Source organism: Candidatus Avelusimicrobium fimicolum (genome assembly GCF_021632165.1).
GTDB lineage: Bacteria > Elusimicrobiota > Elusimicrobia > Elusimicrobiales > Elusimicrobiaceae > Avelusimicrobium > Avelusimicrobium fimicola.
This window is the reverse complement of record NZ_JAJWTS010000004.1, coordinates 1-115,343: the sequence shown is the minus strand read 5'-3', so window position 1 is coordinate 115,343 and position 115,343 is coordinate 1. Positions and strand designations below refer to the sequence as shown.

At 46.6% G+C, this 115,343-nt stretch carries 96 protein-coding genes, 4 tRNA genes and 1 riboswitch (1 of these 101 running past the window's edge); of the genes, 51 read left to right on the top strand and 49 right to left on the bottom strand.

Going from position 1 to position 115,343, the window contains the following annotated elements:
- The 11 genes from ACQY2K_RS03075 to ACQY2K_RS03025 form a co-directional block, all read left to right on the top strand.
- Positions 1 to 637: the 3' portion of a hypothetical protein gene (locus ACQY2K_RS03075; protein WP_428039345.1), read on the top strand. The gene continues 89 nt to the left of window position 1, outside the view; 637 of the gene's 726 nt are visible here — the last part of the coding sequence; the start codon falls outside the window, past its left edge; the stop codon is at positions 635 to 637.
- A gap of 74 nt (positions 638 to 711) precedes the next feature.
- Entirely contained in the window at positions 712 to 3,297 is a 2,586-nt protein-coding gene (secA, locus tag ACQY2K_RS03070; protein ID WP_428040709.1) for a preprotein translocase subunit SecA, read from the top strand.
- Positions 3,294 to 3,725 (top strand): hypothetical protein, encoded by a 432-nt coding sequence (locus ACQY2K_RS03065; protein WP_428040708.1) that lies wholly within the window; start codon positions 3,294 to 3,296, stop codon positions 3,723 to 3,725. The genes secA and ACQY2K_RS03065 overlap by 4 nt, the downstream gene beginning before the upstream one ends.
- A gap of 5 nt (positions 3,726 to 3,730) precedes the next feature.
- Positions 3,731 to 5,362 carry an apolipoprotein N-acyltransferase gene (gene lnt, locus ACQY2K_RS03060; protein WP_428040707.1) on the top strand — a complete coding sequence of 544 codons (1,632 nt, stop codon included), beginning with the start codon at positions 3,731 to 3,733 and terminating at the stop codon, positions 5,360 to 5,362.
- Complete coding sequence (gene prfB / locus ACQY2K_RS03055) at positions 5,355 to 6,473, top strand: peptide chain release factor 2 (RefSeq protein ID WP_177746482.1); 1,119 nt, start codon at positions 5,355 to 5,357, stop codon at positions 6,471 to 6,473. The genes lnt and prfB overlap by 8 nt, the downstream gene beginning before the upstream one ends.
- Positions 6,473 to 7,573: a radical SAM family heme chaperone HemW gene (hemW, locus tag ACQY2K_RS03050; protein WP_428040706.1), complete on the top strand. Its 1,101-nt coding sequence runs from the start codon at positions 6,473 to 6,475 to the stop codon at positions 7,571 to 7,573. Before prfB ends, hemW begins: the two co-directional genes overlap by 1 nt.
- Complete coding sequence (locus ACQY2K_RS03045) at positions 7,570 to 8,277, top strand: coenzyme F420-0:L-glutamate ligase (protein WP_428040705.1); 708 nt, start codon at positions 7,570 to 7,572, stop codon at positions 8,275 to 8,277. Before hemW ends, ACQY2K_RS03045 begins: the two co-directional genes overlap by 4 nt.
- Positions 8,278 to 8,298: 21 nt before the next feature.
- Positions 8,299 to 8,757, top strand: coding sequence for a large conductance mechanosensitive channel protein MscL (gene mscL / locus ACQY2K_RS03040; RefSeq protein WP_428040716.1), 459 nt, complete (start codon positions 8,299 to 8,301; stop codon positions 8,755 to 8,757).
- Between the two features lie 290 nt (positions 8,758 to 9,047).
- Positions 9,048 to 9,416, top strand: a complete 369-nt coding sequence (locus ACQY2K_RS03035) for a hypothetical protein (protein WP_428040704.1) — start codon at positions 9,048 to 9,050, stop codon at positions 9,414 to 9,416.
- Positions 9,417 to 9,477: 61 nt separating this feature from the next.
- The gene (locus tag ACQY2K_RS03030; protein WP_428040703.1) at positions 9,478 to 10,302 is read left to right on the top strand and encodes a hypothetical protein; all 825 of its coding nucleotides are present in this window, start codon (positions 9,478 to 9,480) and stop codon (positions 10,300 to 10,302) included.
- Positions 10,303 to 10,395: 93 nt separating this feature from the next.
- Entirely contained in the window at positions 10,396 to 11,106 is a 711-nt protein-coding gene (locus ACQY2K_RS03025; protein ID WP_428040702.1) for a glycerophosphodiester phosphodiesterase, read from the top strand.
- Between the two features lie 79 nt (positions 11,107 to 11,185).
- On the opposite strand, the gene ACQY2K_RS03020 is transcribed toward ACQY2K_RS03025, so the two are convergent.
- The 13 genes from ACQY2K_RS03020 to ACQY2K_RS02960 form a co-directional block, all read right to left on the bottom strand.
- Complete coding sequence (locus ACQY2K_RS03020) at positions 11,186 to 11,596, bottom strand: hypothetical protein (RefSeq protein ID WP_428040701.1); 411 nt, start codon at positions 11,594 to 11,596, stop codon at positions 11,186 to 11,188.
- Between the two features lie 9 nt (positions 11,597 to 11,605).
- Positions 11,606 to 12,466 (bottom strand): bifunctional 5,10-methylenetetrahydrofolate dehydrogenase/5,10-methenyltetrahydrofolate cyclohydrolase, encoded by an 861-nt coding sequence (locus tag ACQY2K_RS03015; RefSeq protein ID WP_428040700.1) that lies wholly within the window; start codon positions 12,464 to 12,466, stop codon positions 11,606 to 11,608.
- A gap of 232 nt (positions 12,467 to 12,698) precedes the next feature.
- Positions 12,699 to 14,528, bottom strand: coding sequence for a translation elongation factor 4 (gene lepA, locus ACQY2K_RS03010; protein WP_428040699.1), 1,830 nt, complete (start codon positions 14,526 to 14,528; stop codon positions 12,699 to 12,701).
- Positions 14,515 to 16,254 carry a phosphoenolpyruvate--protein phosphotransferase gene (gene ptsP, locus ACQY2K_RS03005; RefSeq protein ID WP_428040698.1) on the bottom strand — a complete coding sequence of 580 codons (1,740 nt, stop codon included), beginning with the start codon at positions 16,252 to 16,254 and terminating at the stop codon, positions 14,515 to 14,517. Before ptsP ends, lepA begins: the two co-directional genes overlap by 14 nt.
- A 12-nt stretch (positions 16,255 to 16,266) precedes the next feature.
- Complete coding sequence (locus tag ACQY2K_RS03000) at positions 16,267 to 16,536, bottom strand: HPr family phosphocarrier protein (protein WP_177747320.1); 270 nt, start codon at positions 16,534 to 16,536, stop codon at positions 16,267 to 16,269.
- Positions 16,537 to 16,548: 12 nt separating this feature from the next.
- The gene (locus tag ACQY2K_RS02995; protein ID WP_428039335.1) at positions 16,549 to 17,370 is read right to left on the bottom strand and encodes a PTS system mannose/fructose/sorbose family transporter subunit IID; all 822 of its coding nucleotides are present in this window, start codon (positions 17,368 to 17,370) and stop codon (positions 16,549 to 16,551) included.
- A gap of 3 nt (positions 17,371 to 17,373) precedes the next feature.
- Positions 17,374 to 17,979, bottom strand: coding sequence for a PTS sugar transporter subunit IIC (locus ACQY2K_RS02990; RefSeq protein WP_428037993.1), 606 nt, complete (start codon positions 17,977 to 17,979; stop codon positions 17,374 to 17,376).
- Positions 17,976 to 18,437 carry a PTS sugar transporter subunit IIB gene (locus tag ACQY2K_RS02985; protein WP_177747331.1) on the bottom strand — a complete coding sequence of 154 codons (462 nt, stop codon included), beginning with the start codon at positions 18,435 to 18,437 and terminating at the stop codon, positions 17,976 to 17,978. The genes ACQY2K_RS02990 and ACQY2K_RS02985 overlap by 4 nt, the downstream gene beginning before the upstream one ends.
- The gene (locus ACQY2K_RS02980; protein ID WP_428040697.1) at positions 18,437 to 18,844 is read right to left on the bottom strand and encodes a PTS sugar transporter subunit IIA; all 408 of its coding nucleotides are present in this window, start codon (positions 18,842 to 18,844) and stop codon (positions 18,437 to 18,439) included. Before ACQY2K_RS02980 ends, ACQY2K_RS02985 begins: the two co-directional genes overlap by 1 nt.
- A 2-nt stretch (positions 18,845 to 18,846) precedes the next feature.
- A complete protein-coding gene (gene rapZ / locus ACQY2K_RS02975) occupies positions 18,847 to 19,704 on the bottom strand; it encodes an RNase adapter RapZ (protein WP_177747338.1) in 858 nt (285 codons plus the stop codon).
- Entirely contained in the window at positions 19,694 to 20,641 is a 948-nt protein-coding gene (hprK, locus tag ACQY2K_RS02970) for an HPr(Ser) kinase/phosphatase (RefSeq protein WP_177747341.1), read from the bottom strand. The genes rapZ and hprK overlap by 11 nt, the downstream gene beginning before the upstream one ends.
- Before the next feature lie 17 nt (positions 20,642 to 20,658).
- A complete protein-coding gene (gene hpf, locus ACQY2K_RS02965; RefSeq protein WP_177747344.1) occupies positions 20,659 to 21,210 on the bottom strand; it encodes a ribosome hibernation-promoting factor, HPF/YfiA family in 552 nt (183 codons plus the stop codon).
- Between the two features lie 51 nt (positions 21,211 to 21,261).
- Positions 21,262 to 21,606: a hypothetical protein gene (locus ACQY2K_RS02960; protein ID WP_428040696.1), complete on the bottom strand. Its 345-nt coding sequence runs from the start codon at positions 21,604 to 21,606 to the stop codon at positions 21,262 to 21,264.
- Positions 21,607 to 21,942: 336 nt separating this feature from the next.
- Between ACQY2K_RS02960 and ACQY2K_RS02955 the strand changes: the two genes are divergently transcribed.
- Together ACQY2K_RS02955 and ACQY2K_RS02950 are read left to right on the top strand one after the other, a co-directional pair.
- Positions 21,943 to 22,914 carry a glycosyltransferase family 2 protein gene (locus tag ACQY2K_RS02955; protein WP_428040695.1) on the top strand — a complete coding sequence of 324 codons (972 nt, stop codon included), beginning with the start codon at positions 21,943 to 21,945 and terminating at the stop codon, positions 22,912 to 22,914.
- Positions 22,911 to 23,822, top strand: coding sequence for a stealth family protein (locus ACQY2K_RS02950; RefSeq protein WP_428040694.1), 912 nt, complete (start codon positions 22,911 to 22,913; stop codon positions 23,820 to 23,822). Before ACQY2K_RS02955 ends, ACQY2K_RS02950 begins: the two co-directional genes overlap by 4 nt.
- 155 nt (positions 23,823 to 23,977) lie before the next feature.
- Here the strand turns inward: ACQY2K_RS02950 and ACQY2K_RS02945 are convergent, their stop codons facing one another.
- Entirely contained in the window at positions 23,978 to 24,202 is a 225-nt protein-coding gene (locus ACQY2K_RS02945) for a hypothetical protein (protein WP_087287124.1), read from the bottom strand.
- Between the two features lie 202 nt (positions 24,203 to 24,404).
- On the opposite strand from ACQY2K_RS02945, the gene smc reads away from it, so the two are divergent.
- Positions 24,405 to 27,884, top strand: a complete 3,480-nt coding sequence (gene smc, locus ACQY2K_RS02940; protein ID WP_428040693.1) for a chromosome segregation protein SMC — start codon at positions 24,405 to 24,407, stop codon at positions 27,882 to 27,884.
- Positions 27,884 to 28,621: a metallophosphoesterase family protein gene (locus ACQY2K_RS02935; protein WP_428039330.1), complete on the top strand. Its 738-nt coding sequence runs from the start codon at positions 27,884 to 27,886 to the stop codon at positions 28,619 to 28,621. Before smc ends, ACQY2K_RS02935 begins: the two co-directional genes overlap by 1 nt.
- Here ACQY2K_RS02935 and ACQY2K_RS02930 read toward each other — a convergent pair whose 3' ends face one another.
- Positions 28,622 to 29,971, bottom strand: a complete 1,350-nt coding sequence (locus tag ACQY2K_RS02930; RefSeq protein ID WP_428040692.1) for a glycosyltransferase family 39 protein — start codon at positions 29,969 to 29,971, stop codon at positions 28,622 to 28,624.
- 122 nt (positions 29,972 to 30,093) lie between these two features.
- On the opposite strand from ACQY2K_RS02930, the gene ACQY2K_RS02925 reads away from it, so the two are divergent.
- The 3 genes from ACQY2K_RS02925 (at position 30,094) to ACQY2K_RS02915 (ending at position 32,483) form a co-directional block, all read left to right on the top strand.
- A complete protein-coding gene (locus tag ACQY2K_RS02925; protein WP_177747365.1) occupies positions 30,094 to 30,420 on the top strand; it encodes a hypothetical protein in 327 nt (108 codons plus the stop codon).
- A gap of 187 nt (positions 30,421 to 30,607) precedes the next feature.
- Positions 30,608 to 31,651 (top strand): threonine aldolase family protein, encoded by a 1,044-nt coding sequence (locus tag ACQY2K_RS02920; protein WP_428040691.1) that lies wholly within the window; start codon positions 30,608 to 30,610, stop codon positions 31,649 to 31,651.
- 1 nt (position 31,652) lies between these two features.
- Positions 31,653 to 32,483, top strand: coding sequence for a deoxyribonuclease IV (locus ACQY2K_RS02915; RefSeq protein WP_428040690.1), 831 nt, complete (start codon positions 31,653 to 31,655; stop codon positions 32,481 to 32,483).
- Here ACQY2K_RS02915 and ACQY2K_RS02910 read toward each other — a convergent pair whose 3' ends face one another.
- Positions 32,484 to 33,179 (bottom strand): class I SAM-dependent methyltransferase, encoded by a 696-nt coding sequence (locus ACQY2K_RS02910; protein ID WP_428040689.1) that lies wholly within the window; start codon positions 33,177 to 33,179, stop codon positions 32,484 to 32,486. It abuts the gene before it with no gap.
- Positions 33,180 to 33,302: 123 nt separating this feature from the next.
- Here ACQY2K_RS02910 and ACQY2K_RS02905 point away from each other — a divergent pair, with 123 nt between their 5' ends.
- Together ACQY2K_RS02905 and ACQY2K_RS02900 are read left to right on the top strand one after the other, a co-directional pair.
- Entirely contained in the window at positions 33,303 to 36,359 is a 3,057-nt protein-coding gene (locus tag ACQY2K_RS02905) for a hypothetical protein (RefSeq protein ID WP_428040688.1), read from the top strand.
- A gap of 107 nt (positions 36,360 to 36,466) precedes the next feature.
- A tRNA-Ala gene (locus ACQY2K_RS02900) sits at positions 36,467 to 36,542 on the top strand.
- A gap of 486 nt (positions 36,543 to 37,028) precedes the next feature.
- Here ACQY2K_RS02900 and ACQY2K_RS02895 read toward each other — a convergent pair.
- From ACQY2K_RS02895 to ACQY2K_RS02885, 3 genes are all read right to left on the bottom strand, one after another.
- Positions 37,029 to 37,149 (bottom strand) — tRNA-Val (locus ACQY2K_RS02895).
- A gap of 17 nt (positions 37,150 to 37,166) precedes the next feature.
- Positions 37,167 to 38,294, bottom strand: a complete 1,128-nt coding sequence (locus ACQY2K_RS02890) for a Fic family protein (protein ID WP_428040687.1) — start codon at positions 38,292 to 38,294, stop codon at positions 37,167 to 37,169.
- Between the two features lie 206 nt (positions 38,295 to 38,500).
- Positions 38,501 to 39,505: a tyrosine-type recombinase/integrase gene (locus ACQY2K_RS02885; protein WP_428040686.1), complete on the bottom strand. Its 1,005-nt coding sequence runs from the start codon at positions 39,503 to 39,505 to the stop codon at positions 38,501 to 38,503.
- Positions 39,506 to 39,606: 101 nt separating this feature from the next.
- On the opposite strand from ACQY2K_RS02885, the gene ACQY2K_RS02880 reads away from it, so the two are divergent.
- Positions 39,607 to 39,771, top strand: coding sequence for a ribbon-helix-helix protein, CopG family (locus tag ACQY2K_RS02880; protein WP_428040685.1), 165 nt, complete (start codon positions 39,607 to 39,609; stop codon positions 39,769 to 39,771).
- 6 nt (positions 39,772 to 39,777) lie between these two features.
- Here ACQY2K_RS02880 and ACQY2K_RS02875 read toward each other — a convergent pair whose 3' ends face one another.
- Positions 39,778 to 39,984, bottom strand: a complete 207-nt coding sequence (locus ACQY2K_RS02875) for a helix-turn-helix transcriptional regulator (RefSeq protein ID WP_428040684.1) — start codon at positions 39,982 to 39,984, stop codon at positions 39,778 to 39,780.
- A complete protein-coding gene (locus ACQY2K_RS02870; protein WP_428040683.1) occupies positions 39,974 to 41,149 on the bottom strand; it encodes a hypothetical protein in 1,176 nt (391 codons plus the stop codon). Before ACQY2K_RS02870 ends, ACQY2K_RS02875 begins: the two co-directional genes overlap by 11 nt.
- A gap of 648 nt (positions 41,150 to 41,797) precedes the next feature.
- On the opposite strand from ACQY2K_RS02870, the gene ACQY2K_RS02865 reads away from it, so the two are divergent.
- A complete protein-coding gene (locus ACQY2K_RS02865; RefSeq protein WP_428040681.1) occupies positions 41,798 to 45,034 on the top strand; it encodes a helicase-related protein in 3,237 nt (1,078 codons plus the stop codon).
- A 16-nt stretch (positions 45,035 to 45,050) separates the two neighbouring features.
- Positions 45,051 to 48,377, top strand: a complete 3,327-nt coding sequence (locus ACQY2K_RS02860) for an Eco57I restriction-modification methylase domain-containing protein (RefSeq protein ID WP_428040680.1) — start codon at positions 45,051 to 45,053, stop codon at positions 48,375 to 48,377.
- Positions 48,378 to 48,695: 318 nt separating this feature from the next.
- Here the strand turns inward: ACQY2K_RS02860 and ACQY2K_RS02855 are convergent, their stop codons facing one another.
- From ACQY2K_RS02855 to ACQY2K_RS02840, 4 genes are read right to left on the bottom strand one after another with little or no spacing between them, the layout of a single operon-like run.
- Positions 48,696 to 49,208 carry a hypothetical protein gene (locus ACQY2K_RS02855; protein WP_428040678.1) on the bottom strand — a complete coding sequence of 171 codons (513 nt, stop codon included), beginning with the start codon at positions 49,206 to 49,208 and terminating at the stop codon, positions 48,696 to 48,698.
- Position 49,209: 1 nt separating this feature from the next.
- Positions 49,210 to 50,691 (bottom strand): DNA recombination protein RmuC, encoded by a 1,482-nt coding sequence (gene rmuC, locus ACQY2K_RS02850; RefSeq protein WP_428040677.1) that lies wholly within the window; start codon positions 50,689 to 50,691, stop codon positions 49,210 to 49,212.
- 21 nt (positions 50,692 to 50,712) lie between these two features.
- Positions 50,713 to 51,468: a hypothetical protein gene (locus tag ACQY2K_RS02845; RefSeq protein WP_428040675.1), complete on the bottom strand. Its 756-nt coding sequence runs from the start codon at positions 51,466 to 51,468 to the stop codon at positions 50,713 to 50,715.
- Entirely contained in the window at positions 51,468 to 52,166 is a 699-nt protein-coding gene (locus ACQY2K_RS02840) for a hypothetical protein (RefSeq protein ID WP_428040674.1), read from the bottom strand. Before ACQY2K_RS02840 ends, ACQY2K_RS02845 begins: the two co-directional genes overlap by 1 nt.
- A gap of 330 nt (positions 52,167 to 52,496) precedes the next feature.
- On the opposite strand from ACQY2K_RS02840, the gene ACQY2K_RS02835 reads away from it, so the two are divergent.
- From ACQY2K_RS02835 to ACQY2K_RS02810, 6 genes are all read left to right on the top strand, one after another.
- A complete protein-coding gene (locus ACQY2K_RS02835) occupies positions 52,497 to 53,432 on the top strand; it encodes a helix-turn-helix transcriptional regulator (protein WP_428040672.1) in 936 nt (311 codons plus the stop codon).
- Positions 53,433 to 53,984: 552 nt separating this feature from the next.
- A riboswitch (SAM riboswitch) is annotated at positions 53,985 to 54,069 on the top strand.
- A gap of 93 nt (positions 54,070 to 54,162) precedes the next feature.
- Positions 54,163 to 54,285 carry a hypothetical protein gene (locus ACQY2K_RS02830; protein WP_428040671.1) on the top strand — a complete coding sequence of 41 codons (123 nt, stop codon included), beginning with the start codon at positions 54,163 to 54,165 and terminating at the stop codon, positions 54,283 to 54,285.
- 9 nt (positions 54,286 to 54,294) lie between these two features.
- Positions 54,295 to 54,696: a hypothetical protein gene (locus ACQY2K_RS02825; protein WP_428040669.1), complete on the top strand. Its 402-nt coding sequence runs from the start codon at positions 54,295 to 54,297 to the stop codon at positions 54,694 to 54,696.
- On the top strand, positions 54,585 to 55,670 hold the full coding sequence (locus tag ACQY2K_RS02820) for an AAA family ATPase (protein ID WP_428040668.1): 1,086 nt from the start codon (positions 54,585 to 54,587) through the stop codon (positions 55,668 to 55,670). The genes ACQY2K_RS02825 and ACQY2K_RS02820 overlap by 112 nt, the downstream gene beginning before the upstream one ends.
- A gap of 14 nt (positions 55,671 to 55,684) precedes the next feature.
- A complete protein-coding gene (locus ACQY2K_RS02815; protein WP_428040667.1) occupies positions 55,685 to 56,530 on the top strand; it encodes a hypothetical protein in 846 nt (281 codons plus the stop codon).
- A gap of 1 nt (position 56,531) precedes the next feature.
- On the top strand, positions 56,532 to 57,773 hold the full coding sequence (locus tag ACQY2K_RS02810) for an N-formylglutamate amidohydrolase (RefSeq protein WP_428040666.1): 1,242 nt from the start codon (positions 56,532 to 56,534) through the stop codon (positions 57,771 to 57,773).
- Positions 57,774 to 58,449: 676 nt separating this feature from the next.
- Here ACQY2K_RS02810 and ACQY2K_RS02805 read toward each other — a convergent pair.
- From ACQY2K_RS02805 to ACQY2K_RS02795, 3 genes are all read right to left on the bottom strand, one after another.
- A tRNA-Val gene (locus ACQY2K_RS02805) sits at positions 58,450 to 58,524 on the bottom strand.
- Between the two features lie 260 nt (positions 58,525 to 58,784).
- Positions 58,785 to 60,179 (bottom strand): UDP-N-acetylmuramoyl-L-alanine--D-glutamate ligase, encoded by a 1,395-nt coding sequence (murD, locus tag ACQY2K_RS02800; protein ID WP_428040665.1) that lies wholly within the window; start codon positions 60,177 to 60,179, stop codon positions 58,785 to 58,787.
- Positions 60,172 to 61,629 carry a UDP-N-acetylmuramoyl-L-alanyl-D-glutamate--2,6-diaminopimelate ligase gene (locus ACQY2K_RS02795; RefSeq protein ID WP_428040664.1) on the bottom strand — a complete coding sequence of 486 codons (1,458 nt, stop codon included), beginning with the start codon at positions 61,627 to 61,629 and terminating at the stop codon, positions 60,172 to 60,174. Before ACQY2K_RS02795 ends, murD begins: the two co-directional genes overlap by 8 nt.
- A gap of 35 nt (positions 61,630 to 61,664) precedes the next feature.
- On the opposite strand from ACQY2K_RS02795, the gene ACQY2K_RS02790 reads away from it, so the two are divergent.
- A complete protein-coding gene (locus ACQY2K_RS02790; protein ID WP_428040663.1) occupies positions 61,665 to 62,432 on the top strand; it encodes a TIGR02757 family protein in 768 nt (255 codons plus the stop codon).
- On the opposite strand, the gene tilS is transcribed toward ACQY2K_RS02790, so the two are convergent.
- The gene (gene tilS / locus ACQY2K_RS02785; protein ID WP_428040661.1) at positions 62,417 to 63,163 is read right to left on the bottom strand and encodes a tRNA lysidine(34) synthetase TilS; all 747 of its coding nucleotides are present in this window, start codon (positions 63,161 to 63,163) and stop codon (positions 62,417 to 62,419) included. The genes ACQY2K_RS02790 and tilS overlap by 16 nt on opposite strands.
- Before the next feature lie 45 nt (positions 63,164 to 63,208).
- Here tilS and ACQY2K_RS02780 point away from each other — a divergent pair, with 45 nt between their 5' ends.
- Entirely contained in the window at positions 63,209 to 63,574 is a 366-nt protein-coding gene (locus tag ACQY2K_RS02780) for a response regulator transcription factor (protein ID WP_428040660.1), read from the top strand.
- Between the two features lie 61 nt (positions 63,575 to 63,635).
- Here the strand turns inward: ACQY2K_RS02780 and ACQY2K_RS02775 are convergent, their stop codons facing one another.
- The 3 genes from ACQY2K_RS02775 to ACQY2K_RS02765 all read right to left on the bottom strand — a co-directional run bounded on the left by ACQY2K_RS02775 (position 63,636) and on the right by ACQY2K_RS02765 (position 67,036).
- The gene (locus ACQY2K_RS02775) at positions 63,636 to 64,223 is read right to left on the bottom strand and encodes a biotin--[acetyl-CoA-carboxylase] ligase (protein WP_428040659.1); all 588 of its coding nucleotides are present in this window, start codon (positions 64,221 to 64,223) and stop codon (positions 63,636 to 63,638) included.
- A 44-nt stretch (positions 64,224 to 64,267) separates the two neighbouring features.
- Positions 64,268 to 66,274 (bottom strand): excinuclease ABC subunit UvrB, encoded by a 2,007-nt coding sequence (gene uvrB / locus ACQY2K_RS02770; protein ID WP_428040658.1) that lies wholly within the window; start codon positions 66,272 to 66,274, stop codon positions 64,268 to 64,270.
- A 75-nt stretch (positions 66,275 to 66,349) separates the two neighbouring features.
- A complete protein-coding gene (locus ACQY2K_RS02765) occupies positions 66,350 to 67,036 on the bottom strand; it encodes a MarC family protein (protein WP_177747402.1) in 687 nt (228 codons plus the stop codon).
- 179 nt (positions 67,037 to 67,215) lie between these two features.
- Here ACQY2K_RS02765 and ACQY2K_RS02760 point away from each other — a divergent pair.
- A tRNA-Val gene (locus tag ACQY2K_RS02760) sits at positions 67,216 to 67,290 on the top strand.
- 315 nt (positions 67,291 to 67,605) lie between these two features.
- Here the strand turns inward: ACQY2K_RS02760 and ACQY2K_RS02755 are convergent.
- Positions 67,606 to 68,772 (bottom strand): hypothetical protein, encoded by a 1,167-nt coding sequence (locus ACQY2K_RS02755; protein ID WP_428040657.1) that lies wholly within the window; start codon positions 68,770 to 68,772, stop codon positions 67,606 to 67,608.
- 137 nt (positions 68,773 to 68,909) lie between these two features.
- Here ACQY2K_RS02755 and ACQY2K_RS02750 point away from each other — a divergent pair, with 137 nt between their 5' ends.
- Genes ACQY2K_RS02750 through ACQY2K_RS02730 form a run of 5 tightly spaced genes read left to right on the top strand, consistent with a single transcriptional unit; the run spans position 68,910 to position 74,652 of the window.
- A complete protein-coding gene (locus ACQY2K_RS02750) occupies positions 68,910 to 69,923 on the top strand; it encodes an AI-2E family transporter (RefSeq protein ID WP_428038012.1) in 1,014 nt (337 codons plus the stop codon).
- A 2-nt stretch (positions 69,924 to 69,925) separates the two neighbouring features.
- Positions 69,926 to 71,269, top strand: a complete 1,344-nt coding sequence (locus tag ACQY2K_RS02745) for an MFS transporter (RefSeq protein ID WP_428040656.1) — start codon at positions 69,926 to 69,928, stop codon at positions 71,267 to 71,269.
- Positions 71,266 to 72,162, top strand: a complete 897-nt coding sequence (murQ, locus tag ACQY2K_RS02740; RefSeq protein ID WP_428040655.1) for an N-acetylmuramic acid 6-phosphate etherase — start codon at positions 71,266 to 71,268, stop codon at positions 72,160 to 72,162. The genes ACQY2K_RS02745 and murQ overlap by 4 nt, the downstream gene beginning before the upstream one ends.
- A complete protein-coding gene (locus ACQY2K_RS02735; RefSeq protein WP_428040654.1) occupies positions 72,155 to 73,246 on the top strand; it encodes an anhydro-N-acetylmuramic acid kinase in 1,092 nt (363 codons plus the stop codon). Before murQ ends, ACQY2K_RS02735 begins: the two co-directional genes overlap by 8 nt.
- Positions 73,237 to 74,652, top strand: coding sequence for a glycoside hydrolase family 3 N-terminal domain-containing protein (locus ACQY2K_RS02730; protein ID WP_428040653.1), 1,416 nt, complete (start codon positions 73,237 to 73,239; stop codon positions 74,650 to 74,652). Before ACQY2K_RS02735 ends, ACQY2K_RS02730 begins: the two co-directional genes overlap by 10 nt.
- A gap of 33 nt (positions 74,653 to 74,685) precedes the next feature.
- Here ACQY2K_RS02730 and ACQY2K_RS02725 read toward each other — a convergent pair whose 3' ends face one another.
- Genes ACQY2K_RS02725 through ACQY2K_RS02695 form a run of 7 tightly spaced genes read right to left on the bottom strand, consistent with a single transcriptional unit; the run spans position 74,686 to position 81,875 of the window.
- Positions 74,686 to 75,174: a deaminase gene (locus tag ACQY2K_RS02725; RefSeq protein ID WP_177747423.1), complete on the bottom strand. Its 489-nt coding sequence runs from the start codon at positions 75,172 to 75,174 to the stop codon at positions 74,686 to 74,688.
- Between the two features lie 33 nt (positions 75,175 to 75,207).
- Positions 75,208 to 77,067 (bottom strand): ComEC/Rec2 family competence protein, encoded by a 1,860-nt coding sequence (locus tag ACQY2K_RS02720; RefSeq protein ID WP_428040652.1) that lies wholly within the window; start codon positions 77,065 to 77,067, stop codon positions 75,208 to 75,210.
- Complete coding sequence (gene recR, locus ACQY2K_RS02715; RefSeq protein ID WP_428040651.1) at positions 77,067 to 77,660, bottom strand: recombination mediator RecR; 594 nt, start codon at positions 77,658 to 77,660, stop codon at positions 77,067 to 77,069. The genes ACQY2K_RS02720 and recR overlap by 1 nt, the downstream gene beginning before the upstream one ends.
- Positions 77,661 to 77,663: 3 nt before the next feature.
- On the bottom strand, positions 77,664 to 79,487 hold the full coding sequence (dnaX, locus tag ACQY2K_RS02710) for a DNA polymerase III subunit gamma/tau (RefSeq protein WP_428040650.1): 1,824 nt from the start codon (positions 79,485 to 79,487) through the stop codon (positions 77,664 to 77,666).
- Positions 79,488 to 79,489: 2 nt separating this feature from the next.
- On the bottom strand, positions 79,490 to 79,930 hold the full coding sequence (locus ACQY2K_RS02705) for a DoxX family membrane protein (RefSeq protein ID WP_177747435.1): 441 nt from the start codon (positions 79,928 to 79,930) through the stop codon (positions 79,490 to 79,492).
- A 12-nt stretch (positions 79,931 to 79,942) separates the two neighbouring features.
- The gene (locus ACQY2K_RS02700) at positions 79,943 to 80,797 is read right to left on the bottom strand and encodes a hypothetical protein (RefSeq protein ID WP_428040649.1); all 855 of its coding nucleotides are present in this window, start codon (positions 80,795 to 80,797) and stop codon (positions 79,943 to 79,945) included.
- Positions 80,798 to 80,801: 4 nt separating this feature from the next.
- Positions 80,802 to 81,875, bottom strand: coding sequence for a 1,9-bis(guanidino)-5-aza-nonane synthase (locus tag ACQY2K_RS02695; protein WP_177747441.1), 1,074 nt, complete (start codon positions 81,873 to 81,875; stop codon positions 80,802 to 80,804).
- A gap of 127 nt (positions 81,876 to 82,002) precedes the next feature.
- On the opposite strand from ACQY2K_RS02695, the gene glyA reads away from it, so the two are divergent.
- The 3 genes from glyA (at position 82,003) to ACQY2K_RS02680 (ending at position 85,852) form a co-directional block, all read left to right on the top strand.
- Entirely contained in the window at positions 82,003 to 83,250 is a 1,248-nt protein-coding gene (gene glyA, locus ACQY2K_RS02690; RefSeq protein ID WP_428040648.1) for a serine hydroxymethyltransferase, read from the top strand.
- 163 nt (positions 83,251 to 83,413) lie between these two features.
- On the top strand, positions 83,414 to 84,631 hold the full coding sequence (locus ACQY2K_RS02685; protein ID WP_428040647.1) for a hypothetical protein: 1,218 nt from the start codon (positions 83,414 to 83,416) through the stop codon (positions 84,629 to 84,631).
- A 24-nt stretch (positions 84,632 to 84,655) separates the two neighbouring features.
- On the top strand, positions 84,656 to 85,852 hold the full coding sequence (locus ACQY2K_RS02680; protein WP_428040646.1) for a hypothetical protein: 1,197 nt from the start codon (positions 84,656 to 84,658) through the stop codon (positions 85,850 to 85,852).
- 189 nt (positions 85,853 to 86,041) lie between these two features.
- Here the strand turns inward: ACQY2K_RS02680 and ACQY2K_RS02675 are convergent, their stop codons facing one another.
- A complete protein-coding gene (locus ACQY2K_RS02675; protein WP_428040645.1) occupies positions 86,042 to 87,166 on the bottom strand; it encodes a hypothetical protein in 1,125 nt (374 codons plus the stop codon).
- 602 nt (positions 87,167 to 87,768) lie between these two features.
- On the opposite strand from ACQY2K_RS02675, the gene ACQY2K_RS02670 reads away from it, so the two are divergent.
- On the top strand, positions 87,769 to 88,356 hold the full coding sequence (locus ACQY2K_RS02670) for a type IV pilin protein (RefSeq protein WP_428040643.1): 588 nt from the start codon (positions 87,769 to 87,771) through the stop codon (positions 88,354 to 88,356).
- 136 nt (positions 88,357 to 88,492) lie between these two features.
- Here ACQY2K_RS02670 and ACQY2K_RS02665 read toward each other — a convergent pair whose 3' ends face one another.
- The 5 genes from ACQY2K_RS02665 to cysK form a co-directional block, all read right to left on the bottom strand.
- Complete coding sequence (locus ACQY2K_RS02665; RefSeq protein ID WP_428040642.1) at positions 88,493 to 89,962, bottom strand: monomeric [FeFe] hydrogenase; 1,470 nt, start codon at positions 89,960 to 89,962, stop codon at positions 88,493 to 88,495.
- A gap of 34 nt (positions 89,963 to 89,996) precedes the next feature.
- A complete protein-coding gene (locus tag ACQY2K_RS02660; RefSeq protein ID WP_428040641.1) occupies positions 89,997 to 90,734 on the bottom strand; it encodes an endonuclease/exonuclease/phosphatase family protein in 738 nt (245 codons plus the stop codon).
- A 1-nt stretch (position 90,735) separates the two neighbouring features.
- Positions 90,736 to 92,166 carry a phospholipase D-like domain-containing protein gene (locus ACQY2K_RS02655; protein ID WP_428040640.1) on the bottom strand — a complete coding sequence of 477 codons (1,431 nt, stop codon included), beginning with the start codon at positions 92,164 to 92,166 and terminating at the stop codon, positions 90,736 to 90,738.
- Positions 92,167 to 92,234: 68 nt separating this feature from the next.
- Positions 92,235 to 93,071, bottom strand: a complete 837-nt coding sequence (locus tag ACQY2K_RS02650; protein ID WP_428040639.1) for a hypothetical protein — start codon at positions 93,069 to 93,071, stop codon at positions 92,235 to 92,237.
- Between the two features lie 8 nt (positions 93,072 to 93,079).
- On the bottom strand, positions 93,080 to 94,000 hold the full coding sequence (cysK, locus tag ACQY2K_RS02645) for a cysteine synthase A (protein ID WP_428040637.1): 921 nt from the start codon (positions 93,998 to 94,000) through the stop codon (positions 93,080 to 93,082).
- Between the two features lie 150 nt (positions 94,001 to 94,150).
- On the opposite strand from cysK, the gene ACQY2K_RS02640 reads away from it, so the two are divergent.
- The 6 genes from ACQY2K_RS02640 to ACQY2K_RS02615 all read left to right on the top strand — a co-directional run bounded on the left by ACQY2K_RS02640 (position 94,151) and on the right by ACQY2K_RS02615 (position 103,364).
- On the top strand, positions 94,151 to 95,512 hold the full coding sequence (locus ACQY2K_RS02640) for an efflux RND transporter periplasmic adaptor subunit (protein ID WP_428040636.1): 1,362 nt from the start codon (positions 94,151 to 94,153) through the stop codon (positions 95,510 to 95,512).
- A 2-nt stretch (positions 95,513 to 95,514) separates the two neighbouring features.
- A complete protein-coding gene (locus tag ACQY2K_RS02635) occupies positions 95,515 to 98,676 on the top strand; it encodes an efflux RND transporter permease subunit (RefSeq protein ID WP_428040635.1) in 3,162 nt (1,053 codons plus the stop codon).
- Positions 98,673 to 100,127 carry an efflux transporter outer membrane subunit gene (locus tag ACQY2K_RS02630; RefSeq protein WP_428040634.1) on the top strand — a complete coding sequence of 485 codons (1,455 nt, stop codon included), beginning with the start codon at positions 98,673 to 98,675 and terminating at the stop codon, positions 100,125 to 100,127. The genes ACQY2K_RS02635 and ACQY2K_RS02630 overlap by 4 nt, the downstream gene beginning before the upstream one ends.
- A 126-nt stretch (positions 100,128 to 100,253) precedes the next feature.
- A complete protein-coding gene (purB, locus tag ACQY2K_RS02625; RefSeq protein WP_428040633.1) occupies positions 100,254 to 101,648 on the top strand; it encodes an adenylosuccinate lyase in 1,395 nt (464 codons plus the stop codon).
- Positions 101,641 to 102,657, top strand: coding sequence for an adenylosuccinate synthetase (locus tag ACQY2K_RS02620; protein ID WP_428040632.1), 1,017 nt, complete (start codon positions 101,641 to 101,643; stop codon positions 102,655 to 102,657). The genes purB and ACQY2K_RS02620 overlap by 8 nt, the downstream gene beginning before the upstream one ends.
- Before the next feature lie 107 nt (positions 102,658 to 102,764).
- Positions 102,765 to 103,364 (top strand): HAD family hydrolase, encoded by a 600-nt coding sequence (locus ACQY2K_RS02615; RefSeq protein WP_428040631.1) that lies wholly within the window; start codon positions 102,765 to 102,767, stop codon positions 103,362 to 103,364.
- Positions 103,365 to 103,400: 36 nt separating this feature from the next.
- Here ACQY2K_RS02615 and ACQY2K_RS02610 read toward each other — a convergent pair whose 3' ends face one another.
- The gene (locus ACQY2K_RS02610) at positions 103,401 to 104,696 is read right to left on the bottom strand and encodes a CNNM domain-containing protein (protein ID WP_177747488.1); all 1,296 of its coding nucleotides are present in this window, start codon (positions 104,694 to 104,696) and stop codon (positions 103,401 to 103,403) included.
- Positions 104,697 to 104,808: 112 nt separating this feature from the next.
- Between ACQY2K_RS02610 and ACQY2K_RS02605 the strand changes: the two genes are divergently transcribed.
- Positions 104,809 to 107,292 carry a heavy metal translocating P-type ATPase gene (locus tag ACQY2K_RS02605; RefSeq protein WP_428040630.1) on the top strand — a complete coding sequence of 828 codons (2,484 nt, stop codon included), beginning with the start codon at positions 104,809 to 104,811 and terminating at the stop codon, positions 107,290 to 107,292.
- A 98-nt stretch (positions 107,293 to 107,390) separates the two neighbouring features.
- Positions 107,391 to 109,322 carry an NAD(+) synthase gene (locus tag ACQY2K_RS02600; protein ID WP_428040629.1) on the top strand — a complete coding sequence of 644 codons (1,932 nt, stop codon included), beginning with the start codon at positions 107,391 to 107,393 and terminating at the stop codon, positions 109,320 to 109,322.
- Between the two features lie 55 nt (positions 109,323 to 109,377).
- Here ACQY2K_RS02600 and ACQY2K_RS02595 read toward each other — a convergent pair whose 3' ends face one another.
- Positions 109,378 to 110,586, bottom strand: coding sequence for a phosphopentomutase (locus ACQY2K_RS02595; protein ID WP_428040628.1), 1,209 nt, complete (start codon positions 110,584 to 110,586; stop codon positions 109,378 to 109,380).
- A gap of 122 nt (positions 110,587 to 110,708) precedes the next feature.
- Here ACQY2K_RS02595 and ACQY2K_RS02590 point away from each other — a divergent pair, with 122 nt between their 5' ends.
- Positions 110,709 to 111,236, top strand: a complete 528-nt coding sequence (locus ACQY2K_RS02590; RefSeq protein WP_428040067.1) for a hypothetical protein — start codon at positions 110,709 to 110,711, stop codon at positions 111,234 to 111,236.
- Positions 111,237 to 111,285: 49 nt separating this feature from the next.
- On the opposite strand, the gene ACQY2K_RS02585 is transcribed toward ACQY2K_RS02590, so the two are convergent.
- Complete coding sequence (locus ACQY2K_RS02585; protein ID WP_428040626.1) at positions 111,286 to 112,218, bottom strand: glycosyltransferase family 2 protein; 933 nt, start codon at positions 112,216 to 112,218, stop codon at positions 111,286 to 111,288.
- A 138-nt stretch (positions 112,219 to 112,356) separates the two neighbouring features.
- On the opposite strand from ACQY2K_RS02585, the gene ACQY2K_RS02580 reads away from it, so the two are divergent.
- Positions 112,357 to 114,531, top strand: a complete 2,175-nt coding sequence (locus tag ACQY2K_RS02580; RefSeq protein WP_428040625.1) for a bifunctional diguanylate cyclase/phosphodiesterase — start codon at positions 112,357 to 112,359, stop codon at positions 114,529 to 114,531.
- Positions 114,532 to 115,343 lie beyond the last annotated feature (812 nt).

The window sequence follows — 115,343 nt, the reverse complement described above, 5'->3', positions numbered from 1 at the left end:
AGTATTGGATATTTTTGCCCAATATAATCCTGTTGTATTGGAAAATGCCAAAAATAATGCAGATTACAATGCCGTGTTGGAAAATCTGGCCGTTTCTTACCAGGCGCCCGATACGGAGGAAGCCCGCTTTGAATTGATTTCCGTAGCGCGTAATTTTGATAATTCTATCCGTTTGCATATGCTTTCCGAACAATATGAGGAAACTTTGTTCCTCTCGGCTGTAAACGGGGTAGATTCCGCCGCAACGGATAAATATTTTACCCGCCAAGTGTCGGATGTGTTGGCCCGCGTGTGGGCGGTTACGGTCAACCTGCGCGAGGAACAGGCCAAAGAATATAAGCGTCAGTTGTCCCAAGTAAAAAAGGATAAAACCCTTTCTCCCGCGGACCGCTCGGCTAAAATTGCGGCTTTAAAGGCCAAAATTAAGGCGGTAAAGGCCGAAATCAAATCGCTTAAAAAGGACTCCGGCGAACAAATTTCCGCTTCCGCCCAAGCGTATATACAGCAGGCGCAAGTCCGCGTGCAAACAAGGCTGGCCGCACTATCGGTTTCGGCAGAAGAAACCTCTTCTTTACAGACGGAACAAGCCTCCAATCTGCAAGTAAAAACCAACCATAAAAAGCCTGTCGCCAAATAACAGTTTCCGTACCTGCTCTTTTGCGGGATAATGTTGTCTTGCTATACTATTTTTAAAGAAAGGAAACTTGTAATATGATTAGAACTGTAATTGATAAAATTTTTGGAACCAAAAGCGAACGCGACCTTAAAAAAATTCAACACTATGTAGATGATGCTAACAAATTCACCGCTGAATTTGAACATTTAACCGACGAACAATTAAAAGCCAAAACCCAAGAGTTTAAGGACCGCTTGGCCCAGGGCGAAACTTTGGACCAACTGTTGCCCGAGGCTTTTGCCGTGGTGCGCTTGGCTGCCCAAAGAGTAATTGGCCTGCGTCCGTATGATGTGCAAATGTTGGGCGGTATTGTATTGCACCAAGGCAAAATTGCCGAAATGGGCACCGGGGAAGGTAAAACCTTGGTAGCCGTGTTGCCCTCTTATTTAAACGCGCTTACCGGAAAAGGGGTGCACGTGGTAACGGTTAACGACTATTTGGCACGCCGCGACCGCCAATGGATGGGGCCTATTCACGAATTTTTGGGTCTTACCGTGGGCTATATCAACCACGATATGGATAATGCCAGCCGCCGCGAAATGTACGCCAAGGACATTACTTATGTAACCAATAACGAATTGGGGTTTGATTATCTGCGTGACAATATGGTAATTAGCCGGGAGGACCGTGTCCTGCGCCCGCTGAACTATTGTATTGTGGACGAGGTGGACTCCATTTTGATTGACGAAGCCCGCACCCCGCTTATCATTTCCGGTCCGTCCGAACAAAGCACCGATAAATATTATATCGTCAACCGCTTAATTCCGTCCTTAAAAATCCGTATGATTACGGAAAAGGACGAAGTTAAAGCCAAGTATGAGGGTGTTAACTTGGACGAGGGCGTGGATGCTATTATTGACGAAAAGGCCCACACCGCTACGTTGACCGATACGGGTATCGCCAAAGCAGAAAAATTTTTAAATGTGTCCAACCTGTATAATGATGTGGAGTCCGAGTGGGTTCACCACATTAACCAAGCCCTACGTGCGCACCACTTGTACGAACGCGATGTAGATTATGTGGTCAAAGACGGTGAGGTTATTATTGTAGATGAATTTACGGGCCGCTTAATGCCGGGCCGCCGGTGGAGCGATGGCTTGCACCAAGCGGTAGAAGCCAAAGAAGGCCTGCAAATTAAAGAAGAAAACCAGACCTTGGCTACCATTACGTTCCAGAATTTCTTTAAACTCTACAAAAAACTTTCCGGTATGACGGGTACCGCAATGACGGAAGCCAACGAGTTCTGGCAGATTTACAAGTTGGACGTGGTGGAAATCCGCCCGAACCGTCCTTCTAAACGCATTGACTACCCCGATTTGGTGTATTTGACGGAGCGCGAAAAGTTTAATGCCATTGTGGACGAGGTGGAAGATTTGTGGAAGAAGGGCGCCCCGGTGCTGGTGGGTACGCGCTCTATTGAAAAATCCGAAAAGTTGAGCCATATGCTCCGCGCCAAAGGGATTCCGCACCAAGTATTAAATGCCAAATATCACGAAATGGAAGCCCAAATCATCAGCCAGGCAGGGCGCAAAGGGGCGGTAACGATTGCTACCAATATGGCGGGCCGCGGTACGGATATTGTTTTGGGCGGGAACCCGGCCAGTAAGCAGGAACAAGACGAAGTGGTGGCATTGGGCGGCTTGCACGTTATCGGCAGTGAACGCCACGAATCGCGCCGCATTGATAACCAGTTACGCGGCCGCTGTGCCCGCCAGGGGGACCCGGGCTGCTCCCGCTTTTATATTTCGCTTGATGACGAATTGATGCGCTTATTCGCCAACACCACCAAAATTGCTTCCGTACTCAGCACAATGGGTATGAAAGAGGGCGAAGCCATTGAATCGCGCCTGATGACGCGTCAAATTGAAGGGGCGCAGCGTATGGTGGAAGGCCGCAACTTTGATATCCGCAAGCAACTGTTGGATTACGATAAAGTAATGAACCAACAGCGCACCGCCATTTACGGTTTAAGAAACGCTATTTTAGACGGCGCGGATATGACCGATAAAACAATGCAGATGATGGAAGAAATTGTAGATGAATTGGTTGAACAATACTACAATTATTCCCACCCGCAGCGCTGTGATTTTGAAGCGTTAAACGTCGGTTTGCGCAATTTCTTCCCCGGCGAATTCCACTTTACTGCCGAAAATGTCGGGCGCAAATCGCACGACCAGTTGGTAGATGAAATTATGGCACAGGTGAAGGATTTGTATCACGCCCGCGTGCTGTACTTTGCCGAACAAGGCATTAACTTTGCGGAAATTGAAAGGATGCTTTTACTGCAAATTATTGATAATGCCTGGAAGCAAAACCTGTACGAATTGGACCAGTTGCAAAACAGCGTTAGTTTGCGCGGATACGCCCAAAAGGACCCGCTGATTGAATATCAAAAGGAATCCTATAAATTGTATTCCGCTATGTTAAACCGCGTGCGCGACTTAATGGTCAGTTATATCTTCCGCTTGCAACTGCCTCCCCGCCGGACCCCGGCCCAACAGGCGCAGGCTTCTGCCGCCGCCAATCAGACGGAGCAAACGCCCAAACATATCGGGCGCAACGACCCGTGCCCGTGCGGAAGCGGTAAAAAATACAAAAAATGCTGTGGAGCCAATTTATGAAATATAAGATAAAAGAATTGCTTTTGCTTTGCTGTGCCGTAGGCGTGCTTGCACTCTTACCGTTATTATACAGCAAGGATATGCCCATAGAGGTTAATGTCCCGGCGCTTAATTCTAAGGAAATGGACGTTAAGGCTGAGGAACAGCACCGGGAAGCCGCCGCTGCCGCCGTCAAGGCGCAGGTGCGCCGGATGTACCGCTGCCAAACCGACGAGGATTGTATTATTGTAGATAAGGACCCGTGCGGCTGTTTGGTGGGGCCTTCGGGCGTAACGGCTATTAACGCCGAGTACACCTTGGACTTTAATAAAATGCAATCCAATCTGGTGGCTAAGGCCTGTCCGGACAGAGCCCCCTCCACAGAGAGAGAGTGCAGCCCGGATGCACAAGCCGTATGTGTGGAAAATGTGTGTAAGATACGGTTTTAAGGGATATGCGGGAGTTTAGGGAAACTATTTCACAACAAGACGCCCAGGCGGAGAAATCTTCCGCCTGGGTGCGTGTTAAAACGGTGTTCTGTGGCGCGGCTCGGTTCGTGTTTTTGCTCGCCTGTTTGTTGGGTACGGCTTGGCTGATGTACCAAAGTTATCCCAACAAATCTCAGCATTTTCTGGCTTGGTTTGCTCTGGCACCGTTTATTTGGGGAGTGGCTAAAATTAAGGGATTTTGGTCCTCCTTTTTTTATGGTTGGCTGACGGCCCTTTTGTTTAACGCGGGGATTTTGTATTGGATTTATTACACCTGTTTGCACGGGGGCGGACTTTCTCAGGGGTTATCGGTGGCGGCTTGGTTGGGGTTAAGCGGCCTTTTGGCAGTGCAATTTGGCATTTTGGGCGGAGCCTGTTACTTTTTAAAACGCACCGGGGGCTTTTTCCCGGTACTAGTGGCTTGCGGGGTAGTGGCTTTGGAGTGGCTACATCAGACGGTGGCCTTTTACTTTTTAGGTTTTCCGTGGATTATGTTGGGTTATACCCAATGGAACGCGCCGGAAATTCTGCAAATGGCTTCTTTTACGGGCGTATATGGTGTTAGTTTTGTGGTGTCCTTTGCGGGAGCCTCTATCGGGTGGGCGTTTGCCGAGCCTGGCGTAAAAAAGGGTGTACTCCATATGTTGGCGGCGGCCTTGGTGTTTGCCTGTGTGTATGGTTACGGACATAAGGTGTTGCCCGCTAAACCGCTTGGCGAAATGCGCCAGCCGCTTTTAAGTTTAAACACCGCTCTTATTCAACCCAATATAGACCAGTACAAAAAATGGAGTCCCGAATACGAGGCTGAAATCACCGATACCCTGGAACAGTTGGGGAAAAAATTGGAAGGCAAAAATTTAATGCTCGCCGTCTGGCCGGAAAGTGCCGTGCCCGGTGCGCTGGCCGAGGAAAAATATACCCGCTTGTTTGAAGATATTGCCGCCCGCTCCGGCGCGTACCAGTTTATCGGCTCTAATGTAGAGCACGAAACAAATCAATATGTGGGGGCTTATTTGCTCCCGCCCAATGCGGCAGAGTGGCAGAATTACCGCAAAATAAAACTCGTGCCGTTTGGGGAATATATCCCGCTGGAAAACCTTGTCCGTTCGGCTTTTAACAATGTGGAAGTATTGGGGGAACTGGGGACGTTTACGCCTGGCCCGCACGAACAAAAGCCGTTGGATGTTGCCGGGGTGTCCGTGGGGGAAACGATTTGCTACGAAAGCATTTTTCCGCAGTTGTGGCTATCCCAAAACCGCCAAGGGGCAAAATTTTTTGTGAACATAACAAATGATGCTTGGTTTTTTAAAACAGCCGCGCCGTATCAGCATTTAGCCGTAAATGTGCTGCGCGCTGTGGAAACAGGCCGCCCGGTGCTCCGCGCCGCCAACACGGGTTTTTCGGCTTATATTGACCCGTTTGGACGCATTGAAAAACAGTCGGGTTTGTTTACGCAGGAAATTTTAACGGCCTCCGTACCGCTTGCGGTAGGGGACAGACAAAACTTTTATACGCAGTTTGGCGACTGGTTTGCCTGGCTGTGCGCGGCGCTGTTCTTTACGCTGCTGATTTCAACAATGGTTTTCGCTTATGAATAATATTGAATTTAAAGATGTGGAACAAATATTGGACAATCTTTCCGCCCGGGTGGACAAGATAGAATCCATAGATGATATCCCCGGCAAAAAACAGGAACTGGCCGCCTTGCAGGCGCAGTCGGCGGACCCGGCCTTTTGGAACGATACCAAAAAGGCCAAGGACGTTAGCCGCCAAATTGATTTATTAAAAACTTCTATTGACACCTTTTACGCACTCCATAAAAAAATGGAGGACGGCAAAACCTGGTTTGACCTGTGTAAAGAAATGCAGGACCAAAACGAACTGGCCGCTTTGGCGGTTTCGTTGCAGGAAACTGAAAAACAGGTGGCTAAAAAAGAGGGCGAAATCCGCCTGTCTGACCCGAACGATAAACTCAATGCCATTTTGACAATTCACGCCGGGGCAGGTGGTACGGAATCGTGCGATTGGGCGCAAATGCTGGTGCGTATGTACACGCGCTGGGCGGAACAGCACGGTTTTAAATTTTCCGTTTTGGATGCGCAACCCGGCGACGAAGCCGGCATCAAAACACTTTCCGCTATGGTGGAAGGCCCCTTTGCGTACGGTTATTTAAAAGGGGAAAACGGCGTACACCGCTTGGTGCGCGTGTCTCCCTTTGACGCTAATGCCCGCCGCCATACTTCTTTTGCTTCGTGTGATGTCCTGCCGGATATTGACGAGGATATTAATATTGAAATTCCGGAAAAGGATATCCAGTTGGAAACCTCCCGCGCGGGCGGCCACGGCGGACAAAACGTAAACAAGGTAGAGTCTGCGGTGCGCCTTTTGCATATTCCTACCGGCATTGTAGTTTCCTGCCGTATTGAGCGCAGCCAGTTGCAAAACCGCCAAACGGCTATGAAAATGCTCAAAGCCAAACTCTACGAAATGGAAATGGATAAAAAACGCGGAGAAGCCGAAAAACGCTACGGCCAAAAAGGCGAAATTGCTTGGGGCCACCAAATCCGTTCGTATGTGTTTATGCCATACCAGTTGGTGAAGGACTTGCGCAGCGGGTATGAAACCTCCCAAATCAACGCAGTAATGGACGGCGATTTGGACCCGTTTATTTTTGCCTTTTTAAACCACGAAGCCGAAAATAAAAAATAATGACGACTGGCCTTTACATACATATCCCGTTCTGCAAACAAAAATGCAATTATTGCGATTTTGCCTCCTTTGCCGGACGGGAAAATTTAATTTCTGCTTATTTGGAAGCCTTGGATAAATCTGCCTCCGTATCTCCCGCGCGAAAATACACTACGTTGTATGTCGGCGGGGGAACACCCAGTTTGCTCTCTGCCGGTCAGTTGGACGGTTTGTGTGGCCTAATTGCCCGCCACTTTGGCCCGGTTTCCCATTTTGAAGAAAGCACCATAGAGGCCAACCCGGAAAGTTTAACCGCGGAAAAGTTGTCCGTGTTAAAGCGTGCGGGGTTTAGCCGTATCAGTATGGGGCTACAATGTTTTAACGACACGGAACTGAAAACCTTGGGGCGCGTGCATACCGTACAAACTTTTTTGTCGGCTTATCGGGCCGCGCGCCAAGCCGGATTTGATAATATTAACGTAGATTTAATAGCCGGTGTGCCGGGGCAAAAATTGCAAAGTTTTTTGGACGGGTTAAAAAAATTAACTGCCTTGCGCCCGGAGCATTTATCCGTTTACGGTTTGCAAATAGAAGAGGGCACCCCCTTTTTTGAACGAGGAATCGTGTGCGACCAAATGTTAATGCGCCGTATGCTGGAAGAAACACACGTCTATTTACAAGAAGCGGGATATCATCATTACGAAATTTCCAACTTTGCCTTGCCCGGTCGGGAAGCCAAGCATAACACCTCTTATTGGCACAACTGCGAATACTTGGGGCTAGGCAGCGGGGCCGCCAGTTATTTAGGCGGAGTGCGCAGCCAAAATACGGACAATATTACCGATTTTATTGCCCGAATAAACACAGGCCAAAGCCCGGTGGTATATCGTGAAAAATTGGAAGGCAAGGAACACGAAGGCGAAAATTTGATGCTGGGTCTGCGGCTGCTGGACGGCATAGAACTGACGCCTCTGCAAGAGCAACTTTTTGGCAAAGAAATTGAAAAACATATCCAAAACGGCCTTTTGGAGCGGGCAGAAAAAAAGGTAAAATTAACCATAGAGGGGCTGTTTTTAGCCAATGAAGTTTTTTATAGTTTTGTGGCCCCGTTTGACGAATGAAGATTACTCCCATACAAACCGATATTTTTAAAGAATCTGCGGATTTGCCCGCCTTTGTTGTGCATCATATTCCATCGGCGGCAGATAAAACGGTGCTGACCGTTTCCTCCAAACTCGTTTGTTTGTGGAAGGGTCTTTCCGTGCCGTACGAAAGCCGGGAACAGAAAGAAAAATTAATCCGGCAGGAAAGTGATGCGGCTCTAAAAACGCCGCTTGCGTGGCTGACCATAAAGAGCGGTATGATTATGACTAATGCCGGAATTGATGAGTCCAACGCAGACGGAAAACTGTTGCTTTTGCCGCGTGATTTGTATGCTTGTGCGGACGAACTGCGCGCAGCATTAAAAAAAGCGTGGAACGTGCAGCATTTGGGCGTGATTATTACAGACAGTATGATTTTGCCCTTGCGGGCGGGGGTTATCGGCGCGGCCGTATCATACAGCGGGTTTAAGGGTGTAAAAGATTTACGCGGAAAGCCCGATATTTTTGGTAAAAAGTTAGACGTTACACTGGTAAATATGGCTGATTCCTTGGCGGCGGCTTGTGCGCTGACGATGGGCGAGGCCGACGAGCGGCGTCCCTTGTGCGTGGTGGAGCAGGCTCCTGTGGAATTTGTGGACCAAACAGCCCCGCAGGAAATAAAATACCCGATAGAAAACGATTTGTTTACACCGCTTTTTAAAGCGGCGAAACTAATAAAATAAGGAGAAACAATGATTAAGAATATGCTAGGCGAATTTAAAAAATTCGTAATGCGCGGCAACGTGATTGATATGGCTGTCGGTATCATCATTGGCGGCGCGTTTACCAAAATTGTCAACTCTATGGTGGCTGATGTGATGATGCCGCCTTTGGGGCTTTTAATGGGCAAGGTAGATTTTTCCAACTGGTTTATCGTCATTAAAGACGGTGCCCAAGTGCCTGCTCCGTACGCCTCTTTGTCTGCGGCCCAAGCCGCCGGGGCGACCACGCTTAATGTGGGTAACTTTTTAAACGCGGTAATCAGTTTCTTGATTGTGGCCTTTTGTATTTTCCTGCTGATTAAACTGATTAACAAATTGGATAATTTGAAAAAGACGGAAGAACCGGCTGCCGCTCCCGCCACCAAAAAGTGTCCGTTCTGCTGCTCGGAAATTCCGCTGGAAGCCACCCGCTGCCCGCATTGTACTTCCGAAATCAAATAACATCTGTTTGACTCTTTGTTTTTACCGCCCCGGTTTTCGCTGGGGCTTTTTGTTGTTATTAAAATGGAGAACAGGCTAAACTGCCGCCCGCAGGGTGCCGCCTGATTGGCAAGAGCGGAAATTCAGGGTGACGGAAAAAATGTTGTTTTTGCTGTTTACTGTTCAAGGGTTGTGTTTATTTTTTCTTTTTGTTAAAATTTAGATATTGAAGAACGGATACACTCCATATGTGCCTTCCGTAAAAAAATACATATAAATGACTGTTTTAAGCCTTTAAAAGAGGGTTAAAAATGAAAAAAATCACACTTATCTCCGCCTGTATGCTGTTATTTACATCCGTCAGTGCGGAACAGATGCAGTTTGTAACCACAATGTCAGCCCCGGTGGGTAACTTTGCCCGCTTGGACGCGGCAGATCCTACACACGTTACGCGTGTGGGGAAAGATGGGGATAGTAGCAGTGGGTATCTTAACTTTTGTAATACGCGCTCTGGCGTAGGGGATATTATCATCAAAGGGGCGGGTGCGTATTTAAAACAAATAGATATCCAAAACGGAACAACGTTGGGTAGCACCAATACACCCGAATACCGTTTAGGAGAAAACCTGAGCATTGAAAACGGCGGGACGGTAACGGCAGGGCGCATTATGGCGATTTAAAGATACGAATTTCCATAAGAGTAACGTAACAAACGCCATTTACGGGAACGACATATCCGTAATGGGTGGAAAAGCGGACAATATGGAGATTTCCGGCACCGCCAAGATTAATAAGAGCGCGCAAAACGCGGCGAACTTGGGGCAGGAACTGTGGTGGGATAACCGCTATCAAAACGACTATGATTCGGCGGGCAGTAAAAAGGAAAATGGCAAAACCTATACCTCATTTTTGCTTAAAAGCAAAACGGCCGGGTGCGACAATTCCGGCGAGTCTGCTTGCGTGAATAGCAAAGGTTCTTGGGATAGTTCTTCCTGTGAGTGTACTTGTCCCAGCAAGATGGTTCTCCAAAACGGGGTTTGTTTAGGTACGTTTAAACCAGAAGTAATTAATGTCGGAGTGTTGGTAAATTGCCACTATTGTCCTGGTGATTTCGACGGAAGAAAAAAGTGCGGTACGGCTGGGGCCAACCCAAATCATTGCTATCATGGGTGGGATTTTAATGCCTCGCAAGGGTGTTGTACAGCCTGTACTGGTATACGTATCAATTCTTTTGAGTTTTATAAAGGGGGATATTTGGAACTGTCTCCTAAAGCTGACACGGCGGCTGCGCGGTATTTGTGGTGGAAAAATGGAACTTTGATAGGGGGAAAAATGTATCGGTATTCTGGGGGTTCTATGCCTGATTGTTATGGTTCTGATTATCAATCAATTTGTGATAACAATTGTAAGACAGGAGATTCTTCTTGTTCTTATAAATGTTTGATTTCTATGTCTCATAATGGATGTTCCAACGGAACTTATAATTATTCTGGCGGGGCCTGTGGAAAATCTTGTAACAATGCCTCCGGCACAGGCAAAGTGCTTACTTGCGTAGCCAATAATTAAAAATTAAGTGTAATTTTTACCCCCTCCGCTAAAAACGGAGGGGCTTTTTTAATCTCTCTTGCATAAAATCCCCGTATTTTTTACACTACAAGTATGATTTATTTTGCGCATCGCGGCGCGTCGCAAGAGCGCGTTCAAAATACTTTATCCGCTTTTTCCCGTGCGCGGGAACTCGGCGCCACCCGCTATGAGTTGGATGTGCATTTGTCCAAAGACGGCGCTTTGCTCGTCCACCACGATTATTCTTTACTTTCCACCGCGGGAAAGGATGCCTTGTTGGGAGCATTGGACGTGGCAGACCTTAAAAAATATCCGCTGATAAACCGGCTAACCAAAGAAAGTGTTTTTGTACCGCAGTTGCAAGAGGTTTTGCCTGTGGTGCGCCCTCAACTCTCGTGCCTAAACATTGAACTTAAAAACGATAATAACCGCTACCCCGGGTTGGAAACCGCTGTACTATCGTGTCTGCACCAAGCGGCCCCGGATATTTTGCCAAAAACGCTGTTTTCCAGTTTTGATTATGACACCCTTGTACGGTTGCGCAAATTGGATAAAAACGCGCGTATCGGCCTGTTGACGCGGTTTTTTGACGTTTCCAAGGCCCTTGCGCTGGGGGCGGAAAGCGTGCATATGAATTATACGCGCTTTACCCCGCAAGTTGCCCACGCGTGCCACGAAAACGGCCTGAAAGTTTACTTATATACGGTAAACGACCCACTGCTTGCCACCCGTTTGGCGGAGGCGGGCGCAGACGGCATTTTTACCGATTGCATTGGGCTGTTTGAAACAAATAATACGCTGTAAAATCTAAGCAGGCGGTCGGCCTTTTTCTGCCTAAAAAACCGCCCCGAAAAAACGGGGCGGTTTTTGCATAAGCCTAATTTTAATAATCGTAGCCGTAGGAGTTGCTCGTGTCCTCGGTGGAGGTTTCCGCTGAGCCTTGCATACCGTAATACTCTTCGGGCGTGTAGCGTTTGGGTTTGTTCCACAAGCGTTTTTCCTTTTTGTAGTCCGCCGCGCTGGGTTGGCCCGGAACCTTGGGCTGTTGGCGGTCGTCAAAGAAATAAATGGTTTTATCTTGCTCCGGCCCGACATTAAAGATATATTCGGACTCAATGTTCGGGGCGGTTTCGCGGCGTTCCTTGCCCGCTTCCTGGGATAAATCTTCCATATAATCTTCTTCCGTCAAATAAATTTTACGGTTGTATTTTTCCTTCTTTTTTTGGTTGGTGTTGCACGCCGCCATAAGGCCCGCACACAAAACAAAAATCAGACAAATAGAAAGTTTTTTCATATAGTCTCCTTAAATTTTCCTTTCCCCAGATAGTACAATGTTTTCCAGTAAAACTGCAAGCGTTACCGGGCCGACCCCGCCGGGAACCGGCGAGTAGGATACCCCGCGCGCTTCCAACTGCGCCGGGCTGGCATCTCCGCACAAGCGGCCGTCTGCCCAGTTGGTTGAAATGTCAATGACTACCGCCCCGGGGCGTAGCCAATCTGCCTGCAACAGGCCGGGTTTGCCCGCGGCGGAGCAGACTAAATCAGCATCTTTTAGGGCGCGCGGTAAATCGGTTTTGGTGTGGCAAATTTTTACGGTTGCATTTTTGCAAGTGAGCAAATGCGCCAGCGGTCTGCCCACGGTACTGGAACGCCCAATGATAGCCGCTTCGGCCCCCGCCAAGGGAATTTGATGATATTCCAGCAAGCGGATAACCGCCATAGCCGTACACGGAGCAAAACCCTTTAAGGCTAAAATTTCCGGCCACGTTTTGCACAGAAACAAATTGCCAGCGTTGATGTTGGACATTCCGTCAATATCTTTTTGCGGGGCCAATAAGTCAGCGTAAGGGGTGGCGGCCAAATGCGCGGGAAGCGGACGCGGAATTAAAATCGCATCTACATTTTTATCGGCAGATAAATTTTTAACCAAGGCTAAAAATTCTGCTGCCGGGGTTTGGTTATCCACCTCAAAAACTTTTGTATCTACACCCAATTCTTGGGCGGCGGCGACCTCTTTTTTCAGGTACACATACGCCCCGTAATCTTCGGTGGAGCCAATCGCGCGCAGACATATCGGACGGCCTAATTTTTGGCGCACAACTTCGGCCCTTTGGGGTAAGGGCTGGCGGATTTGAGCGGCTAGGGTGCGTCCTTCTAAAATCATATGTATTATTTTAGCAAATTAGGCGGCTTTGTTCGTGTAAAGTCCTAATATGGAGCAAAAAAACAGGGCGACACTACAAAAAGGTGTCGCCCGAGTAATCGTAAGCGTGCGGCTAATCGGCGGCCTGCACAGGGTGCGCCCCGTAATACTTTTATAAAAAGGAGCAACACCGCAAAAACAGTATTGCTCCACCAATCAAAAGAGCGCGGAAAATCTCCGCGGTCTGGAAGGCCTATTCTTCGTCAATTTTGAGCATAGCCACAAAGGCTTCTTGCGGAATATTCAAACTGCCGATAGACTTCATACGTTTTTTACCTTCCTTCTGTTTTTCCAGCAATTTGCGTTTGCGGGAAATATCGCCGCCGTAACACTTGGCGATAACGTCTTTGCGGAAGGCGGGAATCGTCTCGCGGGCAATCACTTTCCCGTTGATAGCAGCCTGCACGGCAACTTCAAATTGCTGGCGGCCGATAAGTTCTTTTAACTTCGCACACAGCGCACGGCCCATAGTTGCGGCTTTGTCTTTGTGTACCACGACGGAGAGCGCATCTACCGCCGTACCGTGGAGCAGAATTTCCATTAATACCACATCGGAACTGCGGAAGCCGGCAACCTCATAATCAAAGGAGGCGTAGCCCTTGGAAACGGATTTCAACTTATTGTAAAAGTCTATAACCATTTCACCCATTGGCATTTCGTACTTGATGATTACGCGTTGGTTGGACAAATGGTCCATACTCATAAAGGTCCCGCGTTTCTCTTTCAGCAGGGTCATCACTCCGTCCATAAATTCCACCGGGGTAACGATAGTAATGTGGATGACCGGCTCTTTGATATCAATGATATCGCCGTAAGGGGGAAAGTTGGCCGGGTTATCAATGATTTTATAGCCCGGGTCGTCCGGCGCATCCGGCAGGGCAGACAGTTCCTGCGGGTGCGATTTGCGCGGGGTAAACTTAACGTGATACACCACGTTGGGGCTGGTGGCAATCAGGGATAAATTAAATTCGCGTTCCAACCGCTCTTTTACAATTTCAATGTGCAAAATGCCCATAAAGCCCAAGCGGAACCCAAAACCCAAAGCCTTGGAAGTTTCGCTCTGGTAGTGAAAGGACGAGTCGGAAAGATTTAGTTTTTCAAGTGCCTTACGCAGGAGCGGAAAATCCGTTGTTTCCACCGGGAAGATACTGGCAAACACCACAGGCTTGGCGTCGGCATAGCCGGGGAGTGCTTTGTCTGCGGGGCGTTCGGCTAATGTAACGGTATCGCCCACTTTTACCTGGTGTATGTCCTTAATGCCGGCTACCAAATAGCCTACTTCTCCTGCGGAAAGTTCTTTGTCTTTATGCAGTTGCTTGGGCGTCATATAGCCCAGTTCTTCAATTTTATAGGTTGTGCCGGAGGACATAAATTTGATAATTTGGCCCGGCTTGACGGTTCCGTCCACAATGCGCACATACATAATTACACCGCGGAACGGGTCGTAATATGAGTCAAAAATAAGTGCGCGCAAGGGAGCGTTCGGGTCGCCCTGCGGAGCGGGAATATCGGTAATAATACGGTCCAACAGGTGTTCTATCCCCATACCTGTTTTTGCGCTGACGCGCTCGGCTTCAATCGGCTCTTTTAAAATATCCCATAATTGTTCTTCTGATGTGTCCGCGTCGGATTGGGACAAGTCCACCTTGTTCATTACCGGGATAATTTTTAGCCCCAGGCTTTGCGCCAAATGCGCGTGTGCCACGGTTTGCGCTTCCACGCCTTGCGAAGCATCTACCAACAATAAAACTCCCTCACAGGCGCGCAGGGAGCGGGCCACTTCGTAGGAAAAATCTACGTGGCCGGGGGTGTCAATAAGATTTAAAATATAATCTTTGTATAAAATGCGTACCGCTTTTGCTTTAATGGTAATTCCGCGCTCGCGTTCCAAGTCCATACCGTCTAGCAGTTGGGCTTGCATTTTACGCTTCGGCACGGTGCCGGTATCCTCCAAAATGCGGTCGGATAGGGTTGTTTTGCCGTGGTCAATATGGGCCACGATAGAAAAGTTACGAATCTTCATTTTTGTTATTATCAATTAATTGCCGGATTTCAGCCGAACTGCCCATTAACAGGGCGGCTTGGGCCAAATCGGAACAGTTTTCAAAATTTAAATTGCGTATGTTGTTTTTTACGCGCAGATACATACGCGGCGTGACGGAAAGAGCATCTACCCCCAGGCCCAATAATACAGGCAACATACGGGAATCGGCGGCAATTTCTCCGCAGATGCAAACCCGTTTGTTACGTTTGTGGGCGGTTTGGATGATTTGGTTTATCGTACGCGCCACGGCGGGGTGGCAGGGGTCGTACATATGGGCGACTTCCTGGTTCACGCGGTCCACCGCTATTAGATATTGTATCAAGTCATTAGTGCCAATGGAAATAAAATCCAGTTCCCCAATCATTCCATCCAAGGCAATTGCCGCTGCGGGGACCTCAATCATTGCGCCCAAGGCCACTCGGTTTAAAGGTTTTTTGCCTTTGGATTCCAACTCTTTTAATACCTCGTTAAAGGCTTTGCGGACGTGGCGGACCTCCTCTACCGTAGAGACCATTGGAATCATTATTTTTACTTGCGCCGGCACTTCGCAGGCCGTTCGTACAATAGCGCGCAACTGTGTATAAAGTAACTCCGGGTTCTTTAAAAATAAACGGATTCCGCGGCAGCCCATAAAGGGGTTGGCGTCTTTATCAAATTCATCTAACGGAAAATCGGGCATTTTATCCGCACCCAAGTCCGCCAGCCGGATGGCCGTAGGGCGCATATCAAAGCGTTTTAAAACAGCCAAATACATACGGTATTGGTCGTCCTCGGTAGGCGGCGTGGGTGTATTCATATACAAAAATTCCGTGCGTAACAGACCTAAACCGTCGGTAATTAAACGCTTGTTTTCTTTGTTATCGGTGCGCGGGTCGTAATTGACGTAGAGTTTTACCCCGCGTCCGTCCTGCGTGATGACAGGCAGGTGGTTAATGGTTTTTAAAAGCGCATCTGTCTTTTTTATTTCGCGTTGGATTTTTCGGTAATTGGCTAGTGTGTAGCGGTCCGGATTGATAACCAAAAGGCCGTTTTCCCCGTCAATAATCAGGGTGTCGCCATTTTTTACATCTTTGGAAGCGGTTGATAGCCCGACCACAGCGGGTAAGTTTAAACTTTGGGCCAAAAGTGCGGTGTGGCTTGTCTTCCCGCCGACATCTGTGCAAAAGCCGATTACCTGGTTTTCCTGTAAGTTGATGGTGTCTGACGGGTACAAATTGTGCGCCACGAGCAAGGAGGGCTTATTGATGGAGGCCAAAAATTCACGCTTTCCGCCCTCTAAATTGTTTACTAAACGCTTACCTACGTCAAAGATATCGTTCCGGCGTTCTTTAAAAAAAGGGTCCTCTATTTTATCAAAGGCGGAGGCTAACTCTTGCAAAGTAAGAAAAAGCGCGGCCTGGGCGGAGAGGTGTTCTGTGCGGATTTTCTTGGCAACGGAATCTTTTAATGCCGGATCCTGCAAAATCAGTTTGTGGGTGGACATTAAATTAGCATATTCCGCCCCTAAGGTGGAGAGAACTTTCTTTTCGCACGAGTCCAACTCGTCCAATGTTTTTTGCATAGCGTGAAACATTTTTTGCAGTTCTGTTTTTACTTCGGCAGGTTCAATATACTGCCGCGACACCGCAAAATTATCTCCGGGCAATAATACCGCCGGACCAATAGCCACACCCGGGCTGGCGGCAATGCCTTTTAGCACTAGCATACAGTTTTCTCCTTAAAATTCTTCGTTAAATTTATTGTCAAACAAATTTTTGATGGTATCAAAGGCTTCTTTTTCGTCTGAACCATTTGTCGTTAGCGTTACAAAAGAACCAAACTCCGCCGCCAACATCATTAACCCCATAATGCTTTTTGCGTTGACGTTTACCCCGTCTTTGGACAGTTGGATATCACACGCAAAATTAGCCGCCGTCTGCGCCAGCAGTGCGGCCGGGCGCGTGTGCAAACCCAACCGGTTAATGATTTTTATGTCCTGTTGTATCACAAATCCCCCATATTACAAATAACAAACAATGTTAAACACGGCTACCGCCGCTAAATACAAATACATATTCGGGATGCGCAGTTTGCGGGTAATAAAACTGACCATAATAAAAAACAGCACAATCACGGCCCGCGTAACAAAATGCACATCCACTTCGGCAAAGTCTTTTAAATAATAATATACGCCGAACAAAATCATCCCCACCGCCAGGACAATGCCGATACGTTTTGCGTTGTAGATGGTTTTGTTCCAGTCAAACCGCGTCAGACCAAAACAGGAATTTTCCTTGGCAGTGTAACTGATTTTTAAACCTTGCCATTTCACAAACAGGGCTACTGCATTGAAAGTTACAAAGGCCGCCGCCCCAGCACCAAAAGCATAAAAAAGCGGAATTTTAATACCGTATTCCAACTCAAAAAAGTTCACGCCTAATGCCAGCCAAATAAAAAGAGCGAGAAGCAGTGTAAGCGGCTTTAATGTGCCCCAAAACAAACGGTCGCCGATAGAAGCCGTGGTAATGGATAAACTGCGGTGGATGCCGTTCCATTCGTTTATTTTGCTTTTAAAGTCGGATAGCGATTGCGCGTGTGCAATCTGTTCTTCTTGCTTGGCAAGCGCTCCCAGGCAAAAAGAAGCCATTACGGGGTGTGTGTTGAAATTTTCCAAATAGCGCTGTAATACCGAGGGAAGGGCATCTTTATCGTTTTTGTATTCGTTTTTTAAAAACGGCAGCATAGTAAAAGTAAGCCCTAAATTTTGGTATTTCATATAGTTCCAGCCCGCTTGCAAAAAGAAGGAACGCAGAAATAAACTGAGTTGAATGGAAAATTTCATACGTTACCTCGTTTTTAAGCGGAAAGCGGGCACCAAAGTAGCCAGCCCAATCCACGGAACTGCCATATAGGCAAACCGGCACGCAAAATGCGCTTGTGCCGGGATAAACGGCAGGAGCCATACAAACCCTTTGCCGCACAACCAAGCAAACAGAAAAATTAAAATAAAGGTGCTTAAAAAAGCATTGGCAATAGCGGACAAAATCGCGTGGTTGATTTGTCCGGGCTGTTGCATTACGCGCCGTTCCCAAAAAATCAGCCATTTAAAGCGGTTCTTGCGCATAAATTTTTCAGCCATAGAAAATGCAATCGCACCCACTACGCCAAAAAAGAACGCAAAATAAAGTTCAATGCCCATTGCGTGCAGCGCTAGCGTAACCGCAGAACACACCACTGCGCTGGGGGGCAAAATGCCGCCTAACGGGTTTACGTCCGAAAATAAGAGTTCGGTAAAAACTCCAACCTGTATGCCTGCCATTAAATCGCCCGTCCAAAGGGAGAGTAGCGGCCCCGCAATAATTCCGCGCGAAAGTGTCAACTGGAACGCATAAGTAGTATCCAGTTCCAATAAGGCGGCACTTACGCAGAGGGCAAAAATTTCCGGGGTCATTTTAAGACCTCGCTTACCGATACGGACGCGGACGAGGGTACGGCGCGCGTTTCTATTTGGATACCCAAGTCCCGTATCAGTTTTAAAAATTGTTTATCGTTTGCGTCCAAAAACACATTATCGTCTAATTTTTGCGCGCCGTCCTTAAAGTGCATCCCGCCAATGTTAATAGATTTAATTTGCAGACCGTCTTTAATCAAATCCGTAAACTCCTTTAAAGAGCCCATTAACAAAAAGATTCTTCTGTCGGACTGGGCGGCATACCGGGCGCAGGAGCGCGTATCCAAAATAGTCAGTTCATATTCGTAGGGCAGACTTAAACGCAGAAGCCCGCGGTTGAGAGAAGAATCCTTGCAGCAAGGAATCAAAATCTCATCCACGTTTAACTCCGGCAGCCAGGCCTGTACAATTTGGCCGTGAATCAGGCGGTCGTCCACCCGTGCGAATATAATCGGCATTATAGCCCCTTAATCAAAAGTTCCGTTGCATTGATAACCGCACGCTTGCCGTCGGCCTCAATTTTTTCCGCCAACTCTTTTGCGTTTAATTTTTTGCGGCTGTTTATTGCGGTCAGGAGCATACTTAAATTTAACCCTGTAATGACATAGCATTGGGGTAAATCTTTGCTGGCAGTAAGCGAGATGTTGGTCGCGCTGCCGCCAAAAATATCGGTCAAAATAAGGGCGCCGTCCTCGCACGATTTTAACAGTTCGTGCAGTTTGGCGGCTTCCTTTTCCACCGAGGCGGCCGTCGTAACGGCAAAAGTGGCAAAGCCGTCATCAGACGGTTTGCCGATAATTTGTTCGGCCGTTTCTAACATCTGTTGGGCCAAGTGCCCGTGCGTTACTAAAACAATTTTTACCATAATTAAAGTCCTATATCCCTATGAAATTCCGAAGCATTTAATCCTGCTTTGGTTAACCGTTGGGCCAGTTCGTGTGCCATAAAAACGCTGCGGTGTTTGCCGCCCGTACAGCCCATGGCAATCGTTAAATAACTTTTTCCCTCTTTAATATACTTAGGTATCAAATATTTAATTAAGTCTGCAAATTTTTCGGCAAATTCTTTGCTTTCCTTAAAGGACATAATGTACTGTTGCACTTCTTTATCCAAGCCTGTTTTTTCGCGCAATTCGGGAATATAGAACGGATTGGGTAAAAAGCGTACGTCCATTACAATATCGCAATCTTTTAAAATGCCGTTTTTAAAGCCGAACGATACCACGGTAATTTGCATATCGCCTTCGCGCGTAAGCCCCAGCAATGCGGAAAGTTTTTCTTTGAGTTCGCCCAGTTTCAGGTCGGAGGTATCTATCACTTTGTCGGCCATAGTGCGGATGGGGCTCATCACCTTGCGTTCGTGTGCGATGGCGGCGGCCAGTTTTTTGTGAATCGGGTGGCGGTGCTTGGTTTCCGAAAAACGGCGTATCAGGCACTCTTCCGAAGCATCTAAAAAGATGACCTTTACCACAAAATCATCCTTTACCATTGAGTTTAAAATCTTTGGCATTTCGCGCAGGCGGTCGCCCTCGCGCACGTCAATACCCAAGGCTACGTCGCGGCGTTCGCCGCTTTGTTTTAAATAGTCGGTAAAGTTTTTGAATAAGGCGAGCGGCAGATTGTCCACGCAATAAAAACCAAAGTCGCCAAAGATTTTCAGCGCCTGGGATTTGCCGGCTCCGCTCATACCCGTAATGATAAAAATCCGTCTTTGATTACTTGCCATTGGTCCCCTTCTTCATTTTATCCAAGATTTTTTGGCTAAATTCTTTGGCGGAAAAAATGCCTTGGCTTTTAAGTTGCTGGTTGAGCGCGGCCACTTCAATTAATACGGCCAGGTTTCGCCCCGGCGTAACAGGCAGCCCCAACGAAGGCACTTCTATCCCCAGAATATTAGTCGTTTTCTGCTCCACTCCCAGCCGGTCAATGGGTTGTTTGCTCGGGGACGTGAGTACCACTTCCATATCAATATTGGTTTCGTCTAACGTAGAGCCTACGCCAAACAAAAGCGGTACGTCCAAAATTCCCAGCCCCCGTACTTCCATATAATGTTTTAACATTGTCGGGCAGGAGCCGACCAGAAAACGGCCAAACCGTTTCTGCACTTCTACTACATCATCAGCCACTAAAATATGTCCGCGCTTAATCAGTTCCAGCGCACACTCACTTTTGCCGATACCCGCATCTCCGCGGATAAGTACGCCGATGCCGCTTACATCTACAAGCACTCCGTGCATATGTGTAACGGGCGATAATTTTTCGTCCAAAAAGCGGGAAAATTCCGCAATAAAAGCGGTGGACTCCATATCCGTTTTAAGCACCGGCACGTCCGAACCCAAGCAGGCCTTTCTTATGGCGGGCAAAGGGTCCAGCCCCGCAGTTGTAATCACGCAAGGCACTTGTCCTTCGCTCAACATTTTGGAAATGTTGGCACGCAGGCGGGTTTTGTTTTCCTTTTGGCAGAAGGCGTGTTCGCTGCGCCCGAACACTTGCACGGAATTGGGGCGGAAACTTTCCAAATGACCGCAAAGCGCCAGCCCCGGGCGGTTGACGTGCCCGAGTGTAATTTCGCGGTGGATATACCGTTTCCCGCAGACCAACTCCAAGTGGAGTCTTTCCACTTGGAGCAGTTCTGCTACGGTGATAGATTTGGTAAATTCCAAAGCCGCCCCCGTGTAGGCTATTTCTTCTTAATCGGTTTAATCAACCCGTAGGTGCCGTCCAGGCGCTTGAAGATTAAGTTGATTTGTTTGGAATCTTCGTCCAAGAACATCCAGAAGGAATACCCCAGGCGTTCCATTTCGTAGGCGGCATCTTCCGGATTCATCGGCGAAACTTCCACCTGCTTAATGACGGAGAATTTTACATCCGTCTGCGGCAAAATAAGGTGTTCGGCAAACGGATTGACATCCGCTTCTTTTACCGACTTTTTGGTTACTTTGCGGGCTTTGGCTTTATTTTTAATTTTTTTGGCCTGTGCTTCGGCTTTTACTGCCGCCGCATCAATGGCTTTGTAAAGGTTGTCTTCCACCGCGCTGGCGTTAATGGTGGTTTTAGCCCCGGTGTGCAGCACAATGTCGGCGCGCTGGTTGATTTTCTTTTCCACCGAAATCAGCACTTGGGCGGAAACAATATTGTCAAAAAAGTTTTCAATCTTGCTTACGCGCGTGTTGATAAATTCTTTGATGGCCGGAGTCAATTTAATGTTTTTGGCCGTAATTTTAATATCCATATTCCCTCCGTTATTCTTTTACGAGTGTATCCCCGTAGAGTTATTAAACCATTAATCAGCCCCGCTGTCAATTACGCGTACGGGGAACATACGCAACTGCACAAAATATGTTAGGGCGATTGGACCGCAAACGGCAGCGGCCGGAAATAAAAACATCTGTTGGTTAGGGCGGGTGTACCCGCAAACGGAAGAATTATTTGATGCGCCTCCGGGAACGTCGGTTAATATTAGTAGTGTAGGCATTTTAGACGGAATTTCAAGCCCCGGCTTGCGTTTGCGGATAAATTTGTTAAGATATAAGTAAGCAAGATTCTTTTGCCCGCCGGGCAGTTCCGGCACAATTTGATGCTGTTTTTGGAAGCCTGTGTGGAACAGGTTGAGCCGTTCAGACGGCACAAGTCACTCCAAAGACAGCCGTATTTTAAACGCAATATGAGCGGCCTAATTACCCGCTTGTATTGCGTTGAATGCTCTTTGCCATATTTTTTATATGGCAAGGGCTACGGCTGTTTGCTTCGGGTTAGTGACTTGGCTCTGGCAACCGGCCGTTTTTTGTTTCCGCACGGGCTTAAAAGAAGCCCGCTTCCTGCTTACACTTACCTTGATTGCTTCTTTATTATGTTTATAAGGCGTTTATTTGAAACGCGTGGGAAAAACCTCCGCCAAGAGTTTCCCGCGCGCCGCCCCGCGCGTCTTTTTGGCGCGCGGGGAAAGTTACTAAAAGGAGCAATTATGAAACCCCAAATATCAGTGCTGATTCCCGTATTAAACGCGGAGAAATATTTACCTTTGTGCTTGTCTTGTTTAACCAAACAGACCTTTGCAGATTTTGAAATTATCTGTATAGACTCCGCCTCTACCGACGGGTCCCTGGCTGTTTTGGCCCAAGCAGCCAAAGAGGACCCTCGCCTGCATTATGTTACGCAACCCAATAAAGGTATTGCGGCTGCACGCAACGAGTTGGTCAAAAAAGCGCAAGGCAAATATTTGGCATTTGTAGATGCTGATGATTTTATTTTTCCCGCTTATTTGGAAAAATTGTATCACGCGGCCGAAACGGAGCAGGCTGAAATCAGCAAATGTTTTTTTCACGAAGTGGAGGAAAACGGTTTCCCGCGGTTGCAGGAACATTGCCACAGCAGTTTTTACCGGTTGTGCGCGGAGGGCGACGGTGCGCGTTTCCGCGGCGGGTACGAAGATTCTGTGTTGTGGGGAAAATTGTTTTTGCGCGAGTGGTTTGTTAATCACCAATTTGAATTTTGGACGGGGCGGGTAGCCGAAGATTTTTGCGTGGTTATTTTGGCGTATCTGTATGCCAAAAAAATTGCGGTGGTGCCGGAAAAATTATACTGCTACCGCAAAGGCCACTCAGCCGCCATTACAGCCAATTCATATAATATGGCTGTCGGCGCGTTGCTCAATTTGGCAGAGTTAAAAACAGACTTAATCCGCCGTCAAAAATGGAACCGCCAAACGGCGCAGGAGTGGATGCGCGCCACCGTGTGGGGCATTTGCCGTTTCCGCAAATTTTCGGCGGCAAAAAGATTGGAACAGCAAGCATTGTTATTGCGTGCGTTTAAGTCGGCGCGCGAAAGTGTGGGGCAGTGCGGCGGAATTTCTTATTTGCGGTGGCGTATATTTTTTGTACTGGTAAAAATTTGCGGGGAAAAGAGCGTTTATTTTTGGAGCAAGATTTTTAGATGACAGCGGAATATCCGGTGGATTTTGTTGTCTTGTGGGTGGACGGGAACGACCCGGCTTTTGTGCGCGAGCGTAACAGGTGGGCAGATTCCCCCGTGTTACCGGCGCGGTTTGTACAGACGGATGAACTCCGTTATGTGCTGCGCAGTGTGGAAGAATATATGCCGTGGGTAACGCGTGTGGTGTTGGTAACTAACGGGCAAGTTCCTAAATGGCTTAACGTGAATCATCCGCGTTTAAAAATTTTGACGCACGCGGAATTTATGCCTGCTTCCGCGTTGCCCACTTTTAATTCGTGTGCAATAGAAATGTCCGTAACAAAATGGGGCGGTTTGAGCGAACATTTTTTACTGGCAAATGATGATACTTTTGCGCTCCGCCCGGTATCCAGGGAGTATTTTTTCCCCAGGCAAAACCGCGTGAATAATTACTATGCTTTTTATCCGTATAAAAAATACGAGGATACGGCTTACGGCAGACAACTGTTGGTTATCCGGGAACGGCTGAATAACTTTTTCCCGGGATTGCATTTTCCGTTGGAGCCTACGCATAATATTTCGGCTTATTTAAAAAAATCTCTTGCATTGGGCTGGACTTTGTTTGAAAAGGAGTTGTCCGCTACGGTGCATAGCCGTTTCCGGCAAGACAGCAATATGAACTTCTATCTGTTTGCCTGTATGGCTGCGGTGCAAGGTTTGGCTTGTTGGAAGAAACGGCGGTTGTCGCGCTTGGGCTGTTCGGACGGATGTTGCTGGGAGTTGTATCAAAACTTTGAGCGGGAAATAAATAAGTACCGCCCGCGGTTGGCCTGTTTAAACGATTCGGAAAATTGCGGCCCGCAGGACCGGGCTAAATTGGCCACATACTTGCAAAAGCCGTTCCCTTTGGCAAGCCGTTTTGAAAAATCATAAAGGGGCACAAAACGCTGGAGCAATGCGTGATGTCGTACAATGCGAGTTGCGCCCCTTCGCGTCTGGCAGAGCCTCGCGCGAAAAAAGTGTATGTGGTGCGCGAGTGCCTTTGTCTGTGAAACACCCCGCAAAACTGCGGGGTGTTTTAAATTAGTTTATTTTGCGTTTACCATTTTTGCTCTGGAAATATCGCCTTTCTTATCTAAGAAATAGAGATATCCTTTTTCTTTTTTGATACCGCATTTTTCAACTTTTTTCGGTTTACCGCCTTTTTTGCCGCCTCTGGCCATTTGCACGCGGGCAATATCGCCGTCTTTGTCAATGTAGTAGAGGAAGCCGTCTTCGCGGTCCATACCGACTTTAAGTACTTTTTCTGCCATAGTGGATAATCCTCCTTTTAAGGAAAACAGTCTTACGAAAAAAGTCTAATAAAAAAATATACACTTTGCAAGGGGTTTTTTTCGTCGGCACTCTCTCGGCCGGTTGAAAAGGCCGTACGCGTAGGGCTGAATTTCCTCCTAAAATGCCTATATTATATAGGGAAATGGTATAATCAAAGTATATCTGCCAATAGGGGACGTTATGTATTTAAAAGCGATTGAAATCCAAGGTTTTAAATCTTTTGCCGACAAATCCCGCCTGGACTTTGAACCGGGCATTACTTGTGTGGTGGGACCTAACGGGTGCGGAAAATCAAACGTGATTGACTCCGTGCGTTGGGCCATCGGCGAGATGAGTTGGAAGTCCCTCCGCTCTGCTTCTATGGTGGATATTATCTTTAACGGTACGGCCAAGCGTGCGCCTTTAAATATGGCCCAAGTCAGTATGGTGTTTGATAACGCTTCGCGTCAGTTGCCGCTGGATTTTAATGAAATTACCGTTACGCGCAAAATTTTCCGCTCCGGCGAGAGCGAATATTATTTAAACAAAGTCCAATGCCGCCTGCGCGATATCCGGGATTTGTTTTTAGATACGGGCATCGGCGGAGAAGGATATGCCATTATTGACCAGGGCGGCGTAGAAAGCGTCCTGTCCGCCTCGGCCGAACAGCGCCGGGAAATGTTTGAAGAGGTCGCGGGTGTTTCTAAATATAAAGCCAAACGCGAGGAGTGCATTAAACGCTTGGAACGCGTAGATTTAGACCTGGCACGTTTGGCGGATACGGTGGCGCTGATTGATGAACAAATTAAAAAATTGGACAGCGAAGCCAAAAAGGCCCGTTTGTACCAAAAGTATCGCGAGGAATTAAAGGAAAGCGAAATTGCAATTTCCGTCTGTTCTATTAAAGAGTCCGATGCTTTAATTGCCAAGCACTCCGGCGAATTAGCCCCGGTGGTTAAAAAATTGGAAGATTTGGAAGCCCGTATTTCCGCACAGGAAGGGGCTGCCGCTGCGCTTGATTTGAATCTCACGCACAAGCAAAAAGAAGCCGCCGAATTTAACGAAAAAATTTCTGCCAGCAAATACCAGGTTGGTTTGTTGGAAGGCGCTATTAAAAATTGCGACAACCTGACTAACGAATTAACCGCACAAGTAGCCGCTTCGGGCGCGGAAGCCCAACGCGGGCAAAACCGCTTGCAGGAATTAGTCCCTGCGCTTACCCAACTCAAAGAGCAGTTAGCGGTGGTCTCCTCAGAGTTAACCCCCTTGCAGGCCCATTACAACGAACAAACAGCCCAGGCGCAAAAAATGGAAAACGATTTGCGTGCGGCGGAAGCGCAGTTGCAGCGTTCGTCCGGCGAATTAATGTCGCTCGTACAAAAACAAATGGAGGCCGAAAACAGGATTTCTTTGGAAGAGTCCTCTATGCAGCGCGAAAATGAAGATTTAATTTCTGCCGAAAAAATGAGTCAAGCCCAACAGGCAGGCTTGGCGGGGATTCAAAAAAGTTTGCAGGAAATTTCGGCCCGCGTTCAAACCAAACAAACCGAAGCCAACCAAGCGCGCGAAGCCATTGTAAACGGAGAGGAAAATGTACGGAAATTGCAGGGACTCCGTTCTGCCTTAAATGAAAAACTTTCTGTCGTAAAATCCGCGCGTGCCGCTCTTTCCGCCAAATTGGAGATGATTCAAACCCAGGGCAAAAATGACCCGTACTGGGTGGGAGCCAAAGCGGTGGCCGAAAGCGGCCTTTCCGGAGTTAAGGGGACATTAAGAAAAGCCTTAAAATACCCCGCCGCGTTAGGTGTAGCAGTGGAGGAAGCCTTCGGCAAGTATTTAGATGCCGTTCTGTGCGAGAACGTGCAAACGGTGGAACAGGCTTTATCCCTTTTAAAACAGCACGGTAAGGCCCGCGCTAAATTTATTGTTTTAAACCAAGTGCCTGACACCCCGGAAACCCCGGCAGAAAACGCACTTAAAAACCAATTAAAATACCAGCCGGAACTGAAAAATTTAATCAACTTTATTATCGGCGGTTATTCGTACGGGGACGGAACCGTAAAAGGCGGGTTCTTTATCGGCGGCGGCGCGGAAGATATTCGTGCGCCGGAAGCCTATTGGGGTGAGGAAGAAACCGTCCGTGGCGAAATGACGGTTAAGGCCGCGGAAGAAGATGCCGTTTCCAAGGAAATTATTGCCAATTATGAAACGCTGTCCAACGCGGAAGAAAATTTAAAAAATTTGCGCATCAAATCGCAGGAAGCCGTTTTGGCTTTAAACTCCGTACAGAACGAACGCGCCAACAAAGAGCGCGAACTGCGCGCTACGCAAGATGCGCTAAACCGCGCCGCCCAGCGCAAGCAGGAAATTACGTTGCGCGTGGACAACCGCAAACGGAACGTGGAAACCCTTAAACAAAATCTGGCAGATTTAAAACACCGCCACGCAGAAGCCGTTTCCCGTGGAGAAAAATTAAAAAAATCTCAAATCACCTTACGCGAAAATGCCGAAAAATTAAAGGGAGAAATTAACGCGTTAAGCGCAAAACTCTACGAAGTAAAAATCAAAAAAAACAATGTGGAATTGGATTTAAAATCCACGGAATATGAATTTAACAGTTTAACTGCTAGTGAGGGTCAACGCAACCAAAAAATCGCGTCGGCCAATTTGCGCCTAAAAAGTTTAGCCGAAGAAAAACTTTCCACACAGGCCAAACTGTCCACCGAGCGGGACACCTTGGCCAAGTTGGAAATTGACGAACATAAAATGCGCGCCGATTTGGAAACGCTTAAAAAAGATTACAGTGATAAATTGGCCGCTTTAAATGCGTGCAAAAAAGAATCGTCCGACCTGACAATAAAAAGAAACGATTTGGAAAATGCTCTTTCCAACGCGCGCCGCCAGCGGACCACGGTGGTAAATAACTTGTTTGAAAGTTGGAATATTACTCCCGAGGAAGCGCAACTGAATTATGGCGATAAAACGGTGGATTATGAGCGCGTAAAAATGATGAGAAAGCGCATTGAAAATATGGGCGCTGTCAATATGACCGCACCAGAGGAATATGATGCGCTTACGGAAAGAAATACTTTCCTGCGTACACAAATAGCGGACTTGGAAAGCGCAAAAAAAGATTTAAAGTCCGCCATTAATAAAATTAACCAAACCACGCGCGAAAACTTTAAATATACGTTTGAACAAGTGCGTATGCACTTTAAAAATATTTACCAAACGCTCTTTCGCGGCGGTGAGTGCGACTTGGTTCTTACCCAGCCGGATAATCTGCTGGAAACCGGTATTGAAATTTATGCCCAACCTCCGGGTAAAAAATTGCTCAATATAACCTCTATGTCCGGAGGGGAAAAAACCCTTACCGCTATGTCCTTGCTGTTTGCGTTCTTTACGCATAACCCGTCGCCGTTCTGTATTATGGACGAAGCCGACGCCGCCTTGGACGAGGCCAACGTGGAGCGTTATGTAAACTTGATTAAAGAGTTCGCCAAAACCACACAGTTTATCGTGGTAACGCACAACAAACGTACAATGGAATCGGCCCGTATGCTTTATGGTATCACGATGGAAGAAAGCGGGGTGTCAAAGGTAATGTCCGTCAATTTGGCCGAGCGCAACCCCGAAGCCGACCAAAAAAAGGAAGCCATTGAGGCCTTGGCGGAGGCATAATGAAAATAGGGGTGTTTTCGGACGTACACAGTAATTTGGAAGCATTAAATGCCTGTCTGGCCCGCTACGAACAAGAGGGCGTAGATCATTTTATTTACTGCGGGGATATTATCGGTTACGGACCGGATCCCGAGGAGTGCGTAAAGAAAATATCCTCTTTAAATTTACTTGCCTGCGTGTTGGGCAACCACGATGCTGTTTTTGTGCAGCCCGAATTAGAGATGTTGTTTAACTACGATGCCAAAATTGCGCTGGATGAAAATAAAAAACATTTAAGCGAAAAATCCATCCGCTATTTAACTGCGTTGCCTACCGTGGCCCGCGGGGAAGGTTTTACTGCTGTGCACGGTACGCCCAACGAACCGATAAAGGAATATTTTTCCAGTTGCGCGCAATTCCGCGCCTCCTATGACAAGTGGCAGGGAAAAATCTGCTTTGTGGGGCACTCCCACCTTCCCTTTTATATTCGCGGTACGCAAAACTCGTGCGTTATTTATTTATGTAAGCGCGAAGATGCTACCGTGCATTTGTCTGACAAAATGCGCTATGTGTTAAATCCAGGCTCTGTGGGCAAACCGCGCGACTTAAATCCGCACGCTTCTTTCAGTATTTGGGATACCGAAAAAAACACTTTCCGTTTTATCCGCCAGCCGTATGATTTTGCCCCTACGCAGAAAAAAATGCAGGAGCGGAAGTTTCCTGCATTTTTAATAAACAGTTTGGCGCACGGCCTGTAATTACCGCTTTATTTTTGTTTTGGCGTATTGGAACAGCGCATTTGCCGCCGCCCCGGCGGTAATGCACAGTGCAAATTCAAACGGCGCACGGAAGCGTGCATATGCCCCGAAAAACACCGAGCCGATCCCCCAAAAGTACAAGCAATATACGAGCAGGAAAAATGTTTCCGTGCGGCGCGTTTTCCACAGCAGCAAAAAACCGGCCGACCCGCATAATACCAGTAGAAAAACTTCTCCTGCCGTTAATAAAAACAGTAGTTTGTGGGGGATAGTTTTAAGCCAATTCCCGTGCAAGGCTGTTGTGTGATTGAGCATTTGCCCGTCTAATTCTTCTTCGGGAATTGCTCCGCCGGTCAGCAGGCGCGAACAGTGAATAAAATTAGCCCCAAAAAGTGTTTTGACAGCCCATAAAGGCGCGCGGGAAAGTTTATACACAAACGATTCTTGGATAAGCGGTTTGGCCATAGCCTTATATAGCCGCACTTGTTCGGTTGGGGGGAGAGAATTAAAACCGGGCGGGAGTGCATTTTCCAGTAATTGGTGTGCTTGCGGAACAGACAAATTATATTTGTGAGCCAAATAATCTTCGTTCCACATATACAGATTATACGCGCCCACGGACGTAAAGCCGCCGAAGCCTGTTTGAACCGAATTTCTCACTTGCCACGCGCCGACAAGTATTAATAAGGGGGCAAAGAAAAACGCGGCAATTTTCCACGCAGGAAAGCGTACCAATTTGGCGGCCGAAAAGCACACCAAAATAATTGCGCTTGCAAACATAAAATAGTACGCGGCCGGGCGCACATAAACGGCGCTTGATAAAAAAAGTGCGGCTAAAAAAAGTTTATGCCCGGCGGGTTTCAGCAAAAAATTTACCGTAAAATAAACAAACCAAGATAGCAAAAAGGCACATAAAATTTCCGTCAGTACCGCAAACGATAGGGAAAAATACAACACGCTTGCCGCACAAAAGAGTGCCGCCGCCCGGGCTGCGTGCTTGCCGTTTAATTTTTCTGCCGTCATATAAACGGGGATAAGCAGGGCTAGCGATAAAAGATTTTGCACTAACACCACGGCCCACGTCATATTGTGGAAAAGTGTTTGGACAACAGCCAAAAAGAAGGGGTATCCCGGTGTGCGCAACAGCATCGGCGCGGCGGTTACCGCTTCCCACATTTGCCCGTATTCCAGCCACGTTTGCGCCGGATATACATAAGTCAGCGAATCGGGAAAGGCTAAAATTTTCTCCCCCAGCGGGTGAAAATAAAATACCCCGGCCAATGCCGCCCCTTTTACAAGGGCCAACGCAGTAAAAACATACCAAAAAACTTTATCTTTATAAAAACGCATATGCTTATTGTATGAAAAAGAAACCTCTCCCGCAAAACTGCGCTTTCTTAAAATGGTAAAATATAAGTAACAATACAGCGCGTCCCGCAATCTATGGCCCGCTCCGCGCTGTGGGAGATAATATGAGTATTTTTGAAGCGTTAATGATGTTAGGTTTCGGTCTGGCGTGGCCGTTTAATATTTCGCGCTCCTTGCGCACGAAAACAGCCGCCGGCAAAAGTTTCCTGTTTATGGGAACGATTGAATTTGCCTATGTGTGCGGGATGATTCATAAAATTTTGCACAATTTTGACTGGGTCTTTTGGCTCTATGTGCTTAACTTTGTAATGGTGCTGGTGGACTTTTGCTTAATGGTGCGTTACACCAAATTGGACGTTTTCCGCAAGCGTCACGCGGATTTGAAGGCCAAACGCCACCGCGAACGGCTGCAAAAAGCCAAACAAAATTAATTTTACTCCCCGCTTTTTGCGGGGAATTTTTTATTTGTGCAAAAGGCGGCGCCTCGGTGCGTTTCTTTCCGGCGGAGGGATGGTTCTATAAACCCCGTTTTTCTAAACGTTTTTTCTGCGGGCGAAAACTCGCCTAAAAAGATATAATAAAAGAAATTCAACCCTCTCCGTAGTAAAGCGAGGTTTTATGATTAGATTTAACTGCGATTACAGCGAAGGCGCCCACCCGCGTATTTTGGAAAAGTTGGCGCAAACCAATTTAGAGCAAGCACCCGGCTATGGGCAAGATACTTATTGCCGCCAAGCAGCTGATTTAATTAAATCCCTGTGTCAAACGCCCCAGGCCGAGGTGCATTTTTTAGCAGGAGGAACGCAAACCAACCTGACGGTTATTGCGGCTTGCCTGCGTCCGTACCAAACGGTTATTTCCGCTGATTCCGGGCATATTAACGTGCACGAAACGGGCGCGATTGAAGCCACGGGCCACCGTATTTTGACGGTGCCGGAGCAGAACGGGAAATTAACGGCGGAGCAAATTGCCCGCTGTTGCAAGGAACATTGGTTGGACGATAATCCGGAATTTGCTCCGCAGCCCAAACTCGTCTATATTTCCTTTCCTACGGAATACGGTACGCTGTATTCCAAAGAGGAACTTTCTGCTATCCGCCGCGTGTGCGACGAGAACAATCTCTTTTTGTTTGCGGACGGCGCGCGTTTGGGCTACGGTTTGGAAGCCCCCGGAAACGACGTTACGCTTGCGGACTTAGCCGCTTGCTGTGATGTGTTTTATATCGGCGGCACGAAAATCGGTGCGTTATTAGGGGAAGCGGTGGTAATTGTAAACCCCAAACTCCAAAAGGATTTCCGCTATTTTATGAAGCAAAAAGGCGCGATGCTCGCCAAAGGGCGTATTTTGGGCATTCAATTTTTAGCCTTATTTGAGGACGGCCTGTATTTTAAACTTTCCAAACACGCAGACGAAATGGCGCAGATTATCCGCAAAGCGTGTGCGGAATGCGGATTTGAATTTTTGTACGACTCTCCCACTAACCAACAATTTCCTATTATGCCAGATGACCTTATCAAGCAGTTAGAGGAGTTGTATGCGTTTTCGCACACCAAGCGTTTAGACCACCGCCGCAGTGCGATACGTGTTTGCACCAGTTGGGCTACCCGCCGGGAGGACGTGGAGCAACTGGTGGCCGATATCCACAAATACGCAGGGAAATAATATGTTACACATTGGGTGCCATTTATCTTCTTCCAAGGGTTTTAAAGCAATGGGCGAAACCGCATTGTCTATCGGGGCGGATACGTTTCAATTCTTTACGCGCAACCCGCGCGGAAGCCAGGCCAAGCCGATAGACCCGCAAGATGCCACAGCCTTATGCAAATTGCTTTCGGAAAAGCATTTTGCACCCGTTATTGCGCACGCCCCTTATACGCTTAACCCCGCTTCCGCCGACCCCAAAACGCGCGAATTTGCCCGCCAGACCTTGGCAGACGATTTGCAGCGTATGGAATATGTGCCGGGAAACCTGTATAATCTTCACCCGGGCAGCCACGTCGGGCAAGGCGCAGAAAAAGGCATTGAACTGATTGTAGAAACGCTAAACGAAATTTTAACGCCTAATCTGCATACTACGGTACTTTTGGAAACTATGTCCGGCAAGGGGAGCGAAATCGGGCGGACTTTTGACGAGTTAAAACAGATTTTGGACGGCGTAAAACTCAATCATCTGTTGGGGGTATGTATGGATACCTGCCACATACACGATGCCGGCTATTCCCTGGTGCATTTAGACGATACTTTGGCGGAATTTGATAAGCAAATAGGCCTGCCCTTGTTAAAGGCTGTTCACTTAAACGATAGTTTGAACCCGCAGGGGGCGCATAAGGACCGCCACGCCCGTATCGGTCAAGGCACAATCGGCCTAGATACTTTGGCGGGTGTAATTAACCACCCGGCCTTAAAGCATTTGCCGTTTTGTTTGGAAACCCCCAACGATTTGGCGGGCTATGAAAGGGAAATTAAACTTTTGCGCGGGCTATATAAGGAATAACTACTTGGTTTTAACCACCAGCATTAGGCTGTACCCGCCCACCCAAAACGCGGCCCAACTTCTGGGCAGTAAATAGTGTGCCAGCCACCGTATGCACATACCGATACGGCTTTTTAGGCCGGTCAGTTGCGGCGGTCGCTCTACATATTTATTGGTATAGTGATAATGCAAAATCTGCCAACCGCGCTTTTTTAAAAGCCTTTTTAAATACCTTGCTGTAAAAAAATGGATATGTCCCACGGTTTGATATTCTTCTTCTAAAATTTCAGGCTTGATGAGCGTCCGGAACGATAAATCCAACGGAATATGCAAAATAAGCACCGGGGCTTTTTGGGCCAGTTCCTCCAAAAAACGCTCCATATCCGGGATGTGTTCCACTACATCTATGGCTAGAGCCGTATCAAACGAGCCTTTGGCCCACGCTTCGCAAAAGAAATTTACATTGGCAGGCGCGTGTTGTTTGGCAATGCTAATGGCCTGTGGGGAAATATCACACCCGGTAAAGAGCATATCCGGGCGGTGGTGTGCCCAATGATTAATAAGCGCACCCGCTCCACACCCTGCGTCCAGTACTGCGCGGGGGGATAAGCGGGCCTTTTTTGCGGCCTGTAAAACGTGCGCCAGTTTCCACGCTGCATCTTGCGTGTGCCAACCGGGGTTTTGCAGGAGATATTTTCCGTCTGTATAGCGGGACATACCCTTATTATACCTTTTACCTATTATATAAGGGGCTTCTTTTACAAAAAAACCTTTCCTTTTGGCCTAAATTCTGTATAATAGGGATATATTGCTTTTTTTATAATACAAATTGGAGGATAAATGAGAAAGTTTCTCGTTGCAGTTTTCTTTGTGTTGTTTGCTCCCCTGTTTGTGCAGGCAGCCCAAAATATTCAAATCAACTGGGACGGACAAGACCACTCTCGTGAAATTGTCGGAGATAACCCGAATAAGCCGTTGGCTATCGTCGGGGCCGGCTCTTTAAATGCGGGAGAAATTAACGGGGCGTCCCTTACCGTAAATGGCGCAAATATTAGTATTAGTGATCCTGCTATCGCCAATGAGATTTACCACTCGGTTACGCCTGACAAATTTGAAATCCCGACCTCGTCGGACAACACTCGCAAAGGTGCCTATGTGGCGGGCGGTGCGGCGTACAACAATAATGTTACTAACAACTCTGTGAGTATAACGGACACTAACCTGACGGGCAGAGACGTAATGGGTGGCGTGGCCTTAATTCGTCAGGCGGGGGACCGCTTTGGCGCTGCGTCTGCCAACAACAACTCCGTTTCTATTAGTGGCGGAGCGGTCAATTCTTATACCTTTACGCCTACCGGAGCAACTTCCACAGTATTGGGTGGAAACGTGTACGGCGGTTATACCAAATTTTCTAAGGGCTCGGCCAATAACAATACGGTTTCTATTACAAACGGCGCGACCGTACAGGGGGACGTTATCGGCGGGTTTACCGATGAACGTCTGACCGAAGAAGATGTGAAAACGGACAACGTAATTGACACCAAAGCCAACGGCAACTATGTACTCGTAAAAGATGCTACGGTGGACGGTATGGTGGCAGGTGCCAGGGGGGCGGCTACGGCCGAAAACAATACGGTTGTTATTGATAATTCTACCGTGGATTCCGTAGTAGGGGCTGACAAGGGCCGCGGAGTGGCGGATAGTGCTGCTTCCGTCGTAAATGTGGACAACAATACCGTTATTGTCAGAAATAACAGTACCGTAACCAATATGGCTGCGGCAGTAACCAATTTTTCCGTAAACGCCAAGGGCAATACCTTGACGTTGGATAATTCCACCGTGAATATGGCTTCTATTTATGCGGTAAAAATGGGTTTAGCAACAGATGTTGATAAAAATCCTGTGAGCGCTACTGTTGGTTCAAACACCTTAAACCTGAACAATATGAGCGACACTTTTACCGAATTGGGCGGTTCTGTCAACTTGGCCGGCACCGCCAACGGCAACGTAGTAAACGTAACCAATTCCGCCTTGACGTTAAATAATTCTGGTAAATTTTTTGGCGATACGTTGGATTTAACCAATTTGTCCGCTAACAAATTGTTACCCGCGACTATGCCAAAAGACCAAGGGGCTATTTTCGGCGGTGCGAGTATGACCTATACCCGCAAAGTAAATTCTACGCCCACAGAAGAAGCACCGGAAGAGGAAAAAGTTTCTATCGGTGGGACCAACAGCGACAATAACACCGTTTCTCTTGCGGGTGGCGATTCTGTAAAAGACGTAAAAGCCAATGTGTTTGGTGGTTTCTCGGCTTATATTAATGAAGTAAATTACCAAACGAAAGACGATTCCGGCGTTATTACCACGGTTAAGAAAGAGGGTTTAGTTACTAAGACCACCTCTTCCGACCCGGCTGCCGAAGCACAAGAGCCGGAAGAAGCGAAGCAAATTGATGATGTGTATTCTGCATCCAACAACACGGTTATTTTGGATAACATAAAATTCAATGGTAAAGTATATGGCGGTTATGTGTATGGTGCCGAACTGAAAGACCAAAATATGCTTACCCAGAATAATACCGTTATTTTGCGTAATAAAGTGGAACTGGACCCGACCGCAGTTATCTACGGTGGCAATAACGGCCTTTACGGATTTTCTACCAACCAGTTGGTCTTTGACCGCACGATTGGTACATTTACCAACAAAGACCAGTTCCAAAACTTTAACGACTGGTGGACTATCAACGCGGACTTTAAGACCGACCTGCATTTTGACTTCGGTATCTATGCCAATATGACGCTTGATAAATCCACGATGAAGGAAGATTCCAAGACGGTTGTTACCACCGTTACCTCTACGGACCTGACTGGTGTTCGCGAAGGTGATATCGTGTATAATTTGGTGGATAGCGGTGTTGTGTTAACCCAAAAGAAAGTGGGTGTATATTCCTATGATTTGACCCCTACTAAAGGTAGCACCGGGAATGAAATTCTCTGGACGCTTACCAGCACGAAGGATAAAGCCAATGCCGAAGTGTACGGGCAGTTGCCGCTCGTCGGTTTGGCCTTAATCAGCGAAGGCCCGGAAATGCTCACCCAAACCTTAAACGATTTGTGGAAGAGCGATACAGAACAGAATACCTTTATTAACGGCGGTTACCACCACACCCGTTACGAAACGGGCAGCGGTTTTGACTTAGATTCCGGCCTTACCCAAGCGGGCGCCTGGAAGAAATTTACGAACGATTGGGCCTTGGGTATTTTTGCTAAATATGCGGGCGGTTCTTATAAAACCTTCCCCATTAAAGTTACCGGAGATGCCAATGTGTTCGGCGGCGGGCTGATGACCTCCTTGCGTTACAGCGAAACGGGCCGCTTGGAAGCCACGGTGGAAGCCGGCTATGTGGATGCCAAGTTTGAATCTTCCGAACTTTTATCCACCTTTAAGACCAAAGGAATGTATTACGGTGCCAGCGCAGGCTTTGTGGAAAACCCGTTGGAAGATTTAAGCCTGTATGCCAACTTCAACTGGAAGCGCAAAGCCTCCGACGACATCACCGACGACTTGGACCAGAAAATCAAGTTTGATACCTTGCAGAGTATGGCACTGCGCTTCGGCGGCGATTATGCCTTTAACTTTGTGGATTGGAAGGGTGTAATTCCTTCTATCGGTGCAAGCGCGATTTACGAAATGGACGGCGAATCTACCGTTACGGTGGAAGATGTTAAGAGCAGCGAAGCCTCTATGAAAGGTATGAGCGGCCGCGGCCAGATTTCGTTGGCCTATCACAACCAGGACACTTTCTTGCCCTTGCACTCCGTACTGACTGTTTACGGTCAAGTGGGCAAACGAGAAGGTTTTGGCGGTGAAGTGAACATTTCGTTTGAGTTCTAAACAAAAATCAAACGTAAATTTTGGTAAAGGCCCTTCGGGGCCTTTACTGTTTTAAAAAAAGTTGCACACAAAGATAAAAATTGTTATAATAAATATGTAGTCATTAAGGGCCTGTAGCTCAGCTGGGAGAGCGCCTGCATGGCATGCAGGAGGTCGCAAGTTCGATCCTTGTCAGGTCCACCATTTACCCTTAATAGAACCCGCCTGCCGGCGGGTTTTTTGTTTTATATTCGTATGCCTATCGTTGACGGCAATTAGGGGGGAAAATGCCCCCACAGATGTAAGCCCAGGGGCTTCAAGCGCGTTGGCTTTGCCCTCAGGTTTGTTAGGTTGCTTGCCTTGTCATTTTTTCAGGAAAAGTAATTTTTCTTTTTATTATTTTGCGTTGCCCCGTTAAAACCACCTAAAATGCGTTTATTTTGTTTGTTGAGTGTGAGTAGGGGGTTCGTTATCAGTAAAGCGACAAAAATACTAATGCGTGGGTTTTGAGCGGTTCTTTTATAATGATTATGTGCGCGCGAGGAAAGTTTTGCTCAGGCTTATTTATATTGCTATGCCTTTCGTTTTTCTCAAACTCGCATAAGGCTGCGGCTTTCAATCCCTAACGCGGGCAAAGCAGTTTGCCCGCTTACGGGCACAAAAAAACCACCCTTTCGGGTGGTTTCTAAATGGTGCCCAGTATAGGGATTGAACCTATGACCTTTCCCATGTCAAGGGTGCAAATGATGTTTTAGATTCAATTCTCCGACGAGAAAATGCGTTAGCATTTGCCCTTTTTTACCATTGCCAAAATATTGCCAATTGGGGTTAATTGAACAGGTCCAGATATCCTTTTAGTTCGTAATATTTAACGTTTGAAATGGTGGTTTTGTGCTTTAAAATTCCAAGTTTTTCTAGGTCTCCTAACAAGCGATTAGCAACACCATACGAGAAATGTAATTGTTCAGCTATTTTTTTTGTGTTAGCTACGGGATGGCCAAACATCCACTTAACCACTTCATCTGCTTTTTTCGCTCGGGCTCCTAATGTCATGCTCAGATCATTAATTTTGTTTCTATATGCAATTAACTTCTTGAGTGTTAGGGTGCCATTCTTGGCCGTCGTAATTACACCTGTCAAAAAGAACTTAATCCACTGTCCTAAATCGTTTTGGGTGCGTACTTTCGTTAATAAATCGTAATAAGTCCCTTTTTTGTTTTCAAAGAAATTGGAGATATATAGGGCAGGTTTTGTAAGTACTCCACAAGACATTAACATTAGAGGAATTAATAAGCGTCCCATTCTGCCATTGCCATCACAGAACGGGTGCAAGGTTTCAAATTGATAGTGGAAAATAGCAATTTTAATTAATGTTGGGATTTGCAATTTGGCATTGTGCCAAAATTTTTCTAAATCTGATAACAGTTCCGGTAATTCCTCACAATGGGGAGGAACGAAGAAAGCGTTACTAGGAGAAGAACCCCCGATCCAGTTTTGGCTTCTGCGTATTTCTCCGGGATTTTTGTGTTCTCCGCGGACCCCTTCTAGCAAAATAGCATGAATATCGGTAATTAAGCGCATAGAAATGGGTAGTTGTGATAGTTTCTGTTGTGCAAAATGAATGGCTTTAATGTAATTTTGTACTTCTCTCCAATCATCCCGTTTTTCCGGAATCACCAATTCCTCCGGATTAACAGCTTCGTCCATAGTTGTTTGTGTGCCTTCAATTTTATTAGATAGGGTGGCCTCTTTATAAATGTGCATATTGATAAATAAATCCATATTTACTTCTTCAAAATCTGAGTAAGCATTTAACTGTCCTATGGCACGACTCGCTTCCTCCAGAAGCATATTAATTTGCTTGTCTGAAATGTCAAAAGATTTATTAATCAGAGATGGGGAAAAACTTTTGTACCCAGAGTGCTCCCTATATATGCCCGCTTTGAAGTTCTTCATATGCTTCTCCTATATTCAATATGTATTTCTATTTTATTTTTTTTTTAGAAATAAATCAAAAATCATTTCCATTTTTAAGAGAAAATAGAAATACTTAACAAGAGTTTTCTATTTTAAGAGAAGATTTAGAAATGTTTTTCCATTATAGTGCGCACGAGTAAAATACGCAAAAAGTGCGTAGTTTGTGCGTAGATTAAATTTATCCACTATACAATACTAAGCGGAATCATCCCGTCCATTACCATCATTTTACTGGCGATTTCACCTGTTTTGAACCGCAAATAGCGTTGTGTGGTGGTTATTTTGCTGTGCCCAAGGAGTCTTTGTAAATGCTCCAAAGTCCCTCCACGGTTTAGAAAATTAACTGCAAAGGAATGCCGCATATCGTGTGGGCGGATATGGCCTATTCCGGCTTTTTCAGAGGCGTGATTGAGTTGGTATTTTAATTTGTCTTTAGTCACTTTTTCAAATACAAGTCCGCTTTTTTGCGGATTTAAGCCCTGCAATATTTGCGCAATATCTGCGGTTAGCCCCAAGGTGCGCGGGCGTTCGGTCTTTGTTTTAGGAATATAAATTGTTCGGTGTGTAAAATCAATATTTTCCCAGCGCAGCCCCAGCAATTCTTGCCGTCTAAGCCCTGTATAAAACCCAATGGTGACACAAGGGCGCACTTCATCGCTAATGAATGGCAAGAGTTTTTGAATCTCTTGTTCATTTATCGGGTGGGCTTCAAAGGGTTCTGCATCGCGTTGTTTTTTAACCTTCCGGCACGGATTAGGCCCGCTGTACTTGTCCCAGTCGTTTAAGCAATTAAAAAACTTGCTGATAATACCAAAATAACGGTCCGCATTTGCATAGGAAGTTTCTAGGGCCTTTTGATTGTAAAAACTTTGCACCTCTAATGGGGTTATTTCCTTTAGCGTATAGTTAGCAAAGTGGTCTAAAATTTTCTCAAACATTGCCATATAGGTTTGTTTAGAAGGTCGTAATTCTATGTGATGTTTGATAAACAGGGGAGCCATATCCTTAAATAACTGGCTTTCTTGCATTAAGCGTGGGTCATTTTTGGCTTTATAGAACTCATCCATACATTTTGCTAGTTCCTTTTTTGCGGCAGATTCATTCATAGCAACAATTCTGCGATGTCTTTTCCCCGTCTTATCATAACCATCAAGCACATAACGTCCTTTCTTATCTTGATAAATTTTCATATCAAATATTCTCCAATATTATAATATCATACTATATAATAATATATGATATTGTCAAGTATTATATTTTCATGTCAAATCAAATTTGCTATTATCTATATATGCTAGAACAAGATAATCAACAAAAAATTAAAACGATAAGTTTTACGCTCCCTGAAGAACTACTGGCTCAAGCAAAGGCCTATGCTCAACGGGAAGATAGGAATTTGTCCTCTGTTATTCGGTTGGCGCTAAAAAAACTGCTAGAAACCGAGCAAGCTAAATAATAAGACTTAAAAATGCTCAAAAGAAGGTTCAGTAGAATCTTCTATCAGTTGTTCTATCTTGTCTCGCTTAAAAAGCAACTTTCCAAATAATTTGACCGTGCTTCCCTTTGGAAATTCTCCTCGGCATTTTTTAGCATAAACGGTTGCAATGGACAGGCGCAGATAGGTTGCTACCTCTTTGGGTGTCATAAGCGGGCTTACATTAGTTTGCATAGGTGTATTCCTCCGCACGAGCATTCGTCTGTATTACAGGGATTTTAGGGGGTATAAAATTATCATTCTTATATCTTTCTAAGGTGTCCAAAATGCTGTTTCTATCCATATAATCATGGGAAAATAAAGTATTGGAAATAATTTCTCTAAATACTTTTTCTTCCGGTAATTTGGGGGTTTGAATTTCTTTTAGCATGTTAAAATGCTGGTTAATTTGTTTTTTGGAATAAAACCTCTTTAGGTGGTTTTTGTATTCGTCATACCCCCAAAAGCTCATTTTGACAAGCGCCCCAAATAAAGCATTTCTTTTCTGTGCTCCATTGGATGCTTTATGCGTATTGCAAAATTGCTCTGCGCAGACTGCAATTTTTCCTAAGTCCTGTTGAATGGTATAAAAATTGTCTAACAGGCCTAATGTCCTATTTCGTAAAATTTTCCAACAAACTTCTTTCTTAAAAGCTGTTTCTAAGGTATTGGGCAACTTGTTGCTTATCCTATTTAGTTCAAAATCAACAGCTTTTTTATTATTCATTGAATATTCTAAATTGACCATACAACTGCCAGTTTCTTGGAATAATGCTTTTATATCCGGGGGCATAATATCATTTTTTATAGCCTCGGCGGTTTTGTCGTAAAGTTTTATACATTTATGTTGATAGTTAAAATGGACTCCCCAGCCTTCGGAATTTTCATAAATACTTAAACCCTTTTGGGCCCTTTTGGGAGTAGGAAGATTCTGTTTGCAAAGAAATTGCAAAACAGGGGAAGAAAGCGGGAATAGAATGGGTTTGTTCACATCCCAACCGGATAAATAGTGGCCCCGTAGCACAGATTCATCCGTTAAAATGCCTGCATATTCTAATCGCTCTACCAGCAGGGATAAAAAGCGGTCTAAGTCTTCTTCTTTGGTTTCGTAGATGTTTGTACCATATAAAAGTTTACTGGGGCACACTTGAATTTTAACCCTTTGTATTCCTCGTTTATCCGCATATATGTGTATATTGGGCATATAGTCATCGGTCTCTTTATATATAAATGCTTGTTGAAATCTTGTTTCTTCGGCTTTATCTAAATAGGCGTGTCTGGCTTCTCTTTCTCTCATGGGAATAATTTGGAAGTCTCCTGTATTGGCATATAAGTTAATGTTCATTCCGTCATTTGACATTCTGGCACCTCTTCAATTGGTCTAATCATTTTTTATTCGTTTTATATTAGAGCAGGTGCCATGCTAGCGTCCTGCTCTATATAATAATGAAACGTAAACCAAAGTTAGATTTTGGGGATAAAAAATAATGTAAAATAATTAATTTAACGTAATATTGCCTATAAACCCTGTATCAAAAACAAAGAAAATCTGATAACTTGAACGATGAATATTGGATTTCAAGGAATATCGTGTGAAACCTTTGTTCTTGTTGGTGTTATTCTCTAGCTAGTAAGTAAAGTGCAGGTGCAAAATGTCCACAAGTTATTCAGGTAAATTAATAGGAGGAACAGGCCAAAATGTGGTATCATAAGATTAAGTTTTAATAGGAGTTTTGCAGTACAACCGCTGGTAGCGGTAAACTTACAATTTATACTGTTTTTGGTGGTCGAAAGACCTCACTTTTGCGAAAGCAAAAGAGATTAGGAACCAAAAACAGTCGCTTTGGAACGCCACATGGAAGGCCTAATTACCCTTCTGTATGGCGTTTGTGCCCTTGCCCACATTATATTGGGCAGGGGCGGCGGCTGTTTATTTGTGTGATCCTAATCTCTCAAATAGCAGCCGCTATTTTTATTGTTTTCCAAAACAGTATTGGGAGACAATAAGATGAGTTTTTTTATTACAAATACAGATAGATTGGTTAGGGATTCCATCAACAATATTATCCCTAACTGCAACGACTTATATTTTTTAGTCGGATATTTTTACTTTTCAGGTTTCCAGTTAATCTACAAGCAAATAACACTAGAGCAAAATTTAAAGATTTTGGTAGGCCTACAAGCAGAATCCAGAATATCCAGTTATATTGAATATTCTTCCAGTAATGCTTTCCCTCCTCGCAGGGAACGCCGCAAGTGCTGGTATAAGACGGTTCAAAATATCATTGGACATAGTGATAAGTATGACAATAAGGCCAGTTACGAAGCTTTTAATTTGTTTATTAAGAAACTAAAAAATGGCACATTAGAAGTCAGGCAGACTAAAAATCCCTGTCATGCCAAAATGTATATTTTTCAAAACTCGCCTGCTCATAGCCAAAATGGGGATTTCATTGGGACCTCTATTACTGGTTCAAGCAATTTGTCCGCCAATGGCTTGGAACAAAACTTTGAAATTAATGTTTTACAACGAGATAATAATTTTGTCCAAGAAAGCATTCAAATATTTGAGAAACTATGGAATGAAAGTGAGATATTAGCAAAAAAAGATACTTTGCCCGAAGTAGAAACCGAGTTGTTAAGTAAGTTGTGGTTTTCCTGTAATCCCAGCCCTTTTTTGGTGTACTTAAAGGTTCTCATTGAATATTTTGATGTCCATAAAATAGAAGGTTTAAAAACCCCAAGCCAAGTTTTGGGGGATAATTATGCCGATTTGCGATATCAAGTAGATGCCGTTGAACAAGGGGTCAGAAGTCTCAACGAACACAACGGGGTGATTGTTGCCGATGTAGTAGGGCTTGGTAAATCTATTATTGCCACCACTATTGCAGCAAATTTTAATTTGCCTGTATTAGTGATTGCTCCACCTCACTTAATACCGCAATGGGAAGATTATTGTGTACATTTAAATAATCATAGTCAGGTGTTCAGTTCTGGAAAAATTGAGGATGCTTTGTTGTATGCGCAGAAACTTAACCGTCCTTATTTGGTAATACTTGATGAAGCCCACAATTATCGTAATCCAGATACCAAAGACTACAGTAATCTTGAAACTCTATGTCGTGGATATAAGGTAATTATTTTGTCCGCTACGCCGTTTAACAATAGACCGGAAGATGTTTTTGCATTGATTCACTTATTTCAAATTCCCGGTTATTCCACATTAAAGTCAGTTCAAAATCTTTCTTATTCCATGCAACAAATTGTTGAGGAGTATCAGAAAATTAAAAGAGAGGATAGTGATTCTGCTGACAAATACAAGAAAATTTCCAAAAAAATCAGAAACATAATTAAAGAGGTTGTAATCCGTCGCAACCGTAAAGACTTGGAATTTGGAATTTATCAAGAAGATTTAATTAAAAAGGGGATACAATTTCCTCAAATAGCAGCCCCCAAACTACTTGAATATTCTTTTGGTGATTATTCTCAAAAATATATAGAAACACTCCATCTTTTGGCTGACGAAAAAAGTCAATTTAAGGCAGCTAGATATAGGGTTTTTTCTTATGTTAAAGAAGAATATCAAGCCGAGGTGCGGGATTATTTGTCTATTCAGGGAGATCCGCAGAAAAACAATGCAAATTTCTTAAAAAGGTTGTTGGTCCGCCGTCTGGAAAGTTCTATTTACTCTTTTAACCAAACGCTTGAGAATATTATTTCTGCTACCGAAAGAACGTTGTCTTTTTTTCAAGATAAACACCGAGCTTTTATTTCTAAGACAACCTCTTTGGAGGATTTAGAAGATTTGCCCCTTGAAACTTTAGAAGAAGGGACAGATGTCAACGTTTTGGATAATTTTACTCAAAACAATATGTATATTGAATCCATTAGCCACTTAGCACCAGAACAGCAAACAGAATTGGCAGAAAAAGGTATTTATCTAATTCACCAAGATTTCTTAAAACCTGAATTTGAACAAGATTTGAAAAAGGACATAACGCTTCTTAAAAAATTAAAAGATACTTGGCGAGAATTGACTCCCCAAAATGATAAAAAATTAGTTTGTCTGAAAAATGCCCTCTATCGCCAAATAAAGGAAGATCCCAAACGAAAAATTGTATTATTTTCTGAATTTGCAGATACTATTACTTATTTGCGAAAAAATTTGCCCCAAAATGATGGCATTATTAAATTAATTTCTTATGATGCATCTCAGCCTAAAAAGATAAAAACAGCCATTCGTGCTGATTTTGATGCTAGCTTTGAGGATGCCCAAGACAACTATAATTTGTTACTTACCACGGATGCATTAAGTGAAGGTATCAATCTTAATCGCGCCGGAACCATATTTAACTATGACATTCCCTTCAATCCAACCCGCGTTATTCAACGTGTCGGGCGTATTAACCGTATTAATAAAAAGATGTTTGATGAGTTATTTATTTATAATTTTTTCCCTACCGAAATAGGCGAAGAAGAAATAAATATTCGCAAAATTACCAACCGGAAAATTACCATTATTGACGAGGTGTTTCGGGAAGATACCCGCTATCTTACATCCGATGAAACCATCAAAGCATCTTTACTACATAAGATAGAGACCAACACAGAAGAAGTCAGTTGGGAACAAAAATGCCAAGCGTTATTAAATGATATCAAAAAGAGTAATCCTGTAATATATCAGCAGGCTGCAAATTTGCCTTCGCGGGTGCGCATAGGCCGGAAGTCCCCTCTGCATTCCCCTGCCGGATTATTAATTTTTGGCCGGAGAGCAAGCGTAGGGGTGTTTAGTTTTTATGATGCCGAACAAAGCAAGATTGATTCCATTACCGATGAAAATGCGGTAAAGATGTTTGAGGCCTCGGAAGACGAAAAATCCTTGCCCATAACGGATGCCTTTTATGACAAATACCAACAAGCCCAACAGGGCTTGAACTTCAAACCCAATCCCGCGCTCACAGAAAATAAAAAATTAGTACAGGCCGTTTGGGGGCTAATCCCTCGGAGGTCCCAATCTCCCTATCTTCCATTATTGCGCGAGCTGGTTCCTCTTTTAAGCAAAGCAAAGTTGAAAATGATTCAGGCTATATGTGCTGGCACTGCGGCTAATGTTGAGCAAATTGAAAAACAATTAAAAGAAAATATATCTTCGGACTTTTTGGAGAGACAAATGCAACTGAAAGAGCAGGTAGAAAGACAACAAAAAGAAACCACCGTTATTTTATCTGTGGAATTTATCAAATAATCAAAAGGGGAATAATATGAAAATGGAAAGCTTATTGCATAGATATAATAGAACAGAAGTTTTGTACGATTTGGACACATTTTTGACAGACTTTACCCTCCAAGAAAGTGCCGTTCCTCTTAATGAAAAAAAATATGAATCAATAGACAAGGCTTATTGCTTAGGGGAAACCCCTCTTTTTTCTGTATTTGAAGTCCACCATCATCATGTTGCGGATGCACGGGTGGCTCTTACCAAACAAGCTGTGGAAATAATGAAAAGTCGCCAAAAGTTCACTGAATGCGCACTGTTCTTTTTCGTTCCTAAAAACTCCGATTCTTTTCGCATCTCTTTAGTTACGGTGGATTGGGCTGACAATAAAAAAGCCAGCAATCCTCGCCGCTTCTCTTTCCTGGTGGGAGAGAATCAAAAAATTCACACCGCAAGCCAGCAATTATCTTCGTCTGTTCGCAGTAGGGAAGATTTATTAAAAAGGTTCTCTATTGAAGTCGTTAATGATGAATTTTATAAGAAAATTTCCGAACATTTTGAAAATTTACTTAAGCAAATTGACTATCCCAATGTGTGTGAGCAAGCAAAACAGGAAGAAGCCAAACGCAATTTTGTCGTGCGTTTAATTGGTCGGCTCATTTTCTGTTGGTTCCTGAAAAAGAAACTCCGTCAGGATGGTACTCCCTTAATTCCCGAAAGTCTGCTTTCTTCCTGTATTGTGGGGAAGTATGATAATTATTATCACGACGTTTTAGAGCCGTTATTTTTTGAAACCTTAAATAAACCTTTTGAGGATAGAATTTCCAAGTGCAAAATGGGGGATTTTCAAAATATTCCCTTTTTGAATGGCGGATTGTTTGAAGCGCACTTGCCAGAAGACGGTTATAAATATGATAAAACAACAGAGACTTGCTTCTTGGGAGCATCCGTTACCATTCAAAATAATTGGTTTATCAACTTTTTTGAAACATTAGAAACCTATAATTTTACTATTGATGAAAATACTTCCACGGATATTGATTTAGCCGTTGACCCAGAGATGTTAGGGCGTATTTTTGAAAATTTGTTGGCCTCTATTAATCCGGAAACAAAAGAATCTGTCCGCAAGGCAACTGGCTCTTATTATACCCCGCGCGAAATTGTAGATTATATGGTCACGCAGAGCCTTAAACAATATCTTTACACCAAAACCGATATTTCGCACGGTGTGATAGATTCTCTATTTGATTTTGAAGATGGAACCATTAGTGATGCAGACAAACAAAAAATCCAAAAAGCTTTATTGACTATTAAGGTATTAGACCCAGCAGTCGGTTCAGGTGCATTTCCTATGGGGATGTTGCAAAAAATGCTGGCTGTCTTAAATAGGATGGGTTTATCCACCCAAAATTCCATTAATAAGACCTTGGATTATCAACATAAACTGGACATTATCCAACATTGCATTTATGGGGTAGATATTCAGCCAATGGCTATAGAAATTTGCCGTTTGCGTTTCTTCTTAACCCTTATTGTGGATGAATCTTCCGATGATCCGCAACCGCTACCGAACTTAAACTTTAACTTTGCGTGTGCAAATGCACTTATACCATTAGATAATAATAACATACTAGAACTTAAGCAAAAAATACAAAGTAAATCTGCCGAAATTGAACAGAAAGAGAAACATCCTTTATTAAAAGAACTAAAAGAACGGAATATATTGGAATTTTCTAAAGAACAACAAGAACAATTGAAAACTATTGCTAAAGAAATAACTAAACTAAAAAAAGAGAAGGAGACTATAAAAAAAGAATTAGGAATGGCGGATGTTAATAGTTTTTTAAATGGTGAAGATTATATTGCTCAGTTGCGTGCCTATAGAAAAGAGTTTTTCGCCTCTTCTGGCAAGAATAAAGAAATCTTAAAAAATAAATTTATTGAGACACAAAGTAAAATGTTAGATGCTTTGCAGGCAAATGATTGGGGAAATGGAAAAGTTATCAAACTGCAAGCATGGAAACCATTTGAAAACAATTCTACAGATTGGTTTGACCCTGCTTGGATGTTTGATGTAGAAGATGGTTTTGATATTGTGATTGCAAACCCCCCGTATATTCGAGTTCAACATATTCCACATCACTTGATAGATCTATATAAAAAAACTTATGTTACCGCATGGAAAAGAGTCGATATATCCACTTTATTTATAGAACTAATGACCAACTTTCTTTCACTGAATGGAATCCTTTGTTGTATAACATCCAATCAATTTGTATCTGCAGAATACGGAAGACTTATGCGGAAATATTTATTAGAAAAAACTTTGTTATCAAAAGTAATAGATTTTGGGGATTTAGCAGTTTTTGAAAATGCAATTACATATGTTAGCATATTCTTTTTGACAAAGAACCAAAAACGAACCTTTGAATATTATAAAGTTCCCAAATTGCCATTTGAAAGCCCACGTTTTTTTGAAAAATGCTCTATTGAAGAATTTTCTGAAGAACCATGGTCTTTTGTGTTTAGTACGGAAAAGGGCCTCTTAAAGAAATTACAGCAACACGTTCCTCTATCAAAAATTGCCTTTTCAAAAGGTGGTATTATAACGGGAAACGATGATTGCTTCATTTTTGAACAAGACAATCTTCCTGTTGAAAACCATTTATCATTAGATCTGATTAGAACAGATAATATAAATCGTTATGTGCTAGGAAGTCCAAATTTAAAAATTTTCTATCCGTGCGTTTTGGACAATAACGGGAAAACTTCTGTATTGGATTTACGGCAAATTGCTAAAAAATATCCGCGAGCGTATAAACACATTATGGACAATGCGGATGCTCTCCGAGCAAGAAAAGATTCGAGAAAAACTATGGGAGAGAAAAAAAATTGGTATTCGCCAGTACGATTTGGAACTTTAGAATTGTTTAATGGAGAAAAAATTCTTACGCCAGGGATTGTAAAACATAATAAATTTGTTCTTGATAATGTTGGATATGCTTTTTCGTTTGGAAACATGTATGCAATTATTTCACGTGGTGAAATAAACATTAAAGTATTGCTTGGTATCTTAAATTCTAAATTAGTTGAATTTTACCTCCATTGTGTTGCTCCTGTTAAACAAGGAGGGTATTATTCGTATGGTGCTACCGTCCTAGATAAAATTCCATTAGCTTACCCTGAGAAAGAAACAGAGAATAAACTCCTTGCTCTTGTGGATTACATTCTCTCATTGAAAAGACTTGATCCTCAAACCGATACTAGCAGTTTGGAAAAGGATATAGATTGTATTGTCTATAAACTATACGGATTAACTGAAGAGGAAATAAAAATTGTGGAAGAATCTCAACTGAAAAAAATCAAAAACTAACATCAAAAACTTGTCAAATTCCCTAGTGTATGGCTTAGTACTAGGGAATTTTTATACATAGTTGGGGTGTCTTCCTTGTATTGCGGTTTATCTCCGTGTTTTATTGGAAAATCAAAGCATTTTGGGGCCGCAGTAATCCGACAACTCCGACTCAAATAAGAGATTCCCGTTGAGAAACGAGAATCTCTAACTGATATTTGATATAAGGATTGAACCTATGCGTGCGCGTAAATTATATAAGCATTGTTATTCGCCCCCGACAAAATGGCTTTATGGCAATCCTTTCACCTGTTTTGAAGCGCAAATAGCGTTGCATATTTATTTTTTACCGCAGTGGATAAACGGCGGGCGGTACTTTTTGATACGCGGGTTTCGGGCCGCCGGTGGGGGAAGTGTGGGCGTTTGCGCAGAAGTTATACTTTCTCTCAAATAGCGCAAATCACACTTCACTTTGTCTTGAAAATCCTTCATTTCCTCTTTTTGTTTCTGTTTGAAGACCGCCCACTCTTGTTGCAGTAGCAACACTTCGCCGTAGGGTGAAACGGACGGAGCAGAAGCCTTTTCCCCGTTATCTTTCCCGCTGTCCACGGGAGCACGCTGTTGGCCTTGCGTTGCGCCAGTATTAGCGGTAGGAAGTGGCACCGCGTGGGCTAGCATAAAGGCCATATCTTCTTTGGCTTTATCCAAATTATGTTTCAACTCGTAATTATCACTTCGCACTTTCAGATACTCTTCCCACGCGGGTTGTTTGACCCAATATTTTCTTGACAAAAACATTACTCCCATACCGAGAGCAAAACCGTATAAACACCATAACCAAATATTTGCCATATTAATCCTCGCTCTTGGGGGCATCAGGTAATGATACGGGAGCCGTTTCGTTATCCAAATAAGGTTTTACGGAGTTTTTGTGATTAATGCCCAGCCTTTCCAAATGCTCCGCCGCCCGAATAATGCCTTGCTTGCCTTGCAAAGCCGTATTGGCATCTTCATATGCTTTATCGGCCGAGTTTAAGGCGCTCTTAATCCCGTCCATACGCTCCAAAAAGCGAAGCACCCGGGTGTGCATATCTGCCCCTGTTTTTAAGATTTCGTCCAACATTTTGCTGGTGCGTTCCACCCGCCACAGTTGTTCCACCACCTGCATAACGGAAAACAGGTTAGACGGCGTTACGATAGCCACTTTTTTAGATTTGGCATACGCGTTTAAGTCTTTATCCGCCTTTAATGCCGCAAAGTAGGCATATTCAATCGGGATAAACATAAAAACAAACTCCAAGCCGTTTTTGATGAGTTTGGCCTGATAATCTTTGGCGGAAAGTTCGTCAATATGTTTGCGGATGGCAGAGAGGTGCTGTTTCAAAAATTGCGCGCGGTCTGCTTCGTTCGTGGCGTTGCTCCAATCTACATAACTGTTAATAGACATTTTGGAGTCAATAATAATATGTCTGTCCCCCGGTAAATGGACGATAAAGTCTGGCAGTTGGCGCTCATTATTTTCGCCCTTAAAGCATACTTGTTTGTCATATTCGCGGCCCTCTTGGAATCCTGCGGATGTCAGCACTTCTTCCAAGGTCAGTTCGCCCCAGCAACCTTGCGTTTTGGGCGCTTTTAACGCATTGGTTAAGTTTTCGGCCTCTTTGGACAAAGTTTCGTTCATTTCCAGAGTTTTGGAAAGCGCGTTTTTCAATTCCTCGTGGCGGGAAATACTGCTGTCCTTAAACTGGTTTAAGGTGCCGTTAAAGCGGTTCATGGTTTCCGTTAAGGGCGTAAGCAGGCCGGCACTTTGGCTTTGCAGTTCACTGCGGGATTTGGAGAGGGCCTCCTCGGCCTGTTTTTTTAACGCGCCGACGGATTCGGCCGCCATACGGCTAAATTCACTCTGGGATTTTTCTTGCAAGGCGCTGAATTTTTTTTCTTGCTCGCTCATCAGTTGGCGCAGGTTTTTTTCTTGCTCCGCCTGGGCTTTTTCCAGCGCTTCTTTTTGTTCCCGCACTTTAATTTGTTCCTGTTCGGCCGTTTTTAACTTGGCGTTGGCGTCTTCCAGTTTTTGGGTTAAGTCGTCCAACTTGTTTTTTTGTTCCTGGTTGGTGCGCGCCAATTCCTCGGCCCGCCCCGCCGCTTTTTGGCTTTGGGCCAGTTCGTTTTGGGCGGCGCGTAATTGTTCGGCGGTGGTTTTTAAGGTGGAGTCCAGCTCGTCATATTTCCCGGCCTTAAAAAGCACGGCCTCGTCCGTTTTCGGCTTTTTGAGCAGCCACGCCGTCAGCGCGCCCACTCCGGCGCCGATAAGGGCAATTAATAGCATTGTTTCCATAAATTTTCTCCTAATGTGTGGTTATAACTCAAACCCTACGCTTAACAGCACTTGGTTATAGGTGGAGTTATACCTAAAATCTAAAAGGTAGTCGTCGGCGGCGCTACGGTCTTGGCTTCTTGCGTAGGAAATTTCCCAAAACAAGTTTTTGTGTTTTTTGCCTAAACCAAAAGAGTAAAATTTTCCGAGTTTTCCGTCCGAAGATTGAACCAGAAACCCGCCGACATTTACGCCGCCCTGCCCAAAAACATACCAATAATCGGTCCCAGTAATGCCAAAGCGTATTTTGGTACCCAGATAAATGGGGGTTATCCATAATTCTTTGGTTTTATGGGTGGGATAGGCTTCGTTGGGCAAAGGCCCCGGCGCGGAAATATTCAAGCGTTTGAGTGTTCCAGAAACTCCATATCCCAGCGCAAAGTGCCGGTTCAAATAATGGTACTGTTCCAACGCTACGGAAAAATTCCCCGCGGTGGAGTTGCTGGTAGTTTCGTCAATACCCACCGTTGTATAGGAAGGAGACCACCAAGAAGTAGACGTCATCACGCTTGCCGTTTTGTTGGCCGTGTAGTTGTGTTTACCGGCTACACTGATAGACGTTTTTAGGATACTTTCCGTAGAGAGCAACTCTTTCTTTTTACGCAATTTTTCCGCTTTTGCCTTTTGCACTACTTCCGTATCCAAAATCCGGTCGCCGGCCCCCTGCATGGTTAATGCCATGCAGGAGGGGCTCAACAGCACACCCGTAAGCAGAATTAAAAAAATGTTTCTCATCATTATTCAATTCCGTAGGGGGTATTATCCGTGGTGAATGGGCCGAAGATTTTCCAGAATTTATAGGCTTTTCCGGCTTCCATTTTGCCGCGTACCTGGTAGTTCAAAATGGTGCGTTGGGTACTCAGGTTCGTCAGTTCTACTCTAAAATGTACCAACCCTTTCTTTACATTTTTCCAATACACCACATAAAAACTGCGTTTACTGCCAATGCCGTCTTGCAACGGTTTAACGGTAATTTTATAAGTGGCGTTTTCCGGCGTATCGGCCACCGTGTAGCTGGCTTGCCGCAAGTTTTGCTCAATCATACTTTTTAAGGCGGCGTTGCGGGCGGAAGTCTGGTTCAAATCCAGTATTTCCACATAAAACTTACCGTTTTTGATGGTTTGGAAGTTTTCCGTAATGTATTTAAGCTGGTGATAATTGGAAACGAGCTTTTCGTATTCGTTTTCAATCACCGTCACGGCTTTTTTGGTGTTTTTGGGCTTTACGGCTTTTACAACGGCTTTTAATTCCTCTATATTGCCGGAATTAAAAAACAGGACTTCCGTGGTGGCAATTTCGGCCGACGCGTTGCGCAGTTCTTGTTCATACGCGTTGGTATAGGCATAATCCGCAGTGTTTTTATGCCCGTCAATAAAGGTGCAGCCGGTCATCATCAGCCCGGCGCACAAAAGTACAGCAAACGACGTTTTCGTCATGAATGCCTCGCAATTAATGGGTAGAGCTAAGGGAAAGGGGGCCTTTTTAGAGCATAAAAAAGCGACGCATTACCCTGAGCTATTCCACTAACCCGTAGTAATAGGCGCCGCCGCCTGTCCCCTTGCGGAAACAGGCAAATCAAACGACTATCTTGGAGTGGAATATGCCTCACAACGTGTTTTTACACCCGTTGCCCGGCTATGCGCAGGCCGTACCTGCGCTTCCTTGATAATCACAATTATCTTCTATTAATATAGAATTTTTGGAGGTTTTTGTCCAGCCACTTTATAAAAACGACATTAAAACGGCAAAAATGCTATAATAAACCTATGTCTAAAGAAATCGTCAGCAAAACAAAACGCATGGCCGATATTTTGGCGCTTTTGGAACAAAGCGCGGTCAATATGCCGGCTTTGGTGGAAAAATTAGGGGTATCCAAACGCACCTTGCAGCGGGATTTGCGCCTGATGCAGGAAGCCGGCGTGCCGGTTGTGTCCCCTAAACAGAGCGTTTATACATTTGTGGACGGTTTTTCTTGCCGGAGAGTGCGGGTTTCGCCCATGCGCGCCGCCTTGCAGGTGACGGCCTATGAGGTGGCTAAACAGTGCGGGGTGGACTTCCGCCCTACCACCCAAGAGGTGCGCGCCCTGTTTGCGCCGAAAGACTCGGAAAAATGCCAAACGGCCAAAACGGCGGATTTTGAGCCGCAGTTTGGGCTGAACGGCCAAATGATTTTTAACGCGTGCGAAAAGCACCAGTTTTTGCGCATTACCCTGCCCAAAAAGCGCAGTTTAACTATTCGCCCCTACCAGGTGTGGCTGATTTTAGGCCGTTGGTATGTGGTAAGTATGAACGCCTCGGGCGAAATGAGCCGCTACGCGGTGGACGAAATCAGCGCGTGCGAACCGCAATTTAACCCCGGCTCCTATGTGCCGGCCGAGTTTACGCCTATCCCTTTTGCGCTTTGGCCCATTTGGAAAATGACCCGCACTTGGCTGAACCAGGATATGAACCGGAAGGCGTTTTTGGCTCAAAAATTGGCAAATGACGTATTAATGTCGCAAAAGCAAAAAACGGAACAAGCCCCTGCCACCGCGGCCCCGGCTCCGTCGGAGCAGGCTGAAAAAACAGCGCCGCAAAGCGTGCCTAATTTGCCGCAAAACATGCCTGCCGGGCCGCAAAATCCTGCCGAAACCGAGTCCCAAAACCACGATTTAGCCTCCAATTCCCCTGTTTTACCCCCAGAAATTCAAATAGATGGCTAAAAACGCCGTTATTGTGGCGTAAACAAATCGGCCATTGACAAACCCCGTCTAAAATGGTATAATATATTTATAAGAAAGATAGAAAACGGCTTTTTAGTGTCGTTTTTATAAAATTAACCTTATTTTCGTTTTGGTCCGGGTTTGTACCTGTTGGCGCGAACGCAACGGCAAGCCCACCGCCAAATTTCCCGCATTGTTTAGAAAGGTTAATGGTTGGGTTGTTGTTAAAAATCGCAACCGGGGTGTTTTATTCCCTAAAAATGATTTTTAACGACATATTAAAGACGGTATTTGAAAATTATAAAGAGAGGTGTACTATGAGCCAGAAAAAACGGATTATTGTTTGCAGTCAGTTTGTGCATCAAGCGGCGTACCCGCGGATGGGGAAAGGTTCGTCTTCTCTTTATAACAGGTTTGAGCCATTGAGCGACGACCACGGAAATTTTTATTAATATTCCACTAACCAGTAGTAGTGGGGGCCGCCTGTCCGCCCTACCGGCAGGCGGCTTTACCGAAAACGAGGTATTATAGAACATAAACAATTAAGTCATATATCCATTTAGAGTGTACGAGGGACAAGCCCTGGGACTACACAGCAACCTGCCAAGGCAAGGTGCTAATGCTTGCACAATGGGAACTAAAACAGATTTTTAGCCTTTAGAACCCATTTGAGACGATGGGTTCTTTTTTTACAACCACTCTCATCAGACAAACAGGGAGTTTTTTATTTATGCAAAAAGTATATGTATCAAGAAAAGCCTATATGGCGGCGTGGGCCAAATACAAACCGGTGGTGGATACGCACCAACCTTGCACTTACGGGCATGACGAAAATTTAATTTACGGTTATTAAGGGGAAACTATGGAAAAGGAACAAAAGAAAATAAACAAATATGCCTCCCGTTCCCAAATGGTGGAAGATATTATTACTTGGAACGATTTTTACGGCCCTGCCACCAAAGAGGCCGCGTATAAGGAGCGGTTTGCCGAAATACACGCCCGCCTGTTGCACTCGGACGGCGCAAAATTCCCCTTGGCTGCCTTTATCCAAAAACATAAATTATCCGCGGTGGAAGTGTTTTTGCTATTGCGGGTATCGGCATGGATACCTTGCGGCTCGTGTCTGTCCCGCTCTATAAAATTACAACTCTTTTGCAAGATGCGCAAATTATCGGCACGCGCACGGAAGCCATGCGTGTTTTATTGGACCGCCAAAGCGCTTTATTTACCGCAGGGGTATTGGGCGTTGCGCGCGGGTGCATAGAGTTAAAGCATAATTTCCTGTCGGCTCCGGCCCTCGCCCGCAAAAAAACGGTTAAAAAGCGCACCCTCAGCCCTCTGCGCGTATTAAAAGAATTAAATAAATATGTAATTGGGCAAGAGGCGGCCAAAAAGCAACTGGTGGCGGGCGTGTTTGAACATTTGGCCAAATGCGCGCGTGCCAAAAAAGGCGAACCCTTCACCAAAAGCAACATTTTTATCAGCGGGCCGACGGGGTGTGGCAAAACGTATCTGTGCCAATGTTTAGCCAAAATACTCAACATTCCGTTTATCCACGCGGACGCCAGCCAATATACGCAAACAGGATATTCGGGGTTAAATGTAAGCGATATACTTACGCCGCTATTATCCCAATGCAAAGAAAGGGGGAAACTGCCGGTTGCTATTGTGTTTGTGGACGAAATAGACAAACTCCGCGCCAATACGGAGCGCTGGGGAGTATCAAGCACCAATGTTCAAATGGAATTTTTGCGACTTTTGGAAGCCAAAACGGTACTTTTGGAACAGCGGCTTTTGGGGCGGACGACGACAGAGGTTGACATCAGCCAAGTGCTGTTTGTGGCGGGCGGCGCGTTTGAAAACCTGCTAGTGCGCCACGATGCCGGAAAAGACATCGGTTTTACCAAAGCGCCCGCGGTGTATGGTAAAACGCTGACGGCGGATGACTATATACAATCGGGCATAGTGCCGGAGTTAATGGGGCGGTTTACCTATTTGGTGCAGTTAAGCGGGTTGGAAAAAGACGAACTGCGCCGTATTTTGCTAAACCCTTACCACGGGCCTTTTCAGCAATACAAAGACTTGCTTAAAAGCCAACAGGAACTACTGCCGGAATTGGTGGAGCAAATGGTCAATGCCGCCTATGAACGCCGCTTGGGCGCACGCGGACTTCAACAGCAGGTGGGGCGGCTGTTCCAAGAGCAATTTTTACAGCAGAGTGTGCAAATTGAACTATAAGAGGAGCCAAACGTATGGAAGAAGAAAAAAACAATCCTCCGGCACAAAATAATAGTGCCGGACCAGACAAAAAGAAAGAATCCGCCAAAGGATTAACCGATAAGGAGATGCAGGATATTATAGAGGAACGGGCAAATTTCTTACAAACAGGAAAAATCTCCGGAGTTGATTTTCATACTGGCAGAAATTTAGTTGCCAGCGGGCTAGCCGCTCTTGTTGGATACTTTGGTTTCGTCCCTCTTTTGGTGGTATGGTATTTTAATAATACTTTTCTTGGCGCAAATAGCGTACCACTTTTTAAGTTTTTAAGTATGGATAATAATGGAGATAATATGGGAATATCTATTTTAGTATCACTTGGTATTGTAGGGTTGGCGTTGTTTGGGGTGGGCTGTCTTATTGCGCTTATCTTTACGGGTGGTTTGAACGGCCCTGATTTTACCAAGAAGTATGAAGAAGAATGTGAAAAAACAAAAAAATTAGTGTTGGAATTGGGAAAGCACTTGAAAGAAGATGTGACACCGGAAATTCAGAAGGCGGAAATAACTATAAATGCGCTGCATAAAGAAAACACGAAACTTGAAAAGGCCCTCAAAGCCAAAGAGGAAAATTTTGGCAGAAGAATAAAAGAATTGTCTGCCCGCAACAAAGAAAATGAAAAAGTGGCCCTTTCTTTAATGAAAGAAAATGACGATTTGCGGGCGGAACAAAACCTGTTGCGCCGCCAACTGGGCAATGTGCAGGAGGATTGCAAAGCCGCCTTGCGTAAAAAAGAAAACGAGTTGGACGAAATGGCCCATAAAAACAATCTTTTACGGGCAGATTTGGAGCATTTGCGTACCAAAAATCAGGGAGAATAAAATGTTGTCTTTACAAACACACGAAAAATTTATGCAGTCTATTGCTCCACGCGAAATGGAGCCGGGGTTTTATCAAGTGCATTGGTTTAACCCAAAGCCTATTTCGGGCTTCCCCGGTATGTTTGGTATGATGCACCTGAGTTTAGAGAGCAAAAATAACCAAAAATCCTTTGTGCGTAACGGCCAGGAGCCTCTTTCGGGAGGAATGGTTATTTTGCCCATTGGGCGGGAAATTAAACAGGTAGATGAGGTGTTTGCAGCCGTTGGTGCGGTACAAGGGCAGGGTTTTACAGGGAGGTATGTGTTTCAAGGAAATACCTTTTATAAAAATTCCCATACGGCGGATTTTGCCCAAGCCACGTTGCCGGAGTTAAAGCGGGTGGCGAGTTCCCTATTAAAAATGCTTCACTTGCCGGCCGTGCTTATCAAGCATTTTGATAGTGGTAATATTTATGTAATGACCCCAGAGTGGAAAGAGGGTGTTGTTTTCCCGCGGGATTATTCCAATGTGGTGGCGTGGCTGCCGCATACCAGTGTTTTTTTACCAGGAACGCCGACGGCAGATTTGCGGCGGGATGCACATATTTTAGCCGATTGGCGTTTGGAAGAAATTTGGAACTTTTTGCCTAGTCCGCTGACGAGCGACTATTCCCGCTTTGCGGTAGATTTGGAACGCTATGCAAACGATAAAAAGGAGCCTATGGCTCAAGCGGGTATGGGCGTTTTGTATAACCGGCTGATTGACGGCATTAAATTTGACCGCAAAATATTAGGCCCGCAAAAGCGGCTTGTGAACTATTACGAAAAACAGCATAAACGCCTTAAAAAAGCCGTTTTACAGGCCGGAGAAGGGGCGCTACTGCTGGATTTGCACAGTTTTTTCCCCGCGCCGCTCCCTTGCGATAGGGATAAATCTATGCCCCGCCCCGATATTTGTTTGGGGTTTAATGACGATTTAACCGCGCCCGATTCCTGTAAATTGCGTGCAGTGGAAAATATGCTAAAAAAGTGCGGCTACCGCGTGGCTATAAATAGCCCTTTCATGGGAGCAATGACCACCCCGGTAAACATCCGCTATACGGCGCTGATGATAGAAATTAATAAAAAATTGTATCTACCAGAAGCGGAAATTTTTGCACCCAGTACAACTAGGGAAAAACAACCTTTATTACCTAATGCGCAAACCTTGCGTGAAGCGTTGCAAGATGTGGTGGAAATTTTATTAGAATGTTCTAGGAGTTAACCTCGGATGAAAGTGTAAAGAAAGAACTTGCCAAACAATTACCCTAACATAAGGTCAAATATTAGGCCATGTGCGTAAAGTTTCTTCTGCGGAGATATGGTAAATTGCACACCATATCTCCGTATTTTATGGAGGAAATTGAAACGTTTGGGCGCTTTAATAAGCCAATATAAGCATACTATTTGTTGTGCCTTATGATATCTTTGTCTCCATAAATACGAACCACGATACTGCAGTTTGGGAAAATTCTCCAAAATTTTTCCCGCAAATTTTTAGAGAGGGCATTATGTAAAAAATCCCAGAAAAATTTTTGCCCCAATCCTCTTTTTGTAAATCAGAAAAAATTATTTTTGTGATGTTATAAACTACTGGTGGCATAAGAGCGCCTACAACCTTCTTTTTGACCGGCGAAAGCAAGCGGCTGGGGTTGGCGTTAAAGTTATCAATAAGGGCTAAAATTTTATTTTCCCAAGGACAATAAACTGTACAGGAGAGAAAATATTAGTATTGCCCCAAAACAGCGAACAAAAACCTCTTGCCATTGCCAAAATATTGCCAAAAAAACTACAAAAAACCGCAAAAATGCACAAAAAATGACCCTTTTGGATTACTAATCGAAAAAGCAATAAAATCAGTATAAAATAAGAAATCCTCGTCGTAAAACGAGGATTATAAATGGTGCCCAGTATAGGGATTGAACCTATGACCTTTCCCATGTCAAGGGAACGCGCTACCGCTGCGCCAACTGGGCTTAAATTCGTTACGATTTTACTGCCTTGCCTAGTGGGCGCGTTCCCTTATAGCGGGAACGGTCTTATGGGATTAGCGCTGCGCCAACTGGGCATAAATTTGTTTGACTACTTATTTATTATACAAAATAACCCGCCCTAAATAAAGAAAATCCTTTGTTTGCCGTCGGGAAAGGTTAAAGCCGCAAGGACTTCTGCCAGCAAGGCCAAAGCAACAAAGAAAGGTATTTTTTACTTTGACGGTTTTGTGCTGAACGGATTTTTATTTCTTTTTGGCGGTACGGTCTTTAAAAATATGTGCATCTACCAAGCGTTTGAAAATTTTTCCGCGCTGTTCAAAATCCTTAAATTGGTCAAAACTGGAACACGCGGGCGACAGCAACACCACATCACCCTTTGCCGCACCGGCCATAGCCATTTCTACCGCCTTTTCCAAAGAGCCGCAGCGCATCAGCGGAAAGGCCCCGTGCAACTCCCGCTCAATCTTATCCATCGCCTCACCGATTATCAGGACGCGCTTGCAATAATCTTTTAAATATGGGAGTAATACCTCGTAAGAGGCTCCCTTATCTCGTCCGCCTAAAATCAGCCACAGATTTTGTGTCTTTTCAAAACTTTTAAGGGCTGTAATGGTGGAATCTAAATTTGTGGCCTTGGAATCGTTTACATACACCACGCCGCGGTGGTACGCAAATTGTTCAATGCGGTGCTCCATGGCTTCAAACTTATCAAATACCGTTTGAATTATTGTTGCGGACACGCCGGCAGACAAAGCCATTAACGCGGCGGCCATAGCATTTTCCACATTGTGAATCCCTTTTAAATGTGGGGGGCGGATTTGGTGTCCCTCGCTGAAAATCAGTTCATCTCCGTCAAAAAACACGTCCGTTTTGAGCAAATGTTTGGGATGTGTGGAAAATGCCAACACCTTGGATTTGGCTTTTTCCACCAATTCCACACAAACGGTATCGGCGCCGTTTACCACCAACACATCGGCGGTGCGTTGGTTTTTAAACACCTTGGCCTTGGCTTTGATGTAGTTCTTCATTCCGCCGTGGTGGTCCAAATGGTCTGGTGTTACGTTTAAAATGCAGGCAAAATTCGGGCGGAAATAGGTGCTGTCCTCCAATTGGTAACTGGATACTTCAATTACCACATCATCACCTTTTTTTACTTGTCCTGCGCAGAGCGAAACCGGACTGCCGATATTGCCGCACACAAACACTTGGCGTCCTTTATTTTCGCGTTGGGCTTGCAGTTTTAAAATTTCGCCCAGCAGCGCGGTCGTGGTTGTTTTTCCGTTTGTGCCTGTTACCGCAAAGACACGCACCCCTTTGGGTATAAAGGCAAGTGCGGTTTCCAGTTCGCTAAATACGGGAATGCCCAGTTTTTTGGCTTCCGACAAAGCGGGAGATTTAGGAAAAATGCCTGGGCTTTTTATCCAAAAATTACATTGAAAGAGGGCTGATGAGTGCCCGCCTGTTTCCACGCGCACCCCTTTGGGAAGCGCAAAAGCCTCCGCGTGTGCCATAGGGGCATCCTCGCTGATGAGTACGTCAAAGCCGTTTTTCGCAAGCAAGGTGGCCACGGCGCGCCCGCTTTTTCCCAAGCCTAAAACACCCGCGCGGTTGCCGGATAATTTTTCTCTCTTAAACATTTCTTTTTCTCCCGTGCAAAAAGGCGCGGACGGTTTCCTGGTCGGAAAAGTGATTTTTTTTCGTGCCGATAATTTGGTAATCCTCGTGCCCTTTCCCTGCAATAATTACGATATCATTTTTTTGTGCAGATGATAATGCCCGGCGGATCGCTTCGGCGCGGTCAGGCACCAATTCGTAATTGCTGGCTCCTTTCATTCCTTGCAAAATATCGTTAAAAATTTTTTTCGGTTCTTCGCAACGCGGGTTGTCGTTTGTTAAAAAAACATAATCTGCGCGCGTGCAAGCCGTATGTCCCATTAACGGACGTTTGGTGCGGTCCCGCTGGCCGCCACAGCCAAAGACGACAACCGTGCGCCCTTTTTTAAAAGGGGCAACCGTATCCAAAGCGCGGTTTAATGATTCGTCCGTATAGGCAAAATCCACAAAGGCAAAAAAGTCTTGGCCTTCGTCTATGCGCTCCATACGGCCCGGCACACCGGGCAAGGCGGCAAGGCCTTGTCTAATGGTTGCTTCGTCTATCCCATTGGCGCAGGCTGCCGCATAAGCGGCCAAGGCATTATATACATTGTGCCGCCCCAATAAGCGGATTTGCAGCGGGGACCCGTTTACACAAAACGAGGTTCCCTCCAAACTTTCGCAAATGTCTGTGGCTTTAAAGTCGGCTTCTTTTTCCAGCCCAAATGTAATCACATTCACTCGGCCCTTTAATAAATTTATCAAGCGTTCGCCGTATGGGTCATCCGCGTTAATGATAGCGGTGCGGTTGGGTTTTGGATTGGCGGGGTCAGCCAAGTTTTCAAACAGTTTTTGCTTGGCTAAAAAATAATTTTCAAAGGTGTGGTGATAGTCCAAATGGTCGCGCTGTAAATTGGTAAAAACAGCCGTATCGTACCAAATGTGCTTAACACGCTGTTGGTCCAATGCGTGGGAGGAGACCTCCATTACCACATTTTGGCATCCGTCCTCTTTCATTTGCGCAAGCAGGTTAAAAAGGGGAATAGCCGCCGGTGTCGTGTTGGGGGCCGCGCAAAGCACTTTCCCGCCCATACGGTAGTTAACAGTACCCAGTACGCCCACTTTTCGCCCGGCACAAGTTAAAATAGATTCCAGCAAATACGCAATAGAAGTCTTGCCCTTGGTCCCTGTAATGCCAATCATTTGCATTTCATTTGACGGCTTTCCGTAAAATTCATAGGCGGCATCCGCCATATCGCGGTCAATATCCGTAGATTGCAAATAAGGGGCAGGGCAATGTTCCGGCCGGGGTTGGGCGGATACTACCATTACGGCACCCCGGCGGACGGCCTCATTAATAAACTGGTTACCGTCTGCATTGGCGCCTTTTAAGGCAAAAAAAATGCTTCCCGGGTGAACCTCTTGCGAGCGGAACGTAAGCCCGGTGATGTGCAAGCCTAATCGGGTGGCTTCTGATAATACAATGCTGGACATATAAGATATGGTATCAAATTGCTAGAATATAGAAAATGAAAAAAACGACCCGCTATTTTGAAACCTTATATACCCGATACAACAAACGCAGTTTGTGTAACCCGGACCCGCTGCAATTTTTGTATGATTATCCCGCCGTGCGCGAGCGGGAAATTGCCGCGTTGGTGGCGGCTTGTTTTGCATACGGGAACGTCAAGCAGATTATTAAAACGGTAAGTTGGGTGTTAAACGCGGCAGGCTCTTCCCCTCGGCAGTTTGCGTTGTCTGCCACTCCCGATAAACTGGCCCGTATTTTTAAGGGCTTTAAATACCGTTTTACTGCGGAGCAAGAAATTATTTCCTTTTGGCTGGCTGTTAAAACTATTTTGCAGAAATATGGTTCGCTGGAAGATTGTTTTTTGGCTTATTATACCCCGGCGGATGAAACAGTACTCCCCGCGTTAAAAGGTTTCGCGCGGGAACTGCTCCGCGGGTGTGATTTGCACTCCCTGGTGCCGGACCCGGATAAAAAGAGTGCACTTAAACGATTAAATTTATTTTTGCGCTGGATGGTGCGCAAGGATGAGGTGGACCCCGGAGGCTGGGCGAAAATAAGCCCCGCACAACTGCTTGTACCGCTAGACGTGCATATGCACCGCATCGCCCAAAAACTGGGCCTTACCAAGCGAAATGCGGCGGATATTACCGCCGTGTTGGAAATTTCCGCCGCGCTCAAAAAGTATTGTCCGCACGACCCTATCAAATACGATTTTTGCTTAACGCGCTTTGGCATTCGCGACGATATGAGTTATGACGATTTGTGAGCGGGCTTGCCAAATAATTTTTCCAACTCGGCCGCCATTAAGGCCAAGTGGCTTTTAATTTTCGGCTGTTTGCTTTCTAACAGAGGCAGCAAGGTGGCGCGTACCCAGTTGCGGGTGTAAACGTCATCAAAATTTGTTTGGTCCGTAATGTGGGTAAGCCCATTATTTTGCAAATATTCTTCGGTTTCCTGCCGGGTGATGCACATCAGCGGACGGACGATTTCCACCCCTTTGGCAAGCGGCCGTTGTATGGGAATTCCCATTAACCCCTTGGCTTTTGTTCCCCGCAGTAAATTCAGCAAAATGGTTTCGGCCTGGTCGTCTAATTGGTGGCCGAGGGCCAGTTTGCTAGCACCCCATTTGCGCGCTATTTTGAGCAAAGCCGTATAGCGGGCTTTGCGCGCGCCGTGCTCCGGACTTAAATTAAATTGTTCTGCGGTTTGCCGTGCATTTACTTGGGTGGAAAAAAACTCAATGTCTAACTGCCCGCATAAATTGCGGCAAAAAAGTTCATCGGCTTTTGCCGCCGGCCCGCGCAACCCGTGGTTGACGTGCACGGCCGCCAGAGAAAAATGTTTCTCCTTGGCCAGGTATTGTAAAAAATGAAGCAGACAAACAGAGTCCGCCCCGCCGGAAAGGCCGACTAAAACGCTGTCTCCGCGGCTGATTAACCGTGCGGCGAAAGTACGCATTTTAGGGAGGACGGAAGCATTAAAACTCTTTTTTGTCATATAAAAAAGTATAATAAATAATAAGGCTAATGGGAAAATACTGATATGAAAAAAAGAATTTTAATTGTAGAAGACGAAGCAAGCATTATAGATTTGCTTACCTTGATTCTTGCGCGCGAAGGCTATGAAATCCACTCTTGCCAGACCGGGCGCGATGCTATTGCCACGATGAAGAAGGTCCACCCGCATTTGGTGATTTTGGACGTTATGCTGCCCGGGTTAGACGGGGCGAGCATTGTTAAAATTATGGGGGAAGACGAAGCCCTGTCCTCTACGCCCGTAATTGTAACTTCGGCGCTTGTGGAATCGGAAAAAATGTTCTTACCTTATCCGCAGGTAAAAGGTTTCTGCTCTAAGCCCTTCGTGCTGACGGAATTTATTGCCAAAGTGAAGCAGGCCTTGGGCGATTAAGTTTTGTACCCATAAAAAAGCCGTCCGTTAAAAAACGGGCGGCTTTTTTGTGCACCTAAATTTAGCGGGCAGAGCGGGTCCAGTAAGAATACTCCTTCCAAAAGTTTTCCAACAATTCATCTAAAAATAATTCTTTGCTCGTTTCCGTGCGGATGAGTTGCTTTAAACTTACTTCCGTTTTTTTGCGCGAAGCAGGCAGCGGATTATTTAAGTGAATACCCGCACCGAGCAGGGCCCAGTCCTCCGTATCGGTGTGCAATGCTTGCACCAACACCCCGGCAATTTTTTTCCATTTGTGCGCGTTTTGATCCCACGCCAGTACATCTCCTTCATTTGTGGCTTTGGTTCTAATTTCAAAAATAGCAGTTAAGGTATGTGCGATAACCTCGGCCATTTTTGCACCCAAAGAGGGAAAAGCGTCTTCGGATTTATTTGGGCGAAGCAGGAGCGTAAAATATACGCCTCCTTCGGTGGAGTAAAAGGGTTGCCCGTCGCGGCCGAAGGCTTCGGTTTGTTCGCACGCTAAAACGAGCGTGCCTTCTGGCTCGCCTTTTAGCGCGAGTTCGGCGGCCAAGGCCTGCGTGCTGTCCACGCGTTCCAGGCCGATTACTTTGGTAACGGATTGCAAAGGAAAAATTGTTTCTGCCATAAATATATTTTACCAATTTCCCTGCGCGAAAGAAAAAACAGTCCTTACTTTTTCTTGGAGGGTGCTTTTACACTCATTTGGCGCAATTCATATAATCGGTCGCGCAGTTCGGCGGCCAGTTCGAAGTTAAGCGCCTCGGCGGCTTGCAGCATTTGCTGTTCAATATCTTTTTCCACCGATTTTAAGTTTTTAAGCGTGGGCGTCGGCAAGGTGTCGCTCAAAATACCAAATGCGCTGGATTTGGTTTGCTGTTCAAATTCCTTTAATTCCACTTCTGTTTTTTGGATAGTTTTGGGCGTAATATGATGCTCTTTATTGTACGCCTCTTGTAAGGCACGGCGGCGGTTCATTTCGTTGAGGGCATATTTAATGGAATCTGTCTTGCGGTCCGCATATAAAACCACTTCTCCGTCTGCGTTGCGCGCGGCACGGCCAGAAATTTGAATAAGCGTCGTGGTGTTGCGTAAAAAGCCTTCGTTATCCGCGCCCAAAATCGCTACGAAGCCCACTTGCGGAATATCAATCCCTTCGCGCAACAGGTTAATCCCGACGAGTACGTCAAATTTTCCTTGGCGGAAATCCTTTAAAATTTCCACGCGGTCCAGGGCCTCAATATCGGAGTGCAAGTAGCGCGTTTTGATGTTTTTTTCGGTAAAATACGCGCTTAAATCTTCGGCAGTTTTTTTGGTAAGGGCCAAAACCAGCGTGCGTTCGCCGCGGGCTTTATGCTTATTAATTTTTTCTACTAAGTGGTCAATTTGTCCCGCCGTAGGGTGCATATATACTTTGGGGTCCAAAAGCCCTGTCGGACGGATGACCTGCTCCACAATGTTATTGCCGCAAACCGTCAGTTCATACGGGCCTGGCGTGGCGGATACAAAAATGGTAGAGGGAAGCAGTTTTTCAAATTCGTCAAATTTTAGCGGGCGGTTATCCAAGGCCGACGGCAAGCGGAAGCCGAAATCCACCAACATTTGTTTGCGTGCCCGGTCGCCGTTGAACATTCCGCGCACTTGCGGCAGGGAAACGTGTGATTCGTCCACCATCATCAAAAAATCGTCATATTTTTTAAAGTAATCCAGCAGACAAGCCGGGCGTTCGCCGGGTTTGCGCCCGTCAATATAGCGGGAATAGTTTTCAATACCGGGGCAGAATCCGGCCTGTTGGAGCATTTCCAAATCGTATTCGGTGCGCTGTTTTAGGCGGTAGGCTTCCAATTCTTTGCCCATTTTTAACAGTTCCGCGTGGCGTAAGTCCAAGTCCCGGCGGATGTTATCAATCGCGCTTTGTGTATCCTCGTCCGTTGCCACAAAGTGCTTGGCCGGATAAATCCAGGCCTCGTCTAATTCTGCCAAAACATTACCTGTAATGGGGTGAATTTCGTAAATATGCGCGATGGTTTTGCCCGCTATTTCCACGCGCAGGGCGTTTTGGCTGTATGGGGTCATAATGTCCGTAAACGGTCCGCGCATACGGAAATTGCCCGAAGTAAATTCCATTTCGTCGCGGTGGTACTGAATTTTGATCAAACGGCCCGATAGTTGGGAGCGGGTCATTTCCGCGCCCTTTTTTACATAAATGCGCATTTCCCTAAAACTGTCCGGTGAGCCGATGTTGTAAATACACGAAACAGATGCTACCACAATAACATCTTTGCGGGTTAAAAGCGAGGTAGTAGCCTTTAAGCGCAGTTTATCAATATGTTCGTTGACAGCGGAGTCTTTTTCAATATAAGTGTCTGTTTGCGGAATATAGGCTTCGGGTTGGTAATAATCGTAATAAGAAATAAAGTATTCTACGGCGTTTTCGGGGAAGAATTGTTTAAACTCGCCGTATAACTGGGCGGCCAGCACTTTGTTGGGAGACAAAATAAGCGTCGGGCGGTTTAGCCGCGTAATGACATTGGCCATTGTAAAGGTTTTGCCCGAGCCGGTTACGCCTAGCAGCGTTTGGCGTGTTTTGCCTGCCAAAATGTTGTTTGTCAAGGCATCAATGGCCTTGGGTTGGTCGCCCGCCGGCTTAAATTTAGAAACGAGTTTAAACTTGTCCATACAAGTATTGTACCTATTCTGGCAGACATAAAAAAGGGCGGCCGTTAAGCCGCCCGGAAAAAAGCAGATAATTGATTACGACGCGGAGGAAATGTCTCCTAAAAAGTGTGCATCTAACACACCGGGTAGCAGTTGGCCCACGCCGTCAATCATAAACTGCATAGCAATAGAACACAAAATCATACCCATAAAGCGGATGACAATCTGCGTGCCGTTGTGGCCGATTTTAGTAAACAAGTAACGCGAAGCCACCAACACCGCGCCTACGGCCGCCGCGCAGAGGAATAGCACGACAATCATCATAACAGCCATCGGGAACGAGTTGATTTTTTCGGCATACAACATGACCGTAGCGATAGAGCCGGGCCCGATAAAAAGCGGCATCCCAACGGGAACGACGATGTGGCTTAAACGGTCGCGGGCGCGGTCAAAGGTGCTGCCTTGCGCAGGGGCGGCCTCCAAGCCGTTGCGTTCAAATTTAGATTTACCCTGTAACATACGCAAGCCTACGCCCAACAAAATAATAGAACCGGCCAGGCGGAAGGCGGGAATCGTAATACCGAACACGCTCAAAATTTTGCTGCCGAAGATAAAGAAAATCGTCAGCATAATGAAAATGGACAAGGCCATTAACAATGCAACCGCACGTTGTACCTTCGGTTCGTCATTTTCCACGTGTTCCAGAAAAATCGGCATATTGCCGATGGGGTTCAAAATAGCCAGCGTAGCGATAAGCGCGTTTACCAGCAAACTCCAATCCATAGTGTGTTGTAAGCACTCCTTTTAAATGAAAATTGCCTGCCTAAAAGCAGACATTTTATCCTTAATAATAGTATATAAAATAAAGTGAGCCCTCACAGCAGAAAGTTTATTTTGCAGGGAAAAAAATAAATACTTTTCAAACAGGGCGGGAAATTGTTATAATAAATATACAAGATTTCGGGCAGTTGGCGCAGCGGTAGCGCGTTCGCCTCACACGCGAAAGGTCACAGGTTCAAATCCTGTACTGCCCACCATTTAGAAAATACCCCCAGTAAATGGGGGTATTTTTATGCTGTTGTGGGCAGTAGCAACACCAACTGCTTGGTGTTGCGGCAGGATTTGAAAGGCGGAGCGATGTTTTGGTTTGAGGTCGAGCCCGAAAGGCCAAAACCGCGAGCCCGGCCTGCAAGAAAATCCCGTCAGGGATTTTACTGGAAGGCAAACGCTGTACTGCCCACCATTTAGAAAATACCCCCGACAAATGGGGGTGTTTTTATGCCGCTTGAAAATGAAAAATTTAAAAGGCGCTCTATGCAGGGCGCCTTTTACCTATCTAAAATAGCAGTAAATTACGGAATAACGATTCGGCAATCAAAGCCCGTCATTTTGCCCCAAGTTTCCGCTTGGGCGGGAGCGCCCTCCCAAAGAAACATCCGTTTGTCTCCCGTTTTTGTAAAAGCAGGGTGAGCCGTTTCCCAAATATTGGGAAGCAGGGAAAATGTTTTGTCGGCATCTTTTTCAGCTATCAGTTCTACTACTAAGGGCTTTTCGTTGGCAAAAAATTTCGGCAAAGAGGTGGGCATCGCCCAAGAAGTGTGCGCCATACCCCCGTAATAAATAAACAACGCATCGGGGTTTTCTTGGCGGATTTTTTCCATTTGGGCCTGCATCGTCCGGGCGAAGCCTTTATTCCTTTCCGCCAAACCGTTGACCGTGGAAATAATACCTTGCGCAGATTCCTTTTGCGCTACTACCGCATCTTCAATCGGATAAATTTCCACGCCTGCATCCGATAAGATAGAAAACATTTCTTTAAATTGCAGGGATTCATCATCCACTAGCCGAGCGTTTGGGGTCTCCTTTTCGGTAAAATTGATAGGGTTTTCCACTCCCTCGGCCCCACGTCTGTAATACTGGTACGGGAAAACGCTTTCCCCTTCTATTGGCTTTAAATAGGCGGCTTCGGAAAATACGACAATTTTCCGGTTTGGATGAAAGGCTTTAAATTCCTTTATCAGGTTGGCAAACTCAATCCGTGGCGGAAGATTTCCGTGAATCTCTCCAACAAAAGCCACGTTGGTTTCGGACAGTTTTTTATAAAACCTAAAACCGATTTCTCTGTCCGTAATTTTCTGCAACAGATTTTTCCCCAGGTTGGGTTGCTGTTGTATCCAAGTAAATTTAAGCGTCAGATTTTTGCGAATCAAGGCTTCCGTATCGGTGGTTAAACCGCGCATATGTGCGTTCATTTTCGGCGGCAAATTAAAATTGGGCACCGTCGCCGCAGGGACATTTGTTTTTAAACTGTTTAAAAACTTTTGGTTTAATCTGTAAGTTTGCGCCCAGCCTTTGGAAGCCAACGAATATTTGCTGATATCCGCGCCTTTAATTCTGGGGTGGACTTTGGACACAGGGGTTTTGATCCTTTTGACGAATTTCGCCCGTTGGGCGCGCACAGGAGTATTTAAAGAAAGGAGTAAGGAAAGGCATAGTAAGATACCTGTTATCTTTTGCATAAATGGCTCCTGTAAGGTATATCTTTCTTATATTATACAGAACTTCCAAAGCACTACAAGGGCCAAAAGGCCTAAACCACCTTAGGTCTTGGGTGCAGACGGGCGCGCGGTATGCTATACTAAAAAAAGAGGAATTTATGATTAAAGATTCGTTACAGCGTTTTACGCCTATTAATACCGTTTGTCTGATGATTCTTGCCGCTTCGGCGGCCACGTGGGTACTTGTCTATACCCGCGCAATGTTAATGCCGTTTATTATTGCGGTGTTTATTTATATGGTAGCCAGCACCTTGGCCGGGTGGCTCAAACAAAAATGGAACGTTCCCTACGGGCTGGGGCTGGGTATCAGCGGTACAGCCTTTTTGGCGGTTATTACGCTGACGGTACTTTTTATTTCCGGCTCTATTGAAAGTTTTGTAAACGGGGCTGATATTTACACCGAGCGTCTAAATGATACGTTAGATTGGCTCCTGGTCCGTTCGCAGAAATACGGTATTAATTTAAATGCGCAGTTTTTGGCCGATACTGTGGCTAAACTGCCTGTGTTTACAATGGTTAAAAGCGTGGGTGGAACCGTTGTGTCCATTTTAACAAACTTAATGTTGATTATCTTGTTTGTTATCTTTTTGTTTATGGGCAAAGCCTCCGAAAACAAACCCGCGTTAGTGGGGTCTATCCAAAAACAAATTTCTTTTTATTTACTGATTAAAATCTTTGTTTCGATCTTGGCGGCGGGGTGCACTTGGATTGTGCTGGCGTCTATTAAAACGGAACTGGCCTCTATGCTTGCCGTGCTTACCTTTATTTTAAATTTTATTCCCAACATTGGGCCGTTTGTTTCTACGGTCTTGCCATTGCCGGTGCTGTTTTTGCAATACGGGTTTGATTGGCATATTTTGCTGGCGCTTATTTTGCTGACGGCGGTGCATTTTGTAGTAGGGAATATTTTGGAAACCAAGTGGTTGGGAAAAGGTATGGATTTAGATCCCATTGTGGTAATTGCCTGCTTAATTTTTTGGGCGCTCGTGTGGGGGATAATGGGTGCGTTGCTTGCTGTGCCGATAACGGCTATGCTTAAAATGGTATTTGAAGAAAGCCCCGTAACCAAACCGTTAGCCGATATTTTAGGCGGAAAATACTCCTTTAAATAACTATGAAAAAAACTCCTTGGACCTATATCCCCTCGCTCTATTTAGCCGAGGGCTTGCCGTACATTATCATCAACACGGTTTCTACCGTGCTGTATGCCGATTTGGGTTTTTCCAACGACAAAATAGCCTTTTGGACAGGTTGGCTGTATCTGCCTTGGATACTCAAAATGTTTTGGAGCCCCTTGGTAGATGCCAAAAGCACCAAGCGCCGCTGGCTTTTGGGAGCACAAACCGTTTTGGCGGGACTTTTTTTGCTGTTGGCCGGCCTTACCGCGTGGGAGGCTTTCCGTTTTGCACAGGGCAATAGCAGTTTAACTTTTTTTACCTTATCATTATTCGGTTTTTTGGCGGGGGCTTTTGTATCGGCTACGCTGGATATTGCCACCGACGGCTATTATCTGTTGGCTTTAACTCCGCAAGAGCAATCCCGCTTTGTGGGTATCCGCACCATTTTTTACCGTTTGGCAATGATTTTGGGAAGCGGAGCATTAGTTTCCGCTACGGCTTCGTTAGGGAACAAAACACCGGGAACTTCGTGGAATCTGGTGGCTTGGCCGTATAACTGGGCGGTAATGTTCGGCTTTTTAGGAGTTATGTTTTTAGGATTTGCTTTCTACCACGCGTGGGTTTTGCCTAAACCCGGACAAGACAAACCCGTCCAAAAAAACGGTGCAACCGCGTGGGCCGATTCCTTTAAAACGTATTTCACGCAAAAAAATATCGTCTATATTTTGTTGTTTATTTTGCTATACCGTTTAGGAGATGCGCTCTTGGAAAAAATGGTTCCGCTCTTTTTGCTGAAACCCGCGGCGGAAGGTGCGCTGGGTATGAGCGTTCAAAACTATGGCTTAATTAAGGGTACGCTGGGGCTGGGAGCCGTAGTGGCGGGGAACCTGGCGGGCGGGTGGCTGCTTGGCCGGTTTGGCTTTAAAAAATGTATCTGGCCGTTTGCGGTTATCCTTATTTTGCCCAATTTCTTTTATGCTTATATGGCGTGGGCGAAACCGGAGCTTGCGGCGGTGGCAACGCTGATTACGTTGGAACATTTGGGAAATGGTCTGGCGATGATGGCATTTAGCGTATTTATTATGTATGTGTCGCAGGGGGTGTATAAAACTTCGCATTACGCTATTTCCACCGGAATTATGGCGCTCGGGATGATGGTGCCTTCTATGCTTTCCGGCTGGCTGCAAATGCGGCTTGGGTACGAAATGTTTTTTATAGTGGCCAGTTTTATCAGTTTGGTTACGGTAGCCGTAGTGCCGCTGACGTTTAAAATCAAATCTATTGAGGAAACGGAAGCCGCGTTCCGCGCGCACAAGCACTCGTTGGAGGATGCCCAATGAAAACAGTGAACTTGAACCAAATAGCAACTGAAACACGCAACCCCAACACATTGGATTTGGATAAACTTTCACCGCGCCAAATTGCTAAAAAAATCAATGATGAGGATTTTAATGCCGCCCGCGCCGTAAAAGCGGCCAATAAAGAAATTGCCGCCATTATGCTTTTGGCCGCCGGGGCTTATGCGCATAAACATAAAATTATTTTCATTGGGGCGGGCACCAGCGGCCGTTTGGGAATTTTGGAAGCGGTGGAGTGTGTGCCGACCTTTGGCACAAAACCCTCGCAAATTATCGGTTTAATTGCGGGAGGAAAAAAGGCTGTTTTCCGCTCGCAAGAGGGCGCAGAGGACGACGAAAAACAAGGCGCAAAGGAAATTTTAAAGGCGGCTAAAAAGGACGACTTGGTTATCGGCCTGACGGCCAGCGGACGCACGCCTTATGTAATGGGGGCCTTACAAGCCGCGCGCAAATTGGGCGCGCGCACGGCTCTTATTTCGTGCAATCCGAACGCTGTCTGCGCAGATGCCGGAGTACACGCCGCTTTGCCCACTGGGCCGGAAGCCCTGTGCGGCTCTACCCGTATGAAAGCGGGCACGGCTACCAAAATGGCTTTAAACGCCATCACCACCGGCGCAATGACCTTGTGCGGGAAAACATACGGCAACCTGATGATTGATGTCCAGCCAACCAACGAAAAACTCGTCGCCCGCGCGGTGCGGCTTATCTGCACGGTGGCGCAGACGGACGAAAGAACGGCGCGCAGATTATTATCGGCTTCGGGCAAAAATGTAAAAACGGCTATTGTAATGCACCGCAAGAAAGTCCGGGCTCCAAAAGCCAAAAAAATGCTCCAAGCCAAGAACGGTTTTTTAACGAAGGTGCTTGATGCGTAAAATTGCCCTGGGCCTAATGAGCGGCACAAGTGCGGACGGGTTGACCGTTTGCGCGGTGCAAATCCGCCCGTTTAAAGTGCTTCATTTTAAAAATTATGCCTATCCCGCCGCCTTACAACAACGGTTACTGTCTGCGTTTTCGCTTCGTGCGGCAGAACTGTCTGCACTTCATTTTGAACTGGGATATTTATATGCTAAAACAGTGTGTAAATTTTTAAAAGATTTTTCTCTCTCCGCTCGGGAAATAGAGGTTATCGGTTCGCACGGGCAAACCGTTTACCACGGCCCGCACGACAAAACTCCCAACACGCTGCAAATTGGCGAGCCCTCTTTTTTGTCCGCCCGAATCGGGTGCCCGGTGGTGAGTGATTTTCGCCCGATGGATATCGCTCTTGGCGGAGAGGGCGCGCCTTTAATTCCTTTTTTTGACGAATATTTTTGGGGAAAGAAATCCGCTAAAATTTTGCTTAATGTGGGCGGTATTTCAAATTTTTCCGTAGTGGGAAAAAAGGTTAAAACGCTTGGGTTTGATGTTGGCCCGGGCAATACATTGATAGATTTGGCCTGTCAGACATTTTTTAAAAAACCGTTTGATAAAAACGGCACCCTTGCCGCCCAAGGCTCGCCGGACAAAGAATTGGTTGCCCGTTTGCTTACGCAACCGTATTTTTCGCAAAAGCCTCCAAAGAGTTTGGATAAAAATGCTTTCGGAGAGGTTTACCTAAAAAAATATTTTTTAAATGACTTAAAAAAGCCGCACGATTTATTGGCTACGCTCACTTGGTTTACGGCGGCCGCTGTGGCGAAGGCCATTGCCGATTTCGTGCCGTCTGCGTACCAAAAGGAAGTAATTGTTTCTGGCGGCGGATGCTATAACAAGACCTTGCTTGTATATTTGCAGACTCTTTTGCCGCAAATAAAAGTAACGACTTCTTTGTCCTATGGTATTGACCCGCAAGCCAAGGAAAGTGCGGCCTTTGCGCTGTTTGCCTGGTTGGCCTTGCACCGCAAAATTAATCATTGTGCGGCGGCCACAGGCGCAAAGCGCGCGGCTGTTTTAGGGAAAATCACTTTATGCAAATAAACCGTTTAGTCCATCCCGGCTTTTGGTTCGGGAAAACAAAAGTAGAGGACGCTTTAAAATTGGCCCGCTTGGGTGTGGGCGGTTTTTGTTTTTATGGCGGCACACGCAAACAAGTGGCGGAATTAACCTGCGCTTTGCGTGCGCAATCTCCTTTACCAAAAATTTTAATTTCGGCAGATTACGAGGACGGCCTGGGCCGTTGGCTGCCGGATGCGGAACTTCTGCCCTCTAACCTGGCTTTGGGGGCCGCAAACAATACAGATTTGGCCTTTGAAAAGGGGATTTTGACCGCCCGTCAGGCCAAAAGTTTGGGGGTGGATTGGGTTTTCGCTCCCGTTTTAGATTTGGCGGATTGTCCGCAAAACCCGATTGTAAATACGCGCTCTTTTGGGGCAGACCCGCAGTTGGTTACCCGCTTGGCGCGCGCTTTTATAAACGGTCTGGCCAAAGGGGGGGCATTAAACAGTATAAAACACTTCCCCGGCCACGGCAACACGTCCACCGATTCCCATATGGCGATGCCTACGGTATCTTCGTCTGCGGAACATTTGCAAACGCACGAACTTTATCCGTTCAAAGAATTGTTGCCGCTGGCGGACAGCGTAATGGTGGGGCATTTATTGGTGCCCGCGTTGGACAACAACAGCCCGGCTTCTCTTTCCGCAAAAATTATCGGCGGCTTACTGAAAACCCAACTGGGTTATAAAGGCTGTGTGGTAACGGATGCGCTTTCTATGAAGGCATTGGGTAATGAAAAACAGGCCGCCTTGGCATCTTTTAAGGCCGGTGCGCATATTTTGCTGGTGCCGGAAAAGCCGTTTGAACTGCTTGAATTTTTGCACCAAGTAATGCTTGATAAAACCTTATTGGACGAGGCCGAACAGCAGCAGGAAATGCTTTGCAGGCGTGCCGGTTTCATCTCCGCCCCCACAGCGGAAGATGCTTTTCAAGAGACAGATTTTGCAGAACGTGCCGCAAAACAGGCGCTCGTCTGCCAGGGCCCAAGGGTTACGCTTTGTCCGGGGCAAAAAGTGCAAGTCATAGAAGTCGGCAACGACGAAAACCTATCGTCTGAACCATTTATCCAAACTTTACGGCAGGGCGGTATATCCTTGGCTAAACCGGGGGAAAAAGCGGATGTGTTAGTGGTGTTGTGCTGGCGGAGGTATCAAGCCTTTAAAGGTAAAATAGCACTAGACCCAAGCGAAATAAACAAGGTGCAGACGGAACTAAAAAACTATCCGGCTCATATACTTATCACACTTGCAAACCCGTGGGCGGCCCGGCAATTAAACTCGCAAAGTACGCTGTTCACGTTTAGCCCCGCGCCGTCTTTTCAGCGGGCGGCGGCGAAATGCCTGCTAGGCAAATTTGAACCCACCGGCCGTTTGCCGATTGCTCTATAAACTAAAAGCCCGTCAGAGCGACGGGCTTTTAGTTTAATATTCAATTTTGTCGGTTTTTTTGTTCCATTGTTCAAACGGCTCGGCTTTGTTGGAAAGGTCTATGCAATAAGTTTTTAGCGAGCGTTTGTCCAGCGGTAACACGACTTCCTTGTAAATAAAGGCATCATCAAAGCCGTATTTCGCCGCCGTAAAACGGTTTGCCGCAAAATACAGCGCCTTGGGGCGGGCCCAATAAATAGCGCCCAAGCACATTGGGCACGGCTCGCAAGAGGAATAAATAATGCAATCCGTCAATTCAAAAGAACCTAACTTTTTGCAGGCTTTGCGGATGGCATCTACTTCGGCGTGGCGGGTCGGGTCGTTGGTAGAAGTTACCTGGTTGCAGCCGCGGGCGATAATTTTCCCGTCTTTTACAATGACTGCACCGAACGGACCGCCCTTGCCCGAGTTCATACCTTTCCCGGCCATTTTAACGGCTTCCTTCAAAAAACGTTGGTGTTGTTTCAATTCTGCTTGTTCCATAATCGTGTCCTCCACAGCGCTTTTTTATTATATCTAAATTTTAAGCGTAATGGTTTTATTTCTTTGCGAGGGTGTGTGTTTATCCCCGCTGTAAGCAAAGAGTGCAAAAGCACCCAAACAGGCTTTTTTATCTTTGTAATCAAAGCAGTATGACACATTGTCCTTGCCGGAGCCGGAGTATCCTTCGTTAGTCCAGCGGCGGCCTTCCCGTGTTTCGTGTTCTCCCCAGTTAAGTTTGACGGTTACGGGGCCAAAGGAAATTTTATCTCCGGGCCAATCGTTTTCAAACGGACGGATAAAGCGCGTGGCCGGGAAGCGCTTGGAAAATTCCGGCGGGATAGGTTTATCTGTAAAAAGCAGGATGGCGTCCGGTTGTTTGACTCCTGTTTTAAAAAGAGATGCTTGTAATTTATCGGAGTCCAGTTCGCTTCCCGCTAAAAAGGCCTTGCCGTTTTTGGTGCGTATTAAGGCTCCGCTTTTATTCCACTCGTTTAATAAATAAATTTGTATATCCGGCGCGAAAAAATATTCTGCCAAAGGTGCGCCTGCAACGAGTACCAGGCACGGCAGGCAGATTTTGCGTGCAAATTTTTTAAGCGGTAAATTAAACATTAAAAATAGCCCCGCATAATATGCAATAATGGTGCCCGCACCCCAAGCCGCCACCGGCAGAGCGGACATTTTAAACGAGGCAAAATAAACCACCAAGGTTTTAAACAGCCACAGCGCCCCATATGTTACTCCGTGCAAAAGCCACCCTAAATGCAGGCAACTGCACACATAATACGCAAACGAAAGCCCCATAAGCACCGAGGCCAGCGGTACTAAAAGCATATTGGAAATAAGCCCTGTTACAGATACTTTGTAAAACACATTGGTAAATTCGGGTAAGAGTGCCAGTTGGGTGGAAAGCGTGGCCAAAAAGATTTGCGTGAAAAAGCGCAGGGTTTTTGGCCATTTGCCGGGCACTTTATAATTGTTAAGGCAAATAATAATAGCGAGTGTGGCCAAAAAAGACATTTGAAACCCTGTTTCAAATACGGAAGCAGGCTGAAAAATTAAAATCACAAAGCACGAAACCAGCAACCCTTGGAATACCCCGCTGTTTCGCCCTAAAAAATAACCTGTGCAGGCGCAAATTGTCATAAAATATGCACGCACCAACGGGGCATCGGCCCCGGCAATCAGCGTGTAAACACCCGCCACGCCAAGCGCAAGGAGCAACATCTTTTTCCGGCTGAGCCCGAACCACGAACAAACCGCCAGCGTAAGGAGCGTAACAAACCCTACATTGCCGCCCGAGGCCACGAGCAGGTGTATGGCTCCGCTGTCTTGAAATGCGCTGTAAAGCGCTGGGTCCTGTTCCCCGCGTTCCCCTAACAATATACCCCCGGCAATAGAGGCTAAATCGTGTGGAAAAGTGTCGTTAAGCAGACGCAAAATATCCGCGCGCAAACTTCTTATTAGTTTCCACGGCCAGGGTGCCGGGCGCACGACGGATACAGAAGTTCCTTTGATTTCGGTAAAAATATTTTTAGAAGACAAATAACTGCGCCAATCAAAATTCCCCAATAAATCAAGACCGTAGGGCTGTTGCAGACGGCCTGAAATTTCTAAAACATCTTTCCATTTGGGAGTGAAATTCGGCAGGCGGGCATAAATTTGGCCTTCCGCTTTGTTCCCGTTTACGGAGAACACCTTGATAACGGCATTTTGGGAGTTTTTCTTTGGGACAGCAAAACTCTCCACCCGCCCGATGAGTGTAACCTCTTTTTGCGGCAGGAAGCGGAAAACGTCCTGCCCGGAAGGAGCAGGACGATAAAAGAACGCTAGTCCGGCAATTAAAGCCGCCAAACACCACAAAAGCGGCCTTTTGTAGATATCCGGGTGCATTAAAGTTTGGTACGGGCTTTTAAAGAGTATCCAAGCGTCATTTCGTCAATGTAGTCAATATCTCCGCCCAACGGAACCCCATAGCCGATACGCGTTACTTGCCCGACAAGGCCGCGAAGTAAATCTGCTAAATACAGGGCAGTGGTTTCGCCCTCGCTGTCCGGGTCCGTAGCAATGATTACCTCGCGCACCGGGGTTTCGGTGTGCTGTACGCGCTCTAATAATTCGCGTACTTTTACTTGGTCCGCGCCGCGCCCTTCCATTGGCGAAATAGCTCCGTGCAAAACGTGGTAAACCCCTTTAAAAGCACCTGTTTTTTCAATGGATTCAATATCCTGCGGGTCCTCTACCACGCAAATCACCCCGTGGTCGCGGTCTTGGTCGCGGCAAATGGGGCAAAGGCCGTCCTCGCTGTATGCAAAGCATACCGGGCAGAGTTTAACATCTTGCTTAACCGACAAAAGGGCATTGATAAATTCTTCCGTTTCGCCTTGCGAAGCACGCAAAAAATAAGCCGAAAAGCGTTCCGCCTGCCGCGGTCCTACCCCCGGCAAACGGCGTAATGCACGGATAAAACGGTCTAAACTTTTCATAACTTATGCCAACAACTCTCCGGGGATGATTTCCAAAATATCCTTTAATTCCTCCGGAGCATCTGCCGGAGCCGTACCCGCAGTGGCTGCTATATCAGCCGAGAAATCTCTTTTTACAAAAGGTTCTTCATCGGAAATAGAGGCCGATTTGTTTTCGTCGGATGCAGGCGTTTGTTTGGTTTGTGCGGCAGAGGCGGGTTTGTCTTCCTGTGGCGTGCCGGACGAAATTTTAAATTTAATGGTGCGTCCGCTTATTTTTTTAGCGGCAGTTTCCAAATCACCCAATTTGTTTTGGGCGGGAATTTGGTAAAACTCTTTGCCGGGCGGAAAGCACAGCGTCCACTCGTCTTTGCCAAACTGTACCATACTGTTTAACATTACGTCATATACAAACGGACTCTTTTTAAACTGCAAGAGCATTTTATCCCAAATTTGGCGGTCTGTTAACGCGCCGGAAGATACCGGAGCGGCTTCTTCCGCCATCTCGTCATCGGCGATAATATCATCCACCACGGGGCGCGGAGAAGGTTTTATAACCGGGGCGGGCCGTGGAGCCGGACGGACAACATCAGCGGGCGATACGCGCGGAGCGGCAGCGGGTTTGGGCATTGGCCGGGCTGCCGGAACCGGGGCGCGGTGCGCCGGTGCAGCCGTCTGCGTGGGCATAGTGCCCGCCGGGAGGCCCTTTTCCAAGGCTTCTAAACGGCGGACAAAATTATCCAAATCTAAACAACTGTCCATTACTGTAAACAAGCCGACTTCTGCGCTGATTAAAGCATTATCGGAAAATTTTACTTCTTCGGTGATTTTGTTTACCTTGCGGGAAAGTTGCGCCAAAAAACCGGGGGAAACCTGTTCGGTAATTTGTTTGGCCCCGTCAAAGGGTTCTCCTCCTTGGCCCAAGGCAAAATAGAACAAATCCCCCAAGGCGTTTTTTAAATCTTTTAGAAAAGAATTTGCATCAAACCCTTCATTTTTTAAGGTTTCAAAGGCTTGGTGCAGGGCCGCATTATCCTTTTGCACGAGCGCGGTAACGGTTTTTTTGATTAATTCGTCCGGCGTAAGGCCTAACATCTCGCCTACTAATTTTTCATCAATGCGGTTGCCGGAGTAGGCAATCGCGCGGTCCATTAAGGTCAGCGCGTCGCGCATTGCGCCGCCTGCATTTTTGGCGATAATTTTGGCCGCACCCGGGGTTAAATCTATACTTTCCGCTTCGGCCAGGTCCAACAGGTGCGTGCTGATTTCGTCCACCGTTATCGGGCGGAAGCGAAAGGTTTGGCAACGGCTGACAATGGTGGCGGGCACCTTGTGTTTTTCCGTTGTCGCCAAGATAAAGACAACGTGGGCCGGGGGTTCTTCAATCGTTTTTAAAAGGGCATTAAAGGAACTGGCTGAAAGCATATGGACTTCGTCCAAGATAAAAACTTTATAGCGGTCGCGAGACGAAGCCAACGCAACGGTATCAATAATGGCTTCGCGCACCTTTTCCACCTGTGTATTGCTGGCGGCGTCTAATTCCAGAACGTCTAAATCGGCGCTTTGGGCAATTTCACGGCATTGGGGACACTCTCCGCACGGTTCGGCGGTTGGTTTATCCTCGGCGTGTCCGGTGCAGTTTAGGGCTTTCGCCAAAATACGCGCGGTGGTGGTTTTGCCGCAGCCGCGCGGTCCGTAAAACAAATAGGCGTGGCCGATACGTCCCAATTTTAAAGCATTTTGAAGCGTTTTGGAAATGCTTTCCTGCCCGACCATATCTTCAAACTTTTGGGGGCGGTATTTATTAGCCAAACTTATATATTGATGATTTTCGTCAAACATTTCCATAATTAACCTCTAAATTTTTTATTGGCGCGGCGTACCGCGTGGGAATAATCCAAACTGATTTTTCCGGGGCCTAAGAGTGTACTCGGCAGTAATGCGGCTGCCAATAAAATAAGCAACGCCACATACAGTTTATTAAAATCGGCTGCAAAAAATACGGCTGCTAATCCCGCTGTGGACAATACGGCCAGCCCCGCCGCCGGGCGCGTAAACCACCCTAACATTAAAAGCAAACTCAAAAACAGTTCGGCTACCACCAAGGCCAGCCCCGCCGGAACAGGCAGAGGAAGGCCCATTGCGGTAGCGTTATACAAAAATTCGCGGTAGAATAGTAAGCACCCTATGGTAATATACAAGAGTGTCAACCCGGACAAAAGCCGGGTTAAAAAAAGTGTCAGCGAAAACATTTTTTCGTCTATATTACAATGTAAATCAAGTTTAGGCACGGCTACCTCCGGCTAGAATTCTATTTCGGCAGACATTGAAAAATATGTCTTGCGATTGGCTTCCCGTCTCGGTTCAAATACTTCCACCCCGCCGGAAACCGACATCCCCCACAGGACAATATGCACCCCGGCACTGACGGCGGCTGCACTATCGCTGAGTTCTGCGTAGCGGTAGCGCACCAAAGCCGCATACGGCGTAATAAAATTAGTCCGGTAGCGTACCGATATGCCTGCGGCCTCTTTGACAAACCCTTGTACCACAGCCGTCATAAACGGGATATCCGCCCAACTAAACGTAACATTGGTTGGTTGGGAACTACTATATTTTATCACTTTATGCCAGGCGGCTTGCAGTTTCCAGTTGCCTACGTCGGCAGATGTTAAAGCGTGTACGCCCGTTTCTATCTGCGAAAATGCCCCGCCGGCTAAATCGTTACCCTTTTTATCCACATAAGTACGGTAACGTGCCTGATAAAAACGCGCCGAGAGGCGCGGGTTAGTAATTTGTTCCCAACGGTAGAACGGAAACCACGTTGCGCCCAGGCCATAGCCGGCGGCCTGGTAGCCCACCGCTTGCGGCTGCCAAAAACCGTCTGCGGTCAGCCGCCAAGTATCGTTTAGTTCGTAGGACACCCCCAAGGCATAGCGGGAAGTGGAGCCTGCTTCGTCAATTTCTTTGTCGGACATACGGTAATATCCGTATTCGGGTGATAGGATAAATCCGTTGTCCAGGTTCCAATCATAAGTGCCGCGCATAGCGGCATAGCCACGCTCTCCGTTTACGCTGGAAAAATTTATCTGCCCGTAGCATAACGCACACGGGCAGATAAGTAAACATAAACAAATAAACGCGGTTTTTACGCGCATTGGCTTATTTGGATTTCTTCGCTTTGGCCTTCGCAACTTTGGCGTCTTCGTCCTGTAAGAACTTGACATAGTTGGAGGCTTTGCGTTTCTTCCAAGCGCCTTTGTGGTAACCGTAACCGATGATGAGCGGAATCAAGGTCGTGCATTCACCGTACACCATCTGTTCCAAGGCGGTGGAAACTTTACCCCAAGAGGAAGCCTCTTTTAAGGTAGAGCCGGAAAGAGCCCCGTCGCGCACATCAGCCACCGTGATTTGTACGGCATATTTGTGCATCGGAGAATCCGCACCCAAAATTTCAGCAGCCACTACGGTGTCCTGCGCAAAGTTTTTCGGTACACCGCCGGACCACATCATAAGGCCCGTTTCTTTGGCTTTGATTTTGATTTTGGTCAGTTCCAAAAAGTCTTTGGCACTGTCAATAGAAACGTGGGCTTCGGGGTGTTGGGTCTGGTGCGCTACAAAGCCGAAACCGGCAGAGCAGTCCGAGAAAGCAGGCACAAACACCGGCACGCCGTATTTGTAAGCGTTATAAACGATAGAATCTTTCCCTTTTCCTTTGCTTTCCAGCCATTTACCCATTTCCCAAATAAATTCGCGGGAAGAGTAAGGGCGGGGTTCCAAAGTGTTGCAAATTTTGTGGATGGTTTCGTCGCATTCTTTCAACTGGTCTTCATCAATGTATGTGTCGTAGATGCGGTCAATATGCAAATCGCGCAGCAAATTGTCGTCTTGATTATAGGGAGTACCAATGTAGTGTTTGTAGCCAAGGGCTTCAAAAAAGTCCTGGTCCACGATGTTGGCGCCGTTGGAAACAATCGCGTCAACCATATTGTTTTGAATCATATCCACCACAACTTTCTTCATACCCGCGGAAACAAGCGACCCCGCAATGCACAAAATGACGGAGCATTTTTTGTCGGAGAGCATCATATTGTAGATTTTGCTCGCTCTGGCCACTTCGCGAGAAGCGTAGGCCATATTTCCAAAGGCTTCCACCAAGGGAACCACATTGTATTTTTTGAGGTCAATGTGTTTGATGGTGTCTTTGAGAAAGTCTTTCTTGGTTAGTTTTGCCATTTCTTTTTACACCTCTGCTGGATTTATTTACTTCTATTTAGTAAATTATAGTAAATATATTTAAATTTTCATAGGAAAATCGTATAAAAAATACAGGGCCGGTAAAAGAGGCCCGAGGAGCGTAAAAATGTATCCCGATTTAAAACAAACAGACCCCGCCGTTTATGATGCGGTAACCCACGAATTAAACCGCCAGCGCGAAAAGTTGGAACTGATTGCTTCCGAAAATTTTACGTCGTTGGCTGTAATGCAGGCGCAAGGCTCTGTTCTTACTAACAAATATGCCGAGGGCTATCCTGCCAAACGCTATTACGGCGGATGTGAATTTGTGGATGTGGTGGAGCAACTGGCGATTGACCGCGCCAAGCAACTTTTCGGTGCCGAACACGCCAACGTCCAGCCGCACTCCGGCGCGCAGGCCAATATGGCTGTATATTTTGCATTATTAAAACCCGGCGATACCGTGTTGGGTTTAAATCTTTCCCACGGCGGACATTTAACGCACGGGCATCCGCTTAACTTTTCGGGCAAGTTATATAACATTATTGCAATGAACGTGCGTAAAGATACCGAAGAAATTGATTATGATGAAGCCTCCCGCTTGGCTTTGGAACATAAGCCTAAACTCATTATGGCGGGAGCCTCCAACTATTCCCGCGTGTTTGATTGGAAACGCTTGCGCGAAATTGCCGATTCCTGCGGGGCATATTTGGCGTGCGACGTGGCCCATTATGCGGGCCTGATTGCCGCCGGAGAATACCCTAGCCCGGTGCCGTATGCCGACGTGGTAACTACCACCACACACAAAACATTGCGCGGTCCGCGCGGCGGGATGATTTTATGTAAAGCCGCCTTGGCCAAAGCCATTAACTCCGCTGTATTCCCCGGGGTGCAAGGCGGGCCGCTTATGCACGTTATTGCGGGCAAGGCCGTTTGTTTTGGGGAAGCCTTAAAACCTGAATTTAAAGCCTACCAACATCAAGTAAAATTAAATGCCGCTGAACTCGCCAGACAATTAATGGCGCGCGGCTACCGTTTGGTGGCCGGGGGAACGGACAGCCACGTTATGTGTATTGATTTGCGCTCTAAGGGATTAACGGGGAAAGCCGCCGAAGCCGCCCTGGATAAAGCGGGCATTACGGCGAATAAAAACACGATTCCCTTTGACCCCGAAAAGCCGTTTGTTACCAGCGGGCTTCGCTTAGGAACTCCCGCTATCACAACGCGCGGTATGAAGGAAGCGGATATGGCGCAGGTGGCCGACTTTATTGACGGGGCTATTTCGCACCACGAGGACGACGCTTATTTGGCGGAAGTGGCCGGACAAGTAAAAAAATTCTTGGAGAAATTTCCGCTTTATCCGTCGCTTGCGTAACTTTACTTAGTGCCCCGGCCGGTTATCCGTCCGGGGTGTTTTTTAGGGCCCAGAAAAAATTGGGCCTTATCGTATCTTTTTTCTAGGTCTAATGGCCCTGTTTATTTGGCGGACAAATGGGTAAATTAATACTATAAGGTGTTTTCTTTTGTAAGGAGTGTTTATGAAAAAACGATTTTTATTTCTTTCCTGTTTGGCCGTTTTATTTGCACAGCCGTCTTTTGCCCAATCGGCATTGGTAAAGGGGGGCGCCAAAGCCACCGGGAAAGGCTTTCTTCAAAAGAGCGTTTCTCGTCTTTATCCCCGTATCCGTGTGCCTAAGGTCCCCACGGTGGCTCCGCAAATTACATTGCCTACGGCCACTCCGCAAGTAGCGGTGCAGATATCCAAGCAGATTGTTGCCGCTTCCAAAATTCAGTCCTCTTTTTTAAAGGCACCCGCTCTGCAACCCTTTGAGCAAAACACGCCGCATTTTTTATTTACCGTATCGTCCGCAAGTAAAGGAAACGGCTTTCAAGCGGGTGGATTTGTCTTTGCCGAGGAAAACAACGGCAAAACCGTTTTGTGGGGTGTGGCTCCGTTGGAATATGTGCAACATATGGGCCAAAATGTAGAAGTATCCTTTTATGTGGCGGGTAAGAAATTTACCTATCCGGCCGAAGTTGTTTTAACGGGCCGCACGGAAGGCATTAATGCCGCGCTTATCCGCTTGCCCGACCAGGTTTTGGAAGTGGCACGCCCTGTCATTTGGGCCAAAGAATACCCGCAAAAAGGGACTAATCTTTTTACTTACGGATACAATAACGGCCGCTACCAAAAGGCCCAGCGCCGCGTTATTACCGCCCATACGGAGCGCATTGTAGAGTCCTTGCTGCCCGCCGAAGCGGAGGGAACCTTAACCAACGCCGGCGGACTGGTGGTAAACGAAAAAGGAGAAGCCGTGGGATTATCGCTTGGCACCTCGCATCCTTTGGCTGAGCGGGCCGAGTGGTACTGGAACCGCCGCTCCAATAAAGATTTACCAAAAACGCAGGACCTGTCCGCTATCGGCGAAATTTTACCTTTTGCCCGCGTGCAAGATTTATTGCGCGAATACCGCAATCCCGGTTCCGCACAACGCGTCGTCTTATTTGGGGGCATTTGGGTAGGCAAACTGCCCATTACCGAAACGGTTAAAAGTGTAACTGCGTATTACGAGAACGGCTTTGAACAAACCATTGATAAAAACCCGTTTTTAAAGATAGGGTCTATGGATGTTCCGTTTGAATATGAGGGGTTAAAAAAGGGTAAAATAGTTATCAGCCGGAAGGACGGCTCCACCTACGCCTATTGGGTGGATGTGGAAAAGCGTATCGTTACCCGGGAAGAAACGATTCGCTGATGAGTTGGTAATAGGGGAAAAATAATGTCCAATAAGGGGTTGGCCTTAGCGTTTCTTTGTGCTTTTTTTGTGGCGGCACCCGCTTCGGCGCAAAGTAAATTACCGGGCTTTTTTAAAGATTTAAAAATCACGCAGGCCTTGCGTGCCCGTTGGTTTAACAAAGTAAAATTTCAATTAAATAACCGCTTGATTACCGTGGCGGCGCGTTCGCACTCGTCCAATATACTGGCGGCCAGATTAACGGCCCCGCTGATACAAAATACTCTGGTCCTGCCCGCCAAGCCGCGCCCGTTATCGCCGGCGCCCCATTTTGTCCGTCAGGCCGTTTTTACCTTGCAGCATTCCCCCCAAACGCACGGAAAGGGCTCCGCCTTTGCTATAAGAATAAATGGGCAAGTGTGGGGAGTTACCGCCAAGCATATTTTAAATGATATCGGGCGGGAGCCGTATATTGAATTGTTTGACGAAAACGGAAAACCCTTTTATACGCAAATTTTCACGGTGCGGGAAGGCCATTTGCGCGGGGCAGATATTGCTATTTTTAAAATTCCGCCGCAACTTAATAACTATATTGTGCCTTTGGAGGCAGACGAAAAATTGCCGTCGCCCGCGCATGCGGTACAATCGGCGGGGTTTTCACGCGGCAATTTTGCCTGGTTTAATAAGGTGGATATTTTGTTTTCCAGTCCGCATCGTATTTTGGCGCGCTATCAGGATTTTCCTGTTTTAAACGGTTATTGCGGCTCGCCTCTGCTTGTCAACGGGAAAGCCGTCGGTGTGTTTGTGGGTATTGTGGGCAATACCAATACGCAAAGCGCCGAGTGGCGCAAGTTGTTGGACAACAAGCCCATTAACGATTTTAACCAAATTGTGCCCATACAATGGGTGCGCCGCTTGGTGGAGCAGGTTAATCATCCGCAGCAAGCCACGGGTACTTTAATCCGCATATTGGGCCGCCCGATTACACACCTAACACCCGATGACGCTGTGATAAAAATTCAGCAATTTAGAAAGGGCCGCCTTTACAAACAAATTTCCGCTTATCCGTTTATGGATTACCTGCATTTGGAACGGTTTTTTGATGTTGAGGCACACGACAAAATACGAGTGATTATCCACAAGGGGAGCAACGCCGGGGCGCGCCCTGCGGAACGTTGGTACGATTTGGACCTTTCCACAGGCACCCTGACGGGTCCTGCGGACGGCAACTCCCTGCGCTGACTAACGATTAATGGAGCAACACTATTTTTGCAATGCCGCGGACAAACGAAACGGCAACAATAAAAAATACATTGTTTAGTTGTCATCCCTGAGGAATTGGCGGCCCGCAGGGTTCGGGGATCTGTTGTTATTAAATGCGGGAGGACGGCAAAAATTTAGCCCCCGGTTTTGCCGGGGACTGGTTAATTACTACTGGTTTAAAAGTTCGCGCGCGGATAAATTCCCGCCTGCCGAGGCTTTTTCCAGCCAGAGGCGTCCTTCCTTTTTATCCTTCGCCACGCCTAGCCCTTTCCAATAAATTTGCCCCAACACATATTGCGCGGCAGTATCATTTTGATTGGCGGCTTTCTTAAAAAATTCAATTGCCAAGGGTACAGAACGCTCGGTTCCTTGCCCTTGCATCAGCATAAAACCCGTCATATATTGCGCTGGGGCTGATCCACCCTCCGCGGCATTGGAAAACCAAGCAAAGGCATCTTGGTAATTGGGCGGATTTGCCTTGTAGGCACGCTCGCCCAAGGCATACTGGGCGGCCGGAAATTTGGCTTGTGCCGCTGCGCCTAGCAGTTCTAATGCTTTATTTTCGTCCGGGGAGGTTCCCTCTCCCTTTTGGTACATTTCTGCCAGTTCAAGGGCTGCCGCAGGCAACTGCCCCTCTTGCCAAGCCAAGGTTAAATATTTCAAGGCTTCTTCGTCATTTTTAGTAACGGGATAACCCATGTGATACCCTTCCCCGGCGGAGAGTTGCGCTTGGCTGTCGCCTTGTGCGGCTAACAATAAGGTGGCGGAAAAACGGTTCACTACATCATAAAAATCAGGGTCTGCTTCCCGCAAGGAGCGTAAGGCTTGCTGGGCCGGTTGGCTTCCCATAGCAGAGGCTTTTAAATTCCACAAAATAGCATCTCCTTTGTTGGCGGAAAGGCCTCCTAATCCCTCGTTATAAAAGCGCGCCAGTTCCGTTTGGGCGGACACATTACCTGCCTGCGCGGCCAGTTGCAAATAGGGCAGGGCTTCCTCGTAATCTTGCTTTACCAAAGTACCTTGGATATATAACCGGGCGAGTTTCCAATCGGCCGAAGCATCGCCTTGCGCGGCGGCTTTCTTGTACCACTCGGCGGCTTGTGCGCCGCTAGGCTCTACTCCAAGGCCTTGCGCATAAAAATCTCCTATTTTCACAGCCGCAGACACATCACCGGCTTGGGCTTGGGTTAAGGTTTTGGCAAAATTGCGTTGTTGCGGTGTTTTGTAAAACGCGTACGCATACACACCCGCGATGACCGCGAGGACTACTATGATTTTTAAAATTTTCTTCATAAAACTCCCGGGAAATGCTTTTTATATCTCTTTTTATTATACCTGTTTTGAGGTTTGTCCTAACGTACAAACTTATATGCGTTCATATTTACAAGGCCATCCTGAATTTAATAGTCCGAAGAGTGCAGTCATCCTGGAAAGTCGGCCGGTGCGGAGTGTTCCAGCATCTGTTGTTATAAAAAAAGGAAAACAACGGATACTGGACAGAAACCTTCCAGTATGACCTTTTTTTATAAACGACCAACGACCCCAGTAGTAGGTCCTGAAACCTATCAATAGACCCCGTACAGAAACACTACGGGGTGGCGCCTAGCGGTAAGGGCGGCAGTTCAGAATGACCCCAATTTTTATGACGGCCTTGTTTTATTTATTGTTGTCGTTTCGTTGGTTTGCAACCTTACAAAAAAAGTGTGGCTCTACTAGTCAAAAGAGGGGGAAAAAGTAAGCCGTCCGCAGGACTTCTTTCTAAAAGGGTTGTTTTATTTTTTTTTTTGTTAAAATTTTGACAATTAAGGCCGGATATACCCGGATGTGTCTGCTGTATAAAAATGCGTATAAAAGGCCGTTTTGCTCAAATATAAAGGTCTTAACAAGGAGAAAAAATGAAAGGGTTTAACAAAATTTGGCGTTTGTTGCCGTCATCCCCGAGAGTTTCTGTCGGGGAACTGATTTTATTCAAAAAGGAAAACGACAGATTCCCGAACCCTGCGGGCCGCCAGTTCCTCGGGAATGACAACTTTATGAAAAAAGAAGGTCATCCTGAACTTGTTTCAGGATCTACATCTTGGGTTGTGAACCGTGGATTTACCTTAATTGAACTTCTGGTTGTTGTTCTTATTATCGGTATTTTGGCGGGGGTAGCATTGCCGCAATACCAAAAAGCCGTGGCAAAGGCGCGCTATACGCAAATGATTACGGCGGGGAAATCACTCAAAGACGCAATGGAATTATATTATATGGCAAACGGGGATTACCCCGTATTTTGGAGTGATTTAGATATTACTTACCCCGGATGTAGTGAGGGTACGGGGCGGTATATGCTTTGGTGTGATAAATTTGCGGTGGATATGTTTGCGGGAAGCAATAAGAACCTTCTTTTTGGGATACTTATGGAATTGAAAATGGGGGCAGAGAACAATCTACGGCTGAAATTTCTTCTAAAAGCCAAGCCACTTATACCGTTTGGTTAGACCAATCAGCCAATCCTGGCAAAACCTCTTGCAATAGCAGAATTACGGGCCTTTGCCAAAGTATGGGTTTTTGATTGAATCTATATAAAAAGCACCCCGGGTTGTAAAAGCCCGGGGTGTTTTTTAAAAGCGTTTGTTATTTCGCTTCTTCTTTTTTATCGTCCAAAGCGCAGGGCACTTTGGGGCTGGCGGCGACTAAGTCTTTAATCGGCTTAATGACTTGGGCTTGTTTTTTCATTGTGCAGGGGCCGCCGATACAGCCTCCTTTGCAACTCATTACTTCCAACAGTTGGAAATCTCCCGCGCCTTTGGCAAATGCGTTAAGCATTAACATCGCCTTTTTGTCCAAGCCGTTAATGGCCATCTTTTTAAAGGGACGTTTGCCCGCAATCGCGTTTTCTACTGCTTGGGCCACGCCACCGGTTACGCCATAGTAACGGGCCTCGCCGGAGATAGACGGGTCAAGCGGCATTTCTTCGCACTCGGCCGGGTTAATACCTTTGGCTTCCAACATAGCGCCCAATTCTTCGTATGTCATTACATAATCAATATTGGGGTCGTCCATCCCTTCCACACGTTTGGACACGCACGGACCGACAAAAACGGTAATAAAACCGTTTTTCTTTTCAATATCGGCGGTGTAAGAAGCCGGGGTCTTGGTGTGGGAAACAAAATCTTTCAAAGCCGGCAAATGCTTTTTGACGGCTTGTACCCACGCCGCACAGCAGGAGGTGGTCATAAAGCGCGAACCGTTTTCCAAGCGTTCCACGAGTTCGCGCGCCTCGTTGGCGGTGGTAATGTCCGCGCCCAGGGCCACTTCGGTTACTTTGTCAAAGCCCGCCTTTTTGATAGCGGTCATCAACTGCGGTAAGGTGCAGTCAAACTGCCCGACGATAGACGGCGCAATCATTGCGCATACTTTGTGGGTGCTCTTTAATTGGCTCAAAATATCAATTAACTGGCTGCGCTCCATAATGGCGCCAAAGGGACACGCATCCATACAGTGCCCGCAGGAAATACACTTGTCAAAATCAATTTCGGCAAAACCGTTTTCGCCTTTGTGGATGGCGTTTACCGGGCAGGATTGTTCGCACGGAACAGGTACATAGGTAATAGCGTTGTAGGGGCAGACGGCCTTGCATTGTCCGCAATTTTTGCATTTATCCGGATCAATATGGGAGCGTCCGTCGGCAAACGAAATAGCGCCGAACTTGCAAGCCTGTTGGCACGGACGAGCCAAGCAGCCTTGGCAGGCTTCGGTTACCAGGTGGCGTGCTTTTACGCAACCTTTACAGGCAATATCCATTACGGTCAGCGGTGTTTCCGGCACGGCCTTGCGCAAGAGGGCTTCTTTGGCATATTCGTTAAGCGACGTGGCTTCGTCGTCTTGTTCTACGCTTCCGCCCAACGCGGCTAACGTGCGGGCGCGAAAGACGGCCCGTTCTTTGTAAATGCAGCAGCGCACCGTAGATTTGGAATCTTTCGGCAGCACTTCAAAGGGAATAGCATACGCTTTGGTTTCAAGCGTACCTTTATCAAACGCGGCAACCACTTTTTTAAGGGCTTCGCGTTTAAAATACACGGCTTTATTGTCAGAGATATTCATAATTCTTATATTTTACCATATTTGTATTGGGCTTTTAGGCTTCTAGGCGGGCGAACAGCATATTATGGTCAGACCCGCGTGTAACGCGTACGCCGGCGGCTTTTACACGCAAGCCCCGCACGAACAGATAATCTACCGGACGGCCCAAACAACGGGTGCGGGTGTCCGGCTCAAACGGCACTTCGGTGAGTCCTGCCGCGCGGACCATTTGGTGCAAAAGTCTGCGGCGTTTGAGACTCCACGCATTGAAATCTCCTCCCAAAAGTACGGGGCCGCTATAATTTAGCAATAGTTCGGCGGCACGTTGTAAATTGCTGGCAAAGGGTTTTAGACCCCGAAAATTAATGGCGTGGATGTTGATAACAAGCAAGGTTCGTTCCCCGTCCAAAGGAATAAGGGTTGCCAACATCATTTTAGGTACGTGCAGCAGCGGTTCGCGCTCCCCGGTTTTAAAGGATATGTTAAGCGGCTTGGCAATGCATCCCGTAGCTACCCCTGTGGGGCTGTTGTGGCGGGATAAGAAACTGACGGCCCCGCTCCAATGATAGGGCGTTTGCTCCATTATTTCAAGCACTTGGGGGAAACTGCATACCTCTTGTGCCAAAAATAAATCCGCGGCGGCGGCCGCTTTTTTAAATTCTTCACCCCACGGCTTTTGCTTGCTCTTTTGCCAGTTCCAAATGCACACGGTAAAGCATTTGGGGAGTATGCTTGCGGTGGGGCGGCCGTGTTGCACCAGAATTTTATCGGCTTGGGGTTGTTTGTAGAACATATTAATAATAGGGGGTTAATAATTTAAACGCATTGTTGCGCAAGGTGCGCCAAAAGGGTGGTTTTTCTTTTTCCCATTTTTCAAGAAATGCTCCCTCTTTTTTGCGGGTGATTATTTGGGCCAACTGTCCGGCCAGTTGCTTATCAGTGCATTCCATATTGCACTCAAAATTTAATTTAAAACTGCGTACGTCCCAGTTAGCCGAACCGACAAAAATCCAGGCTGTGTCCACCAGTACAATTTTGCTATGGTCAAACGGCGGGCGGGTGCGGTAGATTTTTACACCCTTTTTAAGTAATTTGGCAAAGTTTGCGCGCATAGCGTAATCCATACCGAAAATATTGCTTTTGGAAGGCAAAATAATTTCTACGCGGACGCCCCGCATAGCAGTTACTTCCAAGGCGGACAAAATATTGCTCTCCGGCAGGAAATAAGGGGTAACAATGCTTACGCTGTGTTGTGCGCAGGAAAGCGCGCCCAAAATCAGTTGTTCCAGTTTGCCGTAGTCGCTATCCGGACCGTCGGGAATAATGCGTGCGGGCATATGTCCGGGCAGCCTTTTGGAGTAGTTAAAGGAAACGGGTGTAAAATGGTTTTTCCCCGCAAAGAGCCAGTCCTCTTCAAACACGCGCGACATTTGGTCCACCACCGGGCCGGAAACTTTAAAGGTAATGTCCTGTATCGGTTCCTTGGGGTTTGTTTTAACGAGGTTCCCTGCGGCAATATTCATCCCGCCGAAAACGGCAGTCTCTCCGTCCACGATTAAAATTTTACGGTGATTGCGTAAATTAACAAAAGGCAAATTAATGGGGCTTTTAGACGGTAAAAAAACGGCAAAATCAAGCCCCTTTATTTTGCGCAAGGCGGCATCAATCGTAGGTTTGGAATAGTTCAGCCCCACTCCGTCCACCAATACTTTTACCTTGGTGCCGTTTTTAACGGCTTGTTTTAAAGCGGGGATAAAAAGTTGTCCGGCGCGGTCGTTATCAAAGATATAACTTTGCAGTAAAACTTCTTGTTTGGCCCCTGCAATCAGGCGGCACATTTCCGGATAGGCTTCATCCCCGTTTACCAAGGCTTCTGCCCGGTTACCGAAAGAAAAAAGTTGCGGGTGGACTTTGTACCCTAACCGCAAAAGTTGCAAAAAGGGGAGCGGAATTTCTTTGCGGATTTCTTGCTCGGTTTTCCCTGTTATGGCCATTAGGTTTGGGCCTTTGTTGCGCAGAGACAAGGCTTTGCGGCGGATACGGTTAATGCCAAACAGGACATACATAATGCTGCCCAACAGCGGAGCCAACCACACCAAGCCAATCCAACCGATAGAACTTTTTACGTCGTCCTTATAGCGCAAAATATGCCCCGTTACAAAAATTTGCAAGAGGATATATAAGGCACCGGCAATACTAAAAGATGAAAGAGATACCGTATCCATATTTCTATTATAGGAAATCTGTTCACGCACGCAACAAAAAGCCCGCCACGGGGCGGCCCTTAAAAGGGTTAGTTAAGCGGCGTCCCTGCCGGAATTTTGCTCGGTGTAAGCGCGGGCAGCGGCGTTGCGTTTACGGCGCGGGGCATATAGGCTTGGTCGGTTACCGTTCCGCCGGATACAAGGGCTTTGCGTGTGGGGCGCTGTTGCTTTTGGCGGGCTTGTTGCCCGGCCTGTTCCCGTGCGGTTTGGGTCTCTTTTTCTTGTTTGGCAAGGGCTTTATTGGCTTGGGAGAGTTTAGTAGTGTACTCCGTAAAGGCTTTTTCGCCGGATAAAATATCTTTTAAAGAGTCTCCTTCAAACACAAAATAAGTAGGCACGGGCGTTGGGTGGTTTACATCTGTATATTCCAAGCGATAAACGGAATAGGTTTTATGAGTCGCTTTGTCCAGCAAATTGGTAAGTGTTGCCCGGGATTCGTATGTGCGCAAAAAGTCGCTCCGGCTGACCCCTAAATTAACACCGTATTTTAGGTTGACGGCTAACACGTCGGCTATGTCGGCCGCACACGCGACAAAGGTTTGCGGGTCTTGGGCTTTAAACAGAAATTTGCGGTAGTCGCCGTCGTCGCTTCCGTAACGGACATAAGCATACCTTTTTCCGTTTTGGGCGCGGATAATTCTATCTGCGGACGACACGTTTTCTACTTGGTAGAGTACATAAGTTTTGTCTTTCCCGCGGAAAAGGCGCGTGAGTTGCCGGGCATTTTTGTTCCAAACGGAAATACCTTGGCGCGGCGAGGAACTCTCCCCGTGCATTTCAATCACAATTTCCGGTTCGGGTGCGGCTTGCGCGGTTGCCCCTAGTGCTAGGAAACTTAAAAAGCCTGCAATTATCCATTTGTTCATTATATCTCCTAATCAAAAAGTCCGGTGGTTAAATACCGTTCTCCCCCGTCTGGCAGTAAGACAACAATATTTTTGTCCTTGTTTTCGGGCCGTTTGGCAAGTTCCAAGGCGGCCCATAACGCGGCCCCGCCGGATATACCGGGCAAAATGCCTTCTTTTTTGCCCAATTCGCGTGCGGTTTGACGGGCATCAGCCGTTTTGACAGGGAGGATTTCATCCAGTACACTCCTGTCCAAATTTCCCGGCACAAAGTTGGCCCCAATGCCCTGTATGCCGTGCGGCCCGGCTTTACCCGCAGACAAGAGGGGGGATTCGGCGGGTTCTACGGCTACGATTTTGATGTGCGGGTTTTGTTTTTTTAAATAACGGCCTACCCCGCTAATCGTTCCGCCGGTGCCCACTCCGGCTACAAAAATATCTGCTTTTCCGTTTAAGGCGTGCCAAATTTCCGGTCCGGTGGTTTCCTCGTGTGCGCGGGGGTTATTGGGATTGTCAAACTGACCGGGCATAAAGGCTCCGGGCGTTTCTTGTACTATTTTTACAGCGGCTTCTACAGCCCCCTTCATTCCATCTGCCTTTGGGGTAAGAACAATTTGCGCCCCTAACGCTTTTACCAGTTTCACGCGCTCTGCGCTCATACTTTCGGGCATAGTTAAAATCATTTTGTAACCGCGTGCGGCGGCCAAAAACGCAAGTGCAATCCCCGTATTTCCGCTGGTGGGTTCTACTACGGTGCCGCCGGGGAGCAGTTTCCCTTCGTTCTCGGCTGCATTTAACATATATAAGGCGGCGCGGTCCTTTACGCTGTACGGGTTAAACATTTCCAGTTTGGCCCAAATGTGCGCGGGTGCGGTGTTAATTCTTTTCAGTTCCAGTAATGGCGTATGCCCAATGGTTTGTTCCAACTGTGTAAAATTTTTTTCGTTCATATATTTCCCCAAGGCACTCCCTTATTATAAGTGTTTGTGTAAAAATTGCCAGTACCCTCTTTTAACTAATTATATAAAAGCGTTGCCACAGGAAAAATTTTTATATAATCTTTGGAAAGACATTAACCTTATTAGATTGGGAGAAACCTTGTGAAGAAAACATACTTTTTGCCCGCGGCCGTAATGGCTTTGGGCTTGGCAACAGTTTTTGTTTCCGGTTGCAAAAAATCTACCGCCGGCGGTGCGGCCGCACCGACTATGGTTAATGCGGTAGAGGTGGTACAACAGGATTTGCCTTGGGACATTGAATACCCGGCCCAAGTGGCGGGGTCGTTGGAAATTCAAATCCGTGCGCAAGTGGGCGGTATTTTGGAAGCCCGCTTATATAACGAAGGCGAATATGTAGAAGAAGGCAAACAACTTTTTCAAATTGATGACAAACAATATAAGGTAGCGTTGGAAAAGGCCCAGGGCGCTTTGGCCCAAGCCCAGGCCGAGGAGCGCCGCACCCAGCGCACTTATGCGCGTATGAAAAAACTCCGCGCCGACAATGCCGTCAGCCAACAGGATTACGATAATGCCCTTTCCGCTTATGACACCGCCAAAGCCAATGTGCAGGTGGCGCAGGCGGGGGTAAACGATGCCCAAATTAATTTAGGTTACACCAAGGTTACGGCGCCGATTTCCGGTATTGCCGGGAAAGAAACGCAATCCGTCGGCAGTTTGATTTCCGCCGCGGGCGAATCGGGCCTTTTAACGACAATGGTGCAAATTGACCCCTTGTATGTAAACTTTTCTATGCCCAGCCGCCAGTTTGAAAAATTGGCCGCCGGTTTTATGTCCGGGCAAATTGTATTAGGCAGTGATGATAAACAACTGTTAAAGCCCGAGGAATACCGCAAATTGACTGCTTCCCAGGCCCCGGTGTATGTAGAGGCTGTTTTGCCCAACGGCAGTTTGTATTCCGAAAGGGGTAAAATTGTCTTTTTTGACAGTTCCGAAAATACCCAAACGTCCAGTTTGGCTATCAAGGCGGAGTTTGCCAATCCCAAAAAAAGCCGTGCTTTAATGCCGGGGCAATTTGTCCGTGTTCACTTGGTGGGTGCTATTTATAAAAACGCTATTTTAATTCCGTCCTCTGCCGTTCTTAACAGTGCGCAGGGCAAAATTGCTTATGTGATTGATGCCAACAATATGGTTGCGGCCCGCCCGATTCAAGCCGAATTGCAGGACGATATGTATATCGTCAGCGACGGTTTAAAGGCCGGCGAAAAAGTGGTATCGGACGGACTTATCCGCTTGCGCCCGGGTATGCAGGTTACTGCGCAAATGCAAAAATTTATGCCTGTTCAGCCTGCGCCTGCCGCCTCCCAACCGACGACGGAGGGAGATGTAGCCAAATTGGAAGCGGCAATTGAATCTGCCGAAGCACCGGACGAGCAAGCCTTACCGCAGGATGCCGCCCAAGCCAAAGAAGTACAGTCCGCCGATAACGCGCAGACGGGGAAATAATTATGTTCTCTAAATTCTTTATTAACCGTCCTATTTTTTCTACGGTTATTTCGCTGTTGATTTCCTTGGCGGGTATCGTGTCTATTACGATGCTGCCTATTGAACAATACCCCGACTTAACTCCGCCCACCGTGCAGGTGTCGGCCAGTTATCCGGGGGCCAGCCCGGAAGTAATTGCCAATACAGTGGCAGCTCCGCTGGAACAGCAGGTGAACGGGGTGGAGGATATGCTGTATATGAACTCCACTTCTTCCTCTAACGGGGATATGAAACTGACTGTTTCTTTTAAAGTCGGTACCGACCCGGACCAGGCAATGATTAACGTCAACAACCGCGTGCAGGGAGCCACGGCTACCTTGCCGGAGGACGTTCGCCGCTATGGTATTCAGGTCAATAAAAAATCTTCCGCTATTTTGCAGTTGATTGCGCTTTATTCCCCGAGAGGACGTTCCGATACGACAACGGTGGGAAACTATGCGCTTCTTAACATTGTAGATGACTTAAAACGTATTGAAGGCGTGGGCGACGCGCAGGTAATGTCCGCCAACGACTATTCTATCCGCATTTGGATTAAGCCGGATGTCCTTTCCCAGCGCGGCTTGTCTGTGAGCGATATCGCCTCTGCCGTGCAGGCGCAGAACGTACAGCGTGCGGCGGGCAAAATCGGCCAGCCTCCGCTGCCGGTAGCGGTGGACCGCTCTTATTCCATTATTGCGCCCGGCCGTTTGACCGACCCTAAACAATTTGAAGATATTATTTTGCGCGCGAATAAAGACGGTACTTCCTTGCGCTTAAAAGATGTTGCTACGGTGGAACTCGGCAGCCAGACATATGAATTTAGCGGTAACTACAACGGTAAACCGGCAGTGCCGATTGGGGTGTATCTCTCCCCGGGGGCCAACGCCGTAGCCACCGCGCAAGCCGTTGAAAAACGTATGCAGGAATTGTCCGCCAACTTCCCGCCCGATTTGGATATGGAATACAAAGTTGCTTACGATACCACCTTGTTCGTAAAAGCATCTATTAAAGAAGTAATCCATACCTTAATTGAAGCGATGATTTTGGTGTTTTTGGTGGTTTATTTGTTCTTAAAGGACTGGCGCGCCACGTTGATTCCGTGTTTGGCGGTGCCGGTGTCCATTATCGGTGCGTTTGCCGGGATGAAACTTTTTGGTTTCTCCATTAATACGCTTACGCTTTTCGGCCTAGTGCTTGCTATCGGTATGGTGGTGGACGATGCTATCGTGGTAATTGAAAACGTGGAACGTATTATGGACGAGGACGATCTGCCTGTTAAGGAAGCCACCATTAAGGCTATGGACGAAGTATCCGGCCCGGTGGTGGCGATTGTACTCGTACTGTGCTCCGTGTTTGTGCCGGTGGCATTTATGGGTGGCTTGACGGGTGTGATGTACCAGCAGTTTGCTATTACGATTGCCGTGTCCGTCGTTATTTCCGGCTTGGTCGCGCTGACCCTGACGCCTGCTTTATGCGCCCTTTTGCTTAAAAAGCAAGAAAAGCCTACGAGTGGATTTTTCTATAAATTTGACCAATTCTTTGGCAAATTAACCAAAAAATACGGCACTTGGGTTGCCTATTTTATCCGCCGCTTATCGGTCTCTGCGGTAGTGGTTGCACTCTTCTTCTTGTCCGCGTGGGGGATGTTTAAAATCGTTCCCAGCAGTTTGTTGCCCGATGAAGACCAAGGTATGATTATGGTTTCCACGCAGTTGGACCCGGCCTCCTCGTTGGCCAGCAGCGATAAGGTCGCCGGCGAATTGGAAAAATTAATTTTGGCCCAACCCAGCGTATCTGACGAACTGACCTTTGCGGGTTTTGATATGTTAAGCAGCACAATGAAAAGCAGCGGTATTGCTTCGTTTATCAAATTAAAACCGTGGGAAGAACGCAAAACCAAGGCGTTGTCCTCTGCGGGGCTTGTAGGGGCACTTTATATGCAGGCCAAAAATACAATTCCGGGTGCGATAGTAATGCCGTTCAACCCGCCGCCCATTATGGGTATGAGCACCACGGGCGGTTTGGAAGGGTATATCCAAAACCGTGGCTCCGGCGACAGCCGGGACCTGGAAGCCCAAACCCAAAAGTTTATTGCCGCCGCACAAAAACGGCCTGAACTTTCCAGTGTCAGCACCACTTTCTCTGCCGCCGTGCCTCAGTATTCTATGACGGTGGACGAAATCAAAGCGCAGGCAATGGGTGTACCGCTTTCATCCTTGTACGCCACTTTGCAGGGCACGTTTGGTACTACATATGTAAACGATTTTACCTATTCGGGCCGCAGTTTTAAGGTAATGATGCAGGCCGAAGGTTCATACCGCGCCCGCCCCGAACAAATTGCGGAAGTGTATGTGCGTTCCAACTCGGGTGCGATGGTGCCGCTTTCGGCGCTTATCACGCTTACTCCTTCGTTGGGTGCCGATATGGTGGAACGCTTTAACGTGTTCCCGGCGGCCAAAGTAATGGCGAATCCGGCTGCGGGTTATAGTTCCGGTGATGCTATTCGTGCTATGGAAGAAACCGCCAAAGAGGTGTTAGATTCCAACTTTACGCTCGCCTGGACGGGTACTACTTACCAGGAAACCATTTCGGGCAGTTCCTCTGCCACGGCCTTGATGCTGGGTATGTTGGTAGTGTTCCTGATTTTGGCTGCCCAGTACGAAAAATGGAGTCTGCCCGTGGCTGTGTTGTTGGCGGTGCCGTTTGCTATTTTTGGTGCCTTGGCGGGCACTTGGGCGCGTGGCCTTGCCAACGATATTTACTTCCAAATTGCGTTGGTGGCCTTGGTCGGCTTGGCGGCTAAAAATGCTATTTTGATTGTGGAATTTGCCGTAATGTTAAAAGAGCAAGGGGTAGAAACCGCCAAAGCCGCGGTGCAAGCCGCCGAACTGCGTTTCCGCCCGATTGTAATGACGTCTTTGGCTTTCATTTTAGGGTGCGTGCCGTTGGCTATCAGCACAGGTGCGGGGGCGGCCAGCCGCCACTCTATCGGTACGGCTGTGGTCTTTGGTATGTTGGCCGCTACTGTTATTGCACCGTTGTTTATCCCGCTGTTCTTCTGTCTGTTTTCAGGGTGGAAGAAAGAGCCGGAACAAATCGGTGTGGTGGTGGACCACGTGGAAGAAACGAAAAAGGAGAATTTATGAACTATAAGCACATAGGGGCAGTATTGGCCTCGGCCTTGCTATTGGCCGGGTGTTTAATGGGGCCTAACTACAAACAGCCGGATTTAGATTTGCCCACGGGCGAAGCGGCGGATAATTTCAGCATTTTCACCAATGCCAAATGGTGGGAAGTGTTTGAAGATTCCACTTTAAACGAGTTGGAAAACACCGCCTTGACCTACAACAAGGACTTGCAAGCGGCAGTTGCCCGCGTGGACGAAGCCCGCGCGGCGGTAGGTATTGCTACGGCGGACCAGTTGCCCAGTTTGTCTGCGGCCGGACAGGCGGGCCGCGCCGGAAATAATTTAGGCTCCGGCGAGAGCCAAAGCACGGCTAATGTGTCGGTGTCGTTTGAACTTGATTTGTGGGGCAAATACCGCCGTTTGAGCGAGGCGGCCCGCGCCCAACTGTTGGCAAGCGAAGCGGCCCGCGATACGGTCCGCTTGACCCTGACCGCCGACGTGGCCAAAAACTACTTTGCCTTGCGCACCTTGGACGAACAATTATTAATTGCCCAACGCACTTTAAAGGCTCGGCAGGAGAACGTCCGCATTTACACCAGCCGTTATAATAACGGATATAGCACCGAGGTAGATTTGAAGCGCGTGGAAGCCAATATGGCCAACGTGCAGGCCCAGGAACAGCAACTGCGCTTAAAAATAGCGCAGACGGAAACGGCCTTGTCTGTGCTTTTGGGTAAATCACCGCGGGAAATGGTGGAAAATAATACCCCACGCGGCAAGAGTTTGGCGGAAATTACGTTAATTCCAAATGTGCCGGAAGGGTTACCCTCTGACCTGTTGGCCCGCCGCCCGGATGTGCGTTCAGCCGAAGGGAAATTAATTGCCGCTAATGCCAATATCGGTGCGGCTCGTGCGTCGTATTTTCCCAGTATTCCGCTGACGGCCTCCGCCGGGTACGCAAGCGGTGCGCTTAATAATTTGTTTACGGGTTCCGCCGGCATTTGGGCTATTGGCGGCCAAGTGCTTGCGCCTATTTTTGAGGGCGGCAAAATCCGCGCCCAAAACAAACAGGCCGAAGCCGCTTACCGCGAAATGTTGGCTACTTACGAAAAAACGGTACAGGGCGCGTTTAAAGAAGCGCTGGATGCCTTGTCCGCTAACCGTATCAACCGCGATATTTTTGACTCGTACAAACAGCAAACCGAGGCTATGCGTCGCAGTTATGATTTGACGAAAAAACAGGAAGATGCCGGCCTTATCGGCGTAACAGATTTGCTCAATGTAGAGGAAAATTTGCTGTCGGCTGAAATGAATTTGGCCTCTGCCCGCAACGATGAATTGGCTGCGGTGGTTAATTTGTCCAAAGCCTTGGGCGGCGGATGGAACGTAAAGGACGGTTTTGGTCCGTATGAAAATCTGGTAAAAAAACAACAGGCCGAACTTGATAAGCAAGCAAAAGCCGAAAAATAAAACCTGTGAAGTTTTATTAAAAATTCCCCGGCGGTATGCCCGCCGGGGAGTTTTTTGCCCGAATTAACTCAAAAAATACGCAGTAAACTTTCCAAAAAGACAGGGCAAATTTGATAAACTATATATATGAAGACTCCGGCGTTGTGCCCGTTAGACGGCCGCTATGGCGGCAGATTGGGTGCGCTCAGAAGTGTAATGAGCGAAGCCGCCTTTACTGCATCCCGCGTACGCGCGGAACTGGCCTGGTTTGAGGTTTTATCCCATTTAAAATTACCGCGTTTTGCGGTCTTATCCGCCCAAGAAACAAGTTTATTAAATACTTTGTTACCCCTGTCGGAGCAGGATTTAGAAATCATCCGCGCCTTAGAGTTTGACGGCTATGAAGATATCCCAGCCACCAAACACGACGTAAAGGCTGTGGAATACTTTTTAAAATTACGCTTAAAAAACACTCCGTTGCAGGACCGTTTGGAGTGGTTCCATTTTGCGCTTACGAGCGAAGATATCAACAGTGCGGCCTATGCTGTCTTGCTGGCAGACGGAGTGGAAGAGGCTCTTTGGCCCGCGTTGGAAAATTTACAAAAAGATTTAGCCAAATTAGCCCGTAAGGAATCGCGTTCTATTTTACTGGCGCGAACACACGGGCAAGCCGCCGTGCCGACAACTTTCGGCAAAGAAATCCGCGTGTTTGAAACGCGTCTAAACCGCCAATTAAAGGAACTCAAAAAGCGCGAAATTTCGTTAAAATTCGGCGGGGCTGTGGGAAATTACAACGCGCATTTGGCCGCATTTCCCAAGGTGAATTGGATTGCCGCCGCGCAACGTTTTGTAGCGGCCTTAAATAAAGGCCGTAAAATCAAGATTGTTTTAACTCCTGTTTCTACCCAGGTGGATAACCGCGACACTTACGCGGAACTGTTTGATAATATCCGCCGGATAAATACCATTTTGCTGGGATTGTGCCAAGATATGTGGCGTTATATTTCCGCCGGGCTGGTGCACCAAAAAACAACGGCAGGAGAGGTCGGTTCGTCCACAATGCCGCAAAAAGTAAACCCGATTGATTTTGAAAATGCCGAAGGGAATTTACAAGTAGCAGATGCGCTGTTGGAACTTTTTTCGCGCAAATTGCCTGTTTCCCGCCTGCAAAGAGATTTATCCGATTCCACCGTATTGCGCAATATGGCAGTTGCGTTTGGGTACGCGCTGACGGCTTATTTATCTTTGTTAAAGGGGTTTTCTAAAATTTCATTTGACCGAGCGGCGGCACAGGCTGAACTCGCCGCCCATCCCGAAGTTTTGGCGGAGGGCGTGCAAACTATTTTACGCGCGGCGGGCTATCCAAACCCGTACGAAACATTGCGTGATTTTACGCGCGGGCGCAAAATGACTCCCGCGTTATGGCAAGAATTTATAGAAGGGTTGGCCGTTAATGGGCCGACCAAACAGCGGTTGCGGGCGCTATCCTTAAAAAATTATTTGGGGCGCGCTGTGCAACTGGCGGAGGGAAAATATGATTGATATTGTTTGCGGCGGACAAGCCGGAGACGAAGGAAAGGGCAAAATTTCGGCTTATTTGTCTTATAAAGGAAATTACGATTACTGCGTGCGCGTAGGCGGCCCCAATGCCGGGCATACGGTCGTCAAAGACGGAAAATCTTACACACTTAAAAATATTCCGTCCGGCTTTTTGAACCCCAAAACCAAATTGGTGCTGGGGGCCGGGGCGTACACCAAAACCGAGTGGCTTTTAGACGAAGTAAACTTTACCGGCACGAAGGACCGCTTGATTATTGACCCGTATGCCGTGCTGATTACGGATGAACAGACTTCATCAGAAAAAAATGCAGAACACTTTATGAAACATATCGGCAGCGTGGGGACAGGCTTAGGGCAGGCCGTACGCGACCGCATTGAACGCCGCAATATTAAATTTGCCAAAGATGAGCCGTTGCTAAAAGATTTTATCCAAGATGTGCCTGAACTGTTAAACGGCTGTTTGGACAAAGGCGGCGAAGTATTGTTGGAAGGAACGCAAGGGATAAAACTTTCTTTGCTCCACGGAGAATATCCGTTTGTTACGTCGCGCGATACTACGGCCAGCACCTTTTTGGGTGAAGCCGGCCTTGGCCCCAAGAGCGTAAGAGATGTATATGTGGTGTTTAAACCGTACATTACCCGCGTCGGCCCAGGCCCGTTGGACCACGAAATGACAGATGAAAAAGAGTTGGAGGTATATCATACCAAAGGGCACGAAATCGGCAGCGTCAGCAAACGCTTGCGCCGCATTGGCGCGTTTGAAAAACGCTCCGCTTCCCGCGCCATTATGATTAACAACTGTACCAAAATCGCCATTACGCATATTGATATGTTCCCCGGTAACGACCGCGTGAAAAAGTACGGGGATTTTACCACCGAAGCCAAGGCTTTTTTGGAAAGTTTAAAACAACTCTCTGCCGAAGTTTATCCGCACCCGGAAATTGCACTCATTTCCACCGGGCCGGATATGGAAGATACCTTAGTCTTGTAGTTGTTTAAAATCTCTTTGCCCCGCTTTGGCTTACTGCCTGGCGGGGTTTTTGTTTATAGGTATTTACAGGGTGTTTTGTGCAAGTTATAATAAAGCAAGGGGGAGAAATGAAAGATATCATTTTTGATTTAGGCGGGGTGTTAATTGACTGGAATCCTCGCTACTTGTATAAAAAGATTTTTGCTTCCGCGGAAGAAATGGAGTGGTTTTTGACCTCCGTTTGCTCACCTGTCTGGAACGCCAAACAAGATGCGGGCCGTCCGTTTGCCGAAGGGATTGCTCAGACCAAGGCGAAATATCCTAAGTATGCACCGCAAATAGATGCTTATTTCTTGCGCTGGGAGGAAATGTTAGGCGGGCCAATTAAAGGAACCGTGCAACTTTTGCGTGAATTAAAATATAAAAATTACCGGATATTTGCGCTTTCCAACTGGTCGGCGGAGACGTTTCCTATTGCCCAAAAAAAGTTTGATTTTTTAGGTCTTTTTGACGGCATTGTTTTATCAGGCGAGGAAAAAATGAACAAGCCGGAGCCGGAAATTTACAAGCGGTTACTATTCCGCTACCAGTTGCAGGCGGAGAACTGTATATTTACAGACGACAACCAAGATAATGTTTCTGTCGCCCAGGCTTTGGGAATTGATGCAATTCTTTTTACCAATCCGGAACAACTGCACGTTGAACTTATTAAACGGGGAATTTTATAAAAACACCCCGGGAAAAACCGGGGCGTTAGATAGTGTTTATTCGGCCTTGCTTACAATGGCTTCCATTAGTTTGTGGCGGCGGAATTTGCGTGTTTCTAATATAATTCCGTTGGCTTTTATCTTTTCGTTTTTGGTGGGTTGGCGGCCGAGTTTGATACCAATCCATTTTTCCATCGTCATATTGTCCGGCACATCAGCCGGGATAGATAGATCCAACCGCTCAAATACCTCTGCCATTTTGGCACTGGCGCTGACAATCCACGCTTTGCCAAACGGTTTTATATAAGCGGGAAAGAAGTCGTATTCGTCCTCAATTTCGCCTACCATTTCTTCAAAAATATCCTCTAAGGTCAAAATTCCCGTGATTTTTTCGTCCTCGGTTACCAAACACAAGTGCTGTTTGCTCTTCATCATTTTTTCAAGCGCGGTTGAAATAATGGTATCGGCTTCCAAGCGCAGTACGGGGCGGACAATGGAACGCGCGCTTGTCGGCGCACCGCCAGACATTTTAGTTGATAAGAAAATATCCTTAAAATTTAAGTAGCCGATAATGCTCTGCGGGTCCTCGGGGTGTTCCTTTACCGGGAAACGGGTATGCATATCCAAATGCGCTTTTACAAAGGTATCCGCAATAGAATCGTCGGCATCCAGCATATATACTTGATTTAAAGGAACTTGAATTTCACGAATTTTGCGGATGCAAAACATCGCGCTGGACAGCACAATCTTTTCCTCCGTCTTGCCGAACAAGCGCGAAGACGAAGCAATGGCCGCCGCAGTGCGTAAATCTGCCATAGCGGCTTTTTGGGCTTCCTTAGGGTCCAGCGTTTTGGTAAAGGTTTTTTGGGTAAAAAAGCGGACGATGGCTTCCATTATGTGTACAATGGGCGATAACAGCGTGTAAAGCACGCGCATTACCGGGGAACATTTGAGCACTACAAATTCTTTATTTTTAATAGCAAAAGTTTTGGGCGTCAGTTCGCCGAAAATAATGGTAACAAAACTTAACGGTACCACTACAAACGCAACCGCTAACGCATCGGCAAGCCGCTTAGGCAAATCAAACCAATTCTGCAAAATGGGGGAAAACATTTCGTCTGCTCCGGCTCCACCCGTAGCGGCGGCTACCGCACCTACCAGCGTAATACCAATCTGCACTACCGCCAAACTGCCCTCCATATGGTCTTTCATAAACAGGGCTTGTTCCGCACCGGAACGCTTTTCTTGCGCCAAAATGGACAATTTCGTGCGGGAAACGGATGCCAGGGCCATTTCGTAAGCGGCCAGCAAGGCATTTAAAATAAGCATCAAAATAATAATAAGTATCGTCATATTTCATATATAGTGTAGCAAAAAGCAGGCGGATAAAGGCAAATTCCACCATCTTTTCTCCTTGACAATTTGCCTTGCAGGGTTTATTCTTATTAGCAGGGGGTTTTTAGATATGCAAAGGAAATTTCTTGTTTCGGGAATGACTTGTTCCGCTTGCCAGGCGCACGTGGAAAAAGCCGTGTCGCACATACCCGGGGTGCACTCGGCGGTTGTCAATTTATTACAAAATACCTTGTATGTAGATTATGATGGGGATAAATTAGTTCCGGCAGACATTGTGTCCGCCGTACGCCGGGCGGGATATGATGTGCCCTCAGAAAAACAAAATACGGCACCGCAAGCCTTGGCGCAAGCGCAGGCTGAAACATTAAAGATGCGTTTTTGGTTTTCTCTCGGGTTTTTATTGCCTTTAATGTATGTGAATATGGGGCATATGGCGGGCGGATTAGTGCCTGCTGGCATAATGCACAATCCGGGCATCTTTGTTTTGGTGCAATTTTTGCTGGTACTTCCGGTGCTTTTTTTAAACCGCCAATTTTTTACGCGCGGGCTAAAACAACTTTTTTTAGGCGCGCCCAATATGGATAGTTTGGTGGCTTTGGGTTCAGGGGCGGCGGTTATCAGCGGGGTGTGGACGCTCTTTAAAGTGTTGTATTTAATGCAACCCGAAAATTGGAGCGCCGCATTTGAAACGGCGGGTAACTTGTATTTTGAATCAGCCGCAATGATTTTAACCTTAGTTACCTTGGGTAAATGGCTGGAAGCGCGGGCCAAGGTCAAAACGTCCGCTGCTATTTCCGCCTTGGTGCGGCTGTTGCCTGCCCAAGCCACGGTCATACGAAGCGGCCAAGAAGTGCAAATTCCCGTAGAAGGGGTCGTCCCGGGGGATATATTGGCGGTGCGCTCCGGGGAACGGATTGCCGCGGACGGCGAAATTGCGCAAGGGAGCGGCTGGACGGATGAGTCCGCCTTGACGGGAGAGAGCGTGCCGCAGGATAAAACCGCAGGGGCCAAGGTGGCGGCAGGAACGCTCTTGACAAACGGCTATTTGCAGGTGCGGGTGCTCCGCACAGGCAAGGATACTACGCTTTCACAAATTATTAGTTTGGTGGAAGCCGCTTCGGGCAGTAAAGCCCCTATCGCAAGACTAGCCGACCGCGTGAGCGCGGTGTTTGTGCCGGCAGTATTGGGGATAGCCTTACTTACGGTGGTTGTATGGCTGTTTGCCGGGCAAGATTTTTCATTTGCCTTGTCGGCGGCGATTTCGGTATTGGTTATTTCCTGTCCGTGTGCGTTGGGGCTTGCCACGCCCACGGCTATTATGGTAGGCACGGGCACAGCGGCCCGCAACGGGATTTTAGTCAAAAGTGCGGCCGTATTGGAACGGGCCAATCGGATTACTACGGTAGTGCTGGATAAAACAGGCACCGTTACCACGGGGAAAATGCAAGTGGCTGCCGTGTTGCCCGCCAAGGGGATAACGGAGGAGGAGTTAATCAGCCAAGCGGCCGGGTTGGAACAATTTTCCCAACATCCGTTTGCGCGGGCCTTGGTGCAATACTCAAAAAGTAAAAATATATCCTTGCCCCCAGGGGAAAATTTTGCATTGGAACCTGGTTGCGGGGTTATAGCCCAGGTGGGAGGGGAAACCTTGCGCGGCGGAAATTTAAAATGGCTGAGTGCTTGCGGTATAGAAATTCCCCAAGGGGATACCTTGTCTGCCGGGGCCGCACAGGGCGGTAAAATTCCTATCTTTTTTGCGCGTGGAAAAAAATATTTGGGTGCGGTGCTGTATGCGGACACCATAAAGCCTACGGCGGCGGAAACGGTGGCGCAACTCAAACAAAAGGGGCTTAAAACTGTGCTTTTAACGGGCGATAACGAACTAACCGCGCGTGAAGTGGCCCGCCAAACGGGGATTGAAACTGTTATTGCGGGTGTGTTGCCGCAGGACAAGGAGGCTGTTATCAGCCGTTTGCAAGCATCAGGCGAAGTGGTGGCTATGGCCGGAGACGGTGTGAATGATGCGCCGGCTTTGGTGCGGGCCGATGTGGGTATTTCGTTCGGAAACGGTACGGATGTAGCGGCGGAATCGGCCGATATGGTACTATTAAAGAACGATTTGACGGGCGTGTTAGTTGCCTTGGAATTAAGCCGCGCGGTGCTAAATAACATAAAGGAAAATTTATTTTGGGCATTCTTTTATAACATACTGGCAATACCTTTGGCGGCGGGTGTGTTATACGGGCCGCTAGGGTGGAAACTGAACCCAATGGTGGCGGCTGCGGCAATGAGTTTCAGTTCGGTGTGTGTAGTTACTAATGCGCTCCGGCTGCGTTTTTTTAAACCGGCAGAGGTGAAAAATAAACAGACAAAAGGGGAAAAGCATATGCGTAAAACATTAATTATTGAAGGAATGGTCTGCGGACATTGTGCCGCCCGCGTGGAACGCGCCTTAAATGCGCTTCCGGGTGTGGAAGCCCGCGTTAATCTGGGCAAAAAAATGGCGGTGGTGGAATCGGCGGCTGCACTAGATGAGGAAGTCCTCAAAAAAACAGTGCAAGATGCCGGGTATGAGGTAGTTTCTATCCAATAGATTCTTACCCGTTTATAAAACAGGCCGGGCGGCACAAGCACCCGGCCTTTATAATTGATAAAATAAAATTAGATATCCCACAAGGAGACTTATACCCTATGAGCCATTTTGGTTTTGTAAAAGTAGCGGCCGGTGTGCCGCTTGTAAAAGTAGCCGATACGGCTTTCAATGCCGCCCAACTGGAACATTTAATTAACCAAGCCGCACAGCAAGGAGTGCGCGTAGTTGTATTTCCCGAATTATGTTTAACGGGATACACTTGTGGGGATTTGTTTTTAAAACCGCTTTTGGCCCAAGCCGCAGAGCGGGTGTTGGGGGCTCTTTTGCGCCGTACGGAAGGATTGGATATTATTTTTATAGTGGGGCTGCCGGTCCTGGCGGACAATGCCTTATTAAATGCGGCGGCGGTATGTTACCACGGCGAAATTTTGGGAGTAGTGCCGAAAACCTATTTGCCCAATTATAAAGAATTTTATGAACAGCGTTGGTTTACCTCTGCCTTAGAGTGGGGCGGCAACGAAGTAACCTTGTGCGGTATGCCTGTTCCCGCCGGGACAGATTTGCTGTTTGAAGCGGGCGGGATGAAATTTGGCATAGAAATTTGCGAAGATTTGTGGGCGGTTATTCCGCCGTCCTCCCGGTTGGCCTTGCAGGGGACGGACGTGATTTTTAATTTGTCCGCCAGTAACGCTTTGACGGGCAAACACGCCTATGTGCGCGAACTTGTCGCCCAACAATCGGCCCGCTGTTTGTGCGGTTATGTGTATGCTTCGTGCGGGTTTGGGGAGTCCACTACTGACGTGGTATTTGCCTCTAACGCGCTTATTTACGAAAACGGAACACCTCTTGCGTTTGCGGAGCGTTTTTCCGCCGAAGCGCAACTTGTATCAGCCGAAATTGACGTGGAACGTCTGCGTGCGGAACGCTTGATAAATACCACTTTCCGCGCGGACAGCGCGTATGAAACGGCGGATCCGTACGAATTGATAGAATCCGGACAACCTGTCTTGCCAATTACGCATTTAGAGCGGTTTGTGTCGCCCACTCCTTTTGTGCCGCGCGGAAGCCGGTTGGACGAAAATTGCCAAGAAATTTTTAATATCCAGGTAATGGGGTTAGCGACACGCATTAAAAACGCGCACGCCCAAACGGCGGTTATCGGCATTTCCGGCGGGTTAGATTCCACCTTGGCTTTACTTGTTTGCGCAAAGACCTTTGATAAACTCGGCTTGCCGCGTACGGGCATTGTCGGCGTAACGATGCCGGGCTTCGGCACAACGGACAGGACCTATCAAAATGCTCTTGCGTTAATGAAAAATTTGGGTATTACCTGGCGGGAAGTAAGCATAAAAAAAGCGTGCCAACAGCACTTTGCCGATATCGGACACGACGAAAAAGTGAAGGACGTTACTTACGAAAACACCCAAGCACGCGAACGCACCCAAATTTTAATGGATATTGCCAATCAAACCGGCGGTATGGTAATCGGTACGGGAGATTTGTCCGAATTAGCCCTCGGGTGGGCCACCTATAATGGCGACCATATGTCTATGTACGGAGTCAATGCGGGGGTGCCAAAAACCTTGGTGCGCTCGCTCGTGCTGTGGGCCGCCCAACACGAAACGGACAAGCAAACGCAGGTTGTTTTGCAAGATATCGCGGCCACACCGATTAGTCCCGAACTGTTGCCTGCCGACGCACAGGGCCAAATTGCGCAAAAAACAGAGGATTTAGTCGGCCCGTACGAATTGCACGATTTCTTTTTGTTCTATTTCCTGCGTTATGGCTTTTCCCCTGCCAAAATTTATTTTTTGGCACATCAAGCCTTTTCCAAGAAATTTGATTCGGCAACTATTAAGAAATGGCTCAAAGTGTTTTTCCGCCGGTTCTTTGCCCAGCAGTTTAAACGCTCCTGTTTGCCAGACGGCCCGAAAGTAGGTGCGGTGGCTTTATCTCCGCGCGGGGATTGGCGTATGCCCAGCGATGCAAGCGCGGACGTGTGGTTAGCCGAAGCGGAAAACCTGCGCTAATGCGTTTTGATGCACAAAAAACAGCCCCGGGAATTATTACCCGGGGCTGTTTGCGTTAGTCGTTTAGAAAACTCTTGCCAAATTTAAGGGACGGCAATTTAAAATAGTCCGCTATCGTTTGGCCAATGTCGGCGTAAGTATCTCGCCCGCCGAGAAAAGCCGGCTTTATATTGGGGCCAAACATAATCACCGGGACGTGCTCGCGTGTATGGTCAGTACCTTTGTAGGTGGGGTCGCAGCCGTGGTCGGCGGTAATAAAGGCAATGTCGCCTTCTTTCATTTGCGCGGCCAATTCCGGTAATCGTTTATCAAAATATTCCAATCCGCCCGCATATCCGGCTACGTCGCGGCGGTGGCCCCAAGTCATATCAAAATCCACAAAGTTGGTGAACGTCAGGCTGAAATCGGGCGCGTTTTTGGCTTCTTGCAAGGTTACGTTCCAAAGTTCTTCCAAGCCGGAGGCTTTGACGGCCCGGGTAATACCCTGTTTGGCGAAAATATCCGAAATTTTACCAACGGAAATAACTTCCCCGCCCGCGTTTTTAATTTCATCTAAAACCGTAGTCATCGGCGGTTTTACGGAATAATCGTGGCGGTTTTTGGTGCGTTTAAATTCTCCCCGTTTTTCACCCTCAAACGGGCGGGCAATCACACGCGCAATATTGTACGGCGCGACGTGCTTGAAAGCAATTTCACACAGTTTATATAAGCGGTCCAAGCCGAAATGTTTTTCGCTCGCGGCAATCTGAAACACGCTGTCGGCTGATGTGTAGCAAATGGGTTTCCCAGTTTTAATATGTTCTTCGCCCAATTCGTCAATAATCACCGTACCGCTGGCCGCCGTATTGCCTAAAATGCCGGGCAGTTCCGCTTCGTCGCAAATCTTTTTGATCAGTTCAGCCGGGAAAGATGGGTAATCCGGCTTGAAATAGCCCCACTCAAACTGTACGGGCGAACCGGCCATTTCCCAATGCCCGGAGGAGGTGTCTTTGCCGTGGCTGATTTCCCGCATAAAACCATATTTAGACGGCAAATCAATCTTTGCCCCTTCCTGCGTGCCTGCTTGCGGGGCACGGCCGGTGGAGGCTTCGGCTGCTTTTAACAAGCCAAGTTTTGCCAAATTGGGTACTTTTAGACCGCCCTGTGCGGCGGCAATGTGGCCTAATGTATCGGCACCGCTGTCTCCAAATTTAGCGGCATCTTCTGCTCCGCCAATGCCGAAAGAGTCCATCATCAAAATAACTGCACGTCCTTTTTGAGCCATAAAATATACCTCCAAGACTTTTCTTTTATTATACCCAAAAAAGGCCGGCCCGTCTAACCCGGTTTAGAACACGCGCCACAGCGCAAAATGATATAGTATATAGGAACCAAGGGGGGATACTTATGAAACAAGCCTATATGAATATGCGGAATTTTTGGCTGGATGTAAAAAATTTGGAAAACCGTAAAGGTGTGATTGAGATCGGCCCGGATGAGATTTCTGTTGCGGGAATTGAAATGGCCTTTTTGGACGGCGCGGAAACAAAACATTTGTTTTTAGCGACTAATTCGCTGGGCGACAGCAGTTTATATTTTGAAAATAATAGCAAAAGCGGTTTGGGCGGTGTAATCGGCGGGCACGGACACGAAGCCTTGCAAGAAGCCGCCGCGCGTATGTTGGCCCACGCCAGTAAATTAACAGGCAAAATGACACCTTTGCCGCTAGGAAGCGAAATGCCCGCGCCTACTTCGCCGGCTATGGTACGCTTATTTGCCGTATCTAAAAAGAAACTGTTTCATATTGAAATTGCGGAAACGGAACTGCGCAAACCGGAAAATGATTTCTATCCGTTTTTTGCCTACTCCCAACAAACCTTGGGGTTTTTCCGCCAACAGGAAACGGCCGCTTCCGCCAAAGAAGCGCACTCGTAAACGGATTTATTTCCAAAAAAGCCGCCTTGTTACGGGGCGGCTTTTTACGTTATTGGCAATTTATTTTTTCATCTATAATATACAACGGGCGTTGTTTTACTTCCATAAAAGTCCGGCCTAAATATTCGCCGATAACCCCCAAGGAAATAAGTTGTACGCCGCTGAAAAACAAAATCGCCACCATTAAAGACGAGTACCCGCTCACCGGGTTGCCAAAGATAATTTTTTTAGCCGCCACCCACAGCGCATACACAAACGCAAAGAGCGAAACTGAAAAGCCGAAATAGGTCCATAAACGCAACGGTATGGTAGTAGAAGCAGTTATGCCTTCCAGCGCAAAATTCCACAGCCGCCAATAGTTCCACTTGGTTTTGCCTGCTTGGCGGGCCTGGCGCACAAAGGGTATAGAAACAGACTTGAAACCTACCCAGTTAAAAAGCCCCTTCATAAAGCGTTCCCTTTCCGGAAGTTGCAAAAGGGCCTGCACCACGCGCTGGCTGATTAGGCGACAATCCCCGGCGTTTTCGGGCATTGGGCGGGTGGAAATAAAGTTGTAGAACTTATAAAAAGCATTTGCGCTAATGCGTTTTAGCCCAGAGTCCGTTTGGCGGTTTTGACGGGTGCCGTAAACCACATCATAGCCTTCTTTAAATTTTTCCAAAAAAGCGGGGATGAGTTCCGGCGGGTCCTGCAAGTCCGCATCCATTACAATAGCCGCATCGGCTTGGACGGCCTCATTTAGTCCGGCGGTCAGCGCGGCTTCCTTACCAAAATTGCGGGATAAGGAGATTACCTTTACATATTTGTTGCGGGCAGACAAGTCTTTTAAGTAAGAGCGAGTTCCGTCTGTACTTCCGTCATTTACAAAAATGTACTCAAAGCGGAAACCGTTTTCTTTTTGCAAAACAGGTTCTACCGCCTGCCAAAATACAGGCAGGGCTTCTTCTTCATTATAGGCAGGCACAATTAAGGCTATTTTCATACAGAGATTATAGCATAAAAGCCGGGCAGATTTATTCCGGTAAAAGCCCGTATAATTGATATAATAAATTGTGCAAACCCGGTCTTGCGGGAGGATGTTATTAAAAAGATTTCGTTTCGGTTTTTTATTTTGCTTTTTTTGGCTGCCGCAGGAGTAATAGCGGCGGGCGTGGTGTTTTATTGGCAACAAGTGAGCGAAATTTTGGCTGCCGACGTAAAATTAAATGTGGCCGCCGCCGGTAAAGAAGCCGCCAGCGACTTTGACCGCCTGCTTGAAACGGATGAACAGGTGCTTGCCTCCTTGGCCTTAACGGTGCAGGATTCGTACCCGTGGGCGGATTCCGCGCAGTTGACCGATTTCCTGCGAAGGCAAACGAATCACAACTATTTTAAATTATTGGGCGTTATTACGGCGGACAAGAAGTTGTATTTGTCTTCCCATCGTAATTTTACGTCGGCTTTTGTGGCCGATATTTCAGCCCGCACCTTGGAACAGGGAAAATACCTTTCCGTCCGTCAGGCCGACCCGTTAGACGGAGCCGATGTGTTGGTGCAGTCCGTTGCGCTTTATAAAGATGGCCGCCCCTTGGGTACGCTTTTTGCGTTGCAATTGCCCGACCGATATCAGCCGCTACTTACCCTGTCGGCTATGGGGGATAAAGGTTCTTCCTTAATTATAGAGCGAAGCGGAAACTTGGTGCTGTCTCCGCGCAAAGTGGGGTTTAAAAATATTTTTAGCCAGTTGGATAAAACCTTGCCCGGCAGTAAAGAGTTGGCAAAATTACGGCAAACGGTTTCAAACGGCAAAACGGCTTTGATAAGCGCACCGTTAGACGGAGGAACACGCTTTTTGTATTTTATTCCGCTGGGGCGGAACGGGTGGTATATGGTGTCTTCCCTTCCAACGCAGTTTGTGGAAGAACGCGCCCAGCATTTGGCGGTTTTATCGCTTATTTTATTTGCGTCTGTATTTGCTATTTTCTTTTCGCTCATTTTTTACATCTTGCATATGCGGGCATACAGCAACCGCCAGTTGTTTGCCACGGCATTTGTGGATAATTTGACCGGGGCAGATAATTTTAACCGGATGTGCGAAATGTTCCCGCAAAAACTGGCGGAACTGCACGGACGTGCGGCCTTGGTAATTTTTGATATTAATAAATTTAAGGTTATTAATGATTTACACGGCTACGAACGCGGCAACCAGGTGTTGCAGCGTATTGCGCAAGTCTTGCGTGAGCACGTTTCCCCCGATGAGTGCTTTTGCCGTTTGTCTGCCGACAATTTTATCCTGTTGTTAAAATATTCGGACCGCCGTTCTCTTTTGGCTCGTTTGCATACACTCAACACGCAACTGCGCCGAGATTGCACGGTGGAAGATTCCTGCCTGATGATAGACATCGCCTTTGGCGTGTATGAAATCAAAGAAGAAATTCCCTTTTATATTATGCTGGACCGGGCCCACTTGGCATTGGAAAAAGCCAAAAAGATGTCTGTTGACAAATGCGAATTTTACGACGAAGCCGACCGCAATCGGATTGTAGCGGAAAAACAAATTGAAAACACAATGGAAGATGCTTTGCGCCACGGAGATTTTGCCGTTTATTTACAGCCTAAATGTGATTTTGCCACCGGAGAAATGCGTGGAGCCGAAGCCTTGGTGCGGTGGCAGAGTGCGGGCGGAAAAATTGTACGGCCGGATGATTTTATCCCGATTTTTGAAAAAAACGGTTTCATTTTGCGCCTGGATATGTTTATTTTGGAAGAAGTTTCCCGGCTTTTGGCTGCGTGGAAAATTAAAGGCCTTAAACAAGTGCCGATAGCCGTTAATTTTTCCAGGCTTCACTTAAACGATTCCCGCTATATTCCCCAAATGTTGCGTTTGGTAAATAAGTACGGCGTACCGCACGAACTGATTGAAGTGGAACTGACTGAAAGTGTCATTTTTAACAACTTGGAGCACGCGCAGAATATCATCCGCCAACTGCACGGGAACGGCTTTTCTGTGGCGATGGATGATTTCGGCTCCGGGTATTCTTCCTTAAATGTACTGAAAGACTTGCAGTTTGACAGCATCAAACTGGATAAAGAGTTTTTGCGCGGTTTTGAACATAATCCGCACGCCCAAAAAGTAATTAAGGGGGCCGTGGCGATGATTAAAACATTAGGCATTAAAATTGTGGCCGAAGGGGTGGAAACCCGCGAACAAGCGGACTTTTTGCAGGGAATCGGCTGTAATTTGGCACAAGGCTATTTATTCGCCAAACCCCTCACGATTACCGACTTTGAACAACGGCTGAACAGCGGCGTTTAGCCGGACTTTGTTGAGCAACTATCCGAATACGCGCAGGCAGAACCCCTTAAATCTGTTATCTGCCGTATCGGTTACGAATATCAATTAAAATCAAATTACAAAAAATTAAGTTTTTACTATTAAATTGGGGAAAATAGGCATTAAAAAATCCCGCCAAAAGTTAAGCGGGATATAATATGGGGTGAAGGCGCTGGGGATCCCCTTATATGCTATCCATTTTCCGACGATAAAATACATTTTTGAAAAGGCCATCTATCTACCAATTTTCTCTCTTTCATATCTTTGTTCGTCGAACTTTCATATTATTTTCTTAATGTGGCCTTTTTCCGAGAAGAAGAGAGCAAGTTTTATCTATCTTTTCGCCTATTTGTATATTTTTACGCATGTAAGGATAGACACGTAGATATACTGCGGTTTGACCGCGGTTTCCCTTAGGTATTGAGTATCCTTTCGCACACGGACCGTTTTGTTTGGGAGTCAGAACAGTTTCATTCTCTCAATTTTCCCTATTTACAGGCAAAATACAGGGAATTTTGTCGTTTTGAGTCTAATAACTAAGGAAAGGGGATCAGCATTGTATAGTGGTGCACCTTTTAACACTACCCAAATTCCCTAAGATTATAACAGGGAAATTAAGTCGTTTTTTCGCTATTATTGTTGATTTTTAAGTAAGATATAGGTATCTTTCACTATTAATTTAAGGACTTTGATATGGAGCAATTTAACCAATTTATGATAAAAAATGCTATCCAAAATATATTAATTAAATTAATTTTGTTATTGGGCAGTATTGGTATTATAGAGTTTTTAAG

Coding starts and splice junctions, on each gene's coding strand:
- ACQY2K_RS02880 (WP_428040685.1), top strand. CDS start 39,607: ATGCTAGAACAAGATAATCAACAAAAAATTAAAACGATAAGTTTTACG.
- purB (WP_428040633.1), top strand. CDS start 100,254: ATGAAGACTCCGGCGTTGTGCCCGTTAGACGGCCGCTATGGCGGCAGA.
- recR (WP_428040651.1), bottom strand. CDS start 77,660: ATGAAAAGTTTAGACCGTTTTATCCGTGCATTACGCCGTTTGCCGGGG.
- ACQY2K_RS02670 (WP_428040643.1), top strand. CDS start 87,769: ATGAAAGGGTTTAACAAAATTTGGCGTTTGTTGCCGTCATCCCCGAGA.
- ACQY2K_RS02950 (WP_428040694.1), top strand. CDS start 22,911: ATGACAGCGGAATATCCGGTGGATTTTGTTGTCTTGTGGGTGGACGGG.
- ACQY2K_RS02865 (WP_428040681.1), top strand. CDS start 41,798: ATGAGTTTTTTTATTACAAATACAGATAGATTGGTTAGGGATTCCATC.
- ACQY2K_RS02585 (WP_428040626.1), bottom strand. CDS start 112,218: ATGAAAATAGCCTTAATTGTGCCTGCCTATAATGAAGAAGAAGCCCTG.
- glyA (WP_428040648.1), top strand. CDS start 82,003: ATGTATCCCGATTTAAAACAAACAGACCCCGCCGTTTATGATGCGGTA.
- ACQY2K_RS02825 (WP_428040669.1), top strand. CDS start 54,295: ATGGAAAAGGAACAAAAGAAAATAAACAAATATGCCTCCCGTTCCCAA.
- ACQY2K_RS03035 (WP_428040704.1), top strand. CDS start 9,048: ATGAAAAAAATCACACTTATCTCCGCCTGTATGCTGTTATTTACATCC.
- ACQY2K_RS02650 (WP_428040639.1), bottom strand. CDS start 93,071: ATGAACAAATGGATAATTGCAGGCTTTTTAAGTTTCCTAGCACTAGGG.
- lnt (WP_428040707.1), top strand. CDS start 3,731: ATGCGGGAGTTTAGGGAAACTATTTCACAACAAGACGCCCAGGCGGAG.
- hemW (WP_428040706.1), top strand. CDS start 6,473: ATGACGACTGGCCTTTACATACATATCCCGTTCTGCAAACAAAAATGC.
- ACQY2K_RS02815 (WP_428040667.1), top strand. CDS start 55,685: ATGGAAGAAGAAAAAAACAATCCTCCGGCACAAAATAATAGTGCCGGA.
- rapZ (WP_177747338.1), bottom strand. CDS start 19,704: ATGGCAAGTAATCAAAGACGGATTTTTATCATTACGGGTATGAGCGGA.
- ACQY2K_RS02980 (WP_428040697.1), bottom strand. CDS start 18,844: ATGGTAAAAATTGTTTTAGTAACGCACGGGCACTTGGCCCAACAGATG.
- ACQY2K_RS02730 (WP_428040653.1), top strand. CDS start 73,237: ATGCAAATAAACCGTTTAGTCCATCCCGGCTTTTGGTTCGGGAAAACA.
- ACQY2K_RS02685 (WP_428040647.1), top strand. CDS start 83,414: ATGAAAAAACGATTTTTATTTCTTTCCTGTTTGGCCGTTTTATTTGCA.
- secA (WP_428040709.1), top strand. CDS start 712: ATGATTAGAACTGTAATTGATAAAATTTTTGGAACCAAAAGCGAACGC.
- uvrB (WP_428040658.1), bottom strand. CDS start 66,274: ATGGACAAGTTTAAACTCGTTTCTAAATTTAAGCCGGCGGGCGACCAA.
- ACQY2K_RS02660 (WP_428040641.1), bottom strand. CDS start 90,734: ATGTTCTACAAACAACCCCAAGCCGATAAAATTCTGGTGCAACACGGC.
- ACQY2K_RS03030 (WP_428040703.1), top strand. CDS start 9,478: ATGGGTGGAAAAGCGGACAATATGGAGATTTCCGGCACCGCCAAGATT.
- cysK (WP_428040637.1), bottom strand. CDS start 94,000: ATGAACGAAAAAAATTTTACACAGTTGGAACAAACCATTGGGCATACG.
- ACQY2K_RS02780 (WP_428040660.1), top strand. CDS start 63,209: ATGAAAAAAAGAATTTTAATTGTAGAAGACGAAGCAAGCATTATAGAT.
- ACQY2K_RS02905 (WP_428040688.1), top strand. CDS start 33,303: ATGAGAAAGTTTCTCGTTGCAGTTTTCTTTGTGTTGTTTGCTCCCCTG.
- ACQY2K_RS02955 (WP_428040695.1), top strand. CDS start 21,943: ATGAAACCCCAAATATCAGTGCTGATTCCCGTATTAAACGCGGAGAAA.
- ACQY2K_RS02860 (WP_428040680.1), top strand. CDS start 45,051: ATGAAAATGGAAAGCTTATTGCATAGATATAATAGAACAGAAGTTTTG.
- ACQY2K_RS02615 (WP_428040631.1), top strand. CDS start 102,765: ATGAAAGATATCATTTTTGATTTAGGCGGGGTGTTAATTGACTGGAAT.
- ACQY2K_RS02655 (WP_428040640.1), bottom strand. CDS start 92,166: ATGGATACGGTATCTCTTTCATCTTTTAGTATTGCCGGTGCCTTATAT.
- ACQY2K_RS03065 (WP_428040708.1), top strand. CDS start 3,294: ATGAAATATAAGATAAAAGAATTGCTTTTGCTTTGCTGTGCCGTAGGC.
- ACQY2K_RS02910 (WP_428040689.1), bottom strand. CDS start 33,179: ATGTCCCGCTATACAGACGGAAAATATCTCCTGCAAAACCCCGGTTGG.
- ACQY2K_RS02990 (WP_428037993.1), bottom strand. CDS start 17,979: ATGACCCCGGAAATTTTTGCCCTCTGCGTAAGTGCCGCCTTATTGGAA.
- ACQY2K_RS02700 (WP_428040649.1), bottom strand. CDS start 80,797: ATGCGCGTAAAAACCGCGTTTATTTGTTTATGTTTACTTATCTGCCCG.
- ACQY2K_RS02665 (WP_428040642.1), bottom strand. CDS start 89,962: ATGAATATCTCTGACAATAAAGCCGTGTATTTTAAACGCGAAGCCCTT.
- murD (WP_428040665.1), bottom strand. CDS start 60,179: ATGTTTAAGAGAGAAAAATTATCCGGCAACCGCGCGGGTGTTTTAGGC.
- smc (WP_428040693.1), top strand. CDS start 24,405: ATGTATTTAAAAGCGATTGAAATCCAAGGTTTTAAATCTTTTGCCGAC.
- mscL (WP_428040716.1), top strand. CDS start 8,299: ATGCTAGGCGAATTTAAAAAATTCGTAATGCGCGGCAACGTGATTGAT.
- ACQY2K_RS02735 (WP_428040654.1), top strand. CDS start 72,155: ATGCGTAAAATTGCCCTGGGCCTAATGAGCGGCACAAGTGCGGACGGG.
- ACQY2K_RS02985 (WP_177747331.1), bottom strand. CDS start 18,437: ATGCCGATTATATTCGCACGGGTGGACGACCGCCTGATTCACGGCCAA.
- ACQY2K_RS02775 (WP_428040659.1), bottom strand. CDS start 64,223: ATGGCAGAAACAATTTTTCCTTTGCAATCCGTTACCAAAGTAATCGGC.
- ACQY2K_RS02765 (WP_177747402.1), bottom strand. CDS start 67,036: ATGGATTGGAGTTTGCTGGTAAACGCGCTTATCGCTACGCTGGCTATT.
- ACQY2K_RS02605 (WP_428040630.1), top strand. CDS start 104,809: ATGCAAAGGAAATTTCTTGTTTCGGGAATGACTTGTTCCGCTTGCCAG.
- ACQY2K_RS02830 (WP_428040671.1), top strand. CDS start 54,163: ATGCAAAAAGTATATGTATCAAGAAAAGCCTATATGGCGGCGTGGGCC.
- ACQY2K_RS02610 (WP_177747488.1), bottom strand. CDS start 104,696: ATGACGATACTTATTATTATTTTGATGCTTATTTTAAATGCCTTGCTG.
- ACQY2K_RS02935 (WP_428039330.1), top strand. CDS start 27,884: ATGAAAATAGGGGTGTTTTCGGACGTACACAGTAATTTGGAAGCATTA.
- ACQY2K_RS03025 (WP_428040702.1), top strand. CDS start 10,396: ATGATTTATTTTGCGCATCGCGGCGCGTCGCAAGAGCGCGTTCAAAAT.
- ACQY2K_RS02590 (WP_428040067.1), top strand. CDS start 110,709: ATGAAACAAGCCTATATGAATATGCGGAATTTTTGGCTGGATGTAAAA.
- rmuC (WP_428040677.1), bottom strand. CDS start 50,691: ATGGAAACAATGCTATTAATTGCCCTTATCGGCGCCGGAGTGGGCGCG.
- murQ (WP_428040655.1), top strand. CDS start 71,266: ATGAAAACAGTGAACTTGAACCAAATAGCAACTGAAACACGCAACCCC.
- ACQY2K_RS02845 (WP_428040675.1), bottom strand. CDS start 51,468: ATGATGAGAAACATTTTTTTAATTCTGCTTACGGGTGTGCTGTTGAGC.
- ACQY2K_RS02720 (WP_428040652.1), bottom strand. CDS start 77,067: ATGCACCCGGATATCTACAAAAGGCCGCTTTTGTGGTGTTTGGCGGCT.
- dnaX (WP_428040650.1), bottom strand. CDS start 79,487: ATGGAAATGTTTGACGAAAATCATCAATATATAAGTTTGGCTAATAAA.
- ACQY2K_RS02920 (WP_428040691.1), top strand. CDS start 30,608: ATGATTAGATTTAACTGCGATTACAGCGAAGGCGCCCACCCGCGTATT.
- hpf (WP_177747344.1), bottom strand. CDS start 21,210: ATGGATATTAAAATTACGGCCAAAAACATTAAATTGACTCCGGCCATC.
- ACQY2K_RS02620 (WP_428040632.1), top strand. CDS start 101,641: ATGATTGATATTGTTTGCGGCGGACAAGCCGGAGACGAAGGAAAGGGC.
- ACQY2K_RS02890 (WP_428040687.1), bottom strand. CDS start 38,294: ATGAAGAACTTCAAAGCGGGCATATATAGGGAGCACTCTGGGTACAAA.
- tilS (WP_428040661.1), bottom strand. CDS start 63,163: ATGACAAAAAAGAGTTTTAATGCTTCCGTCCTCCCTAAAATGCGTACT.
- ptsP (WP_428040698.1), bottom strand. CDS start 16,254: ATGCTAGTGCTAAAAGGCATTGCCGCCAGCCCGGGTGTGGCTATTGGT.
- ACQY2K_RS02600 (WP_428040629.1), top strand. CDS start 107,391: ATGAGCCATTTTGGTTTTGTAAAAGTAGCGGCCGGTGTGCCGCTTGTA.
- ACQY2K_RS02790 (WP_428040663.1), top strand. CDS start 61,665: ATGAAAAAAACGACCCGCTATTTTGAAACCTTATATACCCGATACAAC.
- ACQY2K_RS02925 (WP_177747365.1), top strand. CDS start 30,094: ATGAGTATTTTTGAAGCGTTAATGATGTTAGGTTTCGGTCTGGCGTGG.
- ACQY2K_RS02915 (WP_428040690.1), top strand. CDS start 31,653: ATGTTACACATTGGGTGCCATTTATCTTCTTCCAAGGGTTTTAAAGCA.
- ACQY2K_RS03045 (WP_428040705.1), top strand. CDS start 7,570: ATGAAGATTACTCCCATACAAACCGATATTTTTAAAGAATCTGCGGAT.
- ACQY2K_RS02725 (WP_177747423.1), bottom strand. CDS start 75,174: ATGGAACAAGCAGAATTGAAACAACACCAACGTTTTTTGAAGGAAGCC.
- ACQY2K_RS02930 (WP_428040692.1), bottom strand. CDS start 29,971: ATGCGTTTTTATAAAGATAAAGTTTTTTGGTATGTTTTTACTGCGTTG.
- ACQY2K_RS02840 (WP_428040674.1), bottom strand. CDS start 52,166: ATGACGAAAACGTCGTTTGCTGTACTTTTGTGCGCCGGGCTGATGATG.
- prfB (WP_177746482.1), top strand. CDS start 5,355: ATGAATAATATTGAATTTAAAGATGTGGAACAAATATTGGACAATCTT.
- ACQY2K_RS02945 (WP_087287124.1), bottom strand. CDS start 24,202: ATGGCAGAAAAAGTACTTAAAGTCGGTATGGACCGCGAAGACGGCTTC.
- ACQY2K_RS02885 (WP_428040686.1), bottom strand. CDS start 39,505: ATGAAAATTTATCAAGATAAGAAAGGACGTTATGTGCTTGATGGTTAT.
- ACQY2K_RS02855 (WP_428040678.1), bottom strand. CDS start 49,208: ATGGCAAATATTTGGTTATGGTGTTTATACGGTTTTGCTCTCGGTATG.
- ACQY2K_RS02695 (WP_177747441.1), bottom strand. CDS start 81,875: ATGGCAAAACTAACCAAGAAAGACTTTCTCAAAGACACCATCAAACAC.
- ACQY2K_RS02675 (WP_428040645.1), bottom strand. CDS start 87,166: ATGAAGAAAATTTTAAAAATCATAGTAGTCCTCGCGGTCATCGCGGGT.
- ACQY2K_RS03015 (WP_428040700.1), bottom strand. CDS start 12,466: ATGATTTTAGAAGGACGCACCCTAGCCGCTCAAATCCGCCAGCCCTTA.
- ACQY2K_RS02635 (WP_428040635.1), top strand. CDS start 95,515: ATGTTCTCTAAATTCTTTATTAACCGTCCTATTTTTTCTACGGTTATT.
- ACQY2K_RS02750 (WP_428038012.1), top strand. CDS start 68,910: ATGATTAAAGATTCGTTACAGCGTTTTACGCCTATTAATACCGTTTGT.
- ACQY2K_RS02875 (WP_428040684.1), bottom strand. CDS start 39,984: ATGCAAACTAATGTAAGCCCGCTTATGACACCCAAAGAGGTAGCAACC.
- ACQY2K_RS02595 (WP_428040628.1), bottom strand. CDS start 110,586: ATGGCTCAAAAAGGACGTGCAGTTATTTTGATGATGGACTCTTTCGGC.
- ACQY2K_RS03020 (WP_428040701.1), bottom strand. CDS start 11,596: ATGAAAAAACTTTCTATTTGTCTGATTTTTGTTTTGTGTGCGGGCCTT.
- ACQY2K_RS02795 (WP_428040664.1), bottom strand. CDS start 61,629: ATGTCCAGCATTGTATTATCAGAAGCCACCCGATTAGGCTTGCACATC.
- lepA (WP_428040699.1), bottom strand. CDS start 14,528: ATGAAGATTCGTAACTTTTCTATCGTGGCCCATATTGACCACGGCAAA.
- ACQY2K_RS02870 (WP_428040683.1), bottom strand. CDS start 41,149: ATGTCAAATGACGGAATGAACATTAACTTATATGCCAATACAGGAGAC.
- ACQY2K_RS02835 (WP_428040672.1), top strand. CDS start 52,497: ATGTCTAAAGAAATCGTCAGCAAAACAAAACGCATGGCCGATATTTTG.
- ACQY2K_RS02755 (WP_428040657.1), bottom strand. CDS start 68,772: ATGCAAAAGATAACAGGTATCTTACTATGCCTTTCCTTACTCCTTTCT.
- ACQY2K_RS02810 (WP_428040666.1), top strand. CDS start 56,532: ATGTTGTCTTTACAAACACACGAAAAATTTATGCAGTCTATTGCTCCA.
- ACQY2K_RS02745 (WP_428040656.1), top strand. CDS start 69,926: ATGAAAAAAACTCCTTGGACCTATATCCCCTCGCTCTATTTAGCCGAG.
- ACQY2K_RS02995 (WP_428039335.1), bottom strand. CDS start 17,370: ATGAAATTTTCCATTCAACTCAGTTTATTTCTGCGTTCCTTCTTTTTG.
- ACQY2K_RS02630 (WP_428040634.1), top strand. CDS start 98,673: ATGAACTATAAGCACATAGGGGCAGTATTGGCCTCGGCCTTGCTATTG.
- ACQY2K_RS02680 (WP_428040646.1), top strand. CDS start 84,656: ATGTCCAATAAGGGGTTGGCCTTAGCGTTTCTTTGTGCTTTTTTTGTG.